Here is a 112,121-nt window from a genome sequence, read left to right as displayed (position 1 = left end):
GCTGGCGACCTGTCCTAAAACTGCTTCCAGCAAGATCGCCTCTCGACTCAGATGCTCTCAACCCGGACATTAGATAGGCGAGAGCCGCCTCGGCTACCCGTCACGCTCCAAATGTGACTTATCAGCTTGGCGGCTTGTTTAGCTCTAACTGCCAGGATAGCTGGGTCGAAAGGCTCAGCTCCATGCGTCGGTTCCTAACGCGCTATCCAAAGCTCAGCATAGGTCTGGCATTTGGCCTTGCCAGCCTCGTAAGCAGCCTGACGAGGCCTTACCCGACACTCCGCTTCTATGCCATGTGCGCTGCTATGGCTGTGGTTATCGGCATTGCTGGGTATTTCGGCCGTCTGCTTTGGTCGCTACGCTCGATAAAGAATAAGCCGCGACCATTTGCTCCAAGGCCAAAATTTGAGGACGAGCGCCCGAGCCGACCAGCCAACGACATACGGGGATAAGGTCACTATTTCTCCGCCCCCCTTGCATGCTCTCTTCAAGCGGAGGCAAGAGGTCCGCTTCCGACCCATTGCGGACCTCTTCGGCGAGACCGCGAAATGAAGCGGTCCCCAAACTTATCCCCGCCCCACCAACGTACCCCTATCCTGCACGCGTCCTATCCGACCGGGGGGCTTCGCGAGGCATCGTGGGCCGGAGGGGATTGCGGGTTTCGCGTCCCGGACTGTTGCGGGTTCGTAAGGCGCGGAGGTGCCGACTTCGCACAGGCCGAACAGGCAAGCCTCCGCCCTCAAGCATCGAACCGAAAAGTGGGGCCCACTTTTCGGGCAAATTCGATGCTGGAACAGAAAGCTGGATCGCCGCGCCCCGCGGCGATCGGGCGGCGTCCAAGCGGGGCAGACCCCCAGATACCCGTGCGCGGAGCCGGGCAGCGCGAGGTCGTCGCTGTTCGACATCATCGACATCGCAACGACATCGGCACGCAGCCGTCGACTGCGAGCGCCGCAAGGCTCCGCGCATCCCCCGGATGCTCCAGCCCGAAACCCCGCAGGCCAAGCCTGGACGGGGCTTTCGGCGCGCGTCCTGTCGCGTCAAGAACCATCGCGCCGGACACACGGCGACAACGCCGATCCGGTCGTCATTTGTCAGGCGCGCGCTCGCCAGCGCCCCGCCGCGCGCGGCAGGCGAGCCCTACGGCAAACAGAACGGTCTCAGAGCACTTTCAGATCGCCCGCGGCCGTCTTGCCGCGCTCGGTCTTCAACTCGAACGAAACCTTCTGCCCCTCCGTCAGCGTCATCATGCCGGCCTCTTTCACGGCCGTGATGTGCACGAACACATCCTTGCCGCCGTCCGCCGGTTGAATGAAGCCGAACCCCTTCTCAGTGTTGAACCATTTCACGGTTCCGGTCGCCATCGCCACATCCCTCGAAGCCAAAGCGTCTCTCACCGGCGCGGAACGCATGGCTCCTATGCCGGCAAGGGAAGGATTGACCGAAAACCGCCCCTTGTCGAGATGAAAGGACAGGCAGGCGGTGCCTGAGCCTCTCAAGATTTTGTCAACGCGTCCCATGTTTTGGCGCCGGCACGAGAAGAGCCGTTCAGATCGGTTTTCGTGTCGTGGGCCATGGCGACCTAGCGTCCGCACGCGTCAGGATTGCTGCGTTCTTTCCAATTCAACCGCAAGCCGATGATTTTGGTCTCGTCTGTCGGAGGCTTCATCTTGGTGAAATGCCTCCACGCCAGAAATCGCCGGGCGACGCTCCCAGCATCGACTGGCGGGCCGGCCTCCCGACGGTCGCATCAGGCGACAGGAGGGAGCACTCCGCCCGGCGCGATCCTTGCAGGCCCTCTGGTGCCGGAAGCCGCCAGCCGATACAGGCCTCGCCATGTCCCCGATCGCCGTTCCCGCCATGCCACAGCAGCACCGCTTCTACGAAGACCTCCTCGCCCTGCCGCTGGGCACGCTGATGATCAGCTTCGGCATCGTCCTCTTCGCCAAGGCGACGCTCCTGACCGGCGGCGCGGCCGGGCTCGCGCTCCTCCTGCAATTCGGCACGGGGGCGGATTTCAGCCTGCTCTTCTTCGTCATCAACCTGCCCTTCTACTGGCTGGCCTTCCGGCGGATGGGTCTGCCCTTCACGCTGCGCACTTTCGCCGCCGTCGGCCTGATCTCGATTCTGGTCTGGGCGACGCCGGGCTGGTTCCGCATCGAGGCGGTGGCGCCGCTCTATGCGGCGATCGCCGGCGGCGTCGCGATGGGGCTCGGCCTGCTGGCGCTGGCGCGCCACCGCACCGCAATCGGCGGCGTCAACATCCTCGCGCTCTATCTGCAGGAGCGGCATGGCCTGCGCGCCGGCTGGGTCCAGCTCGGCATCGACGCGGCGATCTTCGCCGCCGCCCTCTTCGTGCTGCCGCCCGACAAGGTCGCGCTTTCGCTGGTCGGCACGCTCGTGCTCAACGCCATCCTCGGCATGAATCACAAGCCCGGCCGCTACATGGCGGTGTCCTGACGAAAGGTCCTCGGTGCGGCGTAACGGTTGCGCCCTGCCCGCCATCATGCGAGCAAGCCCGGAGGACAAGACGGGACGCCAACGGCGAGACGAGACATGGCCCAGCCCCTGACCATCGAAGACCTGCGCCTTCTGGCCAAGCGCCGCGTGCCGCGCATGTTCTACGACTACGCCGATTCCGGCGCCTGGACCGAAGGCACCTACCGCGCCAACGAGACCGACTTCGCCAAGGTGAAGCTGCGCCAGCGCGTCGCCGTCGACATGACCAACCGCTCGCTCGCCTCGGAGATGATCGGCCAGCCGGTCACGATGCCGGTCGCGCTCGCGCCCACCGGCCTCACCGGCATGCAGCACGCCGATGGCGAGATCCTCGCCGCCAAGGCCGCGGCCAAGGCCGGCGTGCCCTTTACCCTCTCGACCATGAGCATCTGCTCGATCGAGGATGTCGCGAACCACACCCAGGCACCGTTCTGGTTCCAGCTCTATGTGATGAAGGATCGCGACTTCATCTCGCGGCTGATCCAGCGCGCCAAGAAGGCCGGTTGCTCGGCGCTGGTGCTGACGCTCGACCTGCAGATCCTCGGCCAGCGCCACAAGGACATCCGCAATGGCCTCTCGGCCCCGCCGAAGCCGACCATCGCCAACCTGATCAACCTCGCCTTCAAGCCGCGCTGGTGCCTGAAGATGTTGGACACGCCGCGCCGGCAGTTCGGCAACATCGTCGGCCATGTCACCGGCGTCGCCGACATGTCCTCGCTCTCCTCCTGGACCGCCAGCCAGTTCGACCCGAAGCTGAACTGGGACGACGTCCAGTGGATCAAGGAGCAGTGGGGCGGCAAGCTGATCCTCAAGGGCATCCTCGACCCTGAGGACGCGGAGATGGCCGCCAAGAGCGGCGCCGACGCCCTGATCGTCTCGAACCATGGCGGCCGCCAGCTCGACGGCGCGCTCTCCTCGATCGAGGCCCTGCCCGGCATCGTCGAGCAGGTCGGCAACCGCATCGAGGTGCTGTTCGACAGCGGCATCCGCTCCGGCCAGGACGTGCTGAAGGCGATCGCGCTCGGCGCGCACGGCACCTTCATCGGCCGTGCCTTCCTCTACGGGCTCGGCGCCATGGGCGAGCAGGGCGTCACCGCCGCGCTCGACATCATCCGCAAGGAGCTCGACACCACCATGGCGCTCTGCGGCCTGCGCGACATCAAGGATGTCGACGAGCGCATCCTCGTCGGCGGCCGCGCCGGAGCGATCAAGCGGCTGGCCTCGTAGCCGCTTCCCACCTTTTGGGGGCAGCGCTCGCCGTCAGTCTCAGACCAGCAACATCGGAACGCCGTAATCCATAAGGCGGCGATCCGATGTCACCAGGGTCAACTCGCGGGCGATAGCCTGGACCACGATCATCCTGTCGAACGGATCGCCGTGGTGACGCGGAAGTCTGGCAGCCGCCAGCGTGTCATCAAGCTCGATGGGCAGCCAGGCAACACCGAGAGCCTGGACTTGCGCCCAGGCGTCATCTGCAAAGGCCAGCTTTCGCAGGCTCCGCTTGATTTCGAGTTCCCACACCGACGCGACGCTGACGAAGACCTCCTCGGCTTCATCTATCGTCAGCCTCATGCGATCGGACAGGCGCTCCCGGTCGACGCCGACCCACCACAGCACGGTCTGGCTATCGAGCAACAGCCTCATGCGCCGCTCGGCTCGTCGGAGGCCTCCTGATAGACTTCGAACAGCTCGGTGAGGTCGTTCTCGGGCTTCCACCAGTCGGGGTCGATCTCGACAAAAAGCCCGGCCAGCTGACCGGATTCGCGCCGCGGACGCTGGGCCTGCGGGGGATCGATCTGCACCAGCTTCACCGCCGGCACGCCGTTGCGCGCGATCACGACCTCCTCGCCACGCAAGGCCTGCTCGATCAATCGCGAGAGACCGGTCTTGGCCTCGTGCACGTTCACGACGGTCATCGCCCTCTCCATATTAGCTAAGCTTAGCTAATATGGAGAGGGCGGGCTTGAAAGGCAACATTCCGCCAAAGCGGTCCCCCGCCGGGACAAGCCCGGCGGGAGCTTTCATGCCTCAGGTGCGATACCAGGATGCGAGGTTCCAGGTGTCGACATCCCAGCCCGAATGGTCATGCGAGAGGGTGTTCGACGCGGCGACGACCTTCTTGCGCGACAGGATCGGCAGGATGACGTTCGCTTCGCAGAAGATCTCGTTGACCTTGATCAGCAGCGCGGCGCGCTTGGCCGGATCGAGCTCCTTCTGGGCGGCCTTGTAGGCCTCGTCGGCAGCCGGATCCGTGTAGCGCGAGACGTTGCGGCCCAGCCACTTGTTCTCCTTGTTGGCGACTTCCCACGAGGTGAACTGGTTGAGGAAGCGCTCCGGATCAGGCTGCGGCTGCGTGGTCGTGTACATCTCGATGTCCACATACAGCTTGGTGTAGGTGTCGGGATTGGCGACGTCCGACGAGAAGAACACCGAGGCCGTCACCGACTTCAGCTCAAGATCGATGCCGGCGCGCTGGCACGCCTGCTTGATGATCGCCTGCACCTTCTGGCGCGGAGCGTTGATCGAGGTCTGGAAGACATACTTGAGCTTCTTGCCGTCCTTCTCGCGGATGCCGTCGGAACCCTTCTTCCAGCCGGCGTCGTCAAGAATCTTGTTCGCCTTCTCGATGCTGAACTCGTACTTGAGCTTCTCCGACTTGAACTGCTTCGGCTCGTTCACGAAGCTCGCCGTGGCAGCGCCGGCGCGGCCATAGATGAACTTCTGGATCGAGTCGCGGTCGATCAGCAGATTGATCGCCTGTCGCACGGCCGGGTCGCTGAGCGTCGGGTGCTTGGTCTTGACGCTCGAACGCTCGCCATCGACCTCGGTCCACGGATCGGTCGTGTTCAGCGTGACGAACTCGATGTCGCCGGCAGCAGCAGCGCTGATCTTGCCACGCCCGCCGATCTCCATGCGCTTGAGAACCTCGTCCTCGACCAGCGTATCCCAGGCGTAGTCGTATTCGCCGGTCTGCAGGACCGCGCGCGCCGCCGAGACCGCGTCACCGCCGCCCTTGATCTCGAACGTGTCGAAATGCGGACGATTGGCGACGTGATAGCTCTCGTTGCGGGCGCCCGACAGGATGTCGCCCGGCTTGAAGTCGACGAACTTGTAGGGGCCGGTGCCGACGGGCTTGAGGTTCGCCGGGGCCTCGCGGGACTTGGCGCCCTTGTACTCGCCGAAATGATGCTTCGGGATGATCATGCCGGCGACGCCGACGAAGGGATCGGCCCAGAACGGGGTCGGCTTGGCGAAGATCACCTTGACGGTGAAGTCGTCGATCTTTTCGACCTTGATGTCCTTGTAGGCGCCGGTGGTGTAGGCGGCCGTCGCCGGGTCGGCAGCGTATTCCCAGGTGAAGACGACGTCGTCGGCCGTGAACGGCTTGCCGTCATGCCACTTCACGTCCTTCTTCAGCTTCCAGGTGACGGTCGTGCCGTCCTCGGACAGGCCGCCATTTGCCTTGGTCGGGACTTCGGCCGCAAGCTGCGGGATCAGGTTGCCCTCTTTGTCCCAGCCGGCGAGCGGCTCGTAGAACACGCGGGACGCGATCTGGTCCTTGGTGCCGGAGGCGAAATGCGGGTTCAGCAGGGTCGGGGCCTGCCAGAGCAGCATCTTCAGCGGGCCGCCGCCGCCAGCCTTGGTCGGCTTGTATTCGAGCGTGGCATTGGCCATCGCAACATCGTTCCAGGAGAGGATCTGGGTCGCGATCGGCGCGGTGATGCCCAGCGCCGCCATCTTCTGGATGAAGGAGCGCCGCGACAGGCCGCCTTCCTTCACATCCTGCACCATACCCTGGATATACTGACTAGTCATAATCAACCTTCACGTCATGGCAGCAAGAACACGATCAATAACTTGACCAGTTCCAGATCGGATTTATCAGTTCCAAGGCGTAGAATTGCTTTGGACGCGACTCTGCTCCTAGGAGCCGCTGCCTTAATCATAACTTAAGTCGTCAGACGAGAACCGCATGGCGGACCTGCTTGCCACTCGTAGCCCCGGCTAAATTACGCTGATTCACAAGGGAAAAACGCTACAAACCCTGCTAGCGGGAGTGATGTCATAGCGTCGCAGCCGGTACTCGCGGCGCCGGGAACCGCAGTTGCCGACCGCTGGCCGGCTTCCGTAACATGGCCGCGCTGGGCCCCTCGGCAGGAGCTACCGCATGAATGCAGAGGACAAGCCGCGTCTTCTATCCGGCGGCAACCCGCAGATTCCGAAGGGCGACGGCGACGCGCCGGTGCAGGCCTACATCGCCGCCATGCCCGGCTGGAAGAGCGCAATCGGCCAGCGCATCGACGACCTGATCGTCAAGGCCTTCCCCGATGTGACGAAGGCCGTGAAGTGGAACTCGCCGCTCTACGGCACCGGCAACCAGACCTGGTTCATCGGCATCCATTGCTTCGCGCGCTATGTGAAGGTCTCGTTCTTCAAGGGCGCGCTGCTCGATCCGATGCCGCCGGGCACCTCGAAGCAGAAGGAGGTGCGCTATCTCGATATCCACGAGAACGACGCCTTCGACGAGGCCCAGTTCTCGGACTGGATCAGGCAGGCGAGCCGGCTGCCCGGCGAGCGGATGTAGGCGCCGCCAACGGCCGCCCGAGGCCCGATCAGACCAATTCCCTGAGCCCGCCGGGCGTCTCGATCCACGCGCGATAGCGCAGCTCCCGCCCATGGCTGACGACCGGCTCCCGCTCAGTCCCGAGTTCCAGCAGCAGTGCTGCGATCGCCTGCGCCTCCGGATGCTCCAGCGAGAACCCGCGCAAGCGCGCCCCCAGGTCTGCGATCGTCGCCATCGAGCGTGCCTTGCCGTGCCGGTCGATAATCGAGGGAGCCGCTCCACCCCAGGGTAGCGAACCGTCATCGGGAATGGCGAAATCGAAGGCAGGGGCCTCCATCGGCAGCCCGACCTTGCGGCCGAAGATCTCCTCCCGGCCCTTCAGGACATCGTCGATCCCGTCGGTCCGGGCGACCCAGCCGCGCAGGCGACGGCCCGCATCCCAATCCCGCCGCACCTGCTTCCGGTCATCGAGCCCGAACCAGCGGGTGCGTCCGGGAGGCGTTCCCTCGGGATCCAGCGCGACGATCTCCAGATAGGTCATGTCGCCGAGCTGCAGCAGGTGGTTATGGGTGCCCATATACCCGTGCCGCTGGCCGAAGGGCACATCGAGGTCGAGGCAATCCCGAACATGCGCGACGCCTTCCGCGAGCGTAGGCGCGATGACGGTGAGATGGTCGAGGGTGAGCATGCCGCCAGTTGAAGCCGCAGTGTGGCCGCTGTCCATCCCGCCGCCATCAAGACCACTCGTTGCAGCGGGTCACGTGTCGCTATAGCGAGATGGCATGAGCATGTGGCGCCCGGCACCTCAGATCAAAGTGAAGGCACTCGGCCTCCATTGGCGCGACGGACGGCTGCTGGCGGCCGAAGTTCATGACGATCAAGGCCGGGTGAAAGGGGTTCGGCCGCTGGGTGGAAGCGTCGAATTCGGGGAACGGGCCGAGGCCGCGGTCAAGCGGGAGTTCAAGGAAGAACTGGGTGTCGACGTGATGATCGTCGGCGCCCCGATCGTCATGGAAAACCTATACGACCATGAAGGAGCGGCCGGCCACGAAGTGCTCTTCATCTTCGAGGTCGCGTTCCCAGCGGAGGTCTTCGCGGGCCAAGAGCGCATCCATTTCCATGAAGACAATGGAGTGGCCGGCATCGCAGGCTGGTACGCGCTGGACGCGCTCGATTCTGAAACCGGGCCAGCGCTCTATCCCAGCGGCCTGAAGCGGTGGCTCGTGGACGCAACGCGCACCTAGCCTGCTGAGCGGGTGACGACACGACGCCCTGCCCATCTCCCGCCGCCAACGAAAAGCCCCGCGGAGCTTGCGGCACCGCGGGGCTTTTCAATTCAGATCTCGAGCGCTCAGCGCGAGAACTTCTTGTACTGGATGCGCTTCGGAATGGTCGAGTCGATGCCGAGGCGACGCTTCTTGTCCTCCTCGTAATCGGCGAAGTTGCCTTCGAACCACTCGACATGGCTGTCGCCCTCGAAGGCGAGGATATGGGTCGCGATGCGGTCGAGGAACCAGCGATCGTGGCTGATGATCACGGCGCAGCCGGCGTAATCCTCCAGCGCCTCTTCCAGCGCGCGCAGCGTGTCGACGTCGAGGTCGTTGGTCGGCTCGTCGAGCAGCAGCAGGTTGGCGCCGGACTTCAGCATCTTGGCGAGGTGGACGCGGTTGCGCTCACCGCCCGAGAGCGAGCCGACCTTCTTCTGCTGGTCGCCGCCCTTGAAATTGAAGGCCGAGCAATAGGCGCGCGAGTTGATCTCGCGTTTGCCGAGATAGAGCACGTCGTTGCCGCCCGAGATTTCCTCCCAGACGTTCTTCTTGTCGTCGAGCGAGTCGCGGCTCTGGTCGACATAGCCGAGCTGGACGCTCTCGCCGACCTTGATCGTGCCGGCATCCGGCTTCTCGGCGCCGGTGATCATCTTGAACAGCGTGGTCTTGCCGGCGCCGTTGGGGCCGATCACGCCAACGATGCCGCCCGGCGGCAGCTTGAATGAGAGATCGTCGATCAGGAGCTTGTCCTGGAAGCCCTTCGACAGCCCCTCGAAATCGACGACGTTGTTGCCCAGCCGCTCGGCGATCGGAATGATGATCTGCGCGGTGTCCGGCCCCTTGCTGTTGGCCTTCTGGACCAGCTCGTCATAGCGCTGGATGCGCGCCTTGCTCTTGGCCTGGCGGGCCTTGGGCGACTGCGCCATCCACTCCGCTTCGCGCTCCAGGGTCTTCTGGCGCGAGGCGTCCTCGCGGCCTTCCTGCGCCAGGCGCTTCTGCTTCTGCACCGACCAGGCCGAGTAGTTGCCCTCGTAGGGGATGCCCTGGCCGCGATCGAGCTCGAGGATCCAGCTGGTGACGTTGTCGAGGAAGTAGCGATCGTGGGTGACGATCAGGATCGCGCCCGGATAGGTCCGCAGATGGCCTTCGAGCCAGGCGGTGGTCTCGGCGTCCAGATGGTTGGTCGGCTCGTCGAGCAGCAGCAGCTCGGGCTGCTCCAGCAGGAGCTTGCACATCGCGACGCGGCGGCGCTCGCCGCCCGAGAGCTTGTCGACGGCCCAATCGTCCGGCGGGCAGCGCAGCGCGTCCATCGCCTGGTCGACCTTGGAATCGAGATCCCACAGGCCCTTGGCCTCGATCTCGTCCTGGAGATTGGTCATCTCGTCGGCGGTCTCGTCCGAATAGTTCATGGCGAGCTCGTTATAGCGGTCGAGGATCGCCTTCTGGGGCGCGACGCCGAGCATGACGTTCTCGCGCACGGTCAGGCTCTCGTCGAGCTTCGGCTCCTGCGGCAGGTAGCCGACGCGCGCGCCGTCCGCGACCCAGGCCTCGCCGGTCCATTCCTTGTCCATGCCGGCCATGATCTTGAGCAGGGTCGACTTACCGGCGCCGTTCACGCCGAGCACGCCGATCTTGGCATCCGGGTAGAAGGACAGGTGGATGTTGTTCAGGACCTGCTTGCCGCCCGGATAGGTCTTGGACAGGCCGCGCATATGGTAGATGAACTGGCGGGACATGGGGCGAGCGGGCTCCGCTTTCGAACGCTTGGCGACGGATGTCGGGAAATCTGGCCGCTATGTAGCGGTGCGCCGCGCCGCCCGCAACCGCATCCGGCGCATTGCGGAGCCAGGGCCTGTCCCGGACAATGCCGGCCTGCGATGGCGGGGGAGCGATTCGAGATGCAGGACCGGGATGGCAGGGCGACCGTGGCGCTCAGGCTGCGCGACGGCGCCCAGCTCTTCAACACGCTCGACCCCTTCCCTTTCCGCGAGGGCGACATCGCGGCCGAGGCCGAGGAATATATCGTCGACTGGGCCCGCGACCTGCCGAAGGACGAGCCGATCGCGATCGTGGTGCATCTCGAAAGGCCCGATGATCCCGAGAGGCCAGTGCCCGATCTCGCCACCGCGCTGACGAACTGGTTCGCCGGCCGGGCGAAGGCGGAGACCTATGCCCTGCGCGAGCTGTTCCGCGATGGCCGGCTCGCCTTCGCCATCGGCTTCGTTGGGCTCGCCGCCTGCCTGTTCCTGAGCTGGCTGCTGACGAAGGCCTATGAAGGCCCCTTCGCCCGCCTGTTTCAGGAAAGCCTGATCATCATCGGCTGGGTGGTGATCTGGCGCCCGGCCGAGATGTTCCTCTACGACTGGGTTCCGATCCTGCGACGGCGGAAGCTCTACCGCCGTCTCGCGGCTGCGACGGTCGAAATCCGGCGCTCCGCGCAGCCCTAGAGCACGCGCCGAACAGACTGCACCGCAGTCTGTTCGGATCACGCGTTCTCTATCACTAAGTTGGAGACGGATTCACCGATCAGGTTGATGCAACCTGATCGGATCCGGCTCTAGCGGTTCACGAAACCGCCAGCGCGCTTTTCACGGCCCGTGCTTTGCCTGATCGTTGCAGGCAACGCGCAACCGGAGCCGGACGATGAAGCTGTCGCGCACCTTCGGGCTACTGGTTTTCGTCGGCATCGCATTGAGCGCTGCCCTGGGGTTTACCTCGGCCCGCGCCCAGTCCAACGAACCCGGCTGCCGGCCCGAGATGGCCGGCCTCGGCCTACCGATCCACCGGGTGCAACTGGCGAAGGACGAGGCAAGGCTCACCTTCGTCGGCCACGCCACCTTCCTGATCGAGACGCCGGGCGGCGTGAAGATCGCGACCGACTACAACGACTATGTCCGCCCGCCGGTGACGCCCGACATCGCCACGATGAACAAAGCGCACTCGACGCATAACTCGCGCAATCCCGACCCGGCCATCAAGCATGTCCTGCCCGGCTGGGACCTGTCCGGCCGCGGCGCGGCGCAGCACGATCTCACCTTCGGCGATGTCCGCGTCCGCAACGTACCGACCAATATCCGCACTTATGAAGGCGGCACGGACTATGACGGCAACTCGATCTTCATCTTCGAGATCGGCGAGCTCTGCATCGCCCATCTCGGCCATCTGCATCACCCGCTGGAGCCCGGCCATCTGCGCGCGCTCGGCCGGGTCGACATCGTGCTCTTCCCGGTCGACGGCAGCTATACGCTCGACCAGACCGGCATGCTGGACGTGCTGAAATCGATCCAGGCGCGGGTGATGATCCCCATGCATTTCTTCGGCGGCGGCACGCTGAACCGCTTCCTCGCCCGGACCCAGGACATCTGGCCGGTCGAGCGCCGCGAACAGGCGACGATCACGCTGGCCAAGGCGACGCTGCCGGCCAAGCCCACCATGATCGTCCTGCCCGGGCACTAGGCCATAGACGTCAGGTGTTCACGCCGCCGTCGATGGCGAAGCCGGCGCCGGTGATGAAGCGCGCCTCCTCGCTGGCGAGATAGGCGACGAGCCCGGCGATATCCTCTGGCTGGCCGTAGCGCGGGATCGCCATGCGCGCCCGCTGGGCATCGGCACCGGGGCCGCCGGCCGGGTTCATGTCGGTATCGGTCGAACCGGGATGGACGATGTTGACCGTGATGCCGCGCGGCCCGAGATCGCGCGCCAGCCCCTTGGTGAAGCCGATCAGCGCCGCCTTGCTCATCGCATAGAGCGTGACATTGGGCTCGACGACACGGTCGGCGAGGCAGGAGCCGGTCGAGATGATCCGCCCGCCCTCGCTAAGATGCGCGGCCGCCGCCTGAGAGGCCAGCACGACCGCGCGGACATTCACCGACAGCGTCGCATCGATATCGGCGAGGCTCCAGTCGGCGACCGCGCCGCCGCGATAGATGCCGGCATTGTTGACGAGGATATCGAGCCCGCCGAGCGCCCTGGCGGCATCGTCGACCGCGCGCGTCACCGCGGCAGGATCGGCGCTGTCGGCCGCGATGGCGAAGCCCTTGCGGCCCAGCGCCTCGATCTCCCCGACGACCGCGCCCGCCTTGTCGGCGGAGCGTTCATAGGTCAGCGCGACATCGGCACCCTCGGCAGCGAGCCGGCGGGCGATGGCGGCGCCGATTCCGCGGCTGCCGCCGGTGACGAGCGCGCGCTTTCCGGCAAGGCGTGACATGGCAAACTCCATTTATGTGATGATCGATACATAATACATGCTGCGCTTGCCTACACCCGTCAAGAGAAATATATAATGGTCGTCACAGAATAATTTCGGGGAGCCGGATCCATGGCCGAACGCGGCCGTCCACGCAGTTTCGACCGGCAGGCCGCGCTGGAGCGCGCCATGGACGTCTTCTGGGAGCGCGGCTACCAGGCGGCCTCGATGAGCGACCTCACCGAGGCCATGGGCATCAATTCGCCGAGCCTCTACGCCGCCTTCGGCAGCAAGGAGGAGCTCTATCGCGAGGCGATCCACCATTTCGCCGCGACCGAGAGCGACGACATTCTGGCCCCGCTGCAGAACGCGCCCACCGCCCGGGCCGCGCTCGAAGGCTATCTCATGGCGAGCGCGAAGACCTTCACCCGGCCCGGCCGCCCCCCCGGCTGCATGGTGGTGCTTTCCGCGGTGAATGCCGTCGGCGTCGGCGACGAGACCAGCCGCATCCTGCGGGAAATGCGGGCCGGCAGCGTCAGCATGATCGAGGAGCGGCTGCGCCGGGCCATCGCTGAGAACGAGCTGCCGGGATCGCTCGATCTGCCGGGGATCGCGAGTTACTACGTCACCGTCCAGCAGGGCATGTCGATCCAGGCGCGCGACGGCGCCTCGCGGCCCATGCTGGAGACGATCGCGCAGGGCGCCATGGCCGCATGGGACTGCCTCACCCGACCGCGCGCAGCCGCCTGAATATCCGCGTTAACGCCTCGCTGAGACTGATTTCAGGCTTTCCTTGCCCTTGCGGCAGATCACGGCATCCTGTCGGCAATCGGGAGACTGCCCCCATGCGCCGCATCGCCGCCCTTGCCTGCCTGCTCGCCACCGCCACCTTGCTGCCTGTCCAGGCGGAGGCGGCGCGGTTCCGCATGGGCGGGCGCAGCTCGGCCCCGTCCGCCACGACCAGCCGCGGCGTCGCCATTGTCCCCGGCGTCTCGCTGGGCGCCAACCGCGCGCAGGCCGCCGCCAAGCAGCCCGAGCGCGTGCCCTTCCCGCCCGCGACGGCCCATCAGCGCGAGGAACCCCTGCCGCTGCGTCTCTCGTCCAGCAGCGAGGTCAAGAAGCCGTGGTGCCAGACCGATGTCGTGGTCGGCGGCTTCTGCATGATGAACTGAGCGGACGATCCTCCCTCCAGAGACTGCCAGGAATCTCCGCCAGCCCTCATCCTGAGGAGCAGCCAAAGGCTGCGTCTCGAAGGATGATCAGCAGGCTCCGGAGACATCTGAACCATCCTTCGAGACGCCGCTGACGCGGCTCCTCAGGATGAGGGCTCGAATATCCGACCCGTGATACTCAGACGCGGCTGACGCGCCCCTCCAGCGGATAGGCCGGATCGCTGTAGCCCGGCGTCGAGGGATGCCCTGCCGGCACCAGCGTGTCGATCAGCGCCTCATCCTCCGCGTCGAAGCCGGCATCGAGCGCGGCGAGATAGGCCTCCCACTGCTCGAAGGTGCGCGGCCCGGCGATCGCCGCCGTCACGAAGGAATTGTTCAAGACCCAGCGCACCGCGAACTGGATCGGCGTCAGCCCCTTGCGTGCCGCATGCTCCTTGATCGTCTGGGCGATGATCAGGCTCTCCTCGCGCCATTCCGCCTGCATCATCCGCCGGTCGCCGCGCCCGGCGCGCGTGCCCTCTGCCGGCGCCTGACCCGGCGCGTATTTCGCGGTCAGCACGCCGCGCGCGAGCGGCGAGTAGGAGGCGACGCCGAGCCCGAAATAGCCGCAGGCTGGCAGATGCTCGACCTCGGGCATGCGGTTCATCGCGTTGTAATAGGGCTGGCTGACGACCGGGCGGTCGATGCCGAGCTCGTCGCAGAGCCGGCAGATCTCGGCCAGCCGCCAGGCGCGGTAGTTCGAGACGCCGAAATGCCGGATCTTGCCCTGGCGAACGAGATCGGCAATCGCATGCACGGTCTCCTCCAGCGGCGTCGTGTGATCCTCCTTGTGGAGGTAGTAGATGTCGATCGTCTCGGTGCCGAGCCGGCGCAGGCTGTCCTCGCAGGCGCGCAGGACCCAGCGCCGCGACAGCCCGCCATTCATCGGCCCCTTGCCCATGACGTTGGCGACCTTGGTCGCCAGAACCCAGTCGTAGCGATGCGCGGCGATGGCGCGGCCGGTCACTTCCTCGGACTGGCCCTCGTTATAGACATCGGCCGTATCGATGAAATTGATCCCGGCCTCGTATGCGCTGTCGATGATCCGGCGCGAGGTCGCCTCGTCGGCGGGGCCGCCGAACATCATCGTGCCCAGGCAGAGCGGCGAGACCTTGAGGCCGGAACGGCCGAGACGGCGATAATCCATGGCAATATCCTCGAACAGGGTGAGCAACCCTGCCGCAGCGCCGTGCCGGATGCCAGCGCCCGGCGCGCAGGCACGCCCTGCATCACGCGGCCGGCCGGCAAGGAAATGCTTAATCTTTCGTGACAGGGTGGTGCGTCGCCACATGGTCATCAGATGAATCTCGCCCAGCTCGTCAAGAGCCAGACCTTCGCCACCCTGCTGCAAGCGCTCGACGCGGCGGGCGAGCTGACGGCTGGCCGGACGGTGCAGGCCAGGCTCGCTTCGCTGGAGCCGGACGGCACCGCGACCGCGATGATCGGCGACAGCAAGGTCGCGCTCGTCCTCGCCGGCCCGCAGGCGCGGCAAGCCGCCTTGCAGCCCGGCGCAACCCTGCTGCTGCGCCTCGATCCGCCCGAGCAGCCCGGCGGCGACCTGCGCGCCACGCTGGTCGAAGTGCGCCCGCCCGCAGCCTCGACAACCGGGCAGGCCCAGCCGCAACCGGCCCCGGCGCCTCAACCTGCGCAGCCGACGGCGCCTCCGGCTCCGGCGGCGGCTCCAGCCCGGCCAACCCCGGCCACAGTCCTCCCTCCCGCGCCGCAGCCTGCCGCGACATCGGCACCGGCCACCACTGCACAGGCCGCGCATCCGCCCTCGCCCGTCGCGATGCAGCAGGCCTTGCTCCAGCAAGCGCTGAAAGCGCTGGGCTTGCCGGCAGCGCAGGCGGCGGCCACCCCTCCGGCCGCGGCAGGCGCCGCATCCACCAACAGCCCCGCCTCGCCGACGACCGCCGCATCTCCTGCCGCTCCGGTGATCACCGCCGCGACCGCGCGCGCCATCGCCGGGCCGCTCCTCGGCCCAATGCTGCAACAGCAGGGCGGATTAGCCCCGCTTTTCGCCAATCTGCGCGCCATCGCACAGGGCTCGATCTCGCTGGCCCTGCCGAAGACGTTGCCGCCCGCCATCCAGCAGGTTCTGGCGCAGGCTATTCCGGCCGAAAGGCAGGCGCCCACGGCGGCAAGGCTGAAGGAAGCCTTTCAGGCGTCCGGCCTCTTCCTCGACGCACGTCAGGCCGCCGCGCTGCCCGCACCCCGGCAGGGTGACCTCAAGGCCGGCCTGCAGGCGCTGCGCGAAACCCTGCTGCCGATCATCGACGCCCTGTCGCCGGACCCGAAGGCCAGCCGTCACGAGCACGGCAACGATCAGGCAGCGGACCAGCAGGCTGGCGCGGGCGACCCGTCCACCCGTCTCGCCCCACCGCGCCGGGACGGACCGCTCGCGCCGCAGCCGGCCGTCGAGCCTTCGCTGTCGCCGGGCGAGAAGCCGCTCGCCATCGCCGAGACCCTGCTCGACCAGACCGAGGCCGCGCTCGACCGGATCAAGCTCACGCAATACGCCTCCCTGCCGCTGGAGCCCGCCCGGCAGGACGGCACGCAGCCCGCGCAGCGCTGGCTCGCCGAGATCCCCCTCGCCTTCCAGCAAGGCATCTCGATGCTGCCGCTCCAGGTCGAGCGCGATCCGCCCCGCCGCGACGCGCAGGGCGTGAGCCCGCCGGTCTGGCGCATCCGCTTCGCGCTCGATGTCGAGCCGATGGGCCCGCTTCAGGGCGTCGTCACCTTGCAGGGCCGCGATGTCGGCGTCTCGATCTGGGCCGAGCGCGAGGAAACCAGCCAGCTCCTGCGCGGCGCCGCACCCGGTCTCGAAGGCGCCCTGCTCGATGCCGATTTCGCCAGCGGCGCCATCGACATCCATACCGGCCAGCCACGCGTGATGCAGCCGACCGCCGGCCAGTTCCTGGACCGCCTGTCATGAGCGCGCCGCAGCCGCCCCGCATCGCCGTCGCGCTCGAATATGACGGGCAAGGCGCACCGCGCGTCACCGCCAAGGGCCGCGGCGAGCTGGCCGAGCGCATCGTCGAGACCGCCAAGGAGCATAACGTCGCCGTCGAGCAGAACGCGATCCTCGCACAGGCGCTCTCGGCCGTGGAACTCGACGACCAGATCCCCGAGGAGCTTTACCGTGCCACGGCGCAGGTCATCGCCTTCGTCCTCTCCCTGCGCGGCGAATTGCGCCGGCCGAACCGGGACGGCCATCGGTCTTGAGCACGATCGTCGTCAGGCGCCTCGGCCCCGCCGCTTACGCGGAGCTGGGGCCGGTTTTCGCGGAGCTCGCGCGCCACGCACTGGAGCCCAATCCGCATATGGCGCCGGCCGCCATCTCGGCCGCGACGACGCTGGTGCCGGAGGACGAGATCGTCGTCCTCTGCGCCTGGCTCAGCGAAGCGCTCGATTTCGAGCAGCTCGTCGGCGTCTGGGCCTTCCGGCGCGAGCATGGCTGGCGTAGCGGCTTTGCCGCCGCCCTCGCCTCGCCGCTCGTGCCGCTCTACGAGGTCTCCTCGCTGCCGGTGCTCGATCGCGACCACGCGGCGGAAGCGGCCCGCGCCCTGATGCGCTATCTCCTCGCCTCGCGCGACCTGCCGCATTGCCTGCTGCTGCCCCTCCTGCCCTTGGATGGCCCTTGCTACGCCGCGCTCGCCGAGGCCTGCCGCCAGACCGGTAGCGCGATCTCGACCTATGAGCGCTGGATTCGCCCGGTGATGATCCCGCGCCCAGACGACAATTTCGAAGCCTATCTCCGGCGCACGCTCGGCTCTTCCTACAAGAAGCGGATGCAGCAATTCCGACAGGTGGGGAAACAAGGCGCCCTCACTTTCCGGCGCAGTCGCGGTCGCGGCGCGCTGGAGGCGCTCGACGCCTTCCTCACCCTCGAAGCCTCCGGCTGGAAGGGCGAAGCCGGCACGGCCATCGCCTGCCTGCCTGCCGACACCGCCTATATCCGCCGGCTGGCCGAGCTCTGCGCCGCCGACGACAGCTTGCTGATCGACACGCTGCTGCATGATGGCCGCGCCATCGCCATGGGCCTGCTGATCGAGAGCGGCAACCGCCGGCATTTCCTCAAGATCGCCTATGACGAGACTCAAGGCCGCCATTCGCCCGGCCGAACGCTGGCAATCGCCATGCTGCAGGCCGATTTCAACGGCACGCCGCCGGCCTTCTTCGACAGCGGCGCCGGCGAAGGCGTCGATGCCGGCACCTATGTCTGGGGCGAACGCCGCGAGATGGCCAACGCGATCATCCGGGTCGGCCCGGGCCGTGCTGGAGCGGCCCGGATCGCGGCCTTCAGCCGGATGTGGCTGAGGCGCCTGCGGGATGCCGCCCAAGCCCGCAAGGCTGCGGTTCCCAAGAAGGTTTGAGTTCATCGGATCGCCGCGCTTGACCGGGTTTCCTCCCGGCCGATAGAGCAGGAGCGCTTTGCTGGAGGCCCCGATGAGCGCGACCGCCCGGATTGGAATCGTCACGGTCTCGGACCGCGCCTCGGCCGGCATCTACGCGGATGAGGGCGGGCCGGCGATCGATGCCTATTTCAGGAAGGTCCTGACCTCGCCCTGGGAGCCGGTCGCGCGGATCATTCCCGACGATCGCGCCGTGATCGCCGCGACGCTGCGCGATCTCGCCGACAAGGAAGGCTGCTGCCTGATCGTCACGACGGGCGGCACCGGCCCGGCCCCGCGCGACGTCACGCCGGAGGCGACCGAGGACGTCGTCGAGAAGCCGATGCCCGGCTTCGGCGAATTGATGCGGCAGGTGAGCCTCGCCAAGGTGCCGACCGCGATCCTCTCGCGCCAGACCGCGGGCATCCGCGGCAAGTCGCTGATCGTCAACCTGCCCGGCCGCCCCCGTGCCATCGCCGAATGCCTGGACGCGGTGATGCCCGCCATCCCCTATTGCATCGACCTGATCGAAGGGCCCTGGCTCGAAACTGACCCGGCAGTGATCGCGGCGTTCCGGCCGAAGAAGTGAGATAGCTTCCGTCAGAGTAAGAAGCGCGGGTCATCCCGGGCGACCGGAGGGAGACCCGGGATCCATTCCGGAGCGCATCCGATAAAGGTTCAGGCATGGATCCCGGATCTCCGCTTCGCTCCGTCCGGGATGACCCGCGTTTTTTTTCGCGAAGGCGAAGGAAGCTCAGCCGGCCGCCAGCTCCCGCCCGATCGCCTGCACCAGTTGCGGCGAGAGCGGGTCCGTCCCGGACGGAAAGCCGCCGAGCAGCGCGCCATCCCGGCCGATCAGGTATTTGTGGAAGTTCCAGCGCGGCGTGTCGGCCGGCTTCTCCGAAGCGGCCCAGCGATAGAACGGATGCGCCTCCGGCCCGCGCACCACGGTCTTCTCGACGAAGGCGTAGGTCGCGCCATGGCTCTGGCGGGCGGCCTCGGCGATCGCCGCGCCTTCGAGCGGCTCCTGCCCGCCGAAATCATTGCTCGGCACGGCGACGAGCATCAGCCCGCGCGCCTGATAGCGCTGCCAAAGCTGTTCCAGCGTCGCCATCTGCCCGGCATAGCCGCACCGCGTCGCCGTGTTGACGACGAGGATCGGCCGGCCGCGATAATCGGCAAGCGGCATGCGCCCGCCGCCCGGCTTGTCGAAGCCGAAGGCGTGGGCGCCCGTCAGGGCCTGCGCCGCAGCTTCACGCGAAGCGAAACCCACAGCAGCCGCTCCGGCGATCCCGGCGACGATCTGGCGGCGCGACGGCAGCATGGCTTCTCTCCGGTTCGACAGCCGAACGGGCAGCATCATGCCCCAAAGCAAAAAGCCCCGCAGCCGGCCGGCGCGGGGCTTCGCTTCACGATGGCGAGACCGGCAGGCCTCGACTGCCAGCACTCAGCAGGCGAGGACCTTCTTCACGCGCACTTCGAGGTCGCGCAATTCGTAGGGCTTCACGACGTAATGGTCGGCGCCGTTGCTGGTCGCCTCGTCCATCTTGTCGACCGAGCGCTCGGAGGTCGCCATGATGATCTTGATCTGGTTGAGCTCCGGCACCGAGCGGATGGCGCGCAGGAGGTCGATGCCGCTCATGCCGTCCATGTTCCAGTCGAGCAGCAGCAGATCGTAGCGCTTGGTCTGCATCTTCATCAGGGCCTCGCGGGCGTTCTCCGCCTCGTCGATGTCCTGGAATTCGATCTGCTTGAGGAAATAGGTCGCCAGGCCGCGCATGCTCTTCTGGTCGTCGACCACCAGGATGCGGTATTCGCTTCTGGCCTTTGACATAACTTTTGCTCCTTACGCGGTGCGTAGATTCGGCCGCTCGCCGACCAGCTGCCCGACTGCTCCACCGATCTGGTTGAGCGGGACGACCCTGTCGGCGGCTCCGATCTCGAAGGCCGCTTTCGGCATCCCGTTTACCACGCAGGTCTCCCCGCTTTGGATTAACGTCTCGGCGCCGGCTTTGCGCATGGCTAACAAACCGTCTGCACCGTCGCGCCCCATGCCGGTGAGCAGGATGCCGACCGCATGGCTGCCGACGCTGCGTGCCACGGAGTGGAACATCACGTCGACGGACGGCGAATGACCGCTGACCAGCGGCCCCTCGCGCAGCACGCAGACGAACTCGCCGCGGCGCTCCTCGATCTCGAGATGCCGCGGCCCACCCGGCGCCACCACGGCCATGCCGGGACGCAGCTTATCACCGTCGGCGGCTTCACGCACATCGAGGCCCGTCGCGGTCGCAAGCCGCGCCGCGAACTTCGCCGTATAGCCCGGCGGCATGTGCTGCACGACGACGATCGGCAGCCTGAGATGGGCGAGATCGCGCATCACCGTCTGCACGGCCGGCACGCCACCGGTCGAGGCGCCGATCGCGATCAGCGAGGTCTTGCCGCTGCGCGCCGGCTCCCGCGACGGCGCGGGCGCGGCCGGACGGGCCGGCGCGGCGGCGGCCATCTGCGTCATCTGCCGGGCGGCGGCGATCATCTTGCGGCTGGCCGCGGCGCGCTGCAGCGCCGCGACGAGATGTTTCATGAAACCGTCGAGCGTATGGGTCGTGCCATCCGGCTTCTCGATGAAGTCGATCGCGCCGAGCTCCAGCGCCTGGATGGTGTTGTCGGCGCCCGGCCCGCCGAAGGCCGAGACGATCAGCACCGGCAGCGGATCCTGCTTCAGTACGCGCGCCAGCAGCTTCAGGCCGTGCCGACCTGGCAGTTCGAGATCGAGCGTCACCACGTCCGGGCGGAGTTCCTGGATGGCGTCCCAGCCTTCCTCGGCGCTGCCGGCGATGCCGATCACCTCGAAGCCCGGCGCGGAATTGATGATCTGCGTCATCAGCTTCTGCATCAGCACGGAATCGTCGACGACGAGGACCTTGACCGGAGCGGCGGAAGACGTCGCGACAACCATCACCAGACCTCCACTTCACCGGCCACCGGCTGCGTCTTGAGCCGGTTGAGATAGGCGATTTCCTGCTCGTGGCCGCTGTCGCGCGCGGTGGGCTGGACATGCTGCACCCAGGCCCGGCCCGTCGAGGGCTGGTAATGGATGCGCCGCGAACGCGTGCCGCCGACATCCCGCGACACCACCGGGATGCCCTCGACCTTCAGGAACTCGTTGACGAAGGCGATATTGCCGTCGCCGATCGCAAGCATCGTGGCGCCCGAAAGCACGCGCGCCCCGCCGAAGACCTTCGCCTCGAAATTGCTCCTCTTGGCGCCGCGCTTCAACAGGTCGTTGATCAGCACTTCCATGGCGGTGTCGCCATAGCGCTCGCCCGCGCTGGCATCCGAGCCGCCATTGTTCTTCGGCAGCAGGAAATGGTTGAGGCCGCCGACACCGGCGACGGGATCGCGCATGCACACCGAAACGCAGGAGCCGAGCACGGTCGCGACGATCTCGTCCTTGGCGGAGGTGATCTCGTGCTCGCCCGGCGCGACGGTGATGATCGTCGCCTGGAAGCGCGGGTCGAAATAGCGGCGGGAGGACCGGGAGACGCTCATGCAGTCCTCTCGTAGATGGTGCGGCCGATCAGGCGCAGGTTCGGGTGCGGTTGCGGCAGCGATTCCGAGTGCCCGAGATAGAGGAAGCCGCCCGGCGCCAGCAGCGTCACGAAACGGTCGAGGATCGAGGCCTTGGTCTGCGTGTCGAAATAGATGAAGACGTTGCGGCAGAAGATCACGTCGAAGGGGCCGCCCATCGGCCATTTCTCGATCAGGTTCAGTCGCTTGAACGCGATCATCCGGCGCAGCTCCTCGCTGATCCGGGCCTCGCCCCGCCCGGCTCCGCCTTCGAGCTTGAGCATCGGCTTCACGTCGGACGGCAGGCGCTCGAACAGCTCCGCCGGATAGATGCCGGCTTCGGCCCGGGTCAGGATGTCGGTGTCGATGTCGGTCGCCAGGATCTTGAAGTCGAGATCGCTGCGCGGCCCCACCACGTCACGGCAGGAAGCGGCGATCGAATAGGGCTCCTCGCCGGACGAGCAGGCGGCCGACCAGATCCGGATGCGGCCACGCCGGCCCGAACGCTCCTGCAGGAGCCGCGGCATCACGTCCTTGCGCAGATGGTCGAAATGGTGGCGTTCGCGGAAGAAGGCGGTGTGGTTGGTCGTCACCGCATTGATCAGCTCGGGCAACTCGCCCGCCGCCTGCGGCGTCTTGAGGAAGGCGCAATATTCCGCAACCGAATTCATGCCGAGCGCCTTGACGCGCCGCGCCAGACGGCCGCGCGTCATCGCTTCCTTGTGCTCGCGGATGACGATACCGGCCTGCTCATAGACCAGCGTCGCGATGAACTTCATGTCGTCGCGGGTCAGGGTGACGTCGGCCATCGCAGGCTGGGCCGCCGCAAAGGGATTGGACGAGGCAGGTCTGTTCATCACTCAAATCCCCATCCGGCCGCCTGCGGCGACGCGACGATGCTGTGTCTGCTGCACGACCCGGGAGGGCAGCGGGGCCGCCGCGGGCGCGACGCCGCGCCGGGCCGGAACCGGAGCGCCTTGCAAGCTGTGGTGGCCGCCGAGCGCCTCGATATGGGCGTGCAGCGCGGCTGCCTGATCGGCGAGCTCGGCCGCAGCTTCGGCGCTGCGTTCGGCGAGGTCGCTGTTCTGCCTGACGCCCTTGTCCATCTTGGCGACGCTGCGGCCCATCTCGCCGGCGCCTCCGGCCTGCTCGGCCGTGGCCGTGGCAATCTCCGAGACTGTCGCGGACACCTTGCCGGCCGCAGCGACGATGCGCTCCAGCGCCGTGCCGGTCTCGCGGACGAAGCCGACGCCCTCAGCGACCTGCCCATTCGACGAGGCGATCAGCCGCTTGATGTCCTTGGCGGCCTGCGCCGAGCGCTGCGCCAGCGAGCGCACTTCGGACGCGACCACGGCAAAGCCCTTGCCCGCATCGCCCGCACGCGCCGCCTCGACGGCGGCGTTGAGCGCCAGCAGATTGGTCTGGAAGGCGATCTCGTCGATCACGCCGACGATCTCGGAAATCTTCAGCGACGAGCTTTCGATCCGCTCGATCGCGCCGATCGCGCGGGTGACGACGCCCTGCCCCTGCTGGGCGACGCTCATCGTCTCGCCGGCCAGTTCACCGGCCTCGCGGGTGCGGCTGCTGCTGCGCCCGACCGAAGCGGCGACCTGTTCGGCAGCGGCGGAAGCCTCGCCGAGATCGGCGGCAGCGCGCCCGGCACCGGCCGCAAGTTCCGTGGTCGCAGCATCGACCTCGGCCGCGGCCTGCGAAACCCGGCCGGCGGTCGCCCGGATCGTCTCGAATGTCGCTCCAAACCGTTCGAGCGTCTCGTTGAGGCTGTCCTGAAGCTGACCGAGGCTGCCCTGATGGGTCACCGGGACGCGGCGGTTCAGATCGCCCTCTGCCATCCCGGAGACGGCATCGGCCATCTGGTCGAACGTGCCCTCGAGCAGCGCGTTGATCCGGTTCAGGCCCTTGACCGCATGGCCGAGCGGCAGCGGCTGTCCTTCCGACGACAGGCGGCGGGAAAAGTCGCCGGCCTCGGCCGCCTCGACGAGCGTCACGATTTCACCGGCGAGCTTGAGGTCCCCGGTCATCTCACGCCATTCCACGGCAGTGCCGAAGCTGCGTCCGTCGGCACGCATCATCGCGGTCAGGGTCAGGCAGATCGTGCGGCGGCCGAGCGTCAGGCGCACCGGCTGTCCGCTGAGCGGCTGATGCTCGCCCTGCACGCGCTCCATGACGCGGCCCAGCATGTCCTTGGCAGAACAGCCCGGAAAGGCGGCGCGGAAATCCTCCTGCGCCTCGCCGAAGAAGCGCAGCAGCGCCTTGCTGACATAGACAACGCGGCCGGCGGGATCGCAGAGCATGACACTGGCGCGGCCATGGTCGAGCGCCGCGCGCAGCCGCTCGGCTTCCTGGCCCTGCTCATGGATGACGGCGAGCGCGCGCGACAGATCGGCCCCCTCGCCTGATCCGGACAGGTTGGGAAATGTGACGTCGCCGCCTTCGGCCAGACGGGCCGCGGCGGCCGCGCTGCGCGCGAGCGGGCGTGTCGCGCCCCAGGCCGCAAGTCCACCGAACAGGGCGACGGTCGCAACCGCGGCCGCGCCCAGGACGGGCGCGCCGGCGGAAGCGGCGTAGGATGCCAAGCTGCCGGCGAGCGCCGCCGAACCGGCGGCGAGCAGCGGCTGGCTGACCGAGAGACGTGAGAGGGGGCCGAGCGCGCTGCCCATAAGGTTCGATCGTTTCTTGTTCTCGCCCGCTTATTGAACGCTACGCTCGGGCTGGTCTCAAAATGGTCAGGCGGCCCGGCTGGTCTTGATCTGGGCCTCGGCGCCGCCATCGCGGATCACCGCCGCAAGGTCGAGCAGCGCGACGATATCGGTGTCGAGCAGGACGAGGCCTTCGATCAGGCCGTGCTCGTCGCGCTCTAGGTCCGGAGCCGGGCGAACCGCGGTGACCGGCACGTCGACGATGTCGGAGACCGAGTCGACCAGCAGGCCGGCGGTCTTGTCCTCGACATCGACGACCACGATGACATGGGTCGCGGTGGCATCGGTGGCGCCGAGCCCGATCGCGGTGCGCAGGTCGTAGACCGCGAGGATGACGCCGCGCAGGTTGAGCACGCCGCGCACATGCGGGGCCGCATGCGGCAGCGGCGTCGTCGCCTGCCAGCCCTTGATCTCGCGGACCATGCCGACATCGATGCCGAAGGTGCGGTCGCCGACCTTGAAGGTCACGATCCGGCGCGCAGCCGCTTCCGGCTGTGCAGACGAGAAGTGCTTTTCGCCGAGTTGGAGGGTCATGGTCATCCAGCCATCTTGAGGTCAGATTGAGGGGTTCGGCTGCCGGACGCGGCAAGCCGTAGCATCGAGTCGATATCCAGGATCAGGGCGACCAGGCCGTCGCCGAGGATCGTCGCCGCCGAGGCGCCGTTGACCGCGCCGTAATTCGCCTCGAGGCTCTTCACGACGACCTGCTGCTGGCCGACGATCTCATCGACGGCGATGCCGACATTGTTGCCGCGCTCGTTCTCGGCGATGATCACGATGTTCTCGTTGGTCGTGCCCATCGAGCCCATCACGTCGCCCAGCCGATAGAGCGGGGTGACCTCGCCGCGCCAGCGCAGGACTTCCTGGCCGAAGGGCAGGCGCTCGATCGGGGTCGAGGCGAGATGCTGCGTCTCGATCACCGAGGCGATCGGGATGACGTAGCGGTCGTCGCCGCAGCGGATCACCATGCCCTCCAGCACGGCGAGCGTCAGCGGCAGGGCGAGCGTGAACTTGCAGCCCCGGCCCGGCTCGGAATCGACCGAGATGCGTCCGCCGAGCGACTCGACATTGCGGCGCACGACGTCCATGCCGACGCCGCGGCCAGACACGTCGCTGATGACCTCCGCCGTCGACAGGCCGGCGGCGAAGATGAGCTGGTCGATCTCCTCCGGCGCGAGCTTCTCGTCGGCGCCGACGAGGCCGCGCGAACGCGCCTTGGCCAGGAGCCGGTCGCGGCCGATGCCGCGCCCGTCATCGGTGACGGAGATGACGATGCGGCCGGCGCGATGCTCGGCGATCAGCTTGATCGTGCCCTCGCGCGACTTGCCCGCAGCGACGCGCTCGTCCGGCGTCTCCAGCCCGTGATCCATCGAGTTGCGGATCATGTGGGTCAGCGGATCGGCAAGTTCCTCGATGATCGTCTTGTCGACCTCGGTGTTCTCGCCTTCCAGCACCAGGCGCACTTCCTTGCCCAGCGTCTGCGCCAGTTCGCGGACCAGGCGCGGCATGCGCTGGAACACGGCCTTCACCGGCTGCGCGCGGACCGCCATGACATGGTCCTGCAATTCGCGCGTCTGGCGCGACAGGGTCAGCATGCCCTCTGCGGTCTTGGCGTGGACGTCATAGGGCAGCGAACGGACGCATTCGACCAGCATGGACTGCGTGATGACGATCTCGCCGACGAGGTTCATCAGCTTGTCGATGCGGTCGAGATCGACTCGGACGCTGACGGCCTGGCGCTGGCGCGCCGAATTGTCGGGAGCTGCCGGGGCACGCGGCGCCGCGCGGGCGACGACCGGCTCGGCTGCGGCGACCGGGGCGGCCACGGCAACCGGGGCCGGCGCAGCGACCGGCTGGATATCGGGCTCGCTCGCTGCTTCCGGCGCGGCGCCGAGCTTGGCGAGAATCGCGGAGAGATCGGCGGCGACGGAGTTCGAGACTTCCGGTTCGGCAGCCGGTGCCTCGGCGACCTGCGGAGCTTCGATCGCGGCCGGCTCCGGGAAGTTGATCTCGAATTCCTCGTTCGCGAGGCTGAAATCGAAACGGCCGTGCAGGTCCTCGACGGTGAGCTCGGTGCGCAGGTCCACGTCGAAGCGCATCCAGCAATCGCTGACATCGAGGCTTTCGAGCGGCGGCACCTGGCTCAGATCGCAGCGGATCGAAACGATGTCGTCGGCCGGCAGCGAGCCCAGCACGACGCGCGGCTCGATCACGCGGCGGAACAGGTCCGGCTCCGGCATGATGCGCAGATGCACGTCGCGGCCGGGCTTGTTCGATGCCGGCGCAGGCGCGGCGACGGGCTCGTCGTCCCAGCCGTCATCGGAGGCTGCGGCTGCGGGAGCCGCGGTCTTCGCCTCGACCATGGCGAGCAGGTTGCCGAGTGCGGCGATGCCGATGGGCGCATCGTTGTTGGCGGCGGGCGCGACCGGTTCCGGAGCGGGCGCGGCGGGAGCCGGCGGCGGCGGCGCGGCGGCGGCCTGCGGCTCCTTGCCGACCTGCTCGAGCGCGGCCAGCAGGTCCGGACGCTCGGTCGCGGGCTCGTCGTTGCGCGCGGCCGAGACCAGATCGGCGACGGCGTCGGCGCAACGCAGGAACAGCGTGAACGGCGCGTCCTCGATGGCGACGCGGCCGGACCTCAGATGGTCGAGCGAAGCCTCGAAGACATGCGCGAAGCCGACCAGCTCCGTGCAGCCGAAAGCGCCCGCGCCACCCTTGATCGAGTGAATGGCGCGGAAGGCGGCATTGACGTCCTCAGGATCGGTGGAACCCTCGTCGAGAGCCTGGAGCTTCAGCTCCAGCGCGCCAAGGAGTTCCTCGCATTCCTGGAAGAAGGTCTGCTTGAGTTCTGCCAACGGATCCATCGGCCGACCTTCAGTTCTGATAGCGCGCGACGAGGCCGAGCAGCGTGTTGGGTTCGAAAGGCTTGACCATCCAGGCGCTGGCGCCGGCACGGCGGCCCTCGGCCTTGATCTCGGCGCCGTTCTCCGTGGTCAGCACGATGATCGGCGTGTTCTGCCCGGCGGGGCGCGAGCGGCAGGCGCGCGTGAACTCGATGCCGTCCATGATCGGCATGTTGAGGTCGGTGATCACGAGATCGGGGCGGAACTGGTCGAACTTGTTCAGTCCGTCCTCGCCGTTCTCGGCCTCCGCCACTTCATGGCCGGCATTGCGGAGCGTCAGGCTGAGCAGGCTGAGCAGGGTCTTGGTATCGTCGATCGCCAGGATTTTCATACCTGATCACTCCAGAACGAGAGCGCTGTGAGCGGCATGGAAGCCGATCGCCCGCAAGGATTCGCGGCATTCCTCGGAAGCCGCCTTGAGCGTGACCGAAAGCCCCCGCGCGGCGGCGCTGGTGGCTGCGGAGTGGAGAAGCTGGATCCAGAGGCTGGGCAGCGGCCCGGCCTCGGCGCATTCGACGGCGATACTTTCCCGCTGTTCCAGCGCCACCAACAATTGGTTGCGGAACGTCGCGGCCTCGGTCCGGCCGAGGAAAGGGGGAAGCGAGACGGTGATGACCATGAAGAGCGACCCAGGATTGCGCCTGGAGCATCGCGTCAAACTGGTAAAAACTTCGCTAAATATGTTCAGCCGCATCAATACTCTTGGCGTTTTCGCGGCAGGCGCGGCCTACCTGAGGTTGTCGCCCGCCAAGGCAGCGTTGTGGAGCGGCTCGACCGGCCGCCCCCGACGAGATCGGCGGCGCCGCTATCGCGCTTCAGGCGAGAGATCCGGCATGATCATCGGGCATTTCTGGCAGCGGGGCGCACGCGGCGATTGGCGCCGAGGCGACTGGACTTCGCTTGGGAGAACCTTGGGGCAGCCGTCAGAAGATGGCGTTGCTGATCGCGCGCGGCACCAGCGTGATCTTGCCCTCAGCCTCACGGTATTTCCGGGGCATGTTGATAACGCCGGAGAGATGAAGCCAGAGATTGTTCGGCGAAATCGGCTTGGTGACGATCTCATGCGCGCCGAGCTTCGCCGCCTGGACGACCGAGCGCCGGTCCGGCCTCTCCATCATCACCAGCACCGGCGCCTTGGCGAAAGGCGAGGTCTTGAACGAGCGGATCGCCGCGAGGCACTTGACGCTGTTCCCCTCCGGCATGTCCCAGTCGAGGATGACGATGTTCGGCTGCTTCTGAATGAAGGTCGAGGCTGCCGAGGACAGGTCCGACGCCTCGAAGATGCGGTTGAGCTGTGCCTGGTACAGCATGGTGCGCACGATCCGGCGGTAATGCGGGCTCGGATCGATGAGCAGCACCGAAAGGTTCGGGAAGGAAGGCGCTATATGCATGGCGCTGACTCAGGAACTCGCTTACTCAACTCGACAGGTTACGCACACTCGACGGCTAGACCTTGAGCCCGAACCGGAAGGCGCCCCAGTGCCGCCCCTTCACCATGATCGGCGCGGACAGGTCTTCCATCACCAGGAACTGCCCGCCGCCCATGTCGCGCCGGTAGCTCTGCAGCAGGAACGGCTTGCGGTTGCGCGCCGCGGCGAGCCCGGTCCGATCGTCGAAGATGCGCCGGTTGCGGCAATTGGCGTTGTTCCAGACGGGATCGCTACCCTGGGCTTGCGCATATTTGCGGTTATGCGTCGGCAGGAAGCCGTTGCGGTCCACCGCGGCGCAGAACACGATCCGCCCATTCGAGGTCAGAAGCTCTTCCTGCAAGGGCGGGAGCAGCCGGTCGGTCAGCGCCACGAAGCGCGTCATGTGCTGGACCGGGTCCGAGCCCGGGATCGGCCGATAGGCCTCGTCGAACAGATCGGCCAACGTGAGCTCGCCGCGCTCGAGCGCCGCCTCGAACATCCCGCCGATCGTGCCGGCCGTCTGCATCACGGTCGCGATCAGCTCCGACTGGGCGGTGCGCACGCCGGATGCCGCGATCGAGCCGAGGATGCCCTCGCTGATCGCGACCAGCGCCTCGGTGCGCTGGCCGGCCTGCTGGAGATTGTCCGTTGAGGCATCGACGCCGGCGACAAGCGCGGCAAGATCCTGCCCCGCCTTGGCGCAGGCATCCGCGTTCTCCCGCGTCGGCCGCGACACCGCCTCGATCTCGCCGATCAGCTCGACAACCGAGCGGCCGAAGCTGTCGAACTCGCCGATCTGCTGCGAGATGGTCTGGCTGCCCGCCTGGGCGCGCTGCGCCGTCTGGGCATTCTCCTGGCTGCGGCGGGCGACCGCGTCGACGGACTTCACCAGCAGGTCGAGCTGGGCTGCGCTCGCCGCCGTCGCCTCACGCGTCTGTTCCGCCAATGCCTTCACGGCAGCGGCGATGACGGCGAAGCCCTTGCCGGCTTCGCCGCTGCGCGCCGCCTCGACGCCGGCATTGATCGACAGGAGTTGGATCTCGCGGGTGATCGACTGGATCGCGTCGCTCGACGCCCGCGCCTTGTGCGCGTCGCCGACGGCCTGCGCCAGGATCTGCGACATCGACTGGGCTTCCTGCGACAGGGTCGCGATATCCGCCTGCGCCGCATTGAGGCCGAGCCGGACCGAGGTCGTCACGCGTTCGAGCCCGGTGCGGACGCCGGAAGCAGCCGCCTGCGCGCCCTCGGCTGCCTGCCGGATCGCGTTGTTGGCCTGCGACACCTGCTCGACAGCGCCAACCACCCGGCGCAGGCCGGCCGTCTGCTTGTCGAACTGCTGCGTCACATCGCCGACGCGCCCGGAGATATCGGTGATCTCCGCGCTGAGCTTGCCGAAACGGGCGGCGATCTCGCGCACCGCGCGCTCGGCGCCTGTCCCTGCGGGCTCGTCGCCATTGGCCGGCGCGGCCGCGCCAACGGGCAGATCGAGCTTGCGAGCCAGTGCATGCATGGCGGGACGCCCCTTCAACCCGGGAGGATTTCTCTCGGAACCGTAGAGAAACGCGGTAAATCGCCGGTTAAGAGCCCGTTCGGGTGATTTACCACGCTCCTTATGCACGTCGGAATTGTGATATTGCCCTTGGGTCAACCGCGATGCGCGGCCGTGCTATAGCTGCGGCGATCGACGGCGGACCCGCGAGGGGAGACGCGCGTTGAGCCAGAAGCCAACTCGCCCGAACGCTTTCCGGAGGATTCCCATGACCGCAGTTTCCGCCGTTTCCCGCCGTGACCTCATCGGCCTGGGCGCCGCCGCGCTTGCCCTCGCCGCCGCGCCGCGGGTCTGGGCTCAGGCCGCCGCTCCCGCAGCGCCCAGCGGCCCGTTCTCACTGCCGAAGCGCGCCTATGAGGCCAATGCGCTCGAACCGCATATCGACGCAGCCACGATGGACATCCACTACAACCGGCACCACGCGGCCTATGTCACCGCCCTGAACAATGCCGCCAAGGACAATGGCGTCATCGCCAAGGCCTCGGTCGGGGAGCTCATCGCCGATCTCGGCCAGCTCCCGGACAGCATCCGCACTCTCGTCCGCAACAATGGCGGCGGCCATGCCAATCACAGCATGTTCTGGGAGATCATGGCGCCGGGCGCCGGCGGCGCGCCGACCGGCGAGGTTGCCGAGGCGATCACTCGCGATCTCGGCGGCTTCGACAAGTTCAAGGCCGATTTCGAGGCGGCGGGCCTGCGCGTCTTCGGCTCCGGCTGGGTCTTCGTCACCGTGGACAAGGCCGGCAAGCTCGCTCTGCTCGGCAAGCCCAATCAGGACAGCCCGATCATGGACAAGCAGATGGTCCTGCTCGGCAACGACGTCTGGGAACACGCCTATTATCTGAAGTACCAGAACCGCCGCGCCGACTACCTCAAGGGCTGGTGGAACGTGGTCGACTGGAAGAAGGTCAACGAGCGCTACGCCGCCGCCAAGGCCGGCAAGCTGGCGCTCTGAAACTCTCCGACAACTGTCTCCAGAAAACGCGTGTCATCCCGGACGCAGCGAAGCGGAGATCCGGGATCCATGCCTGAACCTTCTTCGGAAGCACTCCGGAATGGATCCCGGGTCAAGCCCGGGATGACCGCGTGGTTCCAGTGGTGATAGCCCGGGCCTAATGCCCGACCTTGGCGCCCTTCGTGCCCTCACTGAGGCGGGGCAGGAACCAGGCGAGCAAGCCCATCAGCGGGATGAACGAGCAGATCTTGTAGACCATCTCGATGCCGAGATGGTCGGCGAACTCGCCGAGCAGCGCCGCCGCGAGGCCGCCGAGGCCGAAAGACAGCCCGTAGAAGAAGCCGCCGACCAGCCCGACGCGGCCCGGCAAAAGCTCCAGCGCATAGATCAGGATCGCGGCGAAGGCGCTCGACATGATCAGGTTGATCACGATCGTCAGCACGCCGGTCCAAAACAGGTCGGCATAGGGCAGGATCAGCGTGAAGGGCAGCGCGCCCAGGATCGAGAACCAGATGATCTTGTTGCGGCCGATCCGGTCGCCCAGCATGCCGCCGCCCAGCGCACCGACCGCCGAGGAGGCGAGGAACAGGAACAGCATCACCTGCGAGTTCTGGATCGAGATGCCGAACTTGCCCATCAGGTAGAAGGTGTAGAACGAGGAGAAGCTCGCCGAATAGGCGTTCTTCGAGAACAGCAGGATGATCAGGATCGTGATCGCGAAGGCGACCGAGCGCTTGCCCGGCCGGGCTGCCGGCGCGCTCGCCGCTGCCACCTTCGGCGGCCGCGCCTTGTCGAGCCTTGCATAGCTCGCAGCGGTCCAGACCATCAACATCATCGCGACGAGCGCCGCGACCGAGAACCAGGCGAGGCTGCCCTGCCCGCGCGGCACGATGATGAAGGCAGCAAGCAGCGGCCCGAGCGCCCCGCCCGTCTGTCCGCCGACCTGGAAGATGCCCTGCGCCAGACCATGCTGGCCGCCGGACGCGTTACGCGCCATCCGCGTCGCCTCGGGATGGAAGATCGAGGAGCCGATGCCGACGCAGGCCGCCGAGAGCAGCAGGAAGCCGTAGCTGCCGGCATAGGCGAGGCCGATCAGCCCCGAGAGCGTGAAACCCATCCCGACCACCATCGAATAGGGCATCGGGTGCTTGTCGGTGTAGAGCCCGACCGCCGGCTGCAGCAGTGAGGCCGAGACCTGGAAGGTCAGCGTGATCAGGCCGATCTGGCCGAAATCGAGCCGGTAGGCCTCCTTGATGATCGGGTAGATCGCCGGGATCAGCGACTGGATCATATCGTTGAGCAGATGCGTCACGCTGAGTGCGATCAGCACCGGCATCATGGCCCGTTGCGGCAGGGAGGCAGTCGGCGCGCTGGCGGTCATCTCGGGAGGTCCCGTGGCGTCCCCGGCAGGCCGATTCCCGCCTCGTGACGCGGTCGAAGGCTCTAGAGGATCACCGGCACGGGCACAATTTCATGAGCCGGCACCACGGCAATGCCCCCACTGCATGCCGGAATGCGTTTCGCGTCCCGGAAGCCGTCGGATTCGGCCATATCGCTGTTGATCGCGCCGACTGCGCCGAATTTCCGATTGATCCCGCGCCCGATCCTGCCGAGATTGCCCCCTTTCACGGGAGGTTGACTGAATGTCTCTGCGTCTTCGTTCGAAATTTGCCGTTGCCGGCCTCGCGCTCGGCGCCCTGGCTGTGGCGGCCGGCATCGCCGTCGCCCAGGCTCCGGCCTTCTTCCGCATCGGCACCGGCGGCACGGCCGGCACCTATTATCCGATCGGCGGCCTGATCGCGAACGCGATCTCCGCCCCGCCGCAGCTCGTCGCGACCGCCGTCGCCAGCAACGGCTCGGTCGCCAATGTCAACGCCATCGTCGGCGGCGCGGCCGAGTCCGGCTTCGTGCAGGCCGACGTCGCCTATTGGGCCCATTCCGGCACCGGCGTCTACGAGGGCAAGCCGAAGGTCGAGGAACTCCGCTCCATCGCCAATCTCTATCCCGAGAGCGTCCACCTCGTCGTCCGCAAGGCCTCGAACGTGAAGAGCGTCGCCGATCTCAAGGGCAAGAAGGTCTCGCTCGACGAACCGGGCTCCGGCACCCTGCTCAACGCCAAGGCGATCCTCGCCGCCTTCGGCGTCACCGAGAAGGACATCACCGCCGAATATCTCAAGCCGAACCAGGCGGCCGAGAAGATGAAGGACGGCTCGGTCGATGCCTTCTTCTTCACCGGTGGCTTCCCGGCCGCGGCGATCTCCGAGCTCGCCTCGACCGGCTCGGGCATCGACATCCTGCCGATCACCGGCGCCCCGGCCGAGAAGCTCGCCAAGGAATCGCCCTTCTTCGCCGCCGACGAGATCCCGGCCGGCACCTACAAGGATGTCGGTGCTGTCAAGACCGTCGCGGTCGGCGCCCACTGGGTCACCTCCTCGAAGATCTCGGCCGACACCGTCTATGCCGTGACCAAGGGCCTGTGGAGCGACAAGGCCCGCGCCGCGCTCGATGCCGGCCACGCCAAGGGCAAGGTGATCCGCAAGGAGACCGCGCTCTCCGGCCTGCAAGGCGTGCCGCTGCATCCCGGCGCCGAGAAGTTCTACAAGGAAGCCGGCCTGCTCAAGTAAGCAGGGTTTCGCCCCGTACTGACACCGTCGTCCCGGATTGGTGCCGCCATCGCGGCCCGTCCGGAATGACGGTGTCTTCTATTCCCGGTCGGCTGACGCCGATAGCCGCAGGCAGATCCGCATGGCCCATCAGCCCTCCGCCGCCGAACTCGCCAAGCTCGAGGAAGAACTCGATCCGGAAATGCAGTTCCGCAAGGTGCCGCATGGCACCGCGCTGCTGATCGGCGGCCTGCTGCTCGCGCTGTCGGCCTTCCACTATTACACCGCCGGCTTCGGCCTGCTCCGCGAAACCACGCATCGCGGCATCCATCTCGCCTTCGTGCTGGGCCTGATCTTCCTCGTCTTCGCCGCGCGCAAGAGCGAGGCCGGCACCGTTTATCCCTCGACCGTGCTCCGCCCCGGCGGCGTGCCGCTCTATGACTGGGTCTTCGCGGTCGCGGTCGCCGTCGCCAGCCTTTACGTGCCCTGGATCTTCGAGGACCTTGCCTTCCGCGTCGGCAATCCCTCGCCGCTCGACGTCGCGATGGGCACGATCACCATCGTCCTCATGATCGAGGCGACGCGACGCGCCATCGGCTGGGGCCTGCCGCTGATCGCGCTCTTCGCCATCGTCTATGCGATCTTCGGCAACTGGTTCCCCGGCATCTTCCTGCATCCGGGCGCGACCTGGTCGAACCTCGTCAACCATCTCTACCTGACCAGCCAGGGCGTCTACGGCGTCGCGCTCGGCGTCGTCGCGACCTATGTCTTCCATTTCGTGCTGTTCGGCGTTCTGGCGACGCGCATCGGCCTCGGCCGCCTCTTCCTCGGCGTCGCCGCGGCCGTCGCCGGCCGCTTCGCCGGCGGCCCCGCCAAGGTCTCGATCTTCGGCTCGGCCCTGTTCGGGATGATCTCGGGCTCCTCCGTGGCGAACACCGTCACGGTCGGCTCGCTCACCATCCCGATGATGATCCGCCTCGGCTACCAGCGCCACTTCGCGGCAGCCGTGGAATCGACCGCCGCGACCGGCGGCCAGATCACCCCGCCGATCATGGGCGCCGCCGCCTTCCTGATGGTCGAGTTCCTCAACCTGCCCTACGCGACCATCGTCATCGCCGCGATCGTGCCGGCCTTCATGCATTTCTTCGGCGTGCTGATGCAGGTGCATTTCGAGGCCCGCCGCACCGGCATGGGCGGCATGACCGATGCCGAGGCACCGAAGCTGCGCGAAGTCTTCGCCCGCGACTGGCCGACGATCGCACCGCTCTTCGCGCTGATCGTCGTGCTCTTCACCGGCTACACGCCCTATCTCGCCGCCTTCTGGGGCATCACCGGCTGCATGCTGGTCGGCCTCGCGCATTACCGGGCAGGCGCGGCGCTCGCTTTGGCGCTCGCCATCGGCGTTGCCGCGCCGACCGAACTGCTGCGCGTGCCGGGCGTCAACGCGGCGCTGGTCACCGCCGCCTTCGCCGTCATGGCGCATGGCGTGCTGCTGCGCTCGGCCGAGGGTCGCCGCCGCGTCAACGACATGGTCGATGCCTTCGTCCTCGGCGCGAAATACGCCATCGGCGTCGGTGCGGCCGCGGCGACCGTCGGCATCATCGTCGGCGTGGTGACGCTGACCGGCGTCGGCTTCAAGATCTCCTGGATCGTGACCTCGCTTGCCGATCAATGGGCCAAGGGCCTCATCGATCTCGTCCCCTTCCTGCCCTTCGACATCAAGAGCGCAACGCTGTTCTTCACGCTGCTGCTGACCGGTGTGGTCTGCATCCTGCTCGGCTGCGGCGTCCCGACCACGGCGAACTACATCATCATGGTGACGGTGGCGGCGCCCGCGCTCGGCATGCTCGGCGTCAACCCGCTCGTCGCCCATTTCTTCGTGTTCTATTACGGCGTCCTCGCGGACATCACGCCGCCGGTCGCGATCGCCGCCTATGCCGGGGCGAGCATGGCCGGCGCCGACCCGTTCAAGACCGGCAACACTGCCTTCCGGCTGGCGCTCGGCAAGGTGCTGGTGCCCTTCGTCTTCGTGTTCTCGCCGTCCATGCTGATCATGGCGCCGGGCTTCACCTGGATGGAGTTCGTCGGGTCGACCGCCGCCTGCCTCGCCAGCATCACCCTGCTCTCGGCCGCCTTCTCCGGTTGGCTCCTGGCACCGCTGGTGATGTGGGAGCGGCTGGTCCTTGCCCTCGCCGCCCTGCCGATGATCCTGGCCACGCCTTATTCGATCGTGGCCGGGCTCATCATCGGCGCGCCGGTTTTCCTCAGGCAAGTCATCGCCCGCAAGGCGGCCATCGCCCCGGCCTGAGCCGGGGCGATAACCTCTTCTCACGCCACCTTGTCGAGCGGATAGAGCGGCCGGCGCACCCGGCGATAAGGCAGCTTGCTGAGATCGGGCGTGCACAGCGCCCCGCTGTCGCAAACGATCACCTTGCCGGCGATCGGCTCGAAGGCGGCGCGGAAATGCTGCATCGACTTCAGCCCGACGACGCGCTTCGTGGCCGGGTCGATGCCGAAAGCGCGGAACTGCTGCAGGTCGTTCATCTGGGCGCGGATCGTGGTGACGAGGATCTCGATATCGCCCACGCGCAGCACGGCACAGGGCCCCCAGCTCGCCTGCAACCCGCCGATCATCGGGCCGTCACCGACATAACTGCCATCGCTGACGCTGACGAGCGTGCCGGTGAGTTCGAGCGGCCCGCCGCCGATCGCAGGATCGACCTTGCCGCCGAGGCGAACCGAAACCGTCGAGCCCGGTTGGCCCTTGCGCAGCTCGGCCGCGACCTCCGGATCGACCAGCGGGCCGAAACAGGCGTGCCTGAGATCGGCCGCGATCATGCCCCTGAGCAGGCCCGTCGCGTCGCCATAACCGCCCCCACCGGGATTGTCGGCGTAATCCGCGATGATCAGCGGCCCCTTCGTCGCGACATGGGACTTCGCTTCCGCGACCGCGTCCTCGACCGAGAGGAAATTCGTGACCTTCTCGAAGCGGCGCTGCCACATGTCCTCCATCAGCGCCTCGGCGAAGGCCTGATGCTTTTCACGGTCGCCCTCGCAGGTAACGAGCACCGTCGGGCCGACCTCATGGATATCGGCATTGCCGAAGCCGCCATTGACGCTGACGGCGAAGACGCCGGCCTCCTTTTCGTAGGCCCTGGCTTTGGCGATGCGCTCGACCATTGGGCCGATATCGGTGCGCCCGCTATTGGCCTCCTCCAGCATCGGCCGCTCGGCACGCAGCGTCACCGGCCTGATCTTGCCCTGCATCGTCCGCTGTAGGATGCCGGCGGCGAGCTTGCCGATCTCGCGCATGTCGACATGGGGATAGGTCTTGTAGGAAACGACGATATTGGCGAGATCGGTCATCTTGCGGGTGACGTTGGCATGGGGATCGAGCGTGATGCCGATCGGCACATCCGGCCCGAGCACGGCACGCACCCGCTCCAGCAGCTCACCCTCGCCGTCCTCGCAGAACTCCGTGACCATGGCACCGTGCAGGCCGAGGAGCACGCCGTCGATCTTTCCGGCATGGGCCTTGGCGGCCTCGACGATGACGCCGGCGATCCGCTCGAAGGCATCGCGCGTCACCGGGCCGGAAGGCTGGGCGGCGGCGCTGATCGCATGGATGACCGTCCATCCGGCCGGGCGCCCGATGTCGAGGAAGCCGGCGATCGGCGTATTGGCCTCGCCCCGCGCGGCGATGGCGTCCTCGCCGAGCTGGATGCCGCGATCGATGAAGGCGGCATAGTCGGCCGGGCAGCGGCTGAAGGTGTTGCTCTCATGCGAGAACTCGGCGGTCAGGACGGTGAAGCTCATGGCGTTCCTCTGGCGGAGCGTCTCTGACATCGGCACTCTCGCGCTCCGGGGGATCAAGAAATTTTTCCGTCGGACTGTCAAAAGGCTTCGCTTGAGGCTCGGGTCCGCTGCGCCTATTCCAGGCGGGTGGGGAGGATTCCAGCGACGATGGCGACCGCGACTGAACAGGCCGATGTGATCGTGCTCGGCGCTGGCATCATCGGCGTCAGCGTGGCGCTGCACCTGCAGGAGCGCGGGCGGCGCGTGCTGCTCGTCGACCGCGGCGAGCCGGGCGCCGAGACCAGCCACGGCAATGCCGGGCTGATCGAGCGCTCTTCCGTCGTGCCCTATGCCTTCCCGCGCGATCTTCCGACGCTCGTCAGCCTGGCCTCGAACCGCTCGATCGCCGTCCGCTACCGGCCCGCAGCATTGCTGCGCATGGCGCCATGGCTCGCGCGCTACTGGTGGAACTCCGCCCCGAGCCGGCTCGACAGGCTCGGCCGCGCCATCCTGCCATTGATCGAGCGCTGCATCGACGAGCATCGGCGCTGGACGACAGCCGCCGGGACCGAGGCGCTGATGCGCGGCGAAGGCTGGATCGAGCTTTACCGCACCCGGCAAGGCTTCGATGTTGCGACCCGCGGGGCGGCCGAACTCGCCGCCTATGGCCTCAACTATGACCTGCTCGACGAGGACGGGCTGCGCCGTCTGGAGCCCGGCCTGCTTGCCGGCAGCGTGTCCGGCGCGGTGCATTGGCGCGACCCCGTCACCGTCAGCGATCCCGGTGCGGTGACCCGTGCCTATGCCGCACTCTTCGTGGCACGTGGCGGCATACTGAAAGCCGCCGACGCGCAGAGCCTGCAGCACGACAACGGGACGTGGCGATTGTCCGCCGATGGCGGGAGCTGGCAGGCCCCCGAGGCGGTCGTCGCGCTCGGTCCCTGGTCGAACGATCTCGTCCAGCGCTTCGGCTATCGCTTCCCGATCGGCTTCAAGCGCGGCTACCACATGCATTACGAGAGCGCCGCCGAGACGGCGCCGCGCCATCCGCTCTGCGATGCTCAGGCCGGCTTCGTGCTGACCCCCATGCGTCGCGGCGCGCGCCTGACCACCGGCATCGAACTGGCCGGGCGCGACGAGCCCTCCGATTCCTGGCAGCTCGACCGGGCCGAGCGCATCGCACGGCGGATCATGGCGCTGGGGCGCCGGCTCGATGCCGAGCCCTGGCGTGGCGCCCGCCCCTGCCTGCCCGACATGCTGCCGATCATCGGCGCGGCTCCCCGGCATCGCGGCCTCTGGTTCGCCTTCGGCCATGCCCATCACGGCTTCACGCTGGGGCCGGCAACCGGACGACTGCTCGCGGAGATGATGACCGGCGCACCGACCCTGTGCGACCCGGCACCCTTCGCGGCCGAGCGCTTCCTGCCTCAGGCCCGTGTCGCCTGACCCGACGATCGCGGTCATACGCGTCCACAGCCATCATTCGAGGCGTTTCCGCAACGGAGACGCAATAACTCCTCGCTAACAATGATCTGCGAACGATTCGGCTCATGATCACGGCGGCAGCCGGCCCGGCCCCCGCCGGTAGCGCCGCGACGATGGATTGAGCGATGAAGAGCCTGACGATACGCCGCCGCATCCTGATCAGCTTCGCCGCGATCCTCGCGGTGATGTCCGCCATGGCGGGCGCCAGCTATCTCTGGTTCCTCCAGACCGAGCGGGAGGTGGTCGAGGTCGAGACCAAGACCGTTCCGGCTCTCTATTACAGCGCGCAGCTGATGGTGGTTTGGGCGGATAGCAACCAGTTCGCCCGTGATCTGGGACGGGCGGACAACACGACAGAGGTGAGCCAGGCCGCCGATGCGATCCTTGCCAACCGGGCAAGGGTCCGCGAGCTGCTCAAATCCTACGAGCGCACGGTCGACTCAGAGACGGACCGGCGCAACCATGCGGCTGCCTCGCAACTCATCGAACAATTCGTGGCGGCGGAGGATGCGATCCTGGCTGCCGGCAAGCAGGCGGCAGCGAAAGGGGAAGCCTTCGATCAGTCCGCCGCCGTCAAGCGCGACCTCGAACCGATCGGCGTGAAGGTTCGCAACACGCTCCGCGGGATGGTCGATTTCAACAAGGCCGAAGCCGACGAATCGACCCGCCGGATCGTCGCGATCGTCCGCGCCGCCGAGCTGGGCCTGATGGTCTGCTTCGCGATCGCGGTCGTCCTTGCGGTCCTCTGCGGCTATCTGCTGTTCCGGGCCGTCACGGTGCCCCTTGGCAAGCTGCTCGGCATCGTCGATCACATGCGGCAGGGCGATTTCAGCGAGCGCCTGACGCTGGAGCGTCGCGACGAGTTCAGCACGCTCGCCGATGGCGTCAATGCCATGGCAGACGACCTCGCCGGGCTGATCGGCCAGATTCAGAAATCGAGCATCCAGGTCAACACCTCGATCACCGAGGTCGCCGCGACCTCGAAGGAACAGCAGGCGACGGCCAACGAGATCGCCGCCACCACGACCGAGATCGGCGCGACCGCCAAGGAGATTTCCGCCACCTCCAACGAGCTCGCCCATACGATGGACGAGGTCTCCGCCGTCGCCGAGCAGACAGCGACGCTCGCCAATGGCGGGCAGGCCGGACTGGCGCGCATGGAGAGTACGATGCGGCAGGTGATGGAGGCCGCCGGCGCCATCAACGCCAAGCTCGCGATCCTCAGCGAGAAGGCCGGCAACATCAATCAGGTCGTCACCACCATCACCAAGGTCGCCGACCAGACCAACCTGCTCTCGCTGAATGCCGCGATCGAGGCCGAGAAGGCCGGGCAATACGGCCGCGGCTTCGCCGTGGTCGCGACCGAGATCCGCCGCCTCGCCGACCAGACCGCCGTCTCGACCTACGATATCGAGCAGATGGTCAAGGATATCCAGTCGGCCGTCGCAGCCGGCGTGATGGGCATGGACAAGTTCTCCGAGGAGGTCCGCCGCGGCATGCAGGAGGTGCAGCAGGTCGGCGGCCAGCTTTCGGAGATCATCGAACAGGTCCAGGGGCTGGTGCCGCGCTTCGAGGGCGCGAACGAAGGCATGCAGGCGCAGGCGACCGGTGCCGGCCAGATCAGCGAGGCGCTCTCCCAGCTCAGCGAGGCCGCCCAGCAGACGGTCGAATCCCTGCAGCAGTCGACGCTGGCCATCGACGAGCTCAACCAGGTCTCGAACGGGCTGCGCAGCTCGATCTCGCGCTTCAAACTGCGCGCCTGATAAGAGAGGCGGAACGGAACCGCGCGATGCTGTTTCTGATGTTCCAGCTGGGGCAGGACCGCTACGTGCTCGATACCGGGCAGGTCGCGGCCGTGCTGCCGCTGCTCGCGACCAAGCAACTGCCTGGCGCGCCCACGGGTGTTGCCGGCGCGATCAGCTATCGCGGCCGGCCCGTCCCCGTCGTCGATCTCGCCTTGCTCGCGCTCGGGCGCCCGGCCGAGCCGCGCCTGAGCACCCGCATCATCCTGCTGCGCTATCCGTCCGGCCCCGGCGGTGACGATCTCCTCGGCCTGCTGGTCGAGCAGGCCGTCGAGACCATCGAGCGCGATCGAGCCGACTTCACCACCTCCGGCGTCGAGGCCGGCATGCCGGCCTATCTCGGCCCGGTCGCGAGCGACGAGCGCGGGCTGATCCAGTGGGTCCGGGGCGAAGCCCTGCTCACGCCCGAAATCCGCGACATCCTGTTCCGTCAGCCAATGGCGGAGCCGTGATGGACGAAACCGCTCCGATCCGGGATTTCGAGAAGCTGCTCAGGGAGACCATCGGCCTGAGCATGGAGACGGTCGGCGCCTCCGTCATCCGCCATGCCCTGAAGCGGCGGATGACGGCCTGCGCCATCTCCGATCTCCACGCCTACTGGGCTTTCGTCACGAGCGACACGGCCGAGCGGCAGGAGCTGGTCGACGCCGTCATCGTTCCCGAGACCTGGTTCTTCCGCGACCGCGAGGCGTTCGGCGCGATGATCCGGCATCTGCGCGAGAACCGGGCCGGCAACCGCCCGCTGAAACTGCTCAGCCTGCCCTGCTCGACCGGTGAGGAACCCTATTCCATCGCGATGGCGCTGCTCGATGCGAGCTTTCCGAATGGCAGCTTCCAGATCGATGCGGTCGATGTCAGCAGCCGCAATCTCGTCCATGCCGAGCGCGCGATCTACGGCAAGAACTCCTTCCGCGGCGCCGACATCGCCTTTCGCGACCGCTATTTCGAAGCGGCGGAGGGCGGCTTCAGGCCGCATGACAGCGTCCGCCGGCATGTCCGCTTCCGTCTCGGCAACGTGCTCGCGGCGGCGACACCGATCGGCCAGGAGGCTTATGACGTCGCCTTCTGCCGCAACCTGCTGATCTATTTCGACCGCGAAACACAGGGAGCAGCGCTGATCAGGCTCCGGCAGATGCTGGCCGATGACGGCCTGCTGCTGGTCGGCCCGGCGGAATCCGGCCTGCCGGTCCTGTGCGGCTTCGCCTCGGTGCGCTTCCCGCGCGCCTTCGCCTTCGTCAAGGCGGCGGCCGCACGCGTGAAGCCGGCCGAGCCGCCGGTTGCACGAAAGCCGAGACCAGCCCCAGTGAAGGCAGCCCCCCTGCCGCAGGCGCCCAAACCCACGCCTCGCCCCTTTGCGCAGAAGGCCACCCCCACCCCGCCATCTGCTCCACCGCCTGACCGGGCGGCCGCCAGCCTCGCCGGGATCGAGCGCGCGGCCGATGCCGGGCGGTTGACCGAAGTAAGCGCCGCGGCCGAACGCCATATCGCCGAATTCGGCCCCTCGCCCGATGCGTTCTACTGGCTGGGGCTGGCGCATGACGCCGCGGATGCGGTCGAGGACGCCATGCGGAACTACCGCAAGGCGCTTTACCTGGCGCCCGACCACCAGCGAGCCCTTGCCCAGCTCCGGCTGCTCCAGCAGCGCCAGGGCGACCATGGCGCCGCCAAGGCCCTCGCTGACCGGCTCGACCGGCTGGCCAAGCGGAGCGGCACCTGATGACTGTCGAAAACGCCCCGATGACGAGCGAAAGCATCGACGAATGCTGGCGCGAGATCGGCGTCAGCGGCGACCGGTCCTGCCCGGAGCTGGAGGAGCAGCTCCATTGCCGCAATTGCCCGACCCATGCGCAGATCGCCCGCAGGCTGCTCGACCGGCCCCTGCCGCCGGGCTATCGCGACGAGTGGACCCAGCATTTCGCGGCGCGTGACGAGAAGGCGCCCGAAGGCGAGGAGATCGACAGCGTCCTGATCTTCCGCATCGGCGAGGAATGGCTCGGCCTGCCCGCCGCGATCTGCCGCGAGATCGCCGAGCCGCGCCCGGTCCATTCCCTGCCTCATCGCCGCAGCGAGGCCGTCCGTGGCATCGTCAACGTGCGCGGCGAGTTGCTGATCTGCGTCTCGCTGCAGGCCCTGCTTGGCATCGGCGGTGCAGGCCCCTCACGCGGCACCGATCGCATCGCCGTCTTCCCGCGCCTCGTCGTCACCGGCGAGGAGGCGCGGCACGTCGCCTTCGAGGTCGACGAGGTCCACGGCCTCCACGCCTACCGCGCTGATGAGCGCGCGGCCGTGCCGGCGACGGTCGGCCGCTCGGCAGCGAGCGTCGTCGCGACGATGATTCCGTGGGAGGGCCGCGCGGTCGGTTGCCTCGATGCGCAGCGGCTGCTCGACCTGATCGACCGGAGCATCGCATGAGCGGCGAGGATCTCAGCGACCTCTCCATGCTCGAGCTGTTCCGGGCCGAGCTTGCGGCGCAATCGCAGGCCTTCACGACAGGCTTGCTCGCCCTCGAGCGCGACCCGACCGCCGCGCTTCATCTCGAAGCCTGCATGCGCGCGGCCCATTCTTTGAAAGGCGCCGCCCGCATCATCGACCTCTCGCCGGCCGTGCAGGTCGCCCACGAGATGGAGGAATGCCTCGTCGCCGCGCAGCACGGCAAGCTCCGGCTGAACCAACGGCATATCGACGCGCTGCTGGCAGGGCTGGACCTTCTTGCGGCGATCGCAGCCGGGACGGAGGAGCCCGAGGCGCAGACCAGGAGCAGGATCGAGGCTTTCGCGCAGGTCTTGCGGCAGGCCTCCGACGAAGTGGAGGCGCCCGCACCGAGCCCCGCTCAGAACGTTTCAACTCCTACGGACAAGGCCCCGGTCACCGACGCGGCCGCTCCCCCGGCGCCTGTCCTTGCCGACACGCCAGCCCCGACAGGAGATGGCGCAGCTGGCGAACGCATGGTGAGGGTCACCGCCGACAGCCTGAATCGCCTGCTCGGCCTCGCCGGCGAGTCTCTGATGTCGGCGCGCCGGCTGCGGCCGTTCAATGACGGCCTGCTGCGGCTGCGGCGCGTGCAGGCCGAACTCGCCAAGAGCTTCGAGGATCTGCGCGCCGCCATGCCGGCCGAGGCCGATGGCCGCGCCGCCCAGGCGCTGGCAACCGCGCAGCTCAAGCTGGCCGAAGGCCAGGCGCTCCTCGCCCAGCGTCTCGACGAGATGGATACGGTCGACCGGCGCGCGACCGATCTCGCCAATCGGCTCTATGACGAGACGCTGGCGAGCCGCATGCGGCCCTTCGAGGACGGCGTCCGGCATTTTCAGCGCAATGTCCGCGATATCGGCCGGGCGCTCGGCAAGACGGTGCGCCTCGACATCGTCGGCGGCGCCACCAGCATCGACCGCGATATCCTCGACCAGCTCGACGCCCCCCTCGGCCACCTCCTGCGCAACGCCGTCGATCACGGCATCGAGAGCCTCGAGCAGCGCCGTGCCAACGGCAAGCCGGCCGAGGGCCTGGTGCGGCTCGAAGCCCGGCACAATGCCGGCCTGCTCCAGATCATCGTCTCGGACGATGGCGGCGGCATCGATATCGAAGCGCTCCGGCAGGCGACGCTTGCGCGCAATCTGACCACGGCCGAGACGGTCTGGGACCTCAGCGAGGAGGAACTGCTCGAATTCCTCTTCCTGCCCGGCTTCTCGATGAAGGCAACGGTCAGCGACATCTCGGGCCGCGGCGTCGGCCTCGATGCCGTGCAGGCCATGGTCCGTCAGGTGCGCGGCCAGGTCACCATCGCCTCCGAACCCGGCATCGGCACCCGTTTCCAGCTTCAGCTCCCGCTGACGCTCTCGGTGATCCGCGCGCTCCTCGTCGAGATCGACGGCGAGCCTTACGCACTCCCGCTCACCGCAATCGCCCGCGCCTTGCGGCTCCCGCGCGACAAGATCGAGCTGCTCGAAGGCCGCCCGCATTTCCGCCACGGCGAGCAGCAGGTCGGGCTCGTCACGGCCCATGAGATTCTCGGCCGGGGCGAGGTCGCGGCGGACGGGACAGAGCTGGCGACGGTCGTCGTCGGCGGGGGCGACGACCTCTATGCGCTCGTGGTCGACCGCTTCCTCGGCGAGCGCGAGCTGGTCGTCCGGCCGCTCGATCCGCGCCTCGCCAAGGTCAAGGACGTCAGCGCCGCCGCGCTGCTGGATGACGGCTCGCCGGTATTGATCCTCGATGTCGAGGACCTGATCCGCTCGATGGAGAAGCTGGTCTCGGGCGGGCGCCTCAGGACGCTGGAGCGCAGCGTCACGCGCGCAGGCCAGAAGCGGCGCAAGCGCATCCTCGTCGTCGACGATTCGCTGACGGTGCGCGAGCTGGAGCGCAAGCTGCTCGACCATCACGGCTTCGAGGTCGAGGTCGCCGTCGACGGCATGGACGGCTGGAACGCGGTGCGCTCCGATGCCTTCGACCTCGTCGTCACCGATGTCGACATGCCCCGCATGGACGGCATCGAGCTCGTCACGCTGATCAAGCGCGATCCCGGCCTGCGCAACCTGCCGGTGATGATCGTCTCCTACAAGGACCGCAAGGAGGATCGTCGCCGCGGGCTGGATGCCGGCGCGGATTACTATTTGACCAAAGGGAGCTTCCACGACGAAACTTTGATCCATGCCGTGGTCGACCTGATCGGCGAGCCATGGGGTTGATCATGCGCTGTGGGGGCGTTCCATGAGAATCGGGCTGGTCAACGACCTGCCGATGGCTGTCGAATTGTTGCGGCGCGTCATCGTTTCCACGGCCGAGCACGAGGTCGCCTGGATCGCCATGAACGGCCGCGAGGCGGTCGAGGCCTGCCGGCGCGACCGGCCCGACCTGATCCTGATGGACCTCAACATGCCGGAGATGGACGGCGTCGAGGCGACGCGGCGGATCATGGCTGAAACGCCCTGCCCGATCCTGCTGGTCACCGCCAGCGTCGATGCCAATGTCTCCGGAGTCTACGACGCGATGGGCCATGGTGCGCTCGATGCGGTCGACATTCCCAGCGTCGGCCTGAACGGCCACTCCTCGGCGCAGACCGCCGCGCTGCTCGTCCGCATCGCCACGATCGGCCGGCTCTCGCGCAGCCTGCCTCCCGCGCCCCGCAGCCTGCGCCGGCCGCCGGCTCCCGCTTCCCCCTCGCAACGCCTCGTCGCCATCGGCGCTTCCGCCGGCGGGCCTGCGGCCGTCGCGACCCTGCTCGGCGGATTGCCGCCGGAGTTCCCGGCCGCGATCATCCTCGTGCAGCATCTCGACGAGCAGTTCGTCCCTGGCTTCGCCAGCTGGCTCGGCCAGCATTGCCGCCTGCCCGTCCGCCCGGCCCGCGAAGGCGACAGGCCGGAGCGCGGCGCGGTGCTGATCGCCGCGAGCGCCGACCATCTCGTCTTCAAGGCCAGCGGCGAGCTCGGCTACCGGGCCGAGCCGCGCGACTATCCCTACCGTCCTTCCGTGGATGTGTTCTTCGAAAGCGTGGCCGAACGCTGGCAGGGAGACCCGGTCGGCGTCCTGCTGACGGGCATGGGCCGCGACGGTGCTCGTGGACTGAAGCTCCTGCGCGACAGGCAGTGTTTGACGATCGCGCAAGACAAGGCCACAAGCGCGGTTTACGGGATGCCCAAGGCTGCCGCTGCGATCGGCGCGGCCGCGGAGATTCTGCCGCTGGCCGCGATCGCCCCTCGCCTGACCGAGGCGTGCGCTCCGTCGTCCTGATGAAGGTTGCCCCATGACAGGCGAAACGAAATCTTCCCTGCCTGATGTCCCGCCGCCGGCCGACAGCTACCTGTCCATGGTCCTGCTGGTCGATGATCAGGTCATGGTCTGCGAGGCGGTGCGGCGCGCGCTCGCCCATCACGGCGATGTCGATTTCCACTACTGCACCGACCCGCTGGAGGCGATCACGGTCGCCCAGCGCGTGAAGCCGACCGTCATCCTGCAGGATCTCGTGATGCCCGGCGTCGACGGGCTCGATCTCGTCCGGCAATACCGCAAGCACCCGGCGCTGCATGCCGTGCCCGTCATCGTGCTCTCGACCAAGGAAGACCCGGCGACCAAGAGCGAGGCCTTCCAGGCCGGCGCCAACGACTATCTCGTCAAGCTGCCCGACAAGATCGAGTTGATCGCCCGCGTGCGCTACCACACCCGCGCCTATCTCGATCATCTCCAGCGCGACGAGGCCTATCCCGCCTTGCGCGAGAGCCAGCGCGAGTTGATGCGCGCCAATCTGGAGCTCGAACGCCTGACCCGGATCGACGGCCTGACCGGCCTCGGCAACAGGCGCTATTTCGACGAGTATCTCGCTGCCGAGTGGAAGCGCTGCCAGCGCACCCAGAGCCCGCTTTCGGTGCTGATGATCGATGTCGATCATTTCAAGCGCTACAACGACGCCTACGGCCATCTCGCCGGCGACGACGTTCTGAAGCAGGTCGCGCGCGTCATTCAGGACGGCTCGACCCGCTCGACCGACCTCGCCGCGCGCTTCGGCGGCGAGGAGTTCGTGGTCATCCTGACCGGCGTGCCCCAGGAAGGCGCCGTCCATGTCGCCGAGCGGCTGGTGCAGGGCGTGCGCGACCTCAATATCGCGCATGGCGCCGACCGGGTGACGATCAGCGTCGGCGTGGCCACCGCCTGGCCGGATGCCGAGGGCGAACCGGCCCGGCTGGTCAACGCCGCCGATCTCGCCCTGTTCCGCGCCAAGAACGAGGGCCGCAACCGTCTGGTATCGGCGGAGCTTCCGCCGAACCGCTGACGGTCCCGGCCGGCGCGGAAGCCGGCCGATGGCAAGCATAGGCAATATCTATTTGCCTGCGCCGCCCCTCGCCTGAAATCCTGAGCTGGACGGTTCGCCCGCATGCGCGGCGCGGACCCGTCGCGTCATCGCCCCGCAGCAGCTCCCGCCCCGCCCGGCGGAGAGGAGACCGCCATGCCCAGCCTCGAGACGGCCCGTATCGACATCGAGCGGTTCTGGACCACGATCGAGCGCTCGGCCGAGATCGGCCCGGGCCGGCCGGGCGGCCTCTCCCGTCTCGCGCTTTCCGATGCCGACAAGGAGGTCCGCGACACCTTCGTGGGCTGGTGCCGCGAGGCCGGGCTCACCGTGCGCATCGACGGCATCGGCAACATCTTCGCCCGCCGCGCCGGCACCGATGACAGCCTGCCGCCGGTCGTGATGGGCAGCCATCTCGACACGCAGATCAATGGCGGCCGCTTCGACGGCATCGCCGGCGTGCTCGGCGCTCTCGAAGTCTGCCGTACGCTCGATGCGCTCGGCCATCGCACGCGCCGGCCGATCGAGATCGTCAACTGGACCAACGAGGAAGGCGCGCGCTTCTCGCCGCCGATGGTCGGCTCCGGCTGCTTCGTCGGCGCCTATACGCTCGACTGGGCGCAGGGGCGCACCGACGAAGAGGGCCGCACGATCGGCCAGGAGCTGGAGCGCATCGGCTATCGCGGCGAGATGGAAGCAAAGCCCCACGCCTTCGACGCCTATGTCGAGTTCCATATCGAGCAGGGCTATTATCTCGACCGCGACGGCATGCAGGTCGGCGTCGTCACCGGCGGCTTCCCGAGCACGGGCATGCTCGTCGAGTTCAAGGGCGAGACCGCCCATACCGGCCCCTGGCCGATGGAGCGTCGCCGCAACGCCCTTCTGGCCGGCGCTCGCCTCCTGGTCGAAACCGACGAGATCGGCTGGGCCTATGCCGCCGGCGGCGGCAAGGCGACGGCCGCGCGCCTCGCCGCCTGGCCGAACAAGCCGGGCATCCTCTCCGACTGGGCGCAGGCCGTCTGCGACGTTCGCCATCCCGATCCGGAAACCTCCGAGGTCATGGCCGAGCGCGTCCGCCGCGCCGTCGGCGAATCCGCCGCCCGCGCCGGCTGCACCGCCGAAATCCTCGATGTCTGGAAATGGGGCGGGAAAATCTTCGCGCAGGAGCTGATCGACAGCGTGCGCCAAACCTCGCTGGCGCTGGGCTACCGCACGCAGGACATCCTCAGCCAGGCCGGCCACGATGCCTATTTCGTCGCCCGCCATGCGCCGACGACGATGATCTTCGCGCCCTGCAAAGGCGGCATCACCCATAACAACGCCGAACTCTGCACGAAGGAGGACCTCGAACCCGGCCTCAACGTGCTGCTTCACACCGTCATGGCGCGGGCGGATCGCTGAGCAGAACCGCGGCGGCATCGGCCGCCGGCTCCTCCTCGGTCGCGCTGAGCCGCTGCTCGAACAGCCGCAGGAAGGCTTCTTCCGCGGCGCTGAGCTGCATGGCCGGGTTGGAGATGAAATAGAGGTCGGCGCCGAGCAGGTCCTCGGGCCGCGCGAGGTTCCACAAGGAGCGGCTCTCCAGCGCCTCGGCCACGGAGGCCAGCGGCAGGATGCCGATGCCGAGCCCGGCCGCGATCATCCGGGTGACCTCTTCGAGATTGGGGCTGGAGCCGACGACCCGGCTGCCGAGCCCCGCCCCTTCCCTAACGGAGACCATCGGCTCCAGCGCCCCGTCCTGTCCGCAGGCGAGCGCGACGAAGGGCTCGTCGCGCAGTTCCGCCAGCGGCACGTCCGAGAGCCCGAAGAGCGGGTGGCCGCGCCCGCACAGGATGCCGAACTCCTCGCGCAGCAGCGGCCGGCAGTCGAGCCCGGCTAAGGGCTTGGCGAGCAGGCAGAAGCCGAACGGGCTGAGCTTCTGCGAGACCGCGCGGACGATGTCCTGGCTGTTGGCGACGTCGATCCGCACGCTGACGCCGGGATGCTTGCGGTTGAGCAGCGTCAGCGTCCGGTCGAGCGGCGGCAGCACGACATGGGTGACGACGAGCAGGCGCACGAGGCCCGTCAGGTCGTCGTGATCCTCCGAGAGCCGGTCGCCGATGCGCGCCACGCTACGGTAGATGTCGACGCATTCCTTGTAGAGCAATTCGCCGCGCTTGGTCAGGACGAAGCGGCGACTGTCGCGCTGGATCAGCTGGCCACCCAGCGTCTCCTCGAGCCGCTGCAGGGCTGCGCTGACCGTCGGCTGGCGCACGAGCAGACGGTCGGCCGCGCGCGTGATGCTGCGTTCCTCGACGATGACGAGGAAGGTATGCAGCAGGTTCCAGTTGAGATGGTGCAGCTTCGGCTTCGTTCCGCTCAAGCGCGTATCTCTCTTCCGTTCGCGGTCCTTGCCCCTTATGCAAACCCGCTGCCGTGGCAAGCCTATGCTTAGCATAGGAACTGTCTATTGGACCCGGTTTCGGTGCTTCCGTAGGTTCGGCAGAACGCGACATCCTCCAGCGCAAGGGCGACCATGACAGCGACCGGATCATCGGCCGAAGCCTCGATCGCACAGCGCGCCGCGCTCTTCCGCGAGATCGAGACCGCGACGCTCGGCCATATCCTGACCGAGGGTTTCATGGTCCCGGCGATCCAGTGCGTCATCGAAGGCCCGCGCGTCTGCGGCCCGGCCTTCACCGTCAGCGTCCCGCCCGATGACGGCGCGGTGCTCTCCTGCGCCCTGACGCAGGCCAGGCCCGGCGACATCCTCGTCATCGACCGCCAGGGCGACGAGCGCCATGCCTGCTGGGGCGCGGTGATGACCGCCGCCGCGCAGGCCGCCGGCATCGTCGGCGTCGTCATCGACGGCTTCGTCACCGATGTCGCGGCGATCCGCGCCTCCGGCCTGCCGGTCTGGTGCCGCGGCCGCTCACCGCTGACGACGAAGCTCCTCGGCAAGGGCGGCGCGATCGGCGAGACCGTCCAGTGCGGCGGCGTGACCGTGCGTCCCGGCGACCTCGTCCTCGCCGACGAGAACGGCGTCTGCATCATCGATCCCGCCGAAGCGGAAGCTCTCGCCTGGACCTGTGCCGCCATGCAGGCGGCCGAGCCCGGCGTCATCGAGCGGGTCCGCAAGGGCGAACGCATCGACGAGATCAACGGCGCGCTGAAGCTCTGGGAAAAGTTGCGGGCTTCGTAGGCTCCGGCCGCAGAATCGCCCATAGAGGCGCGCTCCGGCCGGATCGATCATCCAGAAAACACAGGGGAACAGACCGATGAAGATTTTGGGAACGACCGCGCTGGCCGGCGCGCTGCTGGCAGCCTCCTTCGCGCTGGCACCGGCACCGGCCATGGCCGGCAAGGCCGACGACACGCTGAACGCCGCCTTCGCGCTCGAGCCGGAAGCGCTCGACACCTACAAGATCGCCGGCCGCGAGGGCCTCATCCTCGCCCGGCACATCTATGACGGCCTGCTCTACAAGGATCTCGACACCGGCGAGATCAAGCCCGCGCTCGCCAAGGCCTGGCGCTTCGTCGATCCCACGACGATGGAGTTCGACCTGCGCGAAGGCGTGACTTTCCATAACGGCGCGAAGTTCACCGCCGACGACGTGGTCTATACCCTGACCACCGTGCTCGACCCGGCTTACGGCACGCGCTTCCGCATCGCCGTCGACTGGATCGACAAGGTCGAGAAGGTCTCGGACTTCCAGGTCCGCATCAAGATGGCCAAGCCCTTCGCCGGCGCGGTCGAGATGCTGGCCGATGCGCTGCCGATCTATCCGGCCGCCTATTTCAAGGAGGTCGGCTCGGCCGGCATGGCGGCCAAGCCCGTCGGCACCGGCCCCTACAAGCTCACCGAGATGACGCCCGGCATCCGCTACGCCTTCGAGCGTTTCGACGGCCACTATGCCGGCAGCCCCAAGGGCAAGCCCGCGATCGGCAAGATCGTCGTGCGCACCATCCCCGAGCTCAACACCCAGTTCGCCGAGCTGATGGCCGGCAAGCTCGACTGGACCTGGCGCATCCCGCCGGATCAGGCCGCGCGCCTCGCCAGCCGCGTGCAGATCGTCAACGGCCCGATCATGCGCATCTCCTATGTCGGGATGACCGTGACCGGAAAGGGCAAGGACTACCCGACCAAGAACCTGAAGGTCCGGCAGGCGATCAACCACGCCGTCAACCGTGAGGCCATCGTCAAGGCCTTCGCCGGCGGCGCCTCGCAGGTCCTCAATGCCGCCTGCAACCCCAAGCAGTTCGGCTGCGCGCAGGACGTGACGAAATACGCCTATGACCCGACCAAGGCCAAGGCGCTGCTGGCGGAAGCCGGCTTTGCCAATGGCGTCGATATCGAGATGGTCTTCGCCGCCATGCCGCGTCCGGTCGCCGAGGCGATCGCCAGCGATCTCGGCAAGGTCGGCATCCGCACCACGCTGAACGAGCAGCAATACGCCGCCGGCGTGCAGAAATGGCGCGCGGGCGAACTGCCGGCCTTCTTCACCAACTGGGGCAGCTACGGCACCGGCGACGTCGCCTTCATCATCTCCAACTTCTTCGGCGGCGGCGCCGACGACCTCGTCCAGGACAAGGAAGTCATGGAGCTGGTCAATGCGGCCGACACCTCGCAGGACCGCGCGCTGCGCGAGGCGAACTACGCCAAGGCGCTGAAGAAGATCGCCGATCAGGCCTATTGGCTGCCGATGTACGACTTCAACATCAATTACGGCCTGTCGAAGGACCTGACCTTCAAGCCCCATCCGGACGAGTTCGCCCGCTGGTGGCTGTCGAGCTGGAAGTAACGGCTTCGCGCCTATCGCCGCGCCGCTTCCAGTCCCTGGCTGGCAGCGGCGCCATCCCTGCCAGGCAGGCCGACCCGCTATCCCCGGAGCCGTCATGCTGCCCTTTCTCGCGCGCCGCCTGATCGTCGCCGCCCTCGTGGCGCTTGCCGTCTCGGCCGTCGCCTTCGGACTGATGTTCGTCTCCGGCGATCCCGCCGTCGTCCTCGCCGGCCAGGCCGGCCGGGCGCAGGACGTCGAGCTGATCCGGCAGGCCTATGGCCTCGACCGGCCGATCCCGCTGCAGTTCCTGAGCTGGATCGGCAATGCCTTCGCCGGCAATTTCGGCACGAGCCTCTATTTCAACCTGCCGGTGGCACCGATCATTGCCGAGCGGCTTTCGGTCACGCTCGTGCTCGGCTCGGCCGCCTTCCTGCTCGCGCTGGTCGTTGCCGTCCCGCTCGGCATCCTCGCCTCGCTCAAGCCGGGCGGCACGATCGACCGTATCGCGCTGATGCTCGCCGTGCTCGGCCAGGCGATCCCGAGCTTCTGGCTCGGCCTGATCCTGATCGTCATCTTCGGCGTCTGGTACGGGCTCGTGCCGATCTCCGGCACCGAGAGCTGGCAGGGCTATATCCTGCCCGTCGTGGTGCTCAGCTATTACGCGATGCCCGCCCTGATGCGCCTGACGCGCGCCGGCATGATCGACGTGCTCACTGCCGATTATATCCGCACCGCCCGCGCCAAGGGCGCCTCGCAACCGCGCGTGCTGCTGGTCCACGCCCTGCGCAACGCCGTGCTGCCGCTCGTCTCGCTCGCCGCCGTCCAGTTCGGCCTGATGCTCTCGGGCTCGATCGTCATCGAGAGCGTCTTCGCCATCAACGGGCTCGGCCGCCTCGCCTGGGAATCGCTGCTGCGCAGCGACTTACCCGTGGTGCAGGCGATCATCCTCATTCTCTCGCTGATCTACGTGACGCTGACGACAGTGGCCGACCTGATCAATGCCTGGCTCGATCCCCGCCTGAGGAGCGCCTGATGTCGATCGCCGACAGCCCCGCCATCCGCCGGCGCAAGCTCTTCAAGGGCCTGAGCGCCAGCAGCGCCATCCGCATCGGCGGCGGCCTGCTCGCCGTCATCGTCTTCGTCGCGATCTTCGCGCCCTGGCTGTCGAGCCATGATCCGATCGCGCAGGATCTCGGCAAGCGCATGGTGCCGCCCTTCTGGTATCCGGGCGCCGACCCGGCCCACTGGCTGGGCACCGACCATCTCGGCCGCGACTACCTCGCCCGCCTGCTCTATGGCGCCCGCGTCTCGCTGCTGATCGGGCTCGGCGTCACGCTCTGCGCCGGGTTCATCGGCACGATGCTCGGGCTCGCCGCCGGCTATTTCGGCGGCCGCACCGACATGCTGATCAGCTTTATCGTGACGACGCGCTTGTCACTGCCGATCGTGCTGGTCGCGCTCGCCGCGGTGGCGCTGGGCGGCGCCTCGCTGAAGACGCTTGCGATCGTGCTGAGCCTCCTGCTTTGGGACCGTTTCGCCGTGGTCGTGCGCGCCGCGGCCCAAAGCCTGCGCAGCCGGGAATTCGTGCAGGCGACCCAATCCTTCGGCGCCTCGCATCTCTACATCATGCTGCATGGCATCCTGCCGAACCTGCGCAACACGCTGATCGTGGTCGCGACGCTGGAGATCGCCAACGTCATCCTGCTCGAAGCTGCGCTCTCTTTCCTCGGTCTCGGCGCGCAGCCGCCGACGCCCTCGTGGGGCCTGATGATCGCGGAAGGGCGCGAGCATATCCTGTTCGACCCCTGGCTGATCGCCTTGCCGGGCGCCGGGCTCTGTCTGCTGATCTTGGCAGTGAACCTGCTCGGCGACGGCGTCCGCGACGCGCTCGACGAGCGGCGCTGAAGCCCTCTCGAACGATGACGGCCCCTCGCGGGGCCGTCATATGCTTCCGGTCGATATCGCTGGGCCGCCTCAGCGGACCGGCGGCGCGAACTGGATGCCGCCCTTCGACCAGAGATTGTTGATGCCGCGCGGCAGGTTGATCCGGCTGCCGGAGCCGAGATTGCGCTCGTAGGATTCGCCGTAATTGCCGACATGCCTGACGATGCGGGCGATCCAGTCCGGTGTCAGCCCGAGCCCCACGCCGAACTTGCCTTCGACGCCGAGCAGGCGCCGGATCTCCGGATTTTCGGACTTCAACATCTCGGCGAGATTGGCCTTGGTCACGCCGAGATCCTCGGCATTGACCAGCGCGAAGACGGTCCAGCGCACGATGTCGAACCACTCGTCGTCGCCCTGGCGGACATAGGGGCCGATCGGCTCCTTCGAGATCACCTCCGGCAGGAGCACATGCTCGGCCGCGTCGGACATCTTCAGGCGATAGGAGACGAGCTGGGAGATATCGGTCGAGATCGCGTCGCAACGCCCGCTCTCATAGGCCTTCACCGTCTCGTCGATGCCCTGGAAGGCGACGACCTCGTATTTCATCTTGTTGACGCGGAAATAGTCGGAAAGGTTCAGCTCGTTGGTCGTGCCCTGCACCGTGCAGATCGAGGCGCCGTTCAAGTCCTTGACCGACTTCACGCCGGTCTTGGCGCGGACCTGGAAGCCCTGCCCGTCATAGTAGTTCACGGCGGTGAAATTCAGGCCCTGCCCGGCGTCGCGGCTCAGCGTCCATGTCGTGGTGCGCGGCAGTACGTCGATCTCGCCGCTCTGTAGTGCGGTGAGTCGGTCCTTGCTCGCCAGCGGGATGAACTTGACCTTCGCGGGATCGTCGAAGATCGCCGCCGCCAGCGCCCGGCAGACATCGACATCGAGCCCGGACCAGTTGCCCTGCCCGTCCGCCATGCTAAAGCCGGCGATGCCGGTGCTGGTGCCGCAGATCAACTGCCCGCGCTGCTTGACGCGCTCGAGCGTGGTTTGAGCCTGCGCGGCGGTCCCGGCCAGCAGCAGGCCGGCGAATGCTGCGAAAAGGCGATGGCGTGACGCTGTCATGGTCTGTCCTGTTGCTGGCGGGAGGGCGGGCTCAGAGCCCCATCTGCTCGTAGCGGCGATGCGCCGTCGGCTTCGGGGCGGGGACATCGCTGATCGCGATGATTTCGCAAGGATGGCTCGACGGGGCGGCGGCGCCCGCGCGCCAGAGCCAGTAATGGTTCTCGGGCAGGCCGTTGACGGCGACGACCTTGTGGCCGCCCTGCCGGTCGATGGCGTGGATCGTCACGCGGCCGATCAGCCCGCCCTTGAGCGCGCGCATGTCCTCGACCGCCTCGTGCACGGCGTCTTCGACGCTCATGCCCATCTTCATGTAGAGGACGACGGCGCGCGACGTACCGGCGCGGATGCTCATCTCGCCGACGCCGGTGCAGGCGCAGGCGCCGTAGCGGCTATCCGCATAGGACCCCGCGCCGATGATCGGGCTGTCGCCGAGGCGCCCGGGATATTTCCAGCCCCAGCCCGATGTGCTCGTGCCCGCGCCGATATGGCCTTCCGCATCCTGCGCCAGGAAGACCGTGGTATCGCGCCCGATCTCCGGGTCGATCGCCTGCTGGCATAGCTCCGCCATCGGCACGTCCGGCCAAAGCGCCTGCTCGGCCGCGCTGACCTCCGTCCGGAACCAGCGCTCCCACGCCATCCGCGCATGCGGCATCAGCAACTCGCCGGCCTCGGCGTCGATCTCGGCGGCGAAGCGGCGCGCGCCCTCCCCGACCAGCAATTCATGCGGCAATCGTTCAAGCACCTGCCGGGCGATGCTGACCGGATGGAGATAGCCAGTCAGGGAACCGACCGAGCCGGTGCGCAGCGTCGTGCCGTCCATCACCGAGGCGTCGAGCTCGACCTCTCCCAGCAGATTCGGCCAGCCGCCGCGCCCGACGGTCCTGACCTCGTCGCTGGCCTCGACCAGCCGGATGCCGGCCTCGATCGCGTCCAGCGCCGCGCCGCCACGGGCCAGCGCCACGCCTGTCGCCGCGATTCCGCAGGCTCCCTCATTGTTGCAAATCGCGATCACGTGCCAGCCGCTCACTCAAATTGAATATTGAATCCAATTTTTGGATACGATGACTCTCCATAACACGCAAGATGGTTTTAGCAGCGCTTAAACAGCGGATACCGCTGCACACCCTTCGAAAAATTGGATACAATAATTTCGCCGCGCCGGCATGACGGCACGACCGATTGTAAGCGCGAGCGGTTCGGGGCAAGAATTGGGGCCAAACGCAATCGACGAAGCATGCCTGAGCGATGACCGCGCCGATCCTCACGACCAAGACCACGGCGCTTGAGCGCAAGACGGCGACTGCCCGCGTCGTGGCGCTGCTGCGCGACCAGATCCTCTCCGGGGGACTGCCCGAAGGCCTGCAATTGCGGCAGGAGAAGCTGGCGGCCGAGCTTGGCGTCAGCCGGGTGCCGATCCGCGAGGCCCTGCACCAGCTCGAAGCCGAGGGTCTCGTCCGCCAGGAAACCCATAAGGGCGCGGTGGTCTCGGGCCTGTCGATCGACGATCTCGAGGAGACCTACGAGATCCGTGCCCGGCTGGAGACCTGGCTGCTCGAACTCTCCATCCCGCTGTTAGGCCCCCAGCATTATGCCAGGGCGGAGGAATGGCTGGCGCGGATGGCGGCCGATCGCGAGGACGAAGCCTGGTCGAGCCAGAACTGGAATTTCCATGCCGCACTCTACGCCCCGGCGAACCGGCCGCAGACGCTGGAGCTCGTCCGCAAGCTCTATCTCAACGCCTATCGGCATTTCCCGCTGCCGATCCGCCTCACCGGTGGACGCGACCGGATGAACCGGGAGCACCAGCTGCTGCTCGACCTCTGCAAACAGGGCGAAATCGAGCGCGCCAAGGACCATCTGGAACAGCATATCCTGATGGGCGCGCGCCACCTCATCAACCGGCTGAAGGCCCTGCGCCAGCAGGGCAAGAGCGCCAACTGAACGCGACGCTCAGCCCAGCGCCTTCACCATGTTGCGGGCGATGACGATCTGCTGGATCTGCGAGGTGCCCTCGTAGATCCGGAACAGGCGCGCATCCCGGTAGAAGCGCTCGATGCCGTGATCGGCGATATAGCCGGCGCCGCCATGGATCTGCACGGCGCGGTCGACGACGCGGCCGACCATCTCGCTGGCGAAGAGCTTGCAGCAGGCGGCGTCCGTCGCGACGTCATCGCCGCGATCCTTGGCCCGTGCAGTCTCCAGGACCATGCAGCGCGCCGCATAGGCTTCCGTCCGGCTGTCGGCCAGCATCGCCTGCACCAGCTGGAACTCGGCGATCGGCTGGCCGAACTGCTTGCGCTCGACGGCATAAAGCAGGCTGTCCTCGATCACGCGCTCGGCCATCGCGACGCAGACCGCCGAGATGTGCAGGCGCCCGCGATCGAGCACCTTCATCGCCGTGCGGAAACCCTGCCCCTCGCGCCCGCCGAGCAGGGCATCGCTCGGAATGCGGCAGTCCTCGAAGATGACATCCGAGGTATGCGAGCCACTCTGCCCCATCTTCTTGTCGATCGGCCCGAGCGAAAGCCCCGGCGTGCCAGCCTCGACAAGGAAGGCCGAGACGCCCTTGGCGCCGGGCTGCGATGGATCGGTGCGCGCAAACACCGTGAACAGCCCGGCATGCGGAGCATTGGTGATGAAGCGCTTGGTGCCGTTGAGGACATAGCCGCCCTCGACCCGCCGCGCTGAGGTCTTCAATGAGGCCGCGTCCGAGCCCGCCTCCGGCTCGGTCAGCGCGAAGGAACTGATCAATTCGCCCGAGGCCAAGCGCGGCAGGTAGCGCCGCTTCTGCTCCTGCGTGCCGTCCATGATCAGACCTTGCGAGCCGATGCCGTTATTGGTCCCGATCAGCGAGCGGAAGGCCGGCGAGGTCCGACCCAGTTCGAAGGCAACGCGGACCTCCTCCTCCATCGTCAGGCCGAGGCCGCCATAGTCCTCCGGGATCGACAGGCCGAACAGGCCCATATCAGCGATCTCCCGACGGATCTCAGGCGGAATGCGATCCTCCTGCGCGACCTGATGCTCCAGGGGCCGCAGGCGCTCGCGGACGAAGCGAGCGACGCTCTCCAGCAACCCCTGCATCGTCTCGCTGTCCAAGGCCATCGCCATCTCCCTCGCTTGCCCACGCCCGGTTCATCGGGCTTCCTTGACAAGGCGAGGCAGTTAAATACCTTCCAGCCGGTAAGTAAATATCGAGAGCGCGAGACAACAGGCGATGGGCGCGGCACTGGAAGGTATCAAGGTCCTCGATCTCACTCGCGTGCTCGCCGGCCCCTGGGCGACCATGACGCTCGGCGATCTCGGCGCGGAAATCTGGAAGATCGAGCAGCCGGGTGCCGGCGACGACACGCGCGGATGGATGCCGCCCTCGGTCGAAGGCATCTCGACCTATTATCTCGGCGCCAACCGCAACAAGAAGAGCCTCGCCGTCGATATCGGAACCGCGGAAGGGCGCGAGATCATCGTCGAACTCGCCAGGAAGGCCGATATCCTCGTCGAGAATTTCCGGCCGGCCTCATTGCGCAAGTTCCAGCTGACCTATGAGGACCTCAAGGCAATCAACCCGCGCCTGATCGTCTGCTCGATCTCCGGCTATGGCCGCGGCCACGCGCAGGAGGAACGCCCCGGCTACGACTTCATCATCCAGGCCGAATCCGGCTTCATGGCGATCACCGGCGAACGTGATGGCGAGCCGATGCGGCTGGGCGTCGCCTTCATCGACCTCGTCACCGGCATGAACGCGGTACAGGCCGTGCTCGCCGCCCTCTACATGCGCGAGCGCACCGGCGAAGGCCAATGGCTCGATATCGGGCTCAACGACAGCGCCCTGTTCTTCCTGGCGAATATCGCCTCGGGCCATCTCAATACCGGCAAGGAGCCCGGCCGCTACGGCAACGCCCATCCCAGCATCGCGCCTTACCAGATCTTCGCCTGTATCGGCGGCCGGATCGCCATCGCCGTCGGCAATGACGAGCAGTTCCGCCGCTTCTGCCGGGTGCTCGGCCTGGTCCATCTTTCGGATGACCCGCGCTATGCGACCAACCGCAAGCGCACCGAGCACCGCGAAACCCTGCTCCCCCTGCTCGAAGCGCATTTCGCTGACCTGAACCTGACCGAGGTGCTGGCTGGCCTGCGTGCCGCCGGCGTGCCTGCAGGCGATGTTCGCAGCGTCGGTCAGGCCCTGAGCAGTGACATCGCCGAACTGCGCCAGAGCGTCGTCTCCGTGCCCGCGTCGACGATTGGCAGCTTCCGCTCGGTCCGCAGCCCGTTGCGGATGTCCGCAAGCCCTCAGCGCGAACCGACGCCGCCGCCTGCGGTCGGAGAGCACACCGATACGGTTCTGGCCGAGCATCTCGGCCTCAAGCCCGGACAGATCGAACGCCTGCGCGCTGCCGGCGCGATCGGCTGAGAAGCCATGCCGGAACCGAACGCCGCAACGAAACCCAAGCGCCAGGGTCGCCCGCCGACCATCGAGAACGCACGCGACCGCATCCTCGACGATGCCGCCCGACTCTTCGCTAGGGACGGCTATGACGGGACATCGCTCGGCGAGCTCGCAGCGTCCGTCGGCGTCACCAAGGCGGCGATCTACCACTACTTCCCCAACAAGAAGGAGATCTACGAGGCGATCATCGTGCGCACGCTGGAGGGGCTGCGCCGTCATGTCTCGCAGGCGACAGCGCGCACCTCCGGCCCGGAAGAAGCGCTCTTCCGCTTCATGACCACCCATGCCGACTTCTTCGAAGGGCACTATGACGGCTTCCTCACCATGCTCGTCGGCTATGGCGGCATGGAGAATGTGGTGATGCTCGCGGAGGCGCAGAAGCTGCGCGACGAACACGAGCAGGCGCTGAGACGGATCATCACTGACGGCGTAACCACAGGGGCCTTCCGGGCGGTCGATATCGACGTCACCAGCCGCGCCGTCCTCTCGATGCTCGACTGGATGGTGCGCTGGTTCAAGCCGGGCAAGGGCCGCCGCGCCGCGTCCTTCGCTGAGGACTATTGCGACCTGATGCTCGGCGGCCTGCGCGGCTGACCATCAGCCGATCGCCGCGAACACCTTGGCCAGCCCGGCGACGCCACGCCGGATCACGTCGACATCATGCGCCGCATAGCCGATGACGAAACCGGCCTCGGCCGGCCGCTCGGTTCCCGACGCGTAGAGCGGCCCGATCGGATAGAGGCCGATTCCTGACGCGCGCGCCGCTTCCACGACCGCCGTCTCGCGCTCCGCCGGAACGCCGTTCAGCCAGGCGACGACATGCAGGCCGGTATCCGCGCCAGTCACGGTCAGGCGCGTCCCGCATTCCTCGGCGAGCGCCTGCAACAGCGCGGCCCGGCGCTCCGCGTTGCGCCTCCGGATGCTGCGGATATGACGCTCATAGGCGCCGCTCGACAGGAACTCCGCCAGCGCCTCTTGCTCCAGCAGCGGCGTATGCCGGTCGGTCAGGCGCTTCGCCTCCGCGAAGACAGGGCCGAGATCGGGCCGCACGACGAGATAGCCGAGCCGCAGCGTCGGAGAGAGCGTCTTCGAGACCGTGCCGAGATAGATCACCTTGTCGGGGGCGGAAGCCTGCAAGGGCGGGATCGGCGCGACGCCATGCCGGTACTCGCCGTCATAATCGTCCTCGACGATCACGGCCCCGGCTTTCGCCGCCCAGTCCAGCAAGGTGCGCCGCCGCGCCGCCGAGAGCACGCTGCCGAGCGGATACTGATGGGACGGCGTGACATAGGCCAATCGCGCCGCGGGCAACCCCTCCGCCCGGATGCCCTCGCGATCGACGGCAGCGGGTATCGCCACGCCACCCGAAGCGATGAAGGCGTGCCGTGCCAGCACATATCCGGGGTCTTCCATGACGAAGCTGTCGCCAGGATCGAGCAGCAGCCGGGCGCAGAGATCGAGCCCCTGCTGTGAACCGTTGACGACGACGATCTGCTCCGGCGCGCAACTGATCCCGCGGGACCGCCACAGATAGCTCTGCAAGGCCTCGCGAAGCGCGATCGAGCCCTGCGGGTCGCTGTAGCGCAAGCGCTCAGCCCGGCGCAGGCTTGCCCGGTTGAGCGCGCGTCGCCAGGCCAGCATCGGAAAATCCGCCCCGTTGAGGTCGCCATAGCGGAGATCGGCAACGCGATAGGTGTGAAACCGGGCGGGCGTGGGCAAGGCAAGCAGGCGCGCGGCAAAACCGGACAAGGCCCGCGCACGCGCCGGAGCATCCGCCCTGGACATTGGCGCTGCCGTAAGCCCGCGCGCGACGACGGCACGCGCTCCAGGGCGGTTGAGCAGATAGCCCTCCGCGATCAGCTGCGCATAGGCCGCCGTGACCGTCGTCCGCGACACGCCCCATTCGATGGCGAGCGCCCGGCTGGACGGCAGGCGGTCGCCCGGCCGGTATTCCCCGCCATGGATCCGCTGCTTGATCGCGGCGATGATCCGGCGGGTAACGCCCTGCCCTTCCAACTGGACCACTCAAAACCCTTTGAACTGGATATTCCTGAAAGTCCAGATTGCAGGCATGACGGCCGCGGCACAAGGAGTTCCCGCATGTACACCCCACCGGCCTTCCGCGACGAGGATAGAGCGAGCCTGCTGGCGACGATCCGCGCGGCCCGGCTCGCCACCTTCATCACCGCCACAGTGGAGGGCCCGCTGGCAACGCCGCTGCCGCTGTTCATCGACGAGAACGAGGGCGAGCATGGCGTGCTCTACGGCCATCTCGCCAGGGCGAACCCGCAATGGCGCATGCCTCCGGTCGGCAGCGGCCTCGCCATCTTCGCCGGCCCGGACGCCTATGTGACGCCGAGCTGGTATGCGGTGAAGCAGGAGACCGGCAAGGTCGTACCGACCTGGAACTATGTGACCGTCCACGCCTCCGGCCCGGTCGAGTTCTTCGACGATGCGCCCCGGCTGCTCGATGTCGTCACTCGGCTGACCAACCGGCACGAGGGCGAGCGCGCCGCGCCATGGGCGGTTTCCGATGCGCCGCCGGACTTCATCCAGGCGCAACTGCGCGGCATCGTCGGGCTGCGCATGCCGATCGCGATGCTCGAAGGCAAGCGCAAGCTCAGCCAGAACCGCAGCCCGGCCGATCGCGCCGGCGTCGCCGCCGGCCTCGCCGAAAGCGAGCGGCCGACGGAGCGCCATGTCGCGACGCTGATCCCGGTCTGAGCTGAGTGAGGCTCGCCTTCGCGAAGCGGCCAGCCTAAGCATGTCCGACGGACGGCTCGCACAGGCGTGGGCCATCCGCGACAGCCTTGACGAGCCGCCCCATGAAGATCGCGATCATCTCCGACATCCACGGCAATCTCGATGCGCTGCAGGTGTTTTTCGAGAGCCAGGCGGTTTCCGGGAATTTCGACGAACTCTGGGTGCTGGGTGATCAGGTCAATTTCGGCCCGCAGCCGCGCGAAGTCGTCGAGATTCTCCGCGACAGGGCCGATATCGCGATCCAGGGCAATCACGACCACGCTGTCGGCTTCGACGACGACAGCCGCTGGACGCCCGCCTTCCGCGCCATGGCCGAGGCGACGCGCCGCCATACCTCCTCAGAGCTGAACGAAGAGCAGAAGCTTTATCTGCGCGACCTGCCGCTGACCGTGCGGGCCGAGCGCGACGGCACGCGCTTCCAGCTCGTGCATGCCACGCCCTCGGACCCGCATTATGGCTACCTGCTGGCGGAAGCGGAAGGCTGGGCGGCCGAGCTGGACAGCGTGGACGCCGACGTGCTGCTCGTCGGGCATACGCATACGCCCTTCATCCGCAGGATCGGTAACAGGACGATCGTCAATCCCGGCAGCATCGGCCAGCCGCGCCGCGGCAAGCCGCGGCCGAGCTATGCCGTCTGGCAGGATGGCGTCTTCGAGCTGCGCAGCTACGACTATCCGATCGAGACGACGGTCGCGAAGCTCCAGAGGCTCGGCCATCCCCCGGAGGTCGAGGCGGAACTCGTCCGCATCCTCCGGGAGGGTTGAGCGGCCGGCCTATCGCACCGGTTTCATCCGATGCAACACTAGTAAGATGGATCGTTACCGCGTCCGATCGGACGCGCGATGATCTAGGACGCCCGCTTGGCGACGATGGTCAATTCGCCGTCATTGTCGAGCGAGGCGAGCACCACGTCGCGGGAGGTGAAGCCCTTCGTGGCGAGGGCCGATTTCAGCTTGGGCTCACCCTCGATCGCGGATTGGACCCGCTGGAGCTGCCCGGCCGGCTGGGCCTTCGACTGTTGCGTGACCTGTTCCTGCGCGGCAGCCGGCAGGGCGTCCATATCGACGACACTGATCGTCTTGATCGTGCCGGCCTTCTCGTCCGAAGGCGCGGATTGGGCCGGCGGCGTCGGCGTGGCCGGCGCTTGCGCCATGGCGCCGCCCGAGACGAGCAGCGCGGTTCCGATAGCAATCATGGCCTTTCGCATGGAGGGTTCTCCTCTGTGTTGGCGATGAAAGGCCATCGGACAGCCCAAATGCGGTTTCAGGCTGAAGCAGGTCTGGTCATTTCGCGGTGATGTTGTGGCGAAACCTGCCACAACCTTCCCGGTCTCAGGCCGGCCGCAGCTGCGCGAAAACCTCCTGCGCCTTGAGCGGCCGCGTCTTCGGGAAGGCGCGCGCCAGCAGGTCGAGCGCCTCCTGCAGGCGCGCCGGATCGACATCGCCGTCGCGCACGCCCTGCCGCTCGGCATGGTTCATCTCGATCGCGAGCGTGCCCTTGAGGCGCCGCAGGTTGATCGCGCGGTCGAGCTCGGGGCGCATCTCCATGACGGCATCGATCCCCGCTTCCGGATCGGCCCGCAGATCGGCGAAGCCCTTCGCGACCGCCTCGACCAGCGCGCGCGCCAGGCCCGTATCGGCCAGCAAGGCAGGCGATGCCAGCAAGGAATTGCCGTAGAACGAGGGCAGCCAGTCGCGATATTCGATGAAGCCGACCTTGTCCTCGATCGAGAGCCCCTCCTCCGAGAGCGAGGCCTTGATCGTGTTGACGAAGCCGAAGACGCCGTCGCAATCGCGCGCCTCGACCATCCGCCGCACCATCAGCCCGAGAGAATCCTCGGCGAAGATCAGCTTGACGCGGGCGGCATCGATCCCGGCCGCCACGACGAGCGCCGGGAACATCTGGAATGCCGCATCATAGGTATGGCCGAGCACCGTGCGCCCTTCGAGGTCACGCGGCGTCGCGATGCCCTCGCCCGCCCGGACGGCGATCGTCAATGGCGTCTGGTTGAAGGCGGCATAGATCGCCTTCGGCCCGGTGTCCGGCGGCAGCCCGCCCAGCGCGAGTGCGAGTGCGTTGAGATCGCCATAGGCCGCGTCATACCTGCTGCCGAGCAGTTCCGGGATGATGGCTGAGGCGCCCTTCCCGGCATGCCAGTCGATCGAGATCCCGGCATCGGCGAGGTAGCCGCGCCGTTCGGCGAGAGCGAAACCGGCATGAGGACCGGCGAATGGGCCGTTCAGGAGGATGCTCAGGCGTTTCAAGCGGCGGCTCCTTGGGTCTGGCGGATGCGCGCCAGCTCTGCGGCCGGCGGCAGGAAGCGGGATGTGAACAGGCGCTCGGTCGCAGGCACGCGCGGCAGCTTCAGCGCGCCCGCATGGCGGCGGACGCCCTCCGTGAAGCGCGCCGCGTCGATCATGCCGAGGCCGAGCCGCTCGCCATCGGAATGAGCGAGTTCGACGGCGAGCGTGGTTCTCCAGCGGATGCGCTCGACCTCCCGGTCGGCCTCGGGGGCGAAGCTCAGTACAGCGTCGAGCGCCGCTTCCTCGTCCGCCAGCGCCTCGGCGACGCCGCGATTGATGGCTCCGACCAGACGCGTCAGCGCCTCCGGCTCCTCGGCGATGACGCGCGGCGAGGCCATGAAGCCGCTGCCGTAGAGGAATGGGGCGTAATGGTCATAGCGCAGCCAGCGCAATTGCGTCGCGGCGTCCCTGCCCTGCGCCGCCAGCGCCGCGGTGATGGTGCTGACATAGCCGAAGAGCCCGTGCGGCCCCCGCTCCGTGTCGAGCCGCGCCACCAGCTCGGCCATCGCCCCGTCGGCGGTCTCGACCTTCACGGCATCCGGATCGAGCCCGGTCGCCTCGGCGAAGGCCCGGAAGGTGCGCAGGCCCACATCGGACGCATGCCCGATCAGGTGCTTGCCCTTGAGATCTGCCGGCGTCGCGATCGGGCTATCCACGGGCACGGCGACCGCCGCCGCCGAGGCGTTGAACAGGGCATGGACGCAGGTCGGCGCGCGCTCCGGTTCTGCCGCAGCGACCTCGATCAGCGAATTCAGGTCGCCATAGGCCAGGTCGAAATCGCGAGCGACGAGGCCCGGCGCCGCATTATAGGCGCCGGTGCCCGGCGTGAATTCCAGTTCGACCCCGGCCTCGCTGACATAGCCGCGCCGGATCGCCAGCAACAGCCAGGCCTGCGGCCCGCTGAAATTGGCATTGAGAAGCATCTTGAAGCGTTTCATCGCGAATGGCCTTGTTCACGGGGAAAAAGTGGTCGCAGGGCGCGCTTCCATCGATGCGCACGCGCCCCGCGACCCAGTGGAGACCCCGTCATTCCTCTTTGAGCGTGTCGCGCGCCTGCCGCAGGCTCGGCAGCAGCACGACCATGAGCAGAACGGCGGCCGTCAGCAGCAGCCCCAGGCTCAGCGGCCGCTCCCAGAAGACCGAGAGGCTGCCGCGCGACAGCAGCATGGCGCGCCGGAGGTTTTCCTCCATCAGCGGCCCGAGGATGACGCCGAGCAGGAGCGGCGCCGGCTCGAATTCCAGCTTGATCAGGATGTAGCCGAGGATGCCGAAGGCGATCGTCAGATAGACGTCGAAGACGGAGCTGTTGATCGAGTAGACGCCGATGCAGCAGAACAGGATGATCGAGGTGTAGAGCAGCCGGTAGGGAACCTGCAGCAGCTTCACCCAGAGCCCGACCAGCGGCAGGTTGAGGATCACCAGCATCAGGTTGCCGATCCACATGCTCGCGATCATGCCCCAGAACAGCTCGGCATGTTTGACCATGACCTGCGGGCCGGGCGTGATGCCCTGGATCGCCATCGCGCCCGCCATCACCGCCATCACCGCGTTGGACGGTACGCCCAGCGTCAGCAGCGGAATGAAGGAGGTCTGCGCGCCCGCGTTGTTCGCGGCCTCGGGCGCCGCGACGCCCTCGATCGCGCCCTCGCCGAAGCGCTCCGGCGTCTTCGATATCTTCTTCTCGACCGCATAGGCGGAGAAGGAGGCGAGCAGCGCGCCGCTGCCCGGCAGGATGCCCAAGGCCGAACCGATCAGCGATCCCCGCAGGATGGCCGGCGTCGCCGCCTTCATCTCCTCGCGGTTCGGCATCAGCTCGCGGAACGGGATCGCCTGCGGCCGGACGATCTCCTTCTCGAGATTGTAGATGATCTCGGAGAGCCCGAAGAGGCCGACCGCGAGGCAGACGAAGTTGATGCCCTCCGCCAGCGCCGGCACGTCGAAGCTCATCCGCGGCAACGGGCTGTTCGGGTCCGTGCCGACGAGGCCGAGCAGGATGCCGACCAGGATCATCATCACCGCCTTGAGCAGCGACCCGCTGGCGAGCACGATCGCGGCGACGAGGCCGAGCACCATCAGCGCGAAATAATCCGAAGGCCCGAACTGGAGCGCCACCTTCGACAGGGCCGGGCCGAACATCGCGACCAGCAAGGTCGAGACCGTGCCGGCGAAGAAGGAGCCGATCGCGGCGATCGCGAGCGCCGCGCCGGCCCGGCCCTTGAGCGCCATCTTGTAGCCGTCGAGCGCCGTCACCAGCGACGAGGCCTCGCCCGGCACGCGGGCCAGGATCGCGGTGGTCGAGCCGCCGTACTGGGCACCGTAATAGATGCCGGCGAGCATGATCAGCGCCGAGACCGGCGCGACGTGGAAGGTGGCGGGCAGCAGCATCGCCATCGTCGCGACCGGGCCGATGCCGGGCAGGACACCGATCAGCGTGCCGACGAAGACGCCGAGCAGACAGAAGCCGAGATTGGTCGCGGAGGCGGCGACGGAGAAGCCGAGGGCGAGATTGCCGAGCAGATCCATGGCGCGCTCACCTCGGCAGGATGGGGATCGCCAAGCCCAGCAGCTTGACGAAAATCAGGGCCGAGGCGGCCGCAAGGCAGACCGCGAGCACGACGTTCTCCCGGAAGCGGGTGATCGGGCTTGCGAAGCCGCAGACGATGATCAGGATCACGATGGCCGCGAGAATCCCGAGGCTGTCGATCGTCAGGCCGAACAGCGCGATGCCAGCGGAGATCACGGCCAGCGGCCTGAACTGGAAGTCCGGCAACGGCTTGCCGGTCTTGAGCATGGCGGTGGCGATCATCACGACGCCGCCGGCGATGATCAGCCAGGAGACGGTGGCCGGCAGGTAGCCGGGCCCCATCTGGCGCAGCACGCCGCGTTCGAGGTCCCAGGAAGCGGCGAGGCCGAGCAGCCCGAGCGCCGTGACCAGCAGTCCGGAGGCGAGCTCGGCCCGCCCCGGCCGCACGGGGGTGAAGCTGGGCTCGCTCATTGTCCGGCGGCCCCGGCGGCGATGATCATCGGCCGCCACACCTCGATCTGGTCGGCGACGAAGGCGGAGAACTCGGCCGAGGTCATCGGGTCGTAGTAATTGCCGATCTTCGCGAACTGATCGGTGGTGGCCTGGCGCGTGCAGATATCGGCGAGCGCCGCGCTCATCTTCTCCGCGATGGCCGGCGCCAGGTTGGCGGGCGCGCTGATGCCGTGCCAGTTCTTGACCGAGACGTCGTAGCCCATCTCCTTGAAGGTCGGGATGTCCGGCACCGCCGGCAGGCGCTTGTCGGAGGTGACGCCCAGCCCGAACAGTTCGCCCGCCGCGATCTGCGGCACGCTGGTGACGATGCCCTCGAACTGCAGGCCGATGATGCCGGCCGTGAGGTCGATCCTGAGCGGCCCGGCGCCGCGATAGGGCACATGCAGGATGTCGATCCCCGCCGCGCGGCAGAAGGTGTTGCCGGTGATATGGCCGATCGAGCCGACGCCGCTGGAGCCGAAGCTGAGCTGGCCGGGATTGGCCTTGGCCTTGGCGATCAGCTCGGCCGCGGTCTTCACGCCGACATTGGCATGCGCCACCAGCCCGCCATAGGTCGCCCCGAGATAGCAGACATGGGTGAAGTCCTTGACGACGTTGTAGGGGATCTTCTTGAACATCGTCGGCGCGATGGTGAAGGGCGCGTTGTTGGAGAGCAGGAAGGTGTAGCCGTCCGGCTGCTCGCGCCGCAGGATGTCACCGGCGACCGTGCCGCCGGCACCGGGGCGGTTGTCGACGATGAACTGCTGGCCGAAATGCTCGGACAGGGCCGGCGTGATCGCCCGGGCGACGAAGTCGCTGGAGCCGCCGGGCGGAAAGGAAATCAGAATGCGCACCGGCTTCGTGGGCCAGGCGGGCTGCGCCTGGACCACGGCTGGGCATGCGAGCGCGGAGGCCGCCGCGAGCTTGCCGAAATGCCTGCGTGTAAGGGTTGTGACCATGACCGTTCATCCTCTGAGCAGGCCCCTGACGGGCCCTTGTCGTTATCGGGAAGAGGCTGGGCGTAGCGCCGCATCCGGGGGCTTGTTCCGGGGCGGGTCGTCGAGAAGGGCGAGCGCGACGTCGAAGCCGATCGTGGTGGAATCGAAGACCCGGACACCGAGGCCGGCGCAGCGACGCGACAGCGCGTGGCCGCCGAGATTGGTGCTCCAGATCAGCAGGCCTTCCGGCTCGGCCCGCGCGCAGAGATCGGCCGCCACCGCGATCAGGTCGTCATCCGTCACCGCCGCCGCCTCGAAATTGTCCTCGATGCCGAGCGCGGAAGACGCGATCACGCTGATGCCCTCGTCGCCGAAGGTGCTGGTCAGCCGCTCGCAGTCGTCGAGGCCGCCCTGCGCGATCAGGGCGATGCGATGAATGCCGTTGGCCTTCAGGACCTGGAGCGTCGCCAGCGCCGTCGTCGTCGCCGGCACGCCGGCGATCTCCTCGATCATCCGGCACAGCACCCGGTCGGGCTCGAAGCCCAGCAGCGCCCCGCGCGTCGCATTCCACAGGATGACGTCGGGCCGCGTGTCGGCGAGCAGCCGCGTCGCCCGGCGGAAGCTCTCGAGTTCGTAGCCGTCGTGCGGATGCCCGGAATAGGGAACCCGCGTCATGCAGATATCGAGCTCGGGACGGCTTTGCCGGATGACATAGGCGACGCGCTCGACCGTCCGGTTGGACGAAGGCAGCACCACCCCGATCGTCGGCCGCGGGGCCTTGTCCGGCCTGCCGCCATCCTCGCGGCTGGTGCTGCGCGCGTTGGCCTGCCCGATGCGTCCGGCGTCGATCATGCACGCTCCCCCTGCGCCATGAGGGCCTGAGGCCCGTTGACGTAAGGAAGGATCGGCGCTTCGAATGTTGCCGTCCAGCTCAGAATTTGGAACTCTCCATTCTCAAAATTAGGATGATCCGATGCGCGCCTCCCTCGTCCCCGCCGCCCTTCGCTATGTCGAGCAGGTCGCGCGCTCGGGTTCGATCCAGAAGGCCGCGCGCGAGCTGCATGTCGCGGCATCGGCGATCGACCGGCACATCCTGCTGCTGGAGCGGGACTTCAACATGGAGCTGTTCGAGCGGCTGCCGCGCGGCATGCGCCCCACCGCGGCGGGCGACGCCATCGTCGCGCTGGCGCGGAACTGGCTGGCCGACGAGCGGCGCGCCGCCGCCGACCTGCGCCAGCTACAGGGCGTCGACCAGGGCCATACCCGGCTCGTCGTGATGGACAGCCATGTCAACGGCTTCCTGCCCCGGCTGATCCGCGGCCTCAATGCCGAGCATCCGGCGATCTCGCTCGATGTCGAGGTCGCGAGCCCCGACGCGGCCCTGACCGCCCTGGCCGGCGACGCCGCCGACATCGCCGCCGTCTTCAACCTCGTCCCGCGCCGTGAGATTCATGTGCTCTGGAGCGCCGCCCTGCCGGTCGGTTGCGTCGTCGCGCCGTCCCACCCGCTCGCCAGTGCCGAGTCCGTCAGCTTCCAGGAAGCCTCGACCCACCGCATCGCCCTGCAGAGCCGCGCCCTGACGATCCGGCGCTATCTCGACATGCATCATGGCTGGCTGTTTTCCGACCCGCGCCGGGCCGTGGTGACGAACTCGCTCCAGCTGGTGAAGCAGCTCGCGCTCGAAGGCCAGTACCTCGCCTTCACCTCGGAGCTCGACACCGCACCGGAACTGCTGAACGGCTCGCTGGTCTTCCTGCCGATCCGCGACACAGCCGTCGAGCCGCAATCGGTCAGCGTCGCCATCGATGCCCGCCGGCCGCTCTCGCGCGTCAGCCGCATCGTCTCGGAATGGCTGATCGCGGAGATCGCCGGCTGCCTCGCCGCGGTTCGCGCCAAGACGAGTCAAGCCTCGCCCCCTTGATCAGGCGCCGTTCTTGATCAATTCCCGCGCGATGATGGTGCGCTGGATCTGGTTGGTGCCCTCGTAGATCTGGGTGATCTTGGCGTCGCGATAGAGCCGCTCGACCTCGAAGCCGCGGATATAACCGGAGCCGCCGAAGACCTGCACGGCATTGGCCGTCTGCGCCACCGCCATGTCGCTGGCGAAGCATTTCGCCATCGAGGAGGCGGAAGTCGCAGGCTTCTCATGGTCGATCAGCAGCGCGGCGCGCTCGACGAGGGCGCGCGCGGCGGCGATGTCCTTGGCCATATCCGCGAGCAACCATTGCAGGCCCTGGTTGTCGAGGATCGGCTTGCCGAACTGGCGCCGGTCGCGGGCGTAGCCGAGTGCCGCCTCCAGCCCCGCCTGCGCGATGCCGACCGCCAGCGAGGCGATGCCGACTCGGCCCTTCTCCAGCACGCTCATCATGATGTGGAAGCCGCGCCCTTTCGGGCCGAGCAAGGCCTCGCGCGGCACCGTCACGCCGTCGAAGGAGAGCGCGCCGACCTGACTCGCGCGCTGGCCCATCTTGTGCTCCTTCTGTCCGCGCGAGACACCGGGCGCATGCAGGTCGACCAGGAAGATGCTCATGCCGCGATGGCCGGCTGACGGATCGGTCGAAGCCAGCACGAAACCGAGATCGGCGACGGGCGCATTGTGGATCCAGAGCTTGCCGCCGTCGATGACGTAGCCCTCGGCGTTTTCGCGCGCAGTGGTGCGGACATTGGAGAGGTCGGAGCCCGCCTCGGCCTCGGTCAGGCAATAGGCGACGCGCGTCTTGCCGGCGAGGATGTCGGGCAGGCGCCTGAGCTGTTCCGGCGTGCCGTAGCGGGTCAGCAGCGTACCGATCAATTCGACGAGACCGCACTGGTCGGCGACCGACGAATAGCCGCGCGACAACTCTTCCATGACGATGGAGTAGGCGAAAGTATCGAGACCGGCGCCGCCATGCTCCTCCGGCACGGTGATGCCGAACAGGCCGAGCGCTCCCATCTGGCGGTAGATATCGGCCGGAAAGCTCTCGTCTCGATCGAGATCGGCGGCGGCAGGCCTGACGACATCCTCGGCGAAGCGCCGGGCGGTCTCGCGGATCTGGTCGTAGATCTCGGCTTCGAGCAGGGGAGCGTGCATGACCTGCCCTCCCCTCAGGCGACGCCGTTGAGGGCGCAGAGATGCGTCATCCGGCGAGCGGCCAGTTCGGGATCGATCAGCAGCCCCGACTGGTCGGCGAGACGGAAAAGATCGGCGTAATGCAGGATGCCGCGTGCCGATTCCGCGCCGCCGACCATGCGGAAATGGCTCTGGAAGCCGTTGAGCCAGGCAAGGAAGACGACGCCGCATTTGTAATGCTGGGTGGGTGCCTCGAAGAGCCGGCGCGAGAGCGCGACGGTCGGATCGAGGATCGCATGGAAGCCGGCGCGGTCCCCCGCCTCCAGCCTGGCGAAGGCAGCGGCCGCGGCCGGTGCGATCGGGTCGAAGATGCCGAGCAGGCCGTGCGAGAAGCCCTGCTCGTCGCCGCCGATCAGCTCCGCGTAGTTGAAGTCGTCGCCGGTATACATGACCACGCCCTCCGGCAGGCGGCGGCGCATCGTGATCTCCTTGCCCGCATCGAGCAGCGAGATCTTGATGCCGTCGATCTTGTCGGCATGCTCACGGATTAGCGTGAGTACGGTCTCCATCGCGGGCTCGAAATCGCGGCTGCCCCAATAGCCGGCAAGCGCCGGATCGAACATCTCGCCGAGCCAGTGCAGGATCACCTTGCCGCGGCACTGGCGGATCAGGCGGCCATAGACGGCAAGATAATCCTCCGGACCCTTCGCGACACGGCAAAGCGCGCGGCTCGCCATCAGGATGATCTTGCCGCCATGTTCCTCGATATGGCCGATCTGCTCCTCATAGGCGCGGATCACGTCATCAAGGCCGCGGGCATCCTGCGGGGCGAGCTGGTCGGTGCCGGCGCCACAGGCGAGATCGGCGCCCGGGGTCGCCTTGGCCTCGGCGAGGACGCGGGTGATCAATTCGGCGGCGTTCGGCCAGTCCAGCCCCATCCCGCGCTGGGAGGTGTCCATCGCCTCGGCGATCTTGAAGCCGAGACCCCAGAGATGGCGGCGAAAGGCGAGTGTCGCATCCCAGTCGACGGCCGGCTCGCGCCAGGGATCGACCAGCTTAACCGGGTCGGCAACGACATGGGCGGCGGCATAGACGGTGCGGATGTCATTGGCCGGAGCCGCTTGCGGGAAAGGCGAAGGCGGCGCCAGCCTGTAGCGCTCGCTGCTGCCGTCCATGCGGGGCAGGCTGATCTCGACCATCGCTTCCTCCGGTGATTTTATTGGAACGTTCCAATTATGAAACGCGTTTGAAGCCTTATACAGAGCCATAAAAAGCTTTTAAAGAGGGATATTGCACGCCGCATCATTCGCTGATAATGGAACGTTCCAAGAAAAGAACAGCGCCACGCGCATCAGGGACGAAACCATGCCGCAGCCGCAAGGCAGCAAGGGAAAGGTGACGATCATCGAGATCGCGGACGCCGCCGGCGTCTCGAAATCGACGGTCTCGCTCGTCCTCACCGGGCGCGGCGCGGTGAAGCCTGAAACCCGCCAGCATGTCCTGCAGACCATGGACCGGCTCGGCTATGTCTATAATCGCGGCGCCGCCAACCTGCGCAACGCGCAGTCCCGCATCGTCGGCCTCGTCCTCAACGACCTCTCCAACCCGTTCTTCGCCGAATTCGCCATCGGCGTGGAGAAGGTGCTGCAGATGGCCGGCTATGTCGCCTTCATGGCCAACACCGCCGAGAGCGTGGTGCGGCAGGAACAGGTGATGCGGATGATGCGCGAGCACGGCGCCGGCGGCATCATCCTCTGCCCCGCACTGGATACGCGGCCCGAGCATCTCGACTGGGCCAAGGCCGCCGGAACTGCGCTGCTGGTCGCGATCCGCCGCCTGCCCGGCGCCGATATGAGCATCGTCGTGCCGGAGAACCTTCTCGGCGCCAGCCGCGTCACCCGCCATCTCATCAATCTCGGCCATGAGCGCATCGCCTTTCTCGGCGGCATGCATTCGATGGTGGTCCGGCAGGAGCGCCATGGCGGCTTCCTCTCGGCGATGGAGGCGTCCGGCCGCAGCGTCGATCCCGCGCTCAATCTCGAGAGCATGCCGACGCGCGACGGCGGCTTCAGCGCGATGAGCGCGGTGCTCTCGCTCGCCGACCGGCCGACGGCGGTCGTCTGCTACAACGACGTCACCGCGATCGGCGCGATGCTCGCCGCCGCGCGCCACGGCCTCGTCGTCGGGCGCGACATCGCCATCGTCGGCTTCGACGATACCAGCGAGGCGCGCCATGTCTCGCCCGCGCTGACCACCGTCGCGGTCGACCCGGTCGGTCTCGGCGAGCGCGCCGCCGCCCTCCTGCTCAAGCAGATCAACGATCCCGCCGCCGAGCCCGAGAGCTTCATCGGCCCCGCCCATCTCGTCATCCGCGAATCCTGCGGCGCCTATCAGCGCGCGCTCGCCGCCGCCGGCTGACCCCTTTCCGAAGAGACAAGAGCTCATGGCCTTCCCTCGCATCCTATCCGCCGACGAAGCCGCCGCCCTGATCCCGGACGAGGCGATCGTCACGGTCTCCTCCTCTTCCGGCCTCGGCTGCCCCGATGCCGTTCTGGCCGCGATCGGCCGGCGCTTCGACGCCTCCGGCCACCCGCGCAACCTGACGACGCTGCATCCGATCGCAGCCGGCGACATGTGGGGCGTCAAGGGCGTCGACCATATCGCCAAGCCCGGCCTGCTGGCGCGGATCATGGGCGGCTCCTACCCCTCCGGCCCCTCCTCGGCCGAGCCGCCGGCGATCTGGAAGATGGTCACGGGCAACGAGATTCCGGCCTACAACATCCCGAGCGGCATCCTGTTCGACATGCATCGCGAGGCTGCCGCCAAGCGCCCGGGCGTGCTGACCAAGATCGGCATGGACACCTTCGTCGACCCCAAGCACCAAGGCTGCGCGATGAACGCCCGCGCCATGGCCGAGCCGATCGTGTCGCGCGTCGAATTCGACGGCGAGGACTGGCTCTATTTCCGCAGCATCGTGCCGAAGGTCGCGATCATCCGCGCCACCACGGCGGACGAGCGCGGCAATCTCTCCTATGAGCATGAGGGCGGCCTGCTCGGCCCGCTCGATCAGGCGCTGGCGGTGCGCAACAATGGCGGCATCGTCATCGCGCAGGTGAAGCGGGTGGTCGAGGCCGGCAGCCTCAACACGCAGGCCGTCTTCGTGCCGGGCATCCTCGTCGATGCGATCGTGGTCGCGCCCGACCAGATGCAGACGACGCAGACCGTCTACGACCCCGCCATCTCCGGCGAGGTGCGCCGGCCCTTGTCCAGCTTCGAGACCCCGGCCTTCGACGTCGCCAAGGTCATCGCCCGGCGCGTCGCGCAGGAATTGCGCCATGGCGACGCCGTCAATATCGGCTTCGGCATCTCCGCCAATGTCCCGCGCATCCTGATCGAGGAAGGCCAGCACGGCGCGGTCACCTGGGTGATCGAGCAGGGCGCGGTCGGCGGCGTGCCGCTGCTCGAATTCCAGTTCGGCTGCGCCTCCAATGCCGAAGCCATCGTCCCCTCCCCCTACCAGTTCACCTATTTCCAGGGAGCGGGCTTCGACATGTCGCTGCTCTCCTTCCTGCAGATCGACCGGCAGGGCTGCGTCAACGTCTCGAAGCTCGGCGTGCGTCCGCATGTCACCGCCGGCGCCGGCGGCTTCATCGACATCACCGCGCGGGCCAAGCGCATCGTCTTCTCCGGCTATTTCAGCGCCGCCGCCAAGCTCGCGATCGCGGATGGCAAGCTCGTCATCGAGAAGGAAGGCAAGGTGAAGAAGCTGGTCGAGGCGGTCGAGCACATCTCCTTCTCCGGCCCTCGCGCGATCGCCCAGGGCCAGGACATCACCTATGTCACCGAGCGCTGCGTGATGAAGCTCACGGCCGAGGGCATCGTCGTCACCGAGATCGCGCCGGGCGTCGATCTGGAGCGGGACATCCTCGCCCAGAGCGAGTTCCCGCTGCTGGTGCCGAAGCCCCCGAAGCTGATGGACGCCGCGCTGTTCAATGAGGCCCTGATCGGCCTCGATCTCCCCGCGAGGGCGGTATGAGCGATCCCGTCCGCCTCGACATTGCCGCCGGCATCGCGACGATCACGCTCGCCCGGCCGGAAAAGCTCAATGCGCTCGACGATGTCATGGTCGGCCTGCTTGGCCGCTTCGTCGACGCCATCGACGCCGACCGCTCGGTGCGCGCCGTCATCCTGACCGCCGAGGGCAAGGCCTTCTGCGCCGGCGGCGACATCGTCGCCTGGGGCGGGTTGTCCCCGCTGGAAATGGGCCAGGGCTGGGTCCGTTCCGGCCACCGCGTCTTCGACAAGCTGGCGCGGATGAAGCCGCCGGTCATCGCCGCGATGAACGGCCATGCGCTCGGCGGCGGGCTCGAACTCGCCGTCACCGCCGATATCCGCATCTGCGAGGTTCAGGCCAAGATCGGCCTGCCCGAGACCGGGCTCGGCATGATCCCCGGCTGGTCGGGCACGCAGCGTCTCGTGAAGCGCCTCGGCGGGCAGGTCGCGCGGCGCCTTGCGCTCACCGGCGAGATCGTCGCCGCCGAGCAGGCGCTTTCGCTCGGCATCGTCGATCAGGTCGTAGAGAAGGGCGGCGCGCTCGCCGCCGCTCAAGCCATGGCCGAACGCATCTGCCAGCGCGGCCCGGTCGCCAATATCGTCGTCAAGCAGCTGATCAATGCCGCCGAGGACGAGGATAGCGGCGCGATCATGGAAGCGCTGGCGAGCTCGCTCGTCTCCTACACGGACGACGTGAAGGAAGGCGTCGCGGCCTTCCAGCAGAAGCGCACGCCGACCTACCGGGGAGAATGAGATGACGCGCCCCGTTGCCCTCATCACCGGCGCAAGGCGCGGCATCGGCCGCGCCATCGGCATCGCGCTCGCCAAGGCCGGCCACGACATCGCCTTCACCGACATCGCCGAGGACGAGGCCGTCGCCGAAGCGTTGAGGCTGTTCGAAGCGGCCGGCGCGAAGGCGCGTTTCTTCAAACACGATGTCGCGGCGGTCCCGAGCCATGCCCGCCTCGTCGCCGATGTGAAGGCCGCTTTCGGCCGGCTCGATCTCTTCGTCTCCAATGCCGGCATCGGCGCGCCCATACGCGGCGACATGCTGGAGATCACGGAGGAGAGCTTCGACCTCGTGATGGACATCAACCTGCGCGGCGCCGCCTTCCTGAGCCAGGAGGTCGCCAGGGCGATGATCGCTGACAGGCCGGAGCGGCCGGCCATCGTCTTCATCACCTCGGCCTCGACCGAGCTGATCTCGATCGACCGGGCGCAATATTGCGTCTCCAAGCTCGGTCTCTCGATGTGGGCGAAGGCGCTCGCCGTCAGGCTGGCGCCGGAGGGCATCCCGGTCTTCGAGGTCCGGCCGGGCGTGATCCGCACCGACATGACCGCGAAGGTCGCCGCCAAATACGACGCGCGCATCGCCGACGGGCTGATCCCGGCCGGGCGCTGGGGCGAAGGCGAGGATGTCGCAGCCGCGGTCGCCGCCCTGACCAGCGGGCAATTCGCCTATGCGACGGGCACAGTAATCAACGTCGATGGCGGCTTGCTGATCCCGCGATTGTAGCAAGACTGGACCGACAACACCGAGAAGCCGGCGCCAAGCCGGCCGGATACTCACGGAGGACAGGATCGATGCAGGCTGTTGAGCAGCGGAAGCCCCGGAGGGGCTTGCCCGCATGAGCTATGAATTCGATTTCGCCGACGTCTTCGCGGCCTGGCCCGAATTGCTGCAGGGGCTGGTCAACTCGCTCGTGCTCTCGGCGCTGGCGATGGTGATCGGCATGGTGGTCTCGGTCGCCGGCGCGCTCGGCAAGACCTCGGGCCCGAAATGGCTGGTCTGGATCATCGACGAATATATCGAGCTGATCCGCAACACGCCGTTCCTGATCCAGATCTTCATGATCTATTTCGGCCTGCCCTCGCTCGGCCTGAAGATGACCTCGAACACGGCGGCGCTGCTGGCGCTGGTCGTCAATGTCGGCGCCTATGGCATCGAGATCATCCGCGCCGGCATCGAGAGCATCCAGAAGGGGCAGATCGAGGCCGGCAAGTCGCTGGGCATGCGTCCGCTCCAGATCTTCCGCTACATCATCCTGAAGCCCGCGATCCAGGCGATCTACCCCTCGCTCACCAGCCAGTTCATCCTGCTGATGCTGAACACCAGCGTCTGCTCGGCGATCGCAGCGAGCGAGCTGACGGCGGTGGCCGGCGACATCCAGTCGCGCACCTTCCGCAGCTTCGAGGTCTATTTCGTCGTCACATGCATGTATCTCGGCCTATCCGTCTTCTTCTGGACGGTCTTCGCCGCCATCGAGCGCACCTTCCTGCGCAAGCCAACCCGGTGAGGTGAGACGATGCGCACACTCGGCTCCCCCGACATCATCTACATTCTCATGGCAGTACGCTGGACGCTGCTGCTCTCGCTCGTCGCTTTCCTCGGCGGCGCGATCGGCGGCGCGCTGGTCGCGCTTGCCCGCACCGGCGAATACAAATGGCTGCGCGTTGCCTCGGCCGGCTACATCAAGGTCTTCCAGGGCACCCCGCTCCTGATGCAGCTCTTCCTCGCCTTCTTCGTGCCGGGGCTATTCGGCTGGTCGGTCGATCCCTGGACGGCGGCGGCGCTCGGTCTCTCGCTCCATGCCAGCGCCTTCCTCGGCGAGATCTGGCGCGGCGCCATCGAGGTCGTGCCGCGCGGGCAATGGGAGGCGGCGACCTCGCTCGGCCTGCGCTACGCCCCGAAGATGGTGCTGATCATCGCCCCGCAGGCGATCCGCATTGCGATCCCGCCGACGATCGGCTTCCTCGTGCAATTGATCAAGGGCACCTCTCTCGCCTCGATCATCGGCTTCGTCGAGCTGACGCGCGCGGCGCAGATCATCAACAACGCCACCTTCCGGCCCTTCACCATCTTCGCGCTGGTGGCGCTGGTCTACTACGTCATCTGCCGGCCGCTCTCGGCCTACAGCAAGCGAATGGAGCAGAAGCTCCTCGTCGCCGCGCGCTGAGCGCGGCTACGCAATACGAAGCCCACCTCAGAGGAGAACGACCCATGTCACTGTTTAAATCGATTTGCCGCCGCAGCCTCGGCGCGCTCGTCTTCGCCGGCCTCGCCGCCGCCTCGCTCGGCGCCGCTCCGGCCCAGGCCGCCACGCCCGACGAGATCAAGGCCCGCGGCAAGCTGATGGTCGGCGTGCTGACCGACTACCCGCCCTTCGGCGGCACCGACGCCCAGCAGAACCCGGCCGGCTACGATGCCGACGTCGCCGCCCTGATGGCCAAGGCGCTCGGCGTCAAGCTCGAGCTCGTCCCGGTCACCGGCCCGAACCGCATCCCCTATCTGCTGACCAACAAGGTCGACGTGCTGATCGCCACCTTCGGCATCACCGCCGAGCGCCAGAAGCAGGTGCTGTTCTCCAACCCCTACAGCACGCTGACGATCTACGTGCTCGCCCCCAAGAGCCTGAACATCAAGACGGCGGAAGACCTGAAGCCGGTGACGATCAGCGTCGCGCGCGCCTCGACCCAGGACACCGCGATCAGCGCCGTCGCGCCGGCCGGCACGCCGCTCAAGCGCTTCGACGACGATGCGACCGCGCTGCAGGCTCTGATCTCCGGCCAGGTCCAGGCGATGGGCGCGAGCAACACCATCCTCGCCCAGCTCCTCAAGGACTACCCGCAGCTCAATATCGAGCCGAAGATCACGCTGCGCGAGCAGGCCAACGGCATGGCCTTCCGCAAGGCCGACACGGCGCTGGCCGAGTTCGCCAACAAGTTCATCGCCGAGATCGAAGCCAATGGCGAGCTCTCGAAGATCAACCAGAAGTGGTTCGGCATCCCGCTGCCGAAGCTGCCGGCGATGCCGCAGTTTTGATCACGCCTGATGGGTGCCCGGCCTCGCGCCGGGCACCTCTTTCGACTGTCATCCAGAACGGTTTTTGCAGATGTCCGCGACAGCCCCGTCCGCCACCGGTCACGAGATCGGCGACGTGATCATCGAGATGCGCAAGGTCGACAAGTTCTATGGCGACTTCCACGTCCTGCGCGATATCGACCTCACCGTCTCGCGCGGCGAGCGCATCGTCATCTGCGGCCCCTCCGGCTCGGGCAAGTCGACGCTGATCCGCTGCCTGAACCAACTCGAAGAGCATCAGAAGGGCGAGATCGTCATCGACGGCACCGCCGTCCACGCGAAACTCAAGGGCATCGAGGATATCCGCCGCGAGATCGGCATGGTCTTCCAGAGTTTCAACCTGTTTCCGCACCTGACCGCGCTGGAGAACTGCACGCTGGCGCCGATGAAGGTGCGCGGCACGCCCAAGGCCGAAGCCGAGGCCACCGCCCGCCGGATTCTCGAACGCGTCCATATCCCCGAGCAGGCGCATAAATACCCGGTTCAGCTTTCGGGCGGACAGCAGCAGCGCGTCGCCATTGCCCGCTCGCTCTGCATGAACCCGAAGATCATGCTCTTCGACGAGCCTACCTCGGCGCTCGACCCCGAGATGGTCAGCGAAGTGCTCGACACCATGGTTGAGCTGGCCGAGAGCGGCATGACCATGATCTGCGTCACCCACGAGATGGGCTTCGCCCGCAAGGTCGCCGACCGGGTGATCTTCATGGATGCCGGCGAGATCGTCGAGATGGCCCCGCCGGAGCAGTTCTTCTCGGCACCGCAGAATGAGCGGACGCGCAAGTTCCTCGGCCAGATCCTGCACCACGCCTAGCCGCTTGCCGGCGGCGCAGGGAACGCCACGTGCATCCTGCAACCTGCACTGGCCAGCCGCTTGTGTGGAATTCGATCCGATAATAGAGGAATTGGGCCGACCATCATCCCCGAGAGTGCGCAGTGACGGCAGCCCCGTTCCCGATGATGCGACTGCGGACGGACGATGTCCCGCGCCGGGAACAGATGGCCTTCGTGCACGACTTCGTCGCGCGCCATGTCGGCGGGCTGGAATTCCGTCCAGCCGACCGGGACAATATCCGCATCGATATGGAAGCCATGATGCTGCCGGGCGGGCTGACCGTCGGCCGTGGCCTCTATGCGCCGATGCATGGCGCGCGGACGCGCGGCCTGCTCCAGGACGGCCGCGAGCACTATCTGCTGACGATCCATAACGAGGACCACGAGGTCGCCGTCGATGGCGGCAGGATGGTCAAGGTCTCGGCCGGCGATGTGCTGCTGCTGAACGAGGCGGTCTGCTTCGAGTTCTGGCAGGGCAAGGCGATGTCGGTCGACGTGCTCTCGCTCGACCAGCGGCGGCTGGCGAGCCTGGCGCCGCGCGTCGCGCTGGAGGCGAGCTATGTCATCCCTGCGGCATCGGCCTCGCTGTCGCTGCTTTCAGGCTATGTCGAGATGCTGCGCCGCAGCCCTCCCGGATCGGTCAGGGCGAGCGAGATCGCCTCCCGCCATGTCTACGACCTCGCCGCGCTGGTCCTCGACGGCTTCGTGCATGGCGGCGCCGAGCGCAATGCCCGCAGCATCGCGGCCGCCCGGCTGAAGCTCGTGCGCAAGGATATTCTCGAACGGCTCGCCGATCCCGGCCTGGGGATCGAGGCGGTCGCCCGGCGCCAAGGCATCACGCCGCGCTATGTCCAGCGCCTGTTCGAAACGCAGGAGACGACCTTCTCCGACTTCGTGCGCGACCAGCGGCTCGACCTCGCCTTTCGCATGCTGCGGGAGCGCGACCCGGCCTCCTGCACGATCACGACCATCGCCTTCGATGCCGGCTTCTCCGACGTCACCTCCTTCAACCGGGCCTTCCGGCGGCGCTTCGAGGCAACACCCTCCGAAGTCAGGGCCAGCGTCCTGAAAGGCTGATTCAAGCCAGACTTTTGCAATCCGGCTCCGGAAAAACCGCTGCTTTGTTCGCCGGCTGCAAAGCCTGTTCGCGCGCATCCGAGACGGCCCATCTTCCTCCGCCATAGCGTCCGCCCCCTCTGAATGTGGGGGGATGGCTCCTACTTCGTCGAAGCCGGAGCCCTCGCCATGACGACCGCACCGTTTGCGATGCAGCGGCTGTCGACGGAAGAGATTCCGCGCGGTCAGCGGATGGCCTTCCTGCATGATTTCATGGCCCGGCACGTCTGGAGCGGGCGGCGGCTGCTCCCGGCGGACGACGACGCGATCCGCGTCGATCTCGAAGCGATGGCGCTGCCCAGCGACCTCCTCGTCTCCCATGGCCGCTTCACGCCGATGCGCGGCATCCGGGCGGGCGACCTGCTGCAGGACGGCCGGCAGAACTACGTCTGGACGATCCAGGACGACGAGCGCGAGATCTCGGTCGCCGGCAAGGCGCCGATCAGGATCGGCGCGGGCGACCTCGTGCTCGTCAACGAAGGCACCTGCCACGAATGCTGGCACGGCCGCCCGACCTCCTTCGACTTCGTCTCGCTCGACCGCCGGCTGCTCGCCGAGCGCGCGCCCCGCATCGATCTCGACGCGAGCTACGTCATCCCGGCGGCGATGGAAGGCATGTCGCTATTGAAGGACTATGTCGCGCTGCTGCGCCGCAATCCGCCGGGCTCGGTCAGGGTTGCCGAGGCGGCTGCGCGCCATGTCTACGACCTCACGGCCCTGGTCCTCGGCAGCGCCGTGCGCGGCGGCACCGAGCGCAACGAGAGCAGCATCGCGGCAGCCCGCCTCAGGCTCGTGCAGAAGGACGTCCTCGAACGCATCTGCGACCGTGACCTCCATATCGAGGCGGTGGCGCGGCGCCAGGGCGTCACGGTGCGCTATGTCCAGCGCCTGTTCGAGAATACCGGAACGACGTTTTCGGACTTCGTCCGCGGGCAGAGGCTCGAGCATGCCATCCGCCTGCTGAAGGAGCGCGACCTCGCCTCCAGCACGATCACGACGATCGCCTATGACGTCGGGTTCTCGGACGTCTCCTCCTTCAACCGCGCGTTCCGCAAGCGCTTCGACGCTACCCCTTCCGAGTTCCGGGCCGACATCCTGAGTCGCCGCGCCACGTTCCCGAGAGGCGAGGAATGACGCCGATGAAGGCTGCCGAAGCGAGCCTGCGGCCGATATCGCCGCCATTCCCCGAAAAATACCCGGAGCCGTGTTCGCTCCCTGCAAAACCCCTTCGCCCTCAGCGCAGACGGCCAAGCCTCCGTCTTCCTAAGGTCCGGGCCGAATTGCGCGAAAGCGCTGCTCCGCTTTGCCGAATGGGCCGTGCCGACAGCCTTCATTCTCGGCCTTGGAAGGGATTTCGAGTGCTGTCGATCTCATGCGCCCGCAAGCACGGTGCTGCTGCCGCGCGCCGTCCGAAACGCCGTCTCCTCTCCGCCGCGCTCTGCGCCGGTTTTCTGTTCGCCGCCGATCCGGCCGTGGCCCTGACGCGCGACGAGGTCGCCAGGGTCGCCGAGCTGATCGCCGCGCTGCAGCCGGATTTCGGCCCCTTCGCCTATGACGAGGAGATCGTCGCCGAATGGTTCGAGCGCGATGCCGCGGATCGCAGGTTGATCCGGGCCGCCGGCTTCACGGCGGAGAGCTGGAAGACCGCCGTCGGCGAGACCTTCCGCGGCCTCGCCGCCCTCGCGCCCCAGAGCGAGATCGACGCGTTGCGCGCCAAGCTCGATGCCGGCGCGGGCGGCCTCGCCACGTTGAACGCGGCCCAGAAGGCGGAGGCCCTGCAGGCGCTCCGGGCGGAATTCGAACGCATGCTCGCCTTCCGCACCGAGGGCGCGCGCTTCGCCGACACCGTGCGCCCGCTCGCGCCGCGCCTGAAGGCGATCCTCGACACCAGCTCCGACTGAGGCCCGGCCATCGCCGCCGGCCGACGCTCGTCTCGCATGTCCTAAAGGTTCATGATGAAAACTGCTTTCTCGAAGCGCCCCGTGCGCAGCCATGCCCTCCGCAGGACAAACCTCCTCTCGGCGACCGCGCTCGTCGCCGCCGGCACGCTGGCTACGCCCTCCGCGCAGGCGAATTCCGTGCTCTACACCGTGAGCGGCACCTATACGGATGCGATCACGGTCGGAGCGACGAGCATCATCCGGACCCTGACCGGCATCGACGCGGTCTTCGCGGGAACCGTCACCTATAGCGACCCCACCGTCGGCTATCTCACGCTCGGCGACACCTCCGCCAATAACGGCACCATCGTCTTCGCGCCGACCAGCATCGCGGGCACCCTGGGCTACGACTATCTCAGCATCGCCGGCGGCGTGGTCCGCTTCGGCAGCGATGCGGCGCGAGCCTTCTACACCCGCTCCGGAACCGCCGTGATCGTCTCCGGCGGTGCGCTCGACCTCGGCGGCGTCAGCCAGACCATCAGCCTGGTGAGCCACCTCGGCGTGAGCGCAGGCACGATCACCAATAACGGCCCCGGCGCCGCGACACTGACCGTGGCCAACAGCATCGACTTCAACGGGACGATCACCGACGGCGCGAACGCGCTTGCCCTGCGCCTGCAAGGCAGCGGGACGCAGACCCTCGGCGGCAACAATACCTATTCCGGTGGCACCACCCTGGCCGCCGGCTCGCTGCTGACGGTGGCGCATTCCAATGCGCTCGGCACCGGCGCCCTGCGTTTCGAAGGGCTGGGCAGCACGCTTGCGCTGAACGACACCATCTCGCTCGCGAACGATATCGAGCTGGCGGCGGGCGCCACCGCCGTCTTCACCGTCGGCAGCGGCACCGGCCGGCTCATGGGCGACATCGCCAGCAACAACGGCGACCTGTTCAAGGACGGCAATGGCGAGCTCGTCCTCGGCGGCGCTGTCGATGCCGGCCGCATCTTCCTCAATCGCGGCAGCCTGACCTCGGCCGCGCCGCTCGGCGGCAACATTTCCGACACGGCGTCGCTGATCATCGCCCAGAACGCGACCTTCAACGTCCAGGGCAGCGAGAAGGTCTACGAGGTCATCGGGACCGGGCAGTTAGCGCTCGCCAATGGCGCACAACTGACGCTCGGCCGCACCGGAAACGGAGGCTCGGACTTTTCGACCACATCCAGCAACCTGATCACCGGCCAGGGCTCGCTGCGCAAGGAAGGCGACAACCGCCTGACACTGCGCGGCGCCAATACCTATTCCGGGGGCACCACGCTCGCCGCCGGGACGCTTCGGGCCGGAAGGACCGGCACGCTGGGCACGGGCGGGCTGACGATCGCCGGCCAGGGAACCACGCTGGCCCTCATCGACAACGTCCGGCTCAACAACGCGATCACGCTCGACCAGGGCGATCTCAATGTCGAGGTGGAGAGCGGCACGGCCACGCTCGGCGGGCGGATCACGCGAGCAAACCCGGCAGAGGCGCGGGATTTCCTCAAGAGCGGCCCCGGCACGCTCATTCTCGCCGGCAACGGCTCGGATGTCGCGCGCGCCCATGTCGACAGCGGCATCCTGCAGGTCGACGGTACGATCACCGCCCAGACGCTGCAGGTGGCGAATGCCGCCGGGCTGTCCGGCATCGGCACCGTCAATGCCGATGTCACGATCGCCAATGGCGGCATCTTGCATGGACGCTCAGACCAGACCCTGACCATCAACGGCAATCTGATCCTGAACAGCGGCTCCACGATCGAGGTCGAGCTCGATGCGCCGAGCACGCGCGCCCTGTTCGGCGTTGGCGGCAACCTGATGCTCGACGGCCGCCTGAACATCACCGGCACCGGGAATTACGGCGCGGGCGTCTACCGTCTGTTCGACTATGACGGAACGCTGACCGATAACGGGCTCGACGTCACCGCAGCGCCGCCCGGCGCGACCGCGACGATCCAGACCGGCATCGCCCGCCAGATCAACATCGTCGTGGGCTCGGGCGCCGGCCCGGTCTGGCAGTTCTGGGACGGCAGCCAGACGGCAGGCAACGGCCTGGTCGACGGCGGCACCGGCAGCTGGAGCAGCACCACCAACTGGACGGATGCGAACGGACAGGTCAACGCGGCCTGGGCCGGCGGGCATGCGGCCTTCCAGGGCGCGGCGGGCACGGTCACCATCGCTCCGGGCGGGGTCTCGGTGAATGGCATGCAGTTCGCCGTGAACGGCTACGCCCTCGATGGCGGCCCCATCACGCTGGCGGCGCCGCAGACCGTGATCCGGGTCGGCGACGGAACGAACCAGGGCGCGAATTTCATCGCCCGGATCGGCTCCGACCTCACCGGCTCCGGGGGCTTGCTGAAGACCGACCTGGGCCGGCTGATCCTCACCGGCAACAACAGCTATCAGGGCGATACCTACGTCCAGAACGGCCGGCTGGAAGGCAACACGGGCAGCATCCGCAACAACATCGTCAATAACGGGGTCGTCGTCTTCGATCAGGCGCAGGACGGCAGCTTCGCCGGCAGCGTCACGGGCCAGGGCGGCGTCATGATCAAGGACGGCGCTGGCGCATTGCGGCTGACCGGGCTCAACACGCTGGAATGGTCGATCCGGAACGGCGCCCTCTCCTCCACCACCGCCGCCTTCCGCGGCAATCTCGACATCCGCGGCGGGGCGACGATGCGCTTCGAGCAGAACGCCTCGGGCACCTATGCCGGCGATGCCCGCAGCAGCGGCAATGGCGACGGCCGACTGGAGATCGCGGCCGGCGCCGGCAACACCATCACCTTCACCGGCGATTCCAGCGGCTTCACCGGGATCACCACGGTGGAGAACGGGGCGCTGGCGGTGAACGGGCAGCTCGGCGGCGCCCTGACCGTCACCGCAAGCGGCCGCCTGCAGGGCACCGGCACGGTCAGCGACGTGGCGGTCGCCGGCACGATCGCGCCCGGCAATTCGATCGGCACGATCAATGTCGGCAATATCGGCTTCGATCCGGGCTCGACCTATGAGGTCGAGATCGACGCGACCGGCGCCTCCGACCGGATCGCCGCCTCGGGCAACGCCACGATCAACGGCGGCGCGGTCAGGGTGCTGGCCGGCGCCGGCAACTACGCCCAGCAGACGCAATACACCATCCTCACAGCGGCGGGTGGGCTCGCCGGCACCTTCACCGGCGGCGTCAGCTCCAATCTCGCCTTCCTCGACCCCTCGCTCAGCTACGACGCCAACAACGTCTACCTGACGATGGTCCGCAACGGCCTGAGCTTCCGGAATGTCGGCCTGACCTGGAATCAGGTCGCTACGGCCGGTGCCGCCGAGAGCCTGGGCGCCGGCCACGCCGTCCACAACGCGGTGCTGAGCCTCTCGGCCGGCCAGGCCCGCAATGCCTTCGACCAGCTCTCGGGCGAGGTCCACGCCTCGGCCCGCACGGCCCTGATCGAGGACAGCCGCTTCCTGCGCAGCGCCGTCAACGACCGCCTGCGCGCGGCGTCCGGCGGCGTCGGCGCCGCCCAGGGCGACGCCGTCACCTATATCGACGGCAAGCCGGTCCCCGTCCGTCCCGGAATCGACCGCCTCGCCGTCTGGGGCCAGGGCTTCGGCTCCTGGGGCCATAGCGATGGCGACGGCAACGCGGCGAAGCTGGAGCGCAGGACCGGCGGCTTCTTCATCGGCGCGGATGTCCCGGTTCTCGATCGCTGGCGCCTCGGCGCGGTCGCCGGCTACAGCCGCAGCCATTTCGAGGTGAAGGACCGGCATTCGTCGGGCACGAGCGACAACTACCATCTCGGCCTCTATGCCGGCGCCAACTGGGGCGCGCTCGCGCTGCGGACCGGCGCCGCCTATACGTGGCATGACATCGAGACGAACCGGGCCGTCAGTTTCCCCAGCTTCAACGATCGCTTGAAGGGTGACTACGGCGCCGGCACGACGCAGCTCTTCGGCGAGCTCGCCTATGGCTTCGCGATGGGCGCCACCCGCTTCGAGCCCTTCGCCAACCTCGCCTATGTCAACCTGCACACGGACGGTTTCAGGGAGCGCGGCGGCGCGGCGGCGCTGGCCGGCACGGCTGCCGATACCGATGCGGTCTTCGCCACGCTGGGCCTGCGCGCCTCGACCACCTTCACGCTCGGCGGCGCGGCCCTGACGGCGAAGGGCATGCTCGGCTGGCGCCACGCCTTCGGCGACGCGACGCCGCTCGCGACCCTGCGCTTCGCCGGCGGCGGCAGCCCCTTCGGCATCGGCGGCGTGCCGATCGCCCGCAATGCGGCGGTGATCGAGGCCGGGCTCGACTATGCGATCTCGCCGAACGCCTCGCTCGGCATCAGCTATGGCGGCCAGTTCGGCTCCGGTCTCGCCGACCATTCCGCCAAGGCCAATCTCCATGTCAGGTTCTGAGGGCGCCATGGATCATCGTTCCCGCTCCCTCATCCTGACGAATATCGTGGGGCTGTTTCCGATCGCCGAGCAGGCGGATGCGATGTTCGCCAACCGGCTGCTCGAAACCTACCCCGAGGTCTACCGGCTCTTCGCCCTGGAGCTCGGACCGCAGGAGCGAAGCCTCGTCCTGACGCTGCGACTGCTGTTCGGGAACTCCCGGCACTTCGGAGAAGTCCTGCCGATCGTGCAGGAACTCGCCCGCTCTCACAGGATCGGCCGCCTGATCGAGCCTCACTATCAGGCGCTGGCCGAGACACTGATCTGGACGCTCCGGCGCAGCCTCGGCCCCGGCTTTACGATCGAGGCGGAGCGTGCCTGGCAGCGCGCGCTCGACGGGCATCCGGAGCCGGCGCCTGCGGCCGGCCGAAAGGCCGTCGCATGACCAGCCACCGCCTCCACATCCTCGGTTCCGTCGTTCTCATGGCGCTCGCCGGCTCCAGCCACGCCGCCTCGGTCGCGCCCCGTAAGGGTGAGCCGGCGCCGCAGCGAATCGAAACGGCACAAGCCCCCGCACTGGGGCAGGCGGCCGCGGCCACATTGCCCGGCGGTGCTTCCTCGCTGAACGAGACCTACAAGGACTGGCGCGTGGCCTGCGCCCAGCAAGGCAGCGCCAAGCGCTGCGTCCTCAGCCAGGCCCAGGCGCAGCCGAATGGCCAGCGCGTCCTTGCCATCGAGCTGAACCCGGTGACCGGCAATGTCGTCGCCGGGGTGCTGGTGCTGCCATTCGGATTGTCGCTTGAATCCGGCATCGCCTTCCAGATCGACGAAAAGCTGGCAGCGCAGCCCATGCGCTTCCGCACCTGCCTGCCGAGCGGCTGTCTCGTCGCCGTCAGCTTCGATGCGCCGACCGTCGTGGCGCTGCGGACGGGCACGGCGCTGAACATCAAGGCGACGGCCGATAGCGGCGCCGTGGCGCCGTTCTCGATCTCGCTCCAGGGCTTCGCCACCGCGCTCGATCGGGCGGCGATGTTATCGCGTTGATAGCCCGGCGCCGGTGGCATCGTGGCGTTTGACGCTGCCACATTTTCGCCTTAACGCTCGCTGCGACGGTTCCCTCACGGGATCAAAAGGGAACGCAGTGCGGATGGCCTGGCCATTCTATGCTGCGGCTGCCCCCGCAACTGTAAGCGGCGAGCCTCATCGCCATACGCCACTGGGACCTCGGCCCTGGGAAGGCGGCGACGAGGCCACGACCCGCGAGCCAGGAGACCTGCCGTCAGTCGTGGTCACACGCGAACACGTTCGGACGGGGTGTTTCGATCGCTGCTCGACTGTCTGCCCCCTGAATCGGGGCGAACGGGAGATCGCGTTCGCGGTGACGTGCCACAGACGTCAACGCCCGAGGTCTCATCGTGTTCGTTCCCAGCAAAGCCGCACAGCGCGGCTCATCTTCCGTTTTCGCATTGTCTCTGGCCGCCGCCGGCGTGCTGCTCTGCTTGCCGGCCCATGCACAGGCGCCCGGCAGCACCGTCGAGCTCGACCAGATCGTCGTCAGCGCGACCGGCACGCCGCGGCCGGCACGCGAGATCGCCAGCTCCGTCACCGTCATCACCGCGCGGGAGATCGAGCAGCAGCAGCGCCGCACCCTGCCCCAGGCGCTTGCCACAGTCCCCGGCCTCAACATCGTCCAGATCGGCGGGCCAGGCGGCCTGACTTCGGTCTTCATGCGCGGTACCAACTCGAACCACGTCAAGGTCCTGATCGACGGCATCGAGGCCAACGATCCCTCGACGCCGAACCGCGCCTTCGACTTCGGCTCGATGCTGACCGACGATATCGAGCGCATCGAAGTGCTGCGCGGGCCCCAGAGCGGCCTCTATGGCGCCAATGCGCTCGGCGGCGTGATCTCGATCACCACCAAGCGCGGCGACGGGCCGCCCAAGGTCACGGCGCGAGTCGAGGCCGGCTCGCACGGCACCTTCAACCAGGCGGCCGGTTTCAGCGGCGGCGACGACCGCTTCAATTACGCCTTCAACCTCGCCCATACCCGCTCCGATTCCACGGATTCGGTGCCGCCCCAGCTGATCCCGCCGGGCGTGAAGGTGAGGCCGAACACCTATGACGCCTACACCTATTCCGGGCGCCTCGGCTTCGCGCTGACCGACACGCTGAGCGTCAACTGGGCCGGCCGCTATACGGACGGGCAGTTCCGCTCGGCCTATGACAGCGGCTTCCCGAGCAAGCCGACGCCCTACCGGGCGCTTTCGAACTACGCTCAGGCCTTCACCCGCGGCGAAGTGGTCTGGGATCCGTTCGGCGGACGCTTCGTCAACCGCTTCGGCGTCTCCTATTCGAACCAGGACCGCTCGAACCGCTCGCCGAACGCCTTCGGCATCCTCGGGCGACCGACGGAGAACCTCGGCGAGCGCACCAAGGTCGACTGGCGCGGCGATTTCGAGATCGCCAAGGGACATATGCTGATCGGCGGCCTGTCCTATGAGCGCGAACGGCTGGAGTCGACCAGCCTCACCGCCTCCAACGGCAACAAGGCGGGCTATCTCGAATACCAGGGCAACATCGCCGACCGCTTCTTCGTCGCGGCCAATATCCGCCACGACCATGACGACAGCTATGGCGGCCACACCACCTACCGCGTCGCCCCGGCTTATATCGTCCCGGGGACCGAGACCAAGCTGAAGGCGAGCTACGGCACCGGCTTCAAGGCGCCGACGCTGAGCGAGCTCTTCATCGACTACAGGCCGGGCTTCAACTTCTTCGGCAACCCGAACCTGAAGCCCGAGGAAAGCCGCGGCTGGGACATCGGCTTCGAGCAGCCGCTCTTCGACAAGCGCCTGCAATTCGGGGCGACCTGGTTCCAGAACGATATCGAGAACCTGATCGTCACCAACACCGCCCGCAACTCCTACGCCAACATCGGCAAGGCCGAGACGAAGGGCGTCGAGGCCTTCGCCGCGCTCGAAATCTCGCCGCAGCTGCGCGTCCGGGGCGACTACACCTTCACCCTCGCCAAGGACGAGATCGGCCGGCAGGAGCTGCTGCGCCGGCCCCGCCACAAGGCGAGCGGCACCATCACCTGGACCCCGATGGAGAAGCTCAGCCTGTCGGCGACGCTGATCTATGTCGGCCCCTGGGTCGACGGGAACCGCGACTTCTCGACCCCGCGGCTGAAGGCGAGCGGCGCCACGCTGGTCAACCTCGCCGCCGAGTACAAGGCGACCGACAAGGTCACGGTCTTCGGGCGCGTCGACAATCTGTTCGACAAGCGCTGGGAGAACCCTGTCGGCTTCCTCGTACCCGGTTTCGGCGCCTATGGCGGCGTCAGGGTTGCGTTCGGCGGATGAGACGGAAGCGTCGAACTGACCGCGCCCTTGGCGCGGCGCTGGTGGTCGCGAGTTCCATACTCGCGGCTGCTCCGGCGGCGGGCGCGCCGCCGGAGCGCATCGTCTCGCTCAACATGTGCACCGACGAGCTGGTGCTGCGCCTTGCCGATGCCGGGCGGATTGCCTCCGTCACGTGGCTCTCGCAGGACCCGCGCAACGCCAACATGGCGGAAACGGCACGGCGGGTTCCGGCCAATCACGGGCTCGTCGAGCAGGTGCTCGCCCTGAAGCCCGATCTCGTCATCGCCGGGGCCTACACGACGCGCGCGACGGTCGGGCTGCTCAAGCGCGTCGGGGTCACGCCGCGCGAGTTCGGCGTGCCGCGCAATCTCGCCGAGATGCGCGCCCAGATCCGCGAGATGGCGGCATTGCTCGGCGAGCCGGCGCGCGGCGAGGCTCTGGTCGCCGGCATCGATGCCCGCCTGGATGCGCTGGCCGCGCGCAGCCCGGCGCGACCGCTGCGCGCCATCGTGCTGCGGCCGAACGGCTTCACGGTCGGCCGCGGCTCGCTCGTCGACGAAATCCTGACCCGGGCCGGTCTGGTCAACATCGCGGCCGAGCTCGGTATCGACAGCTACGGGCAGATTCCGCTGGAGACGGTCGCGCTCTCGGGCGCCGAGGTACTCGTCCTCAACGATACGCCGGATGGCCCGCCCTCGCTCGCCCATGAGGTTCTGCATCACCCGGTGATCGAGAGGCTCGCCGGCAGGCTCAGGCTGGTGGCGCTGCCGTCGCGGCTATGGACCTGCGCCGGGCCGAGCGTGGTCGATGCGATCGAGCATTTGGTGAGAGCCACGGAGGCGAATCCATGAGGCGCCCGACCGTTGACGGCATCCGGCTTTCATTCCTGCTCCCGGCATTGGGGCTCATCCTGCTGGCGATGGGCGTCGCCTCGCTCGCGGTCGGGTACGCATCGCTGCCGCTTGCCCAGGCGGTCTCGGATGTGATGGCAGGACGGGCCAGCCTGCCCGCGCTGGTGCTCGCGGAGTTGCGCCTGCCGCGCAGCCTGCTCGGCGCGCTCGTCGGCTTCAGCCTGGGCATGGCCGGCGCGGCCGTGCAGGGGCTGATGCGCAATCCGCTGGCAGAGCCCGGCGTCATCGGCATTTCGAGTTCAGCCGCGCTCGGCGCGGTCGCCACCTTCTATAGCGGACTCTCCGCCACGATCGCGCTCGCCCTGCCGCTCGGCGGCATCGCCGGCGCGCTGCTCGCGACGCTCGTCCTCTTCATCCTGCTGGGTCGCGGCGCGAGCACGATGACGCTGATCCTCGCCGGCGTCGCGCTCAACAGCTTCGCCGGCGCGGCGACGGCGCTCGCCCTCAATCTCGCGCCCAACCCCTATGCCGCGCTGGAGATCGTGTTCTGGCTGATGGGTTCGCTCGCCGATCGCAGCATGAGCCATGTCTGGCTGGCGCTGCCACTGATGCTCTTCGGCTGGGCGTTGATGGCTTCGACCGCGCCTGCGCTCGACGCGTTGAGCCTGGGCGAGGAGACGGCGGCCAGTCTCGGCTTCGATCTCGGCTGGCTGCGCGCCAGGCTGATCGGCGGAACGGCGCTCGCCGTCGGCAGCGCCGTCGCCGTCACCGGCGCGATCGGCTTCGTCGGGCTGGTCGTGCCACATCTGCTGCGCCCGCTGGTCGGGCACCGGCCGGGCCGGCTTCTGATCGCGAGCGGGCTCGGCGGCGCGATCCTCGTGCTCGCGGCCGATCTCGGCGTGCGGCTCCTGCCCGTCCGGCCGGAGCTGAAGCTCGGCGTGGTCACCGCCCTGATCGGCGCGCCGTTCCTGTTCGCGCTCGTGCAGCGCCTGCGGCGGGAGGCGCTCTGATGGCGATCGTCGCGCAGGGGCTCTCCGTCACGCTCGGTGGCCGCATCGCGTTGGACCGTGTCGACGCGCGGCTCGAACCGGGCCAGGTGCTCGGCATCATCGGCCCCAACGGCGCCGGCAAGACGACGCTCTTGCGTGTCCTCGCCGGTCTCCTGAAGCCTGACGCCGGCAGCGTCCGCTATGACGGAGCAGGCCCGCGCGAACTCGGCCGCCGCGCGCTGGCGCGCCGCGTCGCCTTCCTGGCGCAGGACAGCACCGCCGTCTGGTCGCTCTCCGTCGATGCCGTGGTCGGCCTCGGGCGGCTGCCGCATCGGCAGGCTTTCAGCGGCGAGAACGAGGCCGACCGAGCCGCCATCGTGAGAGCCATGGCCCATTGCGATGTCGCTTCCTTCACCGGACGCACCATCGGCGCCCTTTCGGGCGGCGAACGCCGGCGCGTCCTGCTGGCGCGCGCGCTGGCTGTCGAGGCCGACTATCTCCTCGCAGACGAGCCACTGGCGGGGCTCGACCCCGGCCACCAGCTCGAAACGCTGCAATTACTGCGCTCCATCGCCGCCGCAGGCACCGGCGTCGCGGTCGTGCTGCACGATCTCTCGCTCGCGGCGCGCTTCTGCGACCGGCTCCTCCTGCTCCATCAGGGGCGCGGGGTCGCCGATGGCGCGCCCGACGCTGTGCTCGACGATACGAGCTTGGCCGAGGTCTTCGGGGTCACCGCCCTGCGCGGCAGCCATGCCGGCGAGCCCTTCCTCCTGTCCTGGCAGACAACCACAAGAGGCCCTAACGATGACCGACGCTGAGACCCTACGCGCTCTGCTGCGCGAGCATATCCACGAGGTCGGGACGCAGTGGAACCTCGGCACGTTCGGCGCCATCGCCGAGTTCATGCGCGATCCCGGCGAGGCCTGTGCGATCACCGATCGGCCCGGCCGCCTTTCGGCGACGACGTCGCGCGGCGGCATCGGCTTCGGCTCGTTGACGGGCCTGCGCCTCTTCGCCTCCGAATCCGCGACCGGCGCGACCTGGAACCATCGCGTCGCGCTCTGCCTGCCCGAGAACGCCTGCGCCATGTCCGGGCGCACGGTGCTGACCGAACTCGGCCCCGATAGGGATGCCCTGCGTGAAGAGGACCGCGGCGCGATCCTGTTCGACATGGGGCTCGGCACGCTGCAGGTCGATATCTGCATCCGGACCGCCGATTCCACGCTGATCGCCGCGCTCCGGGTGGAGGCAGGCCGGCCGCTCTTCTCACCCGGAAATGGGGCGATGGGCGCGATCCTCGCGGCCGGGCCGCACCGCGTCTTCATCGCCCGTTTCGGCCGCTGCGAGGTCTATCAGCCGATCCCGCCCGCCGACGGAAAGAGCCCCGAAGGGCCGCATACCCATGTGCTGCCCAAGCTGCTGCGCACGGGCCGCACCCATGCCGCGACCGAGCCGGTTCCGGACGGGTTCGTGCCCTGTGCCCATCTCGTGCCGGCCCACCCGATCAAGGACGCGATGGGTCGGCCGCGCGCATTCGACCAGGCCGCGTTCAAGACCTTCGAAGCGCTGCTGCTCGCATTCGGCGATCCTGATCTCGCGGCGCTCAAGCAGGCCGTACGGTCACGCCTCGCCGAAGGCAGCGAGCCCGATGCCTGTCCACCTGCGCCAACCCGCTTCGCAAGGCATGCCTTGCGGGTGGCGCTGCGACAGCAGGCAGCGGTCGGCGACCAGACCCCTGCCTTGAAGGCTTGGTCGGCAGCCTTCGATCCGCGTGACGCAGCCGATGACGGTGAGGAGTCGACGGACCCCTATGCGCATTGAAGAGAGGGCATGTCGACGGATGCCTCTCAGGGCAATTGGGAAATCTCGCAAACAGGCCGGATCAAAATACAAAAATGTCCGCCCAGCCCAATCCTCTGGCTAAGGCATTGATCTGAAACGGGAGTGGTGGGCCGGGCCGGACTCGAACCGGCACCGGCGCTGTTATGAGCAGCGAGCTCTAACCATTGAGCTACCGGCCCGCTCCTCGCCTAGCATCGCCGCCACCCGGCAAGCAAGGCACATCGGGCCGGAATCGAAAGGGCCTCCCGGCATGCCGGGAGGCCCTGTTTCGTTCACGAGCGGTCGATCGCCCTGTCGTCTCAGGCGGCCGCCGCGTGCCGGCGCTCGCCGTGCTCCTCGCCCGCATGCCCCTGGCGGAAGGTGAAGCGGCCGATATGCTCGGTCAGCGCCCTCGTCTGCTCGTCGGTCAGCGCGAGCGCGGCGTTGGTCTCCTCGACCAGCGCGGCGTTCTGGTGCGCCATCGTGCCGATGCCGTCGATCTCGGTGTTGATCGCCGAGACATCGCTCGCCTGGCTGCGGGCGGTCTGCGAGATGCCGTTCATCAGGCCGGTCAGCTCGTTCACCGAGGAGACGATCGCGCCGAACATCGCCGAAGTCTCCTCGACCAGGCCGACACCGACCTTGACGTCGCCATGCGCCGCCTCGACCAGCTTCTTGACATCGTTCGAGGCATCGGCCGAGCGCTTGGCCAGGCTGCGCACCTCGGTCGCGACCACCGCGAAGCCCTTGCCGGCATCGCCGGCGCGAGCGGCTTCGACCGCGGCGTTGAGCGCCAGCAGGTTGGTCTGGAAGGCGATTTCGTCGATCATCGCGATGACCTCGGAGATCTTGCTGGAGGACTGGCGGATGCGCTGCATCGCTTCCAGCGCCGAGGCGACGACCTTCTCGCCCTGCTGCGCGCGCTCTTCCGCGCCCTGCGCCATGCCGGTCGCCTGGGCGGCTTCGCTCGCGGTCTTCTTCACCGTGCCGGCGAAGGCGCCGAGCTGGTTGGTCGCCATTGAGACGGCGTTGCTCTCCTCGCTGGTACGCTCGGCGAGATCGGTCACGCCGTCGAGGATTTCGCTGGTCGCGCTGCGGACGGCCGAAACCGTCTCGGCCAGGCGGGCGAGCGTGCTCTCGAACTCGTTGGCCAGCGCATTGGTGCCGTCCTTGAGCTCGGCGAAGGCGCCCTGATACATCCCCTCGATGCGGGTCGAGAGATGGCCGGCCGACAGCTCCGCCAGTACGTCGCAGGTTTCCAGCAGGCCGGTCTGCACCGTCTCCAGCAGCGTGTTGACCGAGCCGGCGAGCGCATTGAGCTCGGGATCGGCGAACTGCGCCGCGACGCGCTGGGTGAAATCGCCCGCCGCAGCGGCGGCGACGACGACGCCGAAGGCCTCGCCCAGCTCGCGCATCATCTCGCGGCGCTGCTCCTGCGCCCGCGCCTCGTCCTCGACCTTGGCGAGCTCGGCAGCGCGCAGCGCCACCGCATTGTCGCGGAACAGCAGGACGCTCTTCGAAATGTCCGAGATCTCGTCATTGCCCTTGGTATCGACGACGGTCTCCAGCGCGCCGTCGGCGATCGCCCTGGTCGCGGCCCAGAGCCGGTTGAGGCGTCCGACGATCATCGGACGGACGAAGAAGAAGGACAGGGCCAACGCGATCAGCAGCGAGGCGATGCCGATAGCAGCCAGCGTATAAGAGCTGCGCTCGATCACGTCCTTGGTCGAGTCACGGCCTGCGATCGCGCCGCCGCGGGCGGAAGCCACGAGCTCGCCGACCTCGCGGCGAACCTTCTCCGCAGCCTGGTCGAGATTCTTGAGGCCGGCAGCGATCGCGGCCTGCGTCCCGAGATCGCGCTCGCGGATGGCGACGAGACCACCGGCGCCCTCGCCGAGATCGGTCACGGCATTGACGGCCTGGCCGCGCGCCGGATTGGCCTGGAGCATGTCCGCCGCCGTCAGGAGACCGCGAACCTGGCCGAGCTGCGCCTTGAGGCGCGCCTTGGCATGTTCCAGCTTCTCGGTGCTGTCGACCTGCGAGATCTCGCGCAGCAGGCCGACCGTCTCGCTGATCTGGAGCTGGAGCGCCTGCGCGGTCTGGAGCGAGGACAGGTCCTTGTCCAGAACCTTGGAGAGCGCGGCGTCGAATTCGCTGCCGGTGAGCTGCGCCGCGCTGGTGATGTTCATCTTGACGTTGAACTGGGCGTCCGACGTCTCGAAATCCGCCATGGCGCTGAAGCCGTCGCGGGCCTTGGACAGGGCGGTGAGCGCGGTCGCGGTGTCGGCGGCGTTGCGCAGCCGCTCCCCGGTCAGGTCGTTGATGTCGTTGATCTGGCGGGCCAGGTCGTCGATCGCCGATTGCGGCTTGGACTTGTCGACCTTGCCCTGCTCGGCGATGCGCCGCAGCAGCTCCAGCTGGCGCGCCTCGACGGAGTCGAGCTCGCCGGTCAGGGTCGCGCGCTGCTGCAGGGTCGAGACCTCGCTGAAACGTGCCGCCAGCGCGGTCGACTGCGTCGCCGCCTGCGAGAGCTCGAGCGCGAGCTCGACCACGGGCATCTTCTGGCCGACGAGGTCGTCCACCGTCTGGTCGACGCTGTTATAGGAGAACCAGGCCACCGAGGACGAGACGATGGTCAGGGCCGTCATCACGCCGAGCGCGGCGTAGATCCGGGGCGCGATACCGATCCGCAACGGCTTGCCCTCACGCACGGGCTTGGCTTTCGTCATGAAGTCGTACTCCGGAATTCACGCAACGCTGGAGAAGGAGTTCAAAAACAGGAGAAATCGCCTGCCCGTGCTTAGCCCGAGCTGGTCCTATCGTGCGGCAGACATGGGAATCCGCTCCCTCCCCCAGCTTGCAGGCCAGGCGGCAGGTTCCGCATGCGGCATCGAAAGTCCATGGAAGTCCCCTGGCCGGGGCAGTCCCCGGTCTGGAGCGCAGCATCGTCCAGGCGCGCTTAAAGAACGCTTAAAGTGGATTCTTTTGAATCACTCTCTCAGCAGAGGGATTCACTTGACGTTAGAGGAGGTTAAATCGCTTTAACCTTCAAGCTTCGCCGTTGGCCCGAAAAGTGGACCCACGGCTTTCGGATCGAGCCGATGCAGGATCAAAACCGAGAGCATCGGGCTGAATGGGACATTCAGTCCGATGCTTTCGGCACCGGACGAGGCCGCCCCTCCTCGTCGATCGCGACGAAGGTGAAGGTGGCGTCGGTGACCTTCTCGTGCAGCGTGGTGCGGAAGCGCTTGGCCCAGGCCTCGACATGGATCTTCATCGAGGTTCGCCCGACGGATTCGATCTCGGTATAGACCGAGAGCACATCGCCGACCTTGACCGGCCGGAAGAAGGTCATCGCGTCGACCGCGATCGTGACGACGCGGCCCTGGGCCCGGTCGACACCGGCAATGCCGCCGGCCTGGTCCATCCGCGACATCACCCAGCCGCCGAAGATGTCACCATTGGCGTTGGTATCGCCGGGCATGGCGATCGTGCGCACGGTCAGCGTCCCGCGTGGGGCTTCGTCGGTCGCGTCGGCAGCAGGGCTCATGGGCATCCTTGGGGCAGGTGGAGAATCCACTCGGCCGATGATGCTGACGCTTGGGCGGGCGCGCAAGCCGACGCTTTGCATTGTCCGGCGATGTCGCCGACATTCCCGGCAGGCCACGCGAACAGGGATCGATGCCATGTCCAGCGCCAGCACTCCCGCACCGGAACCGATGATCATCATCTCGCTGCGCTATGCCGATGCGCCGCGCATGTATGACTGGCTGATCGAGGCCTTCGGCTTCGAGAAGCACGCCGCCTATTATTCGGAGGATGGCAGAACGCTCCTCCATGGCGAATTGCGGATGGGCTCGAGCTTCGTGATGCTCGGCTCGTCCGACGGCAACGAATTCGGCAAGCTGGTCTCGCGCCCGGCCGAACTCGGCGGCACCACCGCCTCACCCTATATCGCCACCGACGACATCGACGCGCGCTGCGAGCGCGCCCGCAAGGCCGGCGCCGAGATCTGCATGGAGCCGACCGACCAGCCCTATGGCAGCCGCGATTTCATCTGCCGCGACCCCGAAGGCCATGTCTGGTGTTTCGGAACGTACCGCCCCGCTCAGCCCGCGACCTGAAGCGGCGGCGATGGCCGCTGCCGGGCGCGCAGCATCAGCCAGCAGACCACGCTGAGATTGACGAGGTTCCAGGCGAGCCCGTTGAGGAACGCCATCCGGTACGAGCTGAAATAGTCGAAGATCACGCCGGAGAGATAGCCGCCGAAGGCCATGCCGAGCACGGTCACGGACATCACCAGGCCGATCCGAATGCCTGCCTGCTTGGCCGGCAGATATTCGCGGATGACGACGGCGTACATCGGCACGATGCCGCCCTGGAACAGCCCGAAGATGCCGCTGACGACATAGAGCGACTGCAGGCCGTCGAACCAGAGATAGAGGAACAGCGCTACGCCCTGCATCAGGGAACCCAGCGCCAGCGTCGCCACGCCGCCGATCCGGTCCGCGACGAAGCCCGAGCCGATGCGGCTGACGATGCCGAGCAGCATCATCAGCGACAGCATCTCGGCGCCACGCGCCACGCCGTAGCCGAGGTCACCGCAATAGGCGACGATATGGACCTGCGGCATCGCCATGGCGACGCAGCAGGCGAAGCCCGCGACGCAGAGCAAAAGCTGGAGCTGGCCGGCGCTGAGGCCGAGATCGCCGCGCGCCCCCGCACTGCTGGCTTCCGCCGCCGCCATGGTCGCGGCCGTCGGCTGGCGCCGGAAGAACGGCGCAAGCGGCAGCAGCACCACCAGCGTGACGATGGCGATGCCGAAATGCGTGGCGCGCCAGCCATGATTGGCCATGCCCCAGGTGATGACCTGCGGCCAGAACACCCCGGCGAGATAGCTGCCGGAGGCGCCGCAGACCACGGCGAGGCCGCGGTGCTTGCGGAACCAGTGCGACAGGTCCGAGATCAGCGGCGAGAATCCGGCCGCACTGCCCATGCCGATCAGCAACCCATGCGCCAGCGCGAACTGCCAGAGCGATTGCGACATCGCCGCAGCGGAATAGCCGGCCGCGAGCAGGAACGCGCCCATCACGATCGGCACCATGATGCCATAGCGATCCGCGACCCGCCCCATGATGATATTGCCGGCGCCGAAGCCGAGCATGGCGAAGGTATAGGGCAGCGAGGCCCCGGCCCGCAGCGTGCCGAACTCGCCCTGCATCGCCGGCAGCACGACCACGACCGACCAGGAGCCGACGCAGGCGACCGTGCCGATCACCAGCGCGACGGCAAGCCGGAGCCAAGCATAGGAAGAATCGGGTTGGTAACGGTCGGCGTGCTGGGACATGCTTCCTCGGCGGCCACGCATTCGTAGGTGGCTCTTCTCCGGGCAGCTTTAGCGACTGGAATCCGCCGGGCAAGCGCCTGCGAGGCAGCCCTGCCGCGCGCCAGCGGCAGATATGCGTGCCCTCACACCCACAGGGCCACATCTATTGAAACGCGGGTCATCCCGGGCGACCGGAGGGAGACCCGGGATCCATGCCGGAGCGCTTCCGAACAAGGCTCAGGAGTGGATCCCGGATCTCCGCTTCGCTGCGTCCGGGATGACCCGATTTTCCAGTCGGCGGAGTACTGCAGGCTATCGCAACCTCAGCGGAAGACGCGCTCGCCTTCCATGTCGACGATCTGCTGCCCCTTCACGAGGGTAAAATTGGCGGCCTCGGCCTGCCCCGGGAAACGGTCGGCCCGGATGAAGCGATGGCTCTTGGTCTCGCCGTCGACGACCTTCTCGATGACGCCGCAGAGTTGGTACTGCCCCGCTTCCTGATAGGGCGTGGCGTGGATGGTGAAGCCGTTATGCTCGATGCTCTTGACCGGGCCGGCGAGCTTGTCCTCGGCCGGCTTGCGGCCACCGAACAGCGATTTCAGGAAGGACATGGCGGGCGCTCCTCGAACCGGGCGTCAGTCTATGCCGGAGAAGTAGCCTCGACAGCCGCATCTGCCAACCGGCGAGCGACAGAGAAATCGCTTGGCAGCGGCGGCAGCTTTCCCTATGCAGCCGCCATCGGGCCTCGGTCCCGTTCGTAAGCGTCTCACGTCAGGCAACGCATCCAACCGGCGTGAAGCCGTATCGGATGCATCCGATATGGCCTGTCCCTTGCGAAAGCCTGTCCATGACCAGTTCGACCTACCCCCGCCTGCCCGCCCGCTATACCGGCGTGGTGATGCCCTTCTTCCTGTCCGTGCTGATGACCTTCGTCGTCTCCGGCATCTCGACCCTCAAGGCTCTCGGCCCCACCGCCGAATTCCTCCAGACCTGGCCCGGCGCCTGGGCCCTGTCCTGGCTCGTCGCCTTCCCGACGCTGCTGCTGGTCCTGCCGATCGTCCGGCGCCTCGTCGCGCTCGTCGTGGCGCCGCCGGCCTGACCTCTCAAGCCGAGAGGTGGAGGGCGACCTCGCGCCGATGCGGCCGCTGGCGGTGCTCGAACAGATAGATGCCCTGCCAGGTGCCGAGTGCGAGGCGCCCGCCCATCACCGGAATCGACAACGAGACCGGCGTCAGCGCCGCCTTGATATGGGCCGGCATATCGTCCGGCCCCTCGTCGCGATGGACGAGATAGGCCATCGCCGGATCATCCGCCGATGGCACCAGCCTGCGCAAGAACGCGTCGAGATCGCGGCGCACATCCGGGTCGGCATTCTCCTGGATCAACAGCGAACAGGAGGTGTGCCGCACGAACAGCGTCAGCAACCCGCTCGCTTCGCCGCCATCCCTCACGAAGGAGACTGCGCGGTCGGTGAACTCGTAAAGCCCCGGCCCGCGCGTCTCGACGCTCAGGATCGCCTGCCGCGCCATCAGCGCTCGGTGAGCGCGAGCTTGGCGCCGAGCGCGACGAAGGCGGCGGCGAAGCTCCGGCGCAGCCAGGCCATCACCGCCGGGCGGCTGATGACCTTGTCGCGCATCGCCGCGGCGAAGAGCCCGTAGAGCGCGAAGACGATGAAGGTCATCGCCATGAACACGCCGGAGAGCTCCAGCATGCGCGCGCCCGGGCTCGCCTCGTCGGCCGCGATGAACTGCGGCAGGAAGGCGACGAAGAAGATCGAAAGCTTGGGGTTGAGCAGGTTGAGCGCCAGCCCGTCGCGCAGCACCAGCCAGGCCGAGCGCGCATCGGACTTGGTCTCGACCTTGAGCGCACCATGCTCCTTGAGCGTCTGCCAGGCCATGTAGAGCAGATAGGCGACGCCGGCATATTTCACGATGGCGAAGGCGAGCGCGCTGGCATGCAGCAGCGCCGCGATCCCCATCATCGCGGCGATCAGATGCGGCACGATGCCGATCGTGCAGGCGAAGGCCGCGAGCACGCTTGCCCGCGAGCCGCGCGTGAGGCCGGCGGCGATGGTGTAGATCGCGCCGGTGCCGGGCGACGCGACGATGATCAGCGAGGTCAGCAGGAATTCCGGGGACATCAGGAGCTCAACCCTTCGAAGATGCCGCCGATGACGGTGGCGACCGCCTCGCCGGTCGCCACAGCGACGGTTCCCACGCCTTGGACCACGGCCCCGGCCACATCGATCGTGACGGTTCCCGCGATATCGAGCGCGCCGCCGATGATGTCGGCGGTGGCGGACCCGGTTTCCTGTTTTGGCTCGTTCTGGGCTTGCGCCTGGAGCGCGGCCTGAGCGGCCTCGATCTCTTCGGGCGTTGGGATACCGGCCATCTGCTCTCCTCCGACGGAAGCACCGATCTTCAAAGTGACTTTAGCAGAACTGTGGCGGAACCGAGCGATTTTGCAGGGCGCCGGTGGAGCAGCACACAGGCAAGAAAAGACCTTCCATCCCTCCCCCGTCCTGGCCGGTATTCCCGGCTATCGCGCCATCCAGAAGCAGAGCCGGCCCGCATGGCTGTTGCCGCTGAGCAGATACTCCTCGGCGACCATGTTGATGCCGTTGAACAGGTCCCAGTGATCGCCGTTCACGCGCTGGAAGAAGAGGAACGACGTGCTCTTGTCGCCGTCCGTCTGGTAGCAATCCTCCAGGTAGAGCACGCCCTTCTTGCCGAGAACCGAGCGCCAGACCTTGTTGGAGACGCCCTGGATGTCTGGCTTGCCATAGACGCGCCGGACGCGCGGCTCCAGTTCCGCCGCCCGGATGAAGAAGCTGGCGCTCAGCGTGGTGAGCGGGCGCGCTCCGCCCGCCGGACCGGCATCGGCGTTCACCTGGGTTGCGACCTCCGCCAGTTTCTCGATCGTCGCATCGTCCTCCGACGGCGTCAGCCGCAGCGTATAGCCCATGCAGATGGCGCAGCGATTGGTCTTGTCGCCGATCGTCTTCTTCGCCCACGGGCGGACCGTGGCGAAGCGGTTGGCAAGAGCGTCATAGGTGAATGGCAGCATGAGCAACCTCCCGGCCATAAAAGGCGGCGGCAGACTGGCCAGCGGCCGGCCCGACGGCATCCTACGATCGCAGGAGGGTTTATCCCGCAAACCACGGCAAGGCCCGCCAAAAGAAAAAGCCCGCCTTCGCAATGCGAAAACGGGCTTTGTTCGTGATCGGCAGGGCGCCGCTTGAACGTCAGTTGTCCAGGAAGCTCCTGAGCTTCCGCGACCGGCTCGGATGCTTCAGCTTGCGCAGCGCCTTCGCCTCGATCTGGCGGATGCGCTCGCGGGTGACGCTGAACTGCTGGCCGACCTCTTCGAGCGTGTGGTCGGTGTTCATGCCGATGCCGAAGCGCATGCGCAGCACGCGCTCCTCGCGCGGGGTGAGCGAGGCCAGCACGCGGGTCGTCGTCTCGCGCAGGTTCGACTGGATCGCGGCGTCGATCGGCAGGATCGCGTTCTTGTCCTCGATGAAGTCGCCGAGATGGCTGTCTTCCTCGTCGCCGATCGGCGTTTCGAGCGAGATCGGCTCCTTGGCGATCTTCAGAACCTTGCGCACCTTCTCCAGCGGCATGGCCAGCTTCTCGGCCAGCTCTTCCGGGGTCGGCTCGCGGCCGATCTCATGCAGCATCTGGCGCGAGGTCCGCACGATCTTGTTGATCGTCTCGATCATGTGGACGGGGATGCGGATCGTGCGGGCCTGGTCGGCGATCGAGCGGGTAATCGCCTGCCGGATCCACCACGTAGCGTAAGTGGAGAACTTATAACCCCGACGGTACTCGAACTTGTCGACCGCCTTCATCAGGCCGATATTGCCTTCCTGGATCAGGTCGAGGAACTGCAGGCCGCGGTTCGTGTACTTCTTGGCGATCGAGATCACGAGACGCAGGTTGGCCTCGATCATCTCCTTCTTGGCCTGACGGGCCTCGCGCTCGCCCTTCTGGACCATCAGCACGATCTTGCGGAATTCCTGGATCTCCAGGCCGGTTTCGGAGGCGAGCGTATGCACCTCCTCGCGCAGCTGCTTGATCCGCTCCAGCTCCGCCGCGACGAACTCCTTCCAGCCGCGCGAGCCGAGCTTGGAGACGCGCAGGACCCATTTCGGGTCGAGCTCGCCGCCGACATGCTGCTTGAGGAAGTCGTCGCGCGCCACGCCATAGCTCTCCGCGAGGCGCAGCAGGCGCGTCTCATGGCCGATCAGGCGCTTGTTGATGTCGTAGAGCTGCTCGACCAGCGCCTCGATGCGGTTGTTGTTGAGCGAGAGCGACTTCACCGCGGTGATGATGTCGTCCTTGAGCTTCTTGTACTTGCGGTCCTGCGAAGGCGAGAGCTTGGCGTTCTCCAGCCGGCCGGCAATGTCCTGGTCCTGCAGGCGGCGCAGCTTCTTGTAGTCGTCGGCGATGGCGTTGAAGGTCTCGAGCACGCGCGGCTTCAGCTCGGCCTCCATGGCCGAGAGCGACACGTTGTTCTCCATGTCGTCGTCGTCCATGTCCGGCGGGGTCTCGCCCTCCGGAGTCTCGGCCTGCTCGCTTTCCTCGGCCTCTTCCTCGCCGGCGACGGCGGGGTTCTTGCCGTCGGGGCCGGCATAGGTGGCTTCGAGGTCGATGATGTCGCGCAGCAGCACCTTGCCGTCGACGAGCTCGTCGCGCCAGATGATGATGGCCTGGAAGGTCAGCGGGCTCTCGCAGAGGCCCGCGATCATCGCCTCGCGGCCGGCCTCGATGCGCTTGGCGATCGCGATTTCGCCCTCGCGCGAGAGCAGCTCGACCGAGCCCATCTCGCGCAGATACATGCGGACGGGGTCGTCGGTGCGCTCGGTCGGCTCGAGGTTGCGCTTGGTCTCGACCGGCAGGGTCTGGCGCGAGGCGTCGACCATGTCGCCGCCCTCGGGCTCTTCCTCGTCGGCGGCGCCATCCTTGCGGTTGGCGCGCTCCTCGCCGGCCGCTTCCGGGTCCTCGTTGTCGACGACGTTGATGCCCTGCTCGCTTAGCTGGCCAAGCACGTCCTCGATCTGCTCGGAGGAGAATTCCTCGGACGGCAGCACTTCGTTCAGTTCGTCATAGGTGACATAGCCGCGCTTCTTCGCGAGCTTGATCATCCGCCTTACGGCCTGATCGGTCAGGTCGAGCAACGGGCCGTCGGTAGTCGGGGGGGCATCCGGCGCGACCTGATCGGTCTTTTCCCGTTCGCTCGCTTTAGTCGCCATCAATCAGCGCTCCGCACTCGCGCCGGCTCTGGCCGAGAAAGCCATATACCGACGCATAAAAGGGCGGCGCGACCGCAGGCCCGGCGCGCTCACCCACCCAAATCCAGTTGCAGATGGCACCAGACGTCGTTGACGAATCGTGAACCACCCGACAGCTTGCGCGCACAAGACCCGCGTCCACCACTCGCTGGGCGATCAATCCTCGGACATGGCCTCGGTGCCTTCGATTGTCTCGAGGCGGGCCTTCACGTCCTTGATCCAGGCGAAATTGGCTTCGGTCGCGTCGTCAGCCAAGGCGCGCTCGGCTGCTCTCAACTCGCTATTTAGCGTCCGCGCGCGATGATGCAAGACGATGGCCTGATGAATCGAGTCGAAAACCGATTCAGGATCAGCATCTTGCGCGAGTTTCAGCCGCTCGGCCGGCCCCGTGACGGCCATGAGATGGCCCTGCGCTTCCCTGACGCGCGGCTGCGCCAGCCGATTCGCCAGCGTCTCCCGGTCGAGCGTGTCCTCCACGGCATCGAGCAGCGCCTGCCGGAAGCGCTCGGCCGCCGGCCCGTCGAGCGACAGCTCCGCGATCTCGTCGGCGCAACGCATAAGCAGGTCGGGGTGGCTCGCCAGCGCCAGCAAAATGAAAGCCTCGCGCTGATCCTCACCGCGCAGCTTCGCCACGAGGCGCGATTGCGTCAGCGCGCTCGAAGCCTTGAGCGGCCCGGCGAGCCATGGCGGAACCTGCCGGCCGAACCCGCCGCGCTGGGGCGCCCCGCCCCGGCCGCGCTGGAAGTTTCCGCCTCCGCCGCCGCGTTCCGGCCGCGCAGGGGCAGCGCTGGCAAAAAGCTGCGCCAGACGCTCGTCCATCTCGCGGCGATAATGCTTGCGCGTCGTCTCGTCGCGGATCTGCCCGAGCGGCTCCTTCAGGCGTCGTTCGAAGGCGGCGCGGCGCTCCGGCGTATCCAACGGACCGGCCTCGACCTCGCGCTGCCAGAGCATGTCGACTAGCGGGCGCGCCGCCGCGACCACCTCGGCGATCGCCTGCCGCCCACCCGAGCGGGCGAGATCGTCCGGGTCCTGCCCGTCCGGCAGCAAGGCAAAGGAGAGCGACTTGCCGGGCTCCAGCAGCGGCAGCGCGATATCGATCGCCCGGCTCGCGGCCTTGCGGCCGGCCTTGTCGCCGTCGAGGCAGATCACCGGCTCGTCGGCCATGCGCCAGAGCAGGCCGAGCTGGTCCTCGGTCAGGGCCGTGCCGAGCGGCGCTACCGTCTGCGGAAAGCCCGAGAGCGACATGGCGATGACGTCGACATAGCCCTCGACCACCACGACTTGGCTCGTGTCATGCGCCGCCTTGCGGGCATTGTGGTGGTTGAACAGCAGATGGCCCTTGTGGAAGAGCGGCGTCTCCGGCGAGTTCAGATACTTCGCCGCAACCTCCGAACTCATCGCCCGCCCGCCGAAAGCGATGACCCGGCCGCGGGAATCGTGGATCGGGAACATCACCCGGTCGCGGAAGCGGTCATAGGGCACGGCGATCTCCTCGCCATGCACGAGCAGCCCCGCTTCCATCATCAATTCGGCCGGGACGCCCTTCCCGGCCAGATGGTCGCGCAGCGCGAACCGATCAGCCGGGCCGTAGCCCAGCCGGAAGCGCGTCCGCGCCTCGCCGTCGAGCCCGCGCGTCGCGAGATAGCGCCGGGCTCCGCCGCCGCGATCGCCCATCAGCTCGGCCTCGAAGAACTGCGCCGCGAGCTCCACGACCTCGTGCAGCCCCTTGCGCTTCTCCTCCTGGACCTGCGCCTCCGCCGTGATCTTCGGCAAGATGACCCCGGCCTCGGCCGCGAGCTTCTCGACGGCCTCGGGGAAGGAGAGCCCCTCGGTCTCCATCACGAACTTGAAGATGTCGCCGTTCTTGCCCGACGAGAAATCGAAGAACGACGCCTTCTGGTCGTTGACGAAGAAGGAGGCCGTCTTCTCGGCGTTGAAGGGCGAGAGCCCCTTCCATTCGCGCCCCGCCTTCTGCAGGCGCACGCGCTTGCCCACGACCGCCGAGACAGGCAGCCGCGCCTTGATCTCATCAAGGACGGAGGGCGGGAACTTCATGGGGTTCTATCTGGGCCCTCGGAGGCCGCTTGCCAACCGCCAAGACGCCCAGGGCCGGGCTTATGGACCATATCCACAGCGCTCCCCATCTGGTAAAGAAAATCGGAGAAAAGGAAGAAAGCCATGGCGCTCAATATCAAGGACCGCGAGACCGAGGAGGCCGTGCGCCTGCTCGCCCGTCGTCGCGGCTTGAGCTTGACCGAAGCCGTGCGCCAGGCCGTCAGGAGCGAACTCGGCAAGGACGAATTGTCCGAGGAGGAGAAGGCCCGGCGCGTGGCGGAAGGCAGGCGCTGGCTCGCCGACTTTTACAAGCGGCACAATATCAAGCCGACCGAGAAGCCGATGACCAAGCAGGAGATGGACGACATCATCGGCTATGACGAGAACGGCATGTGGTGAAGATCGTCATCGACAGCTCGGCAATCGTCGCGATTCTCACCGGTGAAGCCGATGCAGGAAACCTGCTGGGTCGCATAGCTGCGGCCTCGGAGCGCTGTCTCTCCGCGACGAACCATTTGGAAGCGCGCATCGTCCTAGGCTATGGCCGGAATGTACCGTCATCGCACTTGGAAGAGCTGATCGCGCGCTGGCAAGTCGACATCATCCCCTTCGACGAGCCGCTCTCCGACCTCGCCTTCGAGGCCTATGGCCGCTACGGCAAGGGCCGCCATCCGGCCCGCCTCAACATGGGCGATTGCGCGGCCTATGCGCTGGCGAAAGCGCGCGGCTGGCCGTTGCTCTACAAGGGCGACGACTTTTCCGAGACGGATATCGAGCGGGCCTGAGGCCCGCTCGCTCCCACCAGCTCAGCCGCCGAGCGCGGCCTTCACCATCGGGCTGACCTTGCCGAAATCCATCTGGCCGGCATAGGCCGCGCGCAGGACGCCGATGACCTTGCCCATGTCCTTGACGGCGGTCGCACCGGTCTCGGCCACGGCCTTGTCGATCGCGGCCTTCACCTCGTCGTCGGACATCTGCTTCGGCAGATAGGACGAGATCACCGCAACCTCGACGCGCTCGCCATCAGCCAGCTCCGGGCGGTTGTTGGCGTCATAGATCGCGATCGATTCCTGGCGCTGCTTGATCATCTTCTGGAGCACGCCAAGGATCTCGTCGGCGGTCGCCTCGCCCTTGCCCGCGCCGCGGGCCTCGATGTCCTTTTCCTTCAGCGCGGCGCTGATCAGGCGGATCGCCGCGACCTTCGCCTTCTCGCCGGCCTTCATCGCTTCCTTCATGTCGGCCGTGAAGCGCTCGCGCAGGCTCGTCATCTCTTCAGTTCCTTTTTCTCTTGTGCGGCCTGCGCCAGCTTCGATTGACGGGCAGCGCCCGGCTCTTTAAGGCTCGCGTTCCAGACCGGCGGAGTGGATTGCTGCAGCCCCGCCCCCGCATTTTTCCGCTCAAGCGGACTGGACCGAGACATAGACATGACCGCTTCCGAAGGAAACCCCGCTGCAGGCGGCTGGACCGAACCGCGCGCGACTGCGCTCCTCGTGCTGGCGGATGGCACCGTGCTGGAAGGCTTCGGCCTCGGCGCCGTCGGTGAGGCGCCGGGCGAAGTCTGCTTCAATACGGCGATGACCGGCTATCAGGAGATTCTGACCGACCCGTCCTATGCCGGGCAGATCATCACCTTCACCTTCCCGCATATCGGCAATGTCGGCGTGAACGAGGAGGATACCGAGACCGTCAACGCCGCCGCCTCCTCCGGCGTGCGCGGCTGCGTGCTCCATGCCGCGATCACCGAGCCCTCGAACTGGCGCGCCAACCGGCATTTCGACGCCTGGCTCAAGGCCCGCAACATCGTCGGCATCTGCGGCGTCGATACCCGCGCGCTCACTGCCCTGATCCGCGACAACGGCATGCCGAACGCGATCCTCGCCCATAGCCCGGACGGCGTCTTCGATATCGAGCGCCTGAAGCAGGAGGCGGCCGCGCTGCCTTCCATGGCCGGGCTCGACCTCGTTCCGCTCGTCACCGCCTCGCAGCGCTATGACTGGGACGAGACCCCCTGGATCTGGCCCGCCGGCTACGGCAAGCGCGAGAGCAACAATTTCAAGGTCGTCGCCATCGATTACGGTGTGAAGCGCAACATCCTGCGCCTGCTCGCCAAGGCCGGCTGCGACGTCACCGTCGTGCCCTCGACCGCGACCGCAGCCGACATCCTGTCGCTCAACCCGGACGGCATCTTCCTCTCCAACGGCCCGGGCGACCCGGCCGCGACCGGCGAATATGCCGTGCCGGTGATCAGGGAACTGCTCGACAGGAAGGTCCCGACCTTCGGCATCTGCCTGGGGCACCAGATGATGGCGCTCGCCATCGGCGGCCAGACCATGAAGATGAAGCAGGGCCATCACGGCGCGAACCATCCGGTGCAGGACAAGACCACCGGCAAGGTCGAGATCGTCTCGATGAACCACGGCTTCGCAGTCGATCCGGCGAGCCTGCCGGCGAATGCGGTCGAGACCCATGTCTCGCTCTTCGACGGCTCGAACAGCGGCATCGCGCTTACCGACCGCCCGGCCTTCAGCGTCCAGCACCACCCGGAAGCTTCGCCCGGCCCGCAGGACAGCCACTATCTCTTCAACCGCTTCACCGAGCTGATGGCGGCCGAGAAGGCGAAGAAGGCGGCCTGAGGAGGTCTGCCGGAGGAGACGGGCATGATCCACCAGTTGCGCATCTACGAGATCTTCGAGCGCAACAAGGCGGCCTTCCATGCCCGCTTCCGCGACCATGCCGCGCGCATCATGGCGCGCCATGGCTTCCACATCGCCGCCATGTGGGAGACCGCGAGCGCCGGGCGCACCGAGTTCGCCTATATCCTCGCCTGGCCCGATGCCGAGACCAAAGCCAAGGCCTGGGCCAGTTTCATGGCCGATCCCGAATGGATCGAGATCAAGCGTGTGACCTCACTGGAGCATGGCAGCCTCGTCGGTGCGATCGAAGATCGCCTGATGACGCCGACCACCTATTCGCCGTCGCTCGATTGACAAGGGCCGCGCCTGCGCGCTTTAAGCAGGGCATGATCAGCCTGCTCGCCTTCCTTCACGGCTATTACGCCCCGCTCTCATAGAGGCGGTGGCATTCCCATGTTCAACCGCCGCGCTGGCGGTTGAATTCAGGCAGATCACCCGGCATCGCGGCTCCCACCGGACCAGAGCGATGTCTTCAAAAATCAGAACCATCTCGACCATCGGCATCATGGGCTTCGGCGCCTTCGGGCGATTGATGGCCCGCCATCTCCAGCCGCATTTCGCCTTGCGCGTCTGCGACCCTGCCAACGCGCCCGCAGCCGATCCGAGCGGCAAGAGCCTTCAGCCGACGACAGCCGCCGAAGTCGCGTCTTGCGATCTCGTCATCCTCGCCGTACCCGTGCCGGCGATCCCCGAGGCGATAGCGGCCCTGCGCCCGCATCTGAAGGCCGGTGCCATCGTGCTCGATGTCGGCTCGGTCAAGATCGGCCCGGCCCGCGCCATGCAGGCGGCACTCCCCGACGATGTCGAGATCATCGGCACGCATCCGCTCTTCGGTCCGCAAAGCGCGCGCAAAGGGCTCGCTGGCCTGAAGATCGCGCTTTGCCCGATCCGCGGGAAAAGCACGCCGCGTATCGCCGCCTTCCTGCGCCATGTCCTGAAGCTGAAGGTGATCGTCACCACGGCAGACGCCCATGATCGAGAGGTTGCGATGGTGCAGGGCCTGACCCATCTCATCGCCAAAATCCTGGTCCGCATGGAGCCCCTGCCTCGGACGATGACCACGGCAAGCTTCGACCTCCTGATACAGGCAACCGAGATGGTCCGCTACGACGCGCCCAACGTCTTCATGGCGATCGAGCGCGCCAATCCCCATGCCAAGGCGGTGCGCGACCGGTTCTTTGCGCTCGCCGAGGAGATGCGGTTGTTCTTGGAGCACGGCCATGCCGAAGCGGCGCCGTCTCCCGCCCTGCCTCACAAGGTCGCAGAGGTCGCGCAGGCCTAGCCTTCGCGCCCCTCTCCTAAGAGAATACCGGAAACGCGAATGTTCCTGCGATGACAGATAATCCCCTGCTCTACCCGGGCGCTGCCCATCCTGACCTGCGCGAGCCGATGATCGCGGAGCTCGTCCGCACCTTCTATGCGCGGGCCCGGGAGGACAAGCTGATCGGCCCGATCTTCGCGGCCGCCGTCGAGGATTGGGACCACCATATTGGCAAGATCACCGATTTCTGGAGCGGCGTGATGCTGCGCACCGGCCGCTACGATGGCCGCCCGATGCGCCCGCATCTGATCCTGCCGCTGGAGGGCAAGCATTTCGACCGCTGGCTCGACCTGTTCGAGATCACGG

General features: G+C 67.4%; 109 protein-coding genes, 1 tRNA gene and 1 riboswitch (2 of these 111 cut by a window edge). Of the genes, 61 read left to right on the top strand and 49 right to left on the bottom strand.

The features are described 5' to 3' along the window. Window positions 1–33, bottom strand: partial view of a hypothetical protein gene (locus WFK61_RS09880; RefSeq protein WP_336811354.1) — the beginning only. It extends 246 nt beyond the left edge of the window; the window shows 33 of its 279 coding nt (coding positions 1–33); it begins with the start codon at window positions 31–33; the stop codon falls past the left edge of the window. A gap of 1,127 nt (window positions 34–1,160) precedes the next feature. Continuing rightward, the gene (locus WFK61_RS09875) at window positions 1,161–1,364 is read right to left on the bottom strand and encodes a cold-shock protein (RefSeq protein WP_199091797.1); all 204 of its coding nucleotides are present in this window, start codon (window positions 1,362–1,364) and stop codon (window positions 1,161–1,163) included. 472 nt (window positions 1,365–1,836) lie between these two features. Here WFK61_RS09875 and WFK61_RS09870 point away from each other — a divergent pair, with 472 nt between their 5' ends. Both WFK61_RS09870 and WFK61_RS09865 read left to right on the top strand, forming a co-directional pair. Then, a complete protein-coding gene (locus WFK61_RS09870; RefSeq protein ID WP_336811353.1) occupies window positions 1,837–2,460 on the top strand; it encodes a YitT family protein in 624 nt (207 codons plus the stop codon). Window positions 2,461–2,556: 96 nt separating this feature from the next. Beyond that, window positions 2,557–3,726: an alpha-hydroxy acid oxidase gene (locus WFK61_RS09865; protein ID WP_336811352.1), complete on the top strand. Its 1,170-nt coding sequence runs from the start codon at window positions 2,557–2,559 to the stop codon at window positions 3,724–3,726. Between the two features lie 39 nt (window positions 3,727–3,765). On the opposite strand, the gene WFK61_RS09860 is transcribed toward WFK61_RS09865, so the two are convergent. From WFK61_RS09860 to WFK61_RS09850, 3 genes are all read right to left on the bottom strand, one after another. Next, window positions 3,766–4,143 (bottom strand): type II toxin-antitoxin system VapC family toxin, encoded by a 378-nt coding sequence (locus tag WFK61_RS09860; RefSeq protein ID WP_336811351.1) that lies wholly within the window; start codon window positions 4,141–4,143, stop codon window positions 3,766–3,768. Next, complete coding sequence (locus WFK61_RS09855; RefSeq protein WP_336811350.1) at window positions 4,140–4,415, bottom strand: type II toxin-antitoxin system Phd/YefM family antitoxin; 276 nt, start codon at window positions 4,413–4,415, stop codon at window positions 4,140–4,142. The genes WFK61_RS09860 and WFK61_RS09855 overlap by 4 nt, the downstream gene beginning before the upstream one ends. A 112-nt stretch (window positions 4,416–4,527) precedes the next feature. Continuing rightward, a complete protein-coding gene (locus tag WFK61_RS09850) occupies window positions 4,528–6,315 on the bottom strand; it encodes a peptide ABC transporter substrate-binding protein (protein WP_336811349.1) in 1,788 nt (595 codons plus the stop codon). A gap of 352 nt (window positions 6,316–6,667) precedes the next feature. Here WFK61_RS09850 and WFK61_RS09845 point away from each other — a divergent pair, with 352 nt between their 5' ends. Next, a complete protein-coding gene (locus WFK61_RS09845; RefSeq protein WP_336811348.1) occupies window positions 6,668–7,084 on the top strand; it encodes a DUF1801 domain-containing protein in 417 nt (138 codons plus the stop codon). A gap of 28 nt (window positions 7,085–7,112) precedes the next feature. Here the strand turns inward: WFK61_RS09845 and WFK61_RS09840 are convergent, their stop codons facing one another. Further along, window positions 7,113–7,751 carry a VOC family protein gene (locus WFK61_RS09840; protein WP_336811347.1) on the bottom strand — a complete coding sequence of 213 codons (639 nt, stop codon included), beginning with the start codon at window positions 7,749–7,751 and terminating at the stop codon, window positions 7,113–7,115. Window positions 7,752–7,845: 94 nt separating this feature from the next. Here WFK61_RS09840 and WFK61_RS09835 point away from each other — a divergent pair, with 94 nt between their 5' ends. Then, complete coding sequence (locus WFK61_RS09835) at window positions 7,846–8,307, top strand: NUDIX hydrolase (RefSeq protein WP_336811346.1); 462 nt, start codon at window positions 7,846–7,848, stop codon at window positions 8,305–8,307. A 107-nt stretch (window positions 8,308–8,414) separates the two neighbouring features. Here the strand turns inward: WFK61_RS09835 and ettA are convergent, their stop codons facing one another. Further along, entirely contained in the window at window positions 8,415–10,067 is a 1,653-nt protein-coding gene (ettA, locus tag WFK61_RS09830; RefSeq protein ID WP_336811345.1) for an energy-dependent translational throttle protein EttA, read from the bottom strand. A 162-nt stretch (window positions 10,068–10,229) separates the two neighbouring features. On the opposite strand from ettA, the gene WFK61_RS09825 reads away from it, so the two are divergent. Then, the gene (locus WFK61_RS09825; RefSeq protein ID WP_336811344.1) at window positions 10,230–10,778 is read left to right on the top strand and encodes a hypothetical protein; all 549 of its coding nucleotides are present in this window, start codon (window positions 10,230–10,232) and stop codon (window positions 10,776–10,778) included. A gap of 196 nt (window positions 10,779–10,974) precedes the next feature. Further along, window positions 10,975–11,787 carry an MBL fold metallo-hydrolase gene (locus tag WFK61_RS09820; RefSeq protein WP_336811343.1) on the top strand — a complete coding sequence of 271 codons (813 nt, stop codon included), beginning with the start codon at window positions 10,975–10,977 and terminating at the stop codon, window positions 11,785–11,787. 10 nt (window positions 11,788–11,797) lie between these two features. Here WFK61_RS09820 and WFK61_RS09815 read toward each other — a convergent pair whose 3' ends face one another. Continuing rightward, window positions 11,798–12,538 carry an SDR family NAD(P)-dependent oxidoreductase gene (locus WFK61_RS09815; protein ID WP_336811342.1) on the bottom strand — a complete coding sequence of 247 codons (741 nt, stop codon included), beginning with the start codon at window positions 12,536–12,538 and terminating at the stop codon, window positions 11,798–11,800. Window positions 12,539–12,649: 111 nt separating this feature from the next. On the opposite strand from WFK61_RS09815, the gene WFK61_RS09810 reads away from it, so the two are divergent. Further along, window positions 12,650–13,267, top strand: coding sequence for a TetR/AcrR family transcriptional regulator (locus WFK61_RS09810; protein WP_336811341.1), 618 nt, complete (start codon window positions 12,650–12,652; stop codon window positions 13,265–13,267). A 95-nt stretch (window positions 13,268–13,362) separates the two neighbouring features. Further along, window positions 13,363–13,689: a hypothetical protein gene (locus WFK61_RS09805; RefSeq protein ID WP_336811340.1), complete on the top strand. Its 327-nt coding sequence runs from the start codon at window positions 13,363–13,365 to the stop codon at window positions 13,687–13,689. A gap of 178 nt (window positions 13,690–13,867) precedes the next feature. On the opposite strand, the gene WFK61_RS09800 is transcribed toward WFK61_RS09805, so the two are convergent. Then, window positions 13,868–14,875: an aldo/keto reductase gene (locus WFK61_RS09800; RefSeq protein ID WP_336811339.1), complete on the bottom strand. Its 1,008-nt coding sequence runs from the start codon at window positions 14,873–14,875 to the stop codon at window positions 13,868–13,870. Between the two features lie 153 nt (window positions 14,876–15,028). On the opposite strand from WFK61_RS09800, the gene fliK reads away from it, so the two are divergent. From fliK to mog, 4 genes are all read left to right on the top strand, one after another. Further along, entirely contained in the window at window positions 15,029–16,663 is a 1,635-nt protein-coding gene (gene fliK / locus WFK61_RS09795; protein ID WP_336811338.1) for a flagellar hook-length control protein FliK, read from the top strand. Continuing rightward, the gene (locus WFK61_RS09790) at window positions 16,660–16,953 is read left to right on the top strand and encodes an EscU/YscU/HrcU family type III secretion system export apparatus switch protein (RefSeq protein WP_336811337.1); all 294 of its coding nucleotides are present in this window, start codon (window positions 16,660–16,662) and stop codon (window positions 16,951–16,953) included. The genes fliK and WFK61_RS09790 overlap by 4 nt, the downstream gene beginning before the upstream one ends. Beyond that, complete coding sequence (locus tag WFK61_RS09785) at window positions 16,950–18,104, top strand: GNAT family N-acetyltransferase (RefSeq protein WP_336811336.1); 1,155 nt, start codon at window positions 16,950–16,952, stop codon at window positions 18,102–18,104. The genes WFK61_RS09790 and WFK61_RS09785 overlap by 4 nt, the downstream gene beginning before the upstream one ends. 73 nt (window positions 18,105–18,177) lie before the next feature. Beyond that, window positions 18,178–18,711: a molybdopterin adenylyltransferase gene (gene mog / locus WFK61_RS09780; RefSeq protein WP_336811335.1), complete on the top strand. Its 534-nt coding sequence runs from the start codon at window positions 18,178–18,180 to the stop codon at window positions 18,709–18,711. A gap of 165 nt (window positions 18,712–18,876) precedes the next feature. Here mog and WFK61_RS09775 read toward each other — a convergent pair whose 3' ends face one another. The 12 genes from WFK61_RS09775 to WFK61_RS09720 all read right to left on the bottom strand — a co-directional run bounded on the left by WFK61_RS09775 (window position 18,877) and on the right by WFK61_RS09720 (window position 30,228). Further along, entirely contained in the window at window positions 18,877–19,446 is a 570-nt protein-coding gene (locus WFK61_RS09775) for a glutathione peroxidase (RefSeq protein WP_336811334.1), read from the bottom strand. Between the two features lie 123 nt (window positions 19,447–19,569). Further along, window positions 19,570–19,956, bottom strand: a complete 387-nt coding sequence (locus WFK61_RS09770; protein ID WP_047578914.1) for a response regulator — start codon at window positions 19,954–19,956, stop codon at window positions 19,570–19,572. Between the two features lie 12 nt (window positions 19,957–19,968). Continuing rightward, entirely contained in the window at window positions 19,969–21,081 is a 1,113-nt protein-coding gene (gene cheB / locus WFK61_RS09765) for a chemotaxis-specific protein-glutamate methyltransferase CheB (protein ID WP_336811333.1), read from the bottom strand. Continuing rightward, window positions 21,081–21,674, bottom strand: coding sequence for a chemoreceptor glutamine deamidase CheD (locus WFK61_RS09760; protein ID WP_291657438.1), 594 nt, complete (start codon window positions 21,672–21,674; stop codon window positions 21,081–21,083). Before WFK61_RS09760 ends, cheB (WFK61_RS09765) begins: the two co-directional genes overlap by 1 nt. Next, window positions 21,671–22,549 (bottom strand): CheR family methyltransferase, encoded by an 879-nt coding sequence (locus tag WFK61_RS09755; RefSeq protein ID WP_336811332.1) that lies wholly within the window; start codon window positions 22,547–22,549, stop codon window positions 21,671–21,673. Before WFK61_RS09755 ends, WFK61_RS09760 begins: the two co-directional genes overlap by 4 nt. Window positions 22,550–22,552: 3 nt before the next feature. Further along, on the bottom strand, window positions 22,553–24,370 hold the full coding sequence (locus WFK61_RS09750) for a methyl-accepting chemotaxis protein (RefSeq protein WP_336811331.1): 1,818 nt from the start codon (window positions 24,368–24,370) through the stop codon (window positions 22,553–22,555). 66 nt (window positions 24,371–24,436) lie between these two features. Next, window positions 24,437–24,949, bottom strand: a complete 513-nt coding sequence (locus tag WFK61_RS09745) for a chemotaxis protein CheW (RefSeq protein WP_293809081.1) — start codon at window positions 24,947–24,949, stop codon at window positions 24,437–24,439. Beyond that, window positions 24,946–27,261, bottom strand: coding sequence for a chemotaxis protein CheA (locus WFK61_RS09740; RefSeq protein ID WP_336811330.1), 2,316 nt, complete (start codon window positions 27,259–27,261; stop codon window positions 24,946–24,948). Before WFK61_RS09740 ends, WFK61_RS09745 begins: the two co-directional genes overlap by 4 nt. A 19-nt stretch (window positions 27,262–27,280) precedes the next feature. Then, on the bottom strand, window positions 27,281–27,640 hold the full coding sequence (locus tag WFK61_RS09735; RefSeq protein WP_047578672.1) for a response regulator: 360 nt from the start codon (window positions 27,638–27,640) through the stop codon (window positions 27,281–27,283). 6 nt (window positions 27,641–27,646) lie between these two features. Then, a complete protein-coding gene (locus tag WFK61_RS09730) occupies window positions 27,647–27,928 on the bottom strand; it encodes an STAS domain-containing protein (protein WP_336811329.1) in 282 nt (93 codons plus the stop codon). A 304-nt stretch (window positions 27,929–28,232) separates the two neighbouring features. Then, window positions 28,233–28,700: a response regulator gene (locus tag WFK61_RS09725; RefSeq protein WP_293795954.1), complete on the bottom strand. Its 468-nt coding sequence runs from the start codon at window positions 28,698–28,700 to the stop codon at window positions 28,233–28,235. A 55-nt stretch (window positions 28,701–28,755) separates the two neighbouring features. After that, window positions 28,756–30,228: a methyl-accepting chemotaxis protein gene (locus WFK61_RS09720; protein WP_336811328.1), complete on the bottom strand. Its 1,473-nt coding sequence runs from the start codon at window positions 30,226–30,228 to the stop codon at window positions 28,756–28,758. Window positions 30,229–30,475: 247 nt separating this feature from the next. Between WFK61_RS09720 and WFK61_RS09715 the strand changes: the two genes are divergently transcribed. After that, window positions 30,476–31,222, top strand: a complete 747-nt coding sequence (locus WFK61_RS09715; RefSeq protein WP_336811327.1) for a superoxide dismutase — start codon at window positions 30,476–30,478, stop codon at window positions 31,220–31,222. A 157-nt stretch (window positions 31,223–31,379) separates the two neighbouring features. Here WFK61_RS09715 and WFK61_RS09710 read toward each other — a convergent pair whose 3' ends face one another. Then, window positions 31,380–32,603, bottom strand: coding sequence for an MFS transporter (locus WFK61_RS09710; RefSeq protein ID WP_336811326.1), 1,224 nt, complete (start codon window positions 32,601–32,603; stop codon window positions 31,380–31,382). 262 nt (window positions 32,604–32,865) lie between these two features. Here WFK61_RS09710 and WFK61_RS09705 point away from each other — a divergent pair, with 262 nt between their 5' ends. After that, entirely contained in the window at window positions 32,866–33,846 is a 981-nt protein-coding gene (locus WFK61_RS09705) for a TAXI family TRAP transporter solute-binding subunit (RefSeq protein WP_336811325.1), read from the top strand. A 121-nt stretch (window positions 33,847–33,967) separates the two neighbouring features. Then, a complete protein-coding gene (locus tag WFK61_RS09700) occupies window positions 33,968–36,133 on the top strand; it encodes a TRAP transporter permease (RefSeq protein ID WP_336811324.1) in 2,166 nt (721 codons plus the stop codon). Between the two features lie 20 nt (window positions 36,134–36,153). Here the strand turns inward: WFK61_RS09700 and WFK61_RS09695 are convergent, their stop codons facing one another. After that, window positions 36,154–37,671 carry a M81 family metallopeptidase gene (locus WFK61_RS09695; RefSeq protein WP_336811323.1) on the bottom strand — a complete coding sequence of 506 codons (1,518 nt, stop codon included), beginning with the start codon at window positions 37,669–37,671 and terminating at the stop codon, window positions 36,154–36,156. Between the two features lie 117 nt (window positions 37,672–37,788). Here WFK61_RS09695 and WFK61_RS09690 point away from each other — a divergent pair, with 117 nt between their 5' ends. From WFK61_RS09690 to WFK61_RS09650, 9 genes are all read left to right on the top strand, one after another. Then, window positions 37,789–39,066: an NAD(P)/FAD-dependent oxidoreductase gene (locus tag WFK61_RS09690; protein ID WP_336811322.1), complete on the top strand. Its 1,278-nt coding sequence runs from the start codon at window positions 37,789–37,791 to the stop codon at window positions 39,064–39,066. Between the two features lie 164 nt (window positions 39,067–39,230). Beyond that, window positions 39,231–40,868, top strand: coding sequence for a methyl-accepting chemotaxis protein (locus tag WFK61_RS09685; RefSeq protein ID WP_336811321.1), 1,638 nt, complete (start codon window positions 39,231–39,233; stop codon window positions 40,866–40,868). Between the two features lie 26 nt (window positions 40,869–40,894). Next, window positions 40,895–41,359, top strand: a complete 465-nt coding sequence (locus WFK61_RS09680) for a chemotaxis protein CheW (RefSeq protein WP_336811320.1) — start codon at window positions 40,895–40,897, stop codon at window positions 41,357–41,359. Next, a complete protein-coding gene (locus WFK61_RS09675; protein WP_336811319.1) occupies window positions 41,359–42,624 on the top strand; it encodes a CheR family methyltransferase in 1,266 nt (421 codons plus the stop codon). Before WFK61_RS09680 ends, WFK61_RS09675 begins: the two co-directional genes overlap by 1 nt. Further along, complete coding sequence (locus WFK61_RS09670) at window positions 42,624–43,319, top strand: chemotaxis protein CheW (RefSeq protein ID WP_336811318.1); 696 nt, start codon at window positions 42,624–42,626, stop codon at window positions 43,317–43,319. Before WFK61_RS09675 ends, WFK61_RS09670 begins: the two co-directional genes overlap by 1 nt. After that, window positions 43,316–45,589 (top strand): hybrid sensor histidine kinase/response regulator, encoded by a 2,274-nt coding sequence (locus tag WFK61_RS09665; RefSeq protein WP_336811317.1) that lies wholly within the window; start codon window positions 43,316–43,318, stop codon window positions 45,587–45,589. The genes WFK61_RS09670 and WFK61_RS09665 overlap by 4 nt, the downstream gene beginning before the upstream one ends. Before the next feature lie 22 nt (window positions 45,590–45,611). Then, entirely contained in the window at window positions 45,612–46,631 is a 1,020-nt protein-coding gene (gene cheB / locus WFK61_RS09660) for a chemotaxis response regulator protein-glutamate methylesterase (protein WP_336811316.1), read from the top strand. Between the two features lie 13 nt (window positions 46,632–46,644). Continuing rightward, window positions 46,645–47,667 carry a PleD family two-component system response regulator gene (locus WFK61_RS09655; RefSeq protein WP_336811315.1) on the top strand — a complete coding sequence of 341 codons (1,023 nt, stop codon included), beginning with the start codon at window positions 46,645–46,647 and terminating at the stop codon, window positions 47,665–47,667. A gap of 174 nt (window positions 47,668–47,841) precedes the next feature. Beyond that, window positions 47,842–49,086, top strand: a complete 1,245-nt coding sequence (locus WFK61_RS09650; RefSeq protein ID WP_336811314.1) for a Zn-dependent hydrolase — start codon at window positions 47,842–47,844, stop codon at window positions 49,084–49,086. Here the strand turns inward: WFK61_RS09650 and WFK61_RS09645 are convergent. Further along, window positions 49,064–50,044, bottom strand: a complete 981-nt coding sequence (locus WFK61_RS09645) for a LysR family transcriptional regulator (protein ID WP_336811313.1) — start codon at window positions 50,042–50,044, stop codon at window positions 49,064–49,066. The two genes, WFK61_RS09650 and WFK61_RS09645, sit on opposite strands and share 23 nt — an antisense overlap. 153 nt (window positions 50,045–50,197) lie before the next feature. Between WFK61_RS09645 and WFK61_RS09640 the strand changes: the two genes are divergently transcribed. From WFK61_RS09640 to WFK61_RS09625, 4 genes are all read left to right on the top strand, one after another. After that, a complete protein-coding gene (locus tag WFK61_RS09640; RefSeq protein WP_336811312.1) occupies window positions 50,198–50,863 on the top strand; it encodes an RraA family protein in 666 nt (221 codons plus the stop codon). 76 nt (window positions 50,864–50,939) lie between these two features. Then, window positions 50,940–52,463, top strand: a complete 1,524-nt coding sequence (locus WFK61_RS09635; RefSeq protein WP_336811311.1) for an ABC transporter substrate-binding protein — start codon at window positions 50,940–50,942, stop codon at window positions 52,461–52,463. A gap of 94 nt (window positions 52,464–52,557) precedes the next feature. Further along, window positions 52,558–53,475, top strand: coding sequence for an ABC transporter permease (locus WFK61_RS09630; protein ID WP_336811310.1), 918 nt, complete (start codon window positions 52,558–52,560; stop codon window positions 53,473–53,475). Beyond that, window positions 53,475–54,347: an ABC transporter permease gene (locus WFK61_RS09625; RefSeq protein ID WP_336811309.1), complete on the top strand. Its 873-nt coding sequence runs from the start codon at window positions 53,475–53,477 to the stop codon at window positions 54,345–54,347. Before WFK61_RS09630 ends, WFK61_RS09625 begins: the two co-directional genes overlap by 1 nt. 69 nt (window positions 54,348–54,416) lie before the next feature. On the opposite strand, the gene WFK61_RS09620 is transcribed toward WFK61_RS09625, so the two are convergent. Further along, the gene (locus WFK61_RS09620) at window positions 54,417–55,439 is read right to left on the bottom strand and encodes an amino acid ABC transporter substrate-binding protein (RefSeq protein ID WP_336811308.1); all 1,023 of its coding nucleotides are present in this window, start codon (window positions 55,437–55,439) and stop codon (window positions 54,417–54,419) included. A gap of 31 nt (window positions 55,440–55,470) precedes the next feature. Next, window positions 55,471–56,400 (bottom strand): glycosylasparaginase, encoded by a 930-nt coding sequence (locus tag WFK61_RS09615; protein WP_336811307.1) that lies wholly within the window; start codon window positions 56,398–56,400, stop codon window positions 55,471–55,473. Window positions 56,401–56,684: 284 nt separating this feature from the next. Here WFK61_RS09615 and WFK61_RS09610 point away from each other — a divergent pair, with 284 nt between their 5' ends. Further along, on the top strand, window positions 56,685–57,380 hold the full coding sequence (locus tag WFK61_RS09610) for a GntR family transcriptional regulator (protein WP_336811306.1): 696 nt from the start codon (window positions 56,685–56,687) through the stop codon (window positions 57,378–57,380). A gap of 9 nt (window positions 57,381–57,389) precedes the next feature. Here the strand turns inward: WFK61_RS09610 and WFK61_RS09605 are convergent, their stop codons facing one another. After that, window positions 57,390–58,541: an acyl-CoA dehydrogenase family protein gene (locus WFK61_RS09605; RefSeq protein ID WP_336811305.1), complete on the bottom strand. Its 1,152-nt coding sequence runs from the start codon at window positions 58,539–58,541 to the stop codon at window positions 57,390–57,392. A gap of 112 nt (window positions 58,542–58,653) precedes the next feature. Here WFK61_RS09605 and WFK61_RS09600 point away from each other — a divergent pair, with 112 nt between their 5' ends. Beyond that, window positions 58,654–59,847: a CaiB/BaiF CoA transferase family protein gene (locus WFK61_RS09600; protein WP_336811304.1), complete on the top strand. Its 1,194-nt coding sequence runs from the start codon at window positions 58,654–58,656 to the stop codon at window positions 59,845–59,847. Window positions 59,848–59,853: 6 nt separating this feature from the next. Beyond that, entirely contained in the window at window positions 59,854–60,477 is a 624-nt protein-coding gene (locus WFK61_RS09595; RefSeq protein ID WP_336811303.1) for a TetR/AcrR family transcriptional regulator, read from the top strand. A 3-nt stretch (window positions 60,478–60,480) separates the two neighbouring features. Here the strand turns inward: WFK61_RS09595 and pdxR are convergent, their stop codons facing one another. Continuing rightward, complete coding sequence (pdxR, locus tag WFK61_RS09590) at window positions 60,481–61,908, bottom strand: MocR-like pyridoxine biosynthesis transcription factor PdxR (protein ID WP_336811302.1); 1,428 nt, start codon at window positions 61,906–61,908, stop codon at window positions 60,481–60,483. A gap of 75 nt (window positions 61,909–61,983) precedes the next feature. On the opposite strand from pdxR, the gene WFK61_RS09585 reads away from it, so the two are divergent. Next, window positions 61,984–62,607 carry an FMN-binding negative transcriptional regulator gene (locus WFK61_RS09585; RefSeq protein WP_336811301.1) on the top strand — a complete coding sequence of 208 codons (624 nt, stop codon included), beginning with the start codon at window positions 61,984–61,986 and terminating at the stop codon, window positions 62,605–62,607. 101 nt (window positions 62,608–62,708) lie between these two features. Continuing rightward, entirely contained in the window at window positions 62,709–63,410 is a 702-nt protein-coding gene (locus WFK61_RS09580) for a metallophosphoesterase family protein (RefSeq protein WP_336811300.1), read from the top strand. Between the two features lie 83 nt (window positions 63,411–63,493). On the opposite strand, the gene WFK61_RS09575 is transcribed toward WFK61_RS09580, so the two are convergent. The 7 genes from WFK61_RS09575 to WFK61_RS09545 form a co-directional block, all read right to left on the bottom strand. After that, window positions 63,494–63,841: a hypothetical protein gene (locus WFK61_RS09575; protein WP_336811299.1), complete on the bottom strand. Its 348-nt coding sequence runs from the start codon at window positions 63,839–63,841 to the stop codon at window positions 63,494–63,496. A gap of 136 nt (window positions 63,842–63,977) precedes the next feature. Next, complete coding sequence (locus WFK61_RS09570) at window positions 63,978–64,910, bottom strand: ABC transporter substrate-binding protein (protein WP_336811298.1); 933 nt, start codon at window positions 64,908–64,910, stop codon at window positions 63,978–63,980. Then, window positions 64,907–65,887 (bottom strand): ABC transporter substrate-binding protein, encoded by a 981-nt coding sequence (locus WFK61_RS09565; RefSeq protein WP_336811297.1) that lies wholly within the window; start codon window positions 65,885–65,887, stop codon window positions 64,907–64,909. Before WFK61_RS09565 ends, WFK61_RS09570 begins: the two co-directional genes overlap by 4 nt. 88 nt (window positions 65,888–65,975) lie before the next feature. Continuing rightward, on the bottom strand, window positions 65,976–67,472 hold the full coding sequence (locus tag WFK61_RS09560; RefSeq protein ID WP_336811296.1) for a tripartite tricarboxylate transporter permease: 1,497 nt from the start codon (window positions 67,470–67,472) through the stop codon (window positions 65,976–65,978). Between the two features lie 7 nt (window positions 67,473–67,479). Then, entirely contained in the window at window positions 67,480–67,944 is a 465-nt protein-coding gene (locus WFK61_RS09555) for a tripartite tricarboxylate transporter TctB family protein (RefSeq protein WP_336811295.1), read from the bottom strand. Next, window positions 67,941–68,924 carry a Bug family tripartite tricarboxylate transporter substrate binding protein gene (locus WFK61_RS09550; protein ID WP_336811294.1) on the bottom strand — a complete coding sequence of 328 codons (984 nt, stop codon included), beginning with the start codon at window positions 68,922–68,924 and terminating at the stop codon, window positions 67,941–67,943. The genes WFK61_RS09555 and WFK61_RS09550 overlap by 4 nt, the downstream gene beginning before the upstream one ends. Window positions 68,925–68,966: 42 nt before the next feature. Continuing rightward, complete coding sequence (locus tag WFK61_RS09545; RefSeq protein WP_336811293.1) at window positions 68,967–69,755, bottom strand: aspartate racemase/maleate isomerase family protein; 789 nt, start codon at window positions 69,753–69,755, stop codon at window positions 68,967–68,969. 121 nt (window positions 69,756–69,876) lie between these two features. On the opposite strand from WFK61_RS09545, the gene WFK61_RS09540 reads away from it, so the two are divergent. Further along, window positions 69,877–70,824: a LysR family transcriptional regulator gene (locus WFK61_RS09540; protein WP_336811292.1), complete on the top strand. Its 948-nt coding sequence runs from the start codon at window positions 69,877–69,879 to the stop codon at window positions 70,822–70,824. On the opposite strand, the gene WFK61_RS09535 is transcribed toward WFK61_RS09540, so the two are convergent. Continuing rightward, the gene (locus tag WFK61_RS09535) at window positions 70,825–71,961 is read right to left on the bottom strand and encodes an acyl-CoA dehydrogenase family protein (protein WP_336811523.1); all 1,137 of its coding nucleotides are present in this window, start codon (window positions 71,959–71,961) and stop codon (window positions 70,825–70,827) included. Between the two features lie 26 nt (window positions 71,962–71,987). Further along, window positions 71,988–73,151, bottom strand: a complete 1,164-nt coding sequence (locus WFK61_RS09530; RefSeq protein WP_336811291.1) for a dihydrodipicolinate synthase family protein — start codon at window positions 73,149–73,151, stop codon at window positions 71,988–71,990. A 166-nt stretch (window positions 73,152–73,317) separates the two neighbouring features. Here WFK61_RS09530 and WFK61_RS09525 point away from each other — a divergent pair, with 166 nt between their 5' ends. The 19 genes from WFK61_RS09525 (at window position 73,318) to WFK61_RS09435 (ending at window position 95,127) form a co-directional block, all read left to right on the top strand. Next, window positions 73,318–74,370, top strand: coding sequence for a LacI family DNA-binding transcriptional regulator (locus WFK61_RS09525; RefSeq protein WP_336811290.1), 1,053 nt, complete (start codon window positions 73,318–73,320; stop codon window positions 74,368–74,370). Window positions 74,371–74,395: 25 nt separating this feature from the next. Beyond that, a complete protein-coding gene (locus WFK61_RS09520) occupies window positions 74,396–75,988 on the top strand; it encodes an acyl CoA:acetate/3-ketoacid CoA transferase (RefSeq protein ID WP_336811289.1) in 1,593 nt (530 codons plus the stop codon). Then, window positions 75,985–76,758 carry an enoyl-CoA hydratase/isomerase family protein gene (locus WFK61_RS09515; protein WP_336811288.1) on the top strand — a complete coding sequence of 258 codons (774 nt, stop codon included), beginning with the start codon at window positions 75,985–75,987 and terminating at the stop codon, window positions 76,756–76,758. The genes WFK61_RS09520 and WFK61_RS09515 overlap by 4 nt, the downstream gene beginning before the upstream one ends. Before the next feature lies 1 nt (window position 76,759). Continuing rightward, on the top strand, window positions 76,760–77,521 hold the full coding sequence (locus WFK61_RS09510; protein WP_336811287.1) for a 3-ketoacyl-ACP reductase: 762 nt from the start codon (window positions 76,760–76,762) through the stop codon (window positions 77,519–77,521). 112 nt (window positions 77,522–77,633) lie between these two features. Next, on the top strand, window positions 77,634–78,302 hold the full coding sequence (locus WFK61_RS09505; RefSeq protein ID WP_336811286.1) for an amino acid ABC transporter permease: 669 nt from the start codon (window positions 77,634–77,636) through the stop codon (window positions 78,300–78,302). Window positions 78,303–78,311: 9 nt separating this feature from the next. Next, window positions 78,312–78,962, top strand: a complete 651-nt coding sequence (locus tag WFK61_RS09500) for an amino acid ABC transporter permease (RefSeq protein ID WP_336811285.1) — start codon at window positions 78,312–78,314, stop codon at window positions 78,960–78,962. Between the two features lie 44 nt (window positions 78,963–79,006). Beyond that, window positions 79,007–79,828: a transporter substrate-binding domain-containing protein gene (locus tag WFK61_RS09495; protein ID WP_336811284.1), complete on the top strand. Its 822-nt coding sequence runs from the start codon at window positions 79,007–79,009 to the stop codon at window positions 79,826–79,828. Between the two features lie 127 nt (window positions 79,829–79,955). Further along, window positions 79,956–80,678 carry an amino acid ABC transporter ATP-binding protein gene (locus WFK61_RS09490; protein WP_442896287.1) on the top strand — a complete coding sequence of 241 codons (723 nt, stop codon included), beginning with the start codon at window positions 79,956–79,958 and terminating at the stop codon, window positions 80,676–80,678. A gap of 122 nt (window positions 80,679–80,800) precedes the next feature. Beyond that, window positions 80,801–81,775: an AraC family transcriptional regulator gene (locus WFK61_RS09485; RefSeq protein ID WP_336811282.1), complete on the top strand. Its 975-nt coding sequence runs from the start codon at window positions 80,801–80,803 to the stop codon at window positions 81,773–81,775. Between the two features lie 168 nt (window positions 81,776–81,943). Then, window positions 81,944–82,948: a helix-turn-helix transcriptional regulator gene (locus WFK61_RS09480; RefSeq protein ID WP_336811281.1), complete on the top strand. Its 1,005-nt coding sequence runs from the start codon at window positions 81,944–81,946 to the stop codon at window positions 82,946–82,948. A 224-nt stretch (window positions 82,949–83,172) separates the two neighbouring features. After that, window positions 83,173–83,715, top strand: a complete 543-nt coding sequence (locus tag WFK61_RS09475; RefSeq protein ID WP_336811280.1) for a hypothetical protein — start codon at window positions 83,173–83,175, stop codon at window positions 83,713–83,715. A 51-nt stretch (window positions 83,716–83,766) separates the two neighbouring features. Further along, window positions 83,767–88,122: an autotransporter domain-containing protein gene (locus WFK61_RS09470; RefSeq protein WP_336811279.1), complete on the top strand. Its 4,356-nt coding sequence runs from the start codon at window positions 83,767–83,769 to the stop codon at window positions 88,120–88,122. A gap of 7 nt (window positions 88,123–88,129) precedes the next feature. Then, the gene (locus tag WFK61_RS09465; RefSeq protein WP_336811278.1) at window positions 88,130–88,546 is read left to right on the top strand and encodes a globin family protein; all 417 of its coding nucleotides are present in this window, start codon (window positions 88,130–88,132) and stop codon (window positions 88,544–88,546) included. Then, the gene (locus tag WFK61_RS09460) at window positions 88,543–89,145 is read left to right on the top strand and encodes an invasion associated locus B family protein (RefSeq protein WP_336811277.1); all 603 of its coding nucleotides are present in this window, start codon (window positions 88,543–88,545) and stop codon (window positions 89,143–89,145) included. The genes WFK61_RS09465 and WFK61_RS09460 overlap by 4 nt, the downstream gene beginning before the upstream one ends. A gap of 50 nt (window positions 89,146–89,195) precedes the next feature. Next, a riboswitch (cobalamin riboswitch) is annotated at window positions 89,196–89,396 on the top strand. Window positions 89,397–89,516: 120 nt separating this feature from the next. Further along, on the top strand, window positions 89,517–91,466 hold the full coding sequence (locus tag WFK61_RS09455; RefSeq protein ID WP_336811276.1) for a TonB-dependent receptor plug domain-containing protein: 1,950 nt from the start codon (window positions 89,517–89,519) through the stop codon (window positions 91,464–91,466). Between the two features lie 41 nt (window positions 91,467–91,507). Next, complete coding sequence (locus tag WFK61_RS09450; protein WP_336811275.1) at window positions 91,508–92,317, top strand: ABC transporter substrate-binding protein; 810 nt, start codon at window positions 91,508–91,510, stop codon at window positions 92,315–92,317. Further along, window positions 92,314–93,327: a FecCD family ABC transporter permease gene (locus tag WFK61_RS09445; RefSeq protein WP_336811274.1), complete on the top strand. Its 1,014-nt coding sequence runs from the start codon at window positions 92,314–92,316 to the stop codon at window positions 93,325–93,327. The genes WFK61_RS09450 and WFK61_RS09445 overlap by 4 nt, the downstream gene beginning before the upstream one ends. Then, window positions 93,327–94,124, top strand: coding sequence for an ABC transporter ATP-binding protein (locus WFK61_RS09440; protein ID WP_336811273.1), 798 nt, complete (start codon window positions 93,327–93,329; stop codon window positions 94,122–94,124). Before WFK61_RS09445 ends, WFK61_RS09440 begins: the two co-directional genes overlap by 1 nt. Next, window positions 94,111–95,127 carry a DUF6925 family protein gene (locus WFK61_RS09435; RefSeq protein WP_336811272.1) on the top strand — a complete coding sequence of 339 codons (1,017 nt, stop codon included), beginning with the start codon at window positions 94,111–94,113 and terminating at the stop codon, window positions 95,125–95,127. Before WFK61_RS09440 ends, WFK61_RS09435 begins: the two co-directional genes overlap by 14 nt. 124 nt (window positions 95,128–95,251) lie before the next feature. Here the strand turns inward: WFK61_RS09435 and WFK61_RS09430 are convergent. The 3 genes from WFK61_RS09430 to WFK61_RS09420 form a co-directional block, all read right to left on the bottom strand. Continuing rightward, window positions 95,252–95,327: transfer RNA gene (locus tag WFK61_RS09430), tRNA-Ile, on the bottom strand. Window positions 95,328–95,447: 120 nt separating this feature from the next. Beyond that, the gene (locus tag WFK61_RS09425; protein WP_336811271.1) at window positions 95,448–97,856 is read right to left on the bottom strand and encodes a methyl-accepting chemotaxis protein; all 2,409 of its coding nucleotides are present in this window, start codon (window positions 97,854–97,856) and stop codon (window positions 95,448–95,450) included. A gap of 413 nt (window positions 97,857–98,269) precedes the next feature. Continuing rightward, window positions 98,270–98,677, bottom strand: a complete 408-nt coding sequence (locus WFK61_RS09420; RefSeq protein ID WP_336811270.1) for an acyl-CoA thioesterase — start codon at window positions 98,675–98,677, stop codon at window positions 98,270–98,272. A 136-nt stretch (window positions 98,678–98,813) separates the two neighbouring features. Here WFK61_RS09420 and WFK61_RS09415 point away from each other — a divergent pair, with 136 nt between their 5' ends. Continuing rightward, window positions 98,814–99,251 (top strand): VOC family protein, encoded by a 438-nt coding sequence (locus WFK61_RS09415; RefSeq protein WP_336811269.1) that lies wholly within the window; start codon window positions 98,814–98,816, stop codon window positions 99,249–99,251. On the opposite strand, the gene WFK61_RS09410 is transcribed toward WFK61_RS09415, so the two are convergent. Both WFK61_RS09410 and WFK61_RS09405 read right to left on the bottom strand, forming a co-directional pair. Continuing rightward, window positions 99,236–100,474 (bottom strand): MFS transporter, encoded by a 1,239-nt coding sequence (locus WFK61_RS09410; RefSeq protein WP_336811268.1) that lies wholly within the window; start codon window positions 100,472–100,474, stop codon window positions 99,236–99,238. The genes WFK61_RS09415 and WFK61_RS09410 overlap by 16 nt on opposite strands. Before the next feature lie 302 nt (window positions 100,475–100,776). Beyond that, window positions 100,777–101,064, bottom strand: coding sequence for an HlyU family transcriptional regulator (locus tag WFK61_RS09405; protein ID WP_336811267.1), 288 nt, complete (start codon window positions 101,062–101,064; stop codon window positions 100,777–100,779). A 236-nt stretch (window positions 101,065–101,300) separates the two neighbouring features. Here WFK61_RS09405 and WFK61_RS09400 point away from each other — a divergent pair, with 236 nt between their 5' ends. After that, window positions 101,301–101,552 carry a DUF2798 domain-containing protein gene (locus WFK61_RS09400; RefSeq protein WP_336811266.1) on the top strand — a complete coding sequence of 84 codons (252 nt, stop codon included), beginning with the start codon at window positions 101,301–101,303 and terminating at the stop codon, window positions 101,550–101,552. Between the two features lie 4 nt (window positions 101,553–101,556). Here WFK61_RS09400 and WFK61_RS09395 read toward each other — a convergent pair whose 3' ends face one another. The 6 genes from WFK61_RS09395 to dnaG all read right to left on the bottom strand — a co-directional run bounded on the left by WFK61_RS09395 (window position 101,557) and on the right by dnaG (window position 107,801). Further along, window positions 101,557–101,982, bottom strand: coding sequence for a secondary thiamine-phosphate synthase enzyme YjbQ (locus tag WFK61_RS09395; RefSeq protein ID WP_336811265.1), 426 nt, complete (start codon window positions 101,980–101,982; stop codon window positions 101,557–101,559). Continuing rightward, complete coding sequence (locus WFK61_RS09390) at window positions 101,982–102,593, bottom strand: LysE family translocator (RefSeq protein ID WP_336811264.1); 612 nt, start codon at window positions 102,591–102,593, stop codon at window positions 101,982–101,984. The genes WFK61_RS09395 and WFK61_RS09390 overlap by 1 nt, the downstream gene beginning before the upstream one ends. After that, on the bottom strand, window positions 102,593–102,844 hold the full coding sequence (locus WFK61_RS09385; RefSeq protein WP_336811263.1) for a hypothetical protein: 252 nt from the start codon (window positions 102,842–102,844) through the stop codon (window positions 102,593–102,595). The genes WFK61_RS09390 and WFK61_RS09385 overlap by 1 nt, the downstream gene beginning before the upstream one ends. A gap of 147 nt (window positions 102,845–102,991) precedes the next feature. Further along, the gene (locus WFK61_RS09380; protein WP_336811262.1) at window positions 102,992–103,519 is read right to left on the bottom strand and encodes a T6SS effector amidase Tae4 family protein; all 528 of its coding nucleotides are present in this window, start codon (window positions 103,517–103,519) and stop codon (window positions 102,992–102,994) included. Window positions 103,520–103,697: 178 nt separating this feature from the next. Next, window positions 103,698–105,707 (bottom strand): RNA polymerase sigma factor RpoD, encoded by a 2,010-nt coding sequence (gene rpoD / locus WFK61_RS09375; RefSeq protein WP_336811522.1) that lies wholly within the window; start codon window positions 105,705–105,707, stop codon window positions 103,698–103,700. A 195-nt stretch (window positions 105,708–105,902) separates the two neighbouring features. Then, entirely contained in the window at window positions 105,903–107,801 is a 1,899-nt protein-coding gene (gene dnaG, locus WFK61_RS09370) for a DNA primase (RefSeq protein ID WP_336811261.1), read from the bottom strand. Window positions 107,802–107,924: 123 nt separating this feature from the next. Between dnaG and WFK61_RS09365 the strand changes: the two genes are divergently transcribed. Continuing rightward, window positions 107,925–108,200: a type II toxin-antitoxin system VapB family antitoxin gene (locus WFK61_RS09365; RefSeq protein ID WP_336811260.1), complete on the top strand. Its 276-nt coding sequence runs from the start codon at window positions 107,925–107,927 to the stop codon at window positions 108,198–108,200. Beyond that, window positions 108,194–108,586, top strand: a complete 393-nt coding sequence (locus WFK61_RS09360) for a type II toxin-antitoxin system VapC family toxin (protein ID WP_336811259.1) — start codon at window positions 108,194–108,196, stop codon at window positions 108,584–108,586. The genes WFK61_RS09365 and WFK61_RS09360 overlap by 7 nt, the downstream gene beginning before the upstream one ends. 21 nt (window positions 108,587–108,607) lie before the next feature. Here WFK61_RS09360 and WFK61_RS09355 read toward each other — a convergent pair whose 3' ends face one another. Beyond that, window positions 108,608–109,069 carry a GatB/YqeY domain-containing protein gene (locus tag WFK61_RS09355; protein WP_091856354.1) on the bottom strand — a complete coding sequence of 154 codons (462 nt, stop codon included), beginning with the start codon at window positions 109,067–109,069 and terminating at the stop codon, window positions 108,608–108,610. Window positions 109,070–109,225: 156 nt separating this feature from the next. Between WFK61_RS09355 and carA the strand changes: the two genes are divergently transcribed. The 4 genes from carA to WFK61_RS09335 all read left to right on the top strand — a co-directional run. After that, on the top strand, window positions 109,226–110,434 hold the full coding sequence (gene carA / locus WFK61_RS09350; RefSeq protein ID WP_336811258.1) for a glutamine-hydrolyzing carbamoyl-phosphate synthase small subunit: 1,209 nt from the start codon (window positions 109,226–109,228) through the stop codon (window positions 110,432–110,434). 24 nt (window positions 110,435–110,458) lie between these two features. After that, a complete protein-coding gene (locus WFK61_RS09345) occupies window positions 110,459–110,788 on the top strand; it encodes an NIPSNAP family protein (protein ID WP_336811257.1) in 330 nt (109 codons plus the stop codon). Window positions 110,789–110,960: 172 nt separating this feature from the next. Continuing rightward, complete coding sequence (locus WFK61_RS09340) at window positions 110,961–111,776, top strand: prephenate dehydrogenase (RefSeq protein ID WP_336811256.1); 816 nt, start codon at window positions 110,961–110,963, stop codon at window positions 111,774–111,776. 50 nt (window positions 111,777–111,826) lie between these two features. After that, on the top strand, window positions 111,827–112,121 hold the 5' portion of the coding sequence (locus tag WFK61_RS09335) for a group III truncated hemoglobin (RefSeq protein ID WP_336811255.1). Its footprint extends 131 nt past the window's final position; 295 of the gene's 426 nt are visible here — the first part of the coding sequence; it begins with the start codon at window positions 111,827–111,829; its stop codon lies beyond the right edge, outside the window.

Source organism: Allobosea sp. MMO-172 (assembly GCF_037147855.1).
Taxonomy (GTDB): domain Bacteria; phylum Pseudomonadota; class Alphaproteobacteria; order Rhizobiales; family Beijerinckiaceae; genus Allobosea.
This window is presented reverse-complemented; position numbering and strand designations above follow the sequence as displayed.

Coding starts and splice junctions, on each gene's coding strand:
- WFK61_RS09875 (WP_199091797.1), bottom strand. CDS start 1,364: ATGGCGACCGGAACCGTGAAATGGTTCAACACTGAGAAGGGGTTCGGC.
- WFK61_RS09870 (WP_336811353.1), top strand. CDS start 1,837: ATGTCCCCGATCGCCGTTCCCGCCATGCCACAGCAGCACCGCTTCTAC.
- WFK61_RS09865 (WP_336811352.1), top strand. CDS start 2,557: ATGGCCCAGCCCCTGACCATCGAAGACCTGCGCCTTCTGGCCAAGCGC.
- WFK61_RS09860 (WP_336811351.1), bottom strand. CDS start 4,143: ATGAGGCTGTTGCTCGATAGCCAGACCGTGCTGTGGTGGGTCGGCGTC.
- WFK61_RS09855 (WP_336811350.1), bottom strand. CDS start 4,415: ATGACCGTCGTGAACGTGCACGAGGCCAAGACCGGTCTCTCGCGATTG.
- WFK61_RS09850 (WP_336811349.1), bottom strand. CDS start 6,315: ATGACTAGTCAGTATATCCAGGGTATGGTGCAGGATGTGAAGGAAGGC.
- WFK61_RS09845 (WP_336811348.1), top strand. CDS start 6,668: ATGAATGCAGAGGACAAGCCGCGTCTTCTATCCGGCGGCAACCCGCAG.
- WFK61_RS09840 (WP_336811347.1), bottom strand. CDS start 7,751: ATGCTCACCCTCGACCATCTCACCGTCATCGCGCCTACGCTCGCGGAA.
- WFK61_RS09835 (WP_336811346.1), top strand. CDS start 7,846: ATGAGCATGTGGCGCCCGGCACCTCAGATCAAAGTGAAGGCACTCGGC.
- ettA (WP_336811345.1), bottom strand. CDS start 10,067: ATGTCCCGCCAGTTCATCTACCATATGCGCGGCCTGTCCAAGACCTAT.
- WFK61_RS09825 (WP_336811344.1), top strand. CDS start 10,230: ATGCAGGACCGGGATGGCAGGGCGACCGTGGCGCTCAGGCTGCGCGAC.
- WFK61_RS09820 (WP_336811343.1), top strand. CDS start 10,975: ATGAAGCTGTCGCGCACCTTCGGGCTACTGGTTTTCGTCGGCATCGCA.
- WFK61_RS09815 (WP_336811342.1), bottom strand. CDS start 12,538: ATGTCACGCCTTGCCGGAAAGCGCGCGCTCGTCACCGGCGGCAGCCGC.
- WFK61_RS09810 (WP_336811341.1), top strand. CDS start 12,650: ATGGCCGAACGCGGCCGTCCACGCAGTTTCGACCGGCAGGCCGCGCTG.
- WFK61_RS09805 (WP_336811340.1), top strand. CDS start 13,363: ATGCGCCGCATCGCCGCCCTTGCCTGCCTGCTCGCCACCGCCACCTTG.
- WFK61_RS09800 (WP_336811339.1), bottom strand. CDS start 14,875: ATGGATTATCGCCGTCTCGGCCGTTCCGGCCTCAAGGTCTCGCCGCTC.
- fliK (WP_336811338.1), top strand. CDS start 15,029: ATGAATCTCGCCCAGCTCGTCAAGAGCCAGACCTTCGCCACCCTGCTG.
- WFK61_RS09790 (WP_336811337.1), top strand. CDS start 16,660: ATGAGCGCGCCGCAGCCGCCCCGCATCGCCGTCGCGCTCGAATATGAC.
- mog (WP_336811335.1), top strand. CDS start 18,178: ATGAGCGCGACCGCCCGGATTGGAATCGTCACGGTCTCGGACCGCGCC.
- WFK61_RS09775 (WP_336811334.1), bottom strand. CDS start 19,446: ATGCTGCCGTCGCGCCGCCAGATCGTCGCCGGGATCGCCGGAGCGGCT.
- WFK61_RS09770 (WP_047578914.1), bottom strand. CDS start 19,956: ATGTCAAAGGCCAGAAGCGAATACCGCATCCTGGTGGTCGACGACCAG.
- cheB (WP_336811333.1), bottom strand. CDS start 21,081: ATGGTTGTCGCGACGTCTTCCGCCGCTCCGGTCAAGGTCCTCGTCGTC.
- WFK61_RS09760 (WP_291657438.1), bottom strand. CDS start 21,674: ATGAGCGTCTCCCGGTCCTCCCGCCGCTATTTCGACCCGCGCTTCCAG.
- WFK61_RS09755 (WP_336811332.1), bottom strand. CDS start 22,549: ATGAACAGACCTGCCTCGTCCAATCCCTTTGCGGCGGCCCAGCCTGCG.
- WFK61_RS09750 (WP_336811331.1), bottom strand. CDS start 24,370: ATGGGCAGCGCGCTCGGCCCCCTCTCACGTCTCTCGGTCAGCCAGCCG.
- WFK61_RS09745 (WP_293809081.1), bottom strand. CDS start 24,949: ATGACCATGACCCTCCAACTCGGCGAAAAGCACTTCTCGTCTGCACAG.
- WFK61_RS09735 (WP_047578672.1), bottom strand. CDS start 27,640: ATGAAAATCCTGGCGATCGACGATACCAAGACCCTGCTCAGCCTGCTC.
- WFK61_RS09730 (WP_336811329.1), bottom strand. CDS start 27,928: ATGGTCATCACCGTCTCGCTTCCCCCTTTCCTCGGCCGGACCGAGGCC.
- WFK61_RS09725 (WP_293795954.1), bottom strand. CDS start 28,700: ATGCATATAGCGCCTTCCTTCCCGAACCTTTCGGTGCTGCTCATCGAT.
- WFK61_RS09720 (WP_336811328.1), bottom strand. CDS start 30,228: ATGCATGCACTGGCTCGCAAGCTCGATCTGCCCGTTGGCGCGGCCGCG.
- WFK61_RS09715 (WP_336811327.1), top strand. CDS start 30,476: ATGACCGCAGTTTCCGCCGTTTCCCGCCGTGACCTCATCGGCCTGGGC.
- WFK61_RS09710 (WP_336811326.1), bottom strand. CDS start 32,603: ATGACCGCCAGCGCGCCGACTGCCTCCCTGCCGCAACGGGCCATGATG.
- WFK61_RS09705 (WP_336811325.1), top strand. CDS start 32,866: ATGTCTCTGCGTCTTCGTTCGAAATTTGCCGTTGCCGGCCTCGCGCTC.
- WFK61_RS09700 (WP_336811324.1), top strand. CDS start 33,968: ATGGCCCATCAGCCCTCCGCCGCCGAACTCGCCAAGCTCGAGGAAGAA.
- WFK61_RS09695 (WP_336811323.1), bottom strand. CDS start 37,671: ATGTCAGAGACGCTCCGCCAGAGGAACGCCATGAGCTTCACCGTCCTG.
- WFK61_RS09690 (WP_336811322.1), top strand. CDS start 37,789: ATGGCGACCGCGACTGAACAGGCCGATGTGATCGTGCTCGGCGCTGGC.
- WFK61_RS09685 (WP_336811321.1), top strand. CDS start 39,231: ATGAAGAGCCTGACGATACGCCGCCGCATCCTGATCAGCTTCGCCGCG.
- WFK61_RS09680 (WP_336811320.1), top strand. CDS start 40,895: ATGCTGTTTCTGATGTTCCAGCTGGGGCAGGACCGCTACGTGCTCGAT.
- WFK61_RS09675 (WP_336811319.1), top strand. CDS start 41,359: ATGGACGAAACCGCTCCGATCCGGGATTTCGAGAAGCTGCTCAGGGAG.
- WFK61_RS09670 (WP_336811318.1), top strand. CDS start 42,624: ATGACTGTCGAAAACGCCCCGATGACGAGCGAAAGCATCGACGAATGC.
- WFK61_RS09665 (WP_336811317.1), top strand. CDS start 43,316: ATGAGCGGCGAGGATCTCAGCGACCTCTCCATGCTCGAGCTGTTCCGG.
- cheB (WP_336811316.1), top strand. CDS start 45,612: ATGAGAATCGGGCTGGTCAACGACCTGCCGATGGCTGTCGAATTGTTG.
- WFK61_RS09655 (WP_336811315.1), top strand. CDS start 46,645: ATGACAGGCGAAACGAAATCTTCCCTGCCTGATGTCCCGCCGCCGGCC.
- WFK61_RS09650 (WP_336811314.1), top strand. CDS start 47,842: ATGCCCAGCCTCGAGACGGCCCGTATCGACATCGAGCGGTTCTGGACC.
- WFK61_RS09640 (WP_336811312.1), top strand. CDS start 50,198: ATGACAGCGACCGGATCATCGGCCGAAGCCTCGATCGCACAGCGCGCC.
- WFK61_RS09635 (WP_336811311.1), top strand. CDS start 50,940: ATGAAGATTTTGGGAACGACCGCGCTGGCCGGCGCGCTGCTGGCAGCC.
- WFK61_RS09630 (WP_336811310.1), top strand. CDS start 52,558: ATGCTGCCCTTTCTCGCGCGCCGCCTGATCGTCGCCGCCCTCGTGGCG.
- WFK61_RS09625 (WP_336811309.1), top strand. CDS start 53,475: ATGTCGATCGCCGACAGCCCCGCCATCCGCCGGCGCAAGCTCTTCAAG.
- WFK61_RS09620 (WP_336811308.1), bottom strand. CDS start 55,439: ATGACAGCGTCACGCCATCGCCTTTTCGCAGCATTCGCCGGCCTGCTG.
- WFK61_RS09610 (WP_336811306.1), top strand. CDS start 56,685: ATGACCGCGCCGATCCTCACGACCAAGACCACGGCGCTTGAGCGCAAG.
- WFK61_RS09605 (WP_336811305.1), bottom strand. CDS start 58,541: ATGGCCTTGGACAGCGAGACGATGCAGGGGTTGCTGGAGAGCGTCGCT.
- WFK61_RS09600 (WP_336811304.1), top strand. CDS start 58,654: ATGGGCGCGGCACTGGAAGGTATCAAGGTCCTCGATCTCACTCGCGTG.
- WFK61_RS09595 (WP_336811303.1), top strand. CDS start 59,854: ATGCCGGAACCGAACGCCGCAACGAAACCCAAGCGCCAGGGTCGCCCG.
- WFK61_RS09585 (WP_336811301.1), top strand. CDS start 61,984: ATGTACACCCCACCGGCCTTCCGCGACGAGGATAGAGCGAGCCTGCTG.
- WFK61_RS09580 (WP_336811300.1), top strand. CDS start 62,709: ATGAAGATCGCGATCATCTCCGACATCCACGGCAATCTCGATGCGCTG.
- WFK61_RS09575 (WP_336811299.1), bottom strand. CDS start 63,841: ATGATTGCTATCGGAACCGCGCTGCTCGTCTCGGGCGGCGCCATGGCG.
- WFK61_RS09565 (WP_336811297.1), bottom strand. CDS start 65,887: ATGAAACGCTTCAAGATGCTTCTCAATGCCAATTTCAGCGGGCCGCAG.
- WFK61_RS09560 (WP_336811296.1), bottom strand. CDS start 67,472: ATGGATCTGCTCGGCAATCTCGCCCTCGGCTTCTCCGTCGCCGCCTCC.
- WFK61_RS09555 (WP_336811295.1), bottom strand. CDS start 67,944: ATGAGCGAGCCCAGCTTCACCCCCGTGCGGCCGGGGCGGGCCGAGCTC.
- WFK61_RS09550 (WP_336811294.1), bottom strand. CDS start 68,924: ATGGTCACAACCCTTACACGCAGGCATTTCGGCAAGCTCGCGGCGGCC.
- WFK61_RS09545 (WP_336811293.1), bottom strand. CDS start 69,755: ATGATCGACGCCGGACGCATCGGGCAGGCCAACGCGCGCAGCACCAGC.
- WFK61_RS09540 (WP_336811292.1), top strand. CDS start 69,877: ATGCGCGCCTCCCTCGTCCCCGCCGCCCTTCGCTATGTCGAGCAGGTC.
- WFK61_RS09530 (WP_336811291.1), bottom strand. CDS start 73,151: ATGGTCGAGATCAGCCTGCCCCGCATGGACGGCAGCAGCGAGCGCTAC.
- WFK61_RS09525 (WP_336811290.1), top strand. CDS start 73,318: ATGCCGCAGCCGCAAGGCAGCAAGGGAAAGGTGACGATCATCGAGATC.
- WFK61_RS09520 (WP_336811289.1), top strand. CDS start 74,396: ATGGCCTTCCCTCGCATCCTATCCGCCGACGAAGCCGCCGCCCTGATC.
- WFK61_RS09515 (WP_336811288.1), top strand. CDS start 75,985: ATGAGCGATCCCGTCCGCCTCGACATTGCCGCCGGCATCGCGACGATC.
- WFK61_RS09510 (WP_336811287.1), top strand. CDS start 76,760: ATGACGCGCCCCGTTGCCCTCATCACCGGCGCAAGGCGCGGCATCGGC.
- WFK61_RS09505 (WP_336811286.1), top strand. CDS start 77,634: ATGAGCTATGAATTCGATTTCGCCGACGTCTTCGCGGCCTGGCCCGAA.
- WFK61_RS09500 (WP_336811285.1), top strand. CDS start 78,312: ATGCGCACACTCGGCTCCCCCGACATCATCTACATTCTCATGGCAGTA.
- WFK61_RS09495 (WP_336811284.1), top strand. CDS start 79,007: ATGTCACTGTTTAAATCGATTTGCCGCCGCAGCCTCGGCGCGCTCGTC.
- WFK61_RS09490 (WP_442896287.1), top strand. CDS start 79,956: ATGCGCAAGGTCGACAAGTTCTATGGCGACTTCCACGTCCTGCGCGAT.
- WFK61_RS09480 (WP_336811281.1), top strand. CDS start 81,944: ATGACGACCGCACCGTTTGCGATGCAGCGGCTGTCGACGGAAGAGATT.
- WFK61_RS09470 (WP_336811279.1), top strand. CDS start 83,767: ATGATGAAAACTGCTTTCTCGAAGCGCCCCGTGCGCAGCCATGCCCTC.
- WFK61_RS09465 (WP_336811278.1), top strand. CDS start 88,130: ATGGATCATCGTTCCCGCTCCCTCATCCTGACGAATATCGTGGGGCTG.
- WFK61_RS09460 (WP_336811277.1), top strand. CDS start 88,543: ATGACCAGCCACCGCCTCCACATCCTCGGTTCCGTCGTTCTCATGGCG.
- WFK61_RS09445 (WP_336811274.1), top strand. CDS start 92,314: ATGAGGCGCCCGACCGTTGACGGCATCCGGCTTTCATTCCTGCTCCCG.
- WFK61_RS09440 (WP_336811273.1), top strand. CDS start 93,327: ATGGCGATCGTCGCGCAGGGGCTCTCCGTCACGCTCGGTGGCCGCATC.
- WFK61_RS09435 (WP_336811272.1), top strand. CDS start 94,111: ATGACCGACGCTGAGACCCTACGCGCTCTGCTGCGCGAGCATATCCAC.
- WFK61_RS09425 (WP_336811271.1), bottom strand. CDS start 97,856: ATGACGAAAGCCAAGCCCGTGCGTGAGGGCAAGCCGTTGCGGATCGGT.
- WFK61_RS09420 (WP_336811270.1), bottom strand. CDS start 98,677: ATGAGCCCTGCTGCCGACGCGACCGACGAAGCCCCACGCGGGACGCTG.
- WFK61_RS09415 (WP_336811269.1), top strand. CDS start 98,814: ATGTCCAGCGCCAGCACTCCCGCACCGGAACCGATGATCATCATCTCG.
- WFK61_RS09410 (WP_336811268.1), bottom strand. CDS start 100,474: ATGTCCCAGCACGCCGACCGTTACCAACCCGATTCTTCCTATGCTTGG.
- WFK61_RS09405 (WP_336811267.1), bottom strand. CDS start 101,064: ATGTCCTTCCTGAAATCGCTGTTCGGTGGCCGCAAGCCGGCCGAGGAC.
- WFK61_RS09400 (WP_336811266.1), top strand. CDS start 101,301: ATGACCAGTTCGACCTACCCCCGCCTGCCCGCCCGCTATACCGGCGTG.
- WFK61_RS09395 (WP_336811265.1), bottom strand. CDS start 101,982: ATGGCGCGGCAGGCGATCCTGAGCGTCGAGACGCGCGGGCCGGGGCTT.
- WFK61_RS09390 (WP_336811264.1), bottom strand. CDS start 102,593: ATGTCCCCGGAATTCCTGCTGACCTCGCTGATCATCGTCGCGTCGCCC.
- WFK61_RS09385 (WP_336811263.1), bottom strand. CDS start 102,844: ATGGCCGGTATCCCAACGCCCGAAGAGATCGAGGCCGCTCAGGCCGCG.
- WFK61_RS09380 (WP_336811262.1), bottom strand. CDS start 103,519: ATGCTGCCATTCACCTATGACGCTCTTGCCAACCGCTTCGCCACGGTC.
- rpoD (WP_336811522.1), bottom strand. CDS start 105,707: ATGGCGACTAAAGCGAGCGAACGGGAAAAGACCGATCAGGTCGCGCCG.
- dnaG (WP_336811261.1), bottom strand. CDS start 107,801: ATGAAGTTCCCGCCCTCCGTCCTTGATGAGATCAAGGCGCGGCTGCCT.
- WFK61_RS09365 (WP_336811260.1), top strand. CDS start 107,925: ATGGCGCTCAATATCAAGGACCGCGAGACCGAGGAGGCCGTGCGCCTG.
- WFK61_RS09355 (WP_091856354.1), bottom strand. CDS start 109,069: ATGACGAGCCTGCGCGAGCGCTTCACGGCCGACATGAAGGAAGCGATG.
- carA (WP_336811258.1), top strand. CDS start 109,226: ATGACCGCTTCCGAAGGAAACCCCGCTGCAGGCGGCTGGACCGAACCG.
- WFK61_RS09345 (WP_336811257.1), top strand. CDS start 110,459: ATGATCCACCAGTTGCGCATCTACGAGATCTTCGAGCGCAACAAGGCG.
- WFK61_RS09340 (WP_336811256.1), top strand. CDS start 110,961: ATGTCTTCAAAAATCAGAACCATCTCGACCATCGGCATCATGGGCTTC.